Source organism: Desulfuromonas sp. TF (assembly GCF_000472285.1).
GTDB lineage: Bacteria > Desulfobacterota > Desulfuromonadia > Desulfuromonadales > ATBO01 > ATBO01.
The window spans coordinates 93730-181078 of record NZ_KI421413.1; the positions used below are offsets into that span (position 1 = coordinate 93730).

Annotated in this window: 80 protein-coding genes, 2 tRNA genes, 1 pseudogene and 1 riboswitch (1 of these 84 cut by a window edge); of the genes and pseudogenes, 49 read left to right on the forward strand and 34 right to left on the reverse strand. The window is 57.4% G+C overall.

All coding sequences use genetic code 11. The annotated features are described in order from the left end of the window. The 13 genes and pseudogenes from DTF_RS25095 to DTF_RS0103010 form a co-directional block, all read left to right on the forward strand. Positions 1 to 1096 carry the 3' portion of a CCA tRNA nucleotidyltransferase gene (locus tag DTF_RS25095; protein ID WP_051360793.1) on the forward strand. It extends 227 nt beyond the left edge of the window, so the window shows 1096 of its 1323 coding nt (coding positions 228-1323); the start codon falls outside the window, past its left edge; it ends in the stop codon at positions 1094 to 1096. 13 nt (positions 1097 to 1109) lie between these two features. Further along, positions 1110 to 1184: transfer RNA gene (locus DTF_RS0102955), tRNA-Gly, on the forward strand. 96 nt (positions 1185 to 1280) lie between these two features. Then, positions 1281 to 1472, forward strand: coding sequence for a DUF1737 domain-containing protein (locus DTF_RS27720; protein ID WP_027714108.1), 192 nt, complete (start codon positions 1281 to 1283; stop codon positions 1470 to 1472). A 7-nt stretch (positions 1473 to 1479) separates the two neighbouring features. Beyond that, positions 1480 to 1707 (forward strand): hypothetical protein, encoded by a 228-nt coding sequence (locus DTF_RS0102965; RefSeq protein ID WP_027714109.1) that lies wholly within the window; start codon positions 1480 to 1482, stop codon positions 1705 to 1707. 515 nt (positions 1708 to 2222) lie between these two features. Then, a complete protein-coding gene (locus DTF_RS0102970) occupies positions 2223 to 5069 on the forward strand; it encodes a DEAD/DEAH box helicase family protein (protein WP_027714110.1) in 2847 nt (948 codons plus the stop codon). 16 nt (positions 5070 to 5085) lie between these two features. Beyond that, a complete protein-coding gene (locus DTF_RS0102975; RefSeq protein ID WP_027714111.1) occupies positions 5086 to 5415 on the forward strand; it encodes a hypothetical protein in 330 nt (109 codons plus the stop codon). A gap of 20 nt (positions 5416 to 5435) precedes the next feature. Continuing rightward, complete coding sequence (locus tag DTF_RS21615; protein WP_162148583.1) at positions 5436 to 7145, forward strand: restriction endonuclease subunit S; 1710 nt, start codon at positions 5436 to 5438, stop codon at positions 7143 to 7145. A 17-nt stretch (positions 7146 to 7162) separates the two neighbouring features. Further along, on the forward strand, positions 7163 to 8377 hold the full coding sequence (locus tag DTF_RS0102985; protein WP_027714112.1) for a deoxyguanosinetriphosphate triphosphohydrolase family protein: 1215 nt from the start codon (positions 7163 to 7165) through the stop codon (positions 8375 to 8377). A gap of 25 nt (positions 8378 to 8402) precedes the next feature. Then, positions 8403 to 8648: pseudogene (locus tag DTF_RS0102990) on the forward strand (type I restriction-modification system subunit M N-terminal domain-containing protein); the annotation flags it as partial. Between the two features lie 40 nt (positions 8649 to 8688). Next, on the forward strand, positions 8689 to 9138 hold the full coding sequence (locus DTF_RS0102995) for a hypothetical protein (protein WP_155890689.1): 450 nt from the start codon (positions 8689 to 8691) through the stop codon (positions 9136 to 9138). Positions 9139 to 9173: 35 nt separating this feature from the next. Continuing rightward, the gene (locus DTF_RS0103000; protein WP_027714115.1) at positions 9174 to 10181 is read left to right on the forward strand and encodes a zinc dependent phospholipase C family protein; all 1008 of its coding nucleotides are present in this window, start codon (positions 9174 to 9176) and stop codon (positions 10179 to 10181) included. Beyond that, on the forward strand, positions 10178 to 10627 hold the full coding sequence (locus tag DTF_RS0103005; protein ID WP_027714116.1) for a hypothetical protein: 450 nt from the start codon (positions 10178 to 10180) through the stop codon (positions 10625 to 10627). The genes DTF_RS0103000 and DTF_RS0103005 overlap by 4 nt, the downstream gene beginning before the upstream one ends. Before the next feature lie 12 nt (positions 10628 to 10639). Further along, a complete protein-coding gene (locus DTF_RS0103010) occupies positions 10640 to 11275 on the forward strand; it encodes a Fic family protein (RefSeq protein ID WP_027714117.1) in 636 nt (211 codons plus the stop codon). Here the strand turns inward: DTF_RS0103010 and DTF_RS0103015 are convergent. Then, positions 11256 to 11450, reverse strand: a complete 195-nt coding sequence (locus DTF_RS0103015) for a hypothetical protein (protein ID WP_035055560.1) — start codon at positions 11448 to 11450, stop codon at positions 11256 to 11258. The two genes, DTF_RS0103010 and DTF_RS0103015, sit on opposite strands and share 20 nt — an antisense overlap. A 66-nt stretch (positions 11451 to 11516) precedes the next feature. On the opposite strand from DTF_RS0103015, the gene DTF_RS0103020 reads away from it, so the two are divergent. The 6 genes from DTF_RS0103020 to DTF_RS21630 all read left to right on the forward strand — a co-directional run bounded on the left by DTF_RS0103020 (position 11517) and on the right by DTF_RS21630 (position 17513). Further along, on the forward strand, positions 11517 to 13019 hold the full coding sequence (locus DTF_RS0103020) for a class I SAM-dependent DNA methyltransferase (RefSeq protein WP_027714119.1): 1503 nt from the start codon (positions 11517 to 11519) through the stop codon (positions 13017 to 13019). A gap of 68 nt (positions 13020 to 13087) precedes the next feature. Next, positions 13088 to 13780 (forward strand): hypothetical protein, encoded by a 693-nt coding sequence (locus tag DTF_RS0103025; protein WP_027714120.1) that lies wholly within the window; start codon positions 13088 to 13090, stop codon positions 13778 to 13780. 125 nt (positions 13781 to 13905) lie between these two features. Beyond that, positions 13906 to 14625: a DUF3307 domain-containing protein gene (locus DTF_RS21620; protein WP_051360797.1), complete on the forward strand. Its 720-nt coding sequence runs from the start codon at positions 13906 to 13908 to the stop codon at positions 14623 to 14625. Positions 14626 to 14661: 36 nt separating this feature from the next. After that, complete coding sequence (locus tag DTF_RS21625; RefSeq protein WP_051360799.1) at positions 14662 to 15591, forward strand: peptidoglycan DD-metalloendopeptidase family protein; 930 nt, start codon at positions 14662 to 14664, stop codon at positions 15589 to 15591. 44 nt (positions 15592 to 15635) lie between these two features. Then, complete coding sequence (locus tag DTF_RS0103040) at positions 15636 to 16379, forward strand: DUF3592 domain-containing protein (RefSeq protein WP_027714121.1); 744 nt, start codon at positions 15636 to 15638, stop codon at positions 16377 to 16379. Positions 16380 to 16574: 195 nt separating this feature from the next. After that, complete coding sequence (locus tag DTF_RS21630; protein ID WP_051360801.1) at positions 16575 to 17513, forward strand: YihY/virulence factor BrkB family protein; 939 nt, start codon at positions 16575 to 16577, stop codon at positions 17511 to 17513. On the opposite strand, the gene DTF_RS0103050 is transcribed toward DTF_RS21630, so the two are convergent. After that, on the reverse strand, positions 17510 to 18253 hold the full coding sequence (locus DTF_RS0103050) for an MBL fold metallo-hydrolase (protein WP_027714122.1): 744 nt from the start codon (positions 18251 to 18253) through the stop codon (positions 17510 to 17512). The genes DTF_RS21630 and DTF_RS0103050 overlap by 4 nt on opposite strands. 93 nt (positions 18254 to 18346) lie before the next feature. Between DTF_RS0103050 and DTF_RS0103055 the strand changes: the two genes are divergently transcribed. Continuing rightward, complete coding sequence (locus tag DTF_RS0103055) at positions 18347 to 18802, forward strand: SRPBCC family protein (RefSeq protein ID WP_035055563.1); 456 nt, start codon at positions 18347 to 18349, stop codon at positions 18800 to 18802. Between the two features lie 7 nt (positions 18803 to 18809). On the opposite strand, the gene DTF_RS25100 is transcribed toward DTF_RS0103055, so the two are convergent. Further along, positions 18810 to 21515 carry a S8 family serine peptidase gene (locus DTF_RS25100; RefSeq protein WP_051360803.1) on the reverse strand — a complete coding sequence of 902 codons (2706 nt, stop codon included), beginning with the start codon at positions 21513 to 21515 and terminating at the stop codon, positions 18810 to 18812. 78 nt (positions 21516 to 21593) lie between these two features. Then, positions 21594 to 21672: riboswitch (cyclic di-GMP riboswitch) on the reverse strand. A gap of 155 nt (positions 21673 to 21827) precedes the next feature. Between DTF_RS25100 and DTF_RS0103065 the strand changes: the two genes are divergently transcribed. Next, the gene (locus tag DTF_RS0103065) at positions 21828 to 22436 is read left to right on the forward strand and encodes a flavodoxin family protein (protein ID WP_027714124.1); all 609 of its coding nucleotides are present in this window, start codon (positions 21828 to 21830) and stop codon (positions 22434 to 22436) included. Between the two features lie 103 nt (positions 22437 to 22539). Here the strand turns inward: DTF_RS0103065 and DTF_RS0103070 are convergent, their stop codons facing one another. After that, on the reverse strand, positions 22540 to 23721 hold the full coding sequence (locus DTF_RS0103070) for a zinc-dependent alcohol dehydrogenase (protein WP_027714125.1): 1182 nt from the start codon (positions 23719 to 23721) through the stop codon (positions 22540 to 22542). Between the two features lie 47 nt (positions 23722 to 23768). Then, positions 23769 to 24512 carry an SRPBCC family protein gene (locus DTF_RS0103075; RefSeq protein ID WP_027714126.1) on the reverse strand — a complete coding sequence of 248 codons (744 nt, stop codon included), beginning with the start codon at positions 24510 to 24512 and terminating at the stop codon, positions 23769 to 23771. A 399-nt stretch (positions 24513 to 24911) separates the two neighbouring features. On the opposite strand from DTF_RS0103075, the gene DTF_RS0103080 reads away from it, so the two are divergent. The 4 genes from DTF_RS0103080 (at position 24912) to DTF_RS0103095 (ending at position 27046) form a co-directional block, all read left to right on the forward strand. Beyond that, the gene (locus tag DTF_RS0103080) at positions 24912 to 25100 is read left to right on the forward strand and encodes a DNA gyrase inhibitor YacG (protein WP_027714127.1); all 189 of its coding nucleotides are present in this window, start codon (positions 24912 to 24914) and stop codon (positions 25098 to 25100) included. A 74-nt stretch (positions 25101 to 25174) separates the two neighbouring features. Next, positions 25175 to 25546 (forward strand): 6-carboxytetrahydropterin synthase QueD, encoded by a 372-nt coding sequence (gene queD / locus DTF_RS0103085; RefSeq protein WP_027714128.1) that lies wholly within the window; start codon positions 25175 to 25177, stop codon positions 25544 to 25546. After that, positions 25518 to 26279 carry a 7-carboxy-7-deazaguanine synthase QueE gene (locus DTF_RS0103090; RefSeq protein ID WP_027714129.1) on the forward strand — a complete coding sequence of 254 codons (762 nt, stop codon included), beginning with the start codon at positions 25518 to 25520 and terminating at the stop codon, positions 26277 to 26279. The genes queD and DTF_RS0103090 overlap by 29 nt, the downstream gene beginning before the upstream one ends. 38 nt (positions 26280 to 26317) lie before the next feature. Then, positions 26318 to 27046 carry a creatininase family protein gene (locus tag DTF_RS0103095; RefSeq protein WP_027714130.1) on the forward strand — a complete coding sequence of 243 codons (729 nt, stop codon included), beginning with the start codon at positions 26318 to 26320 and terminating at the stop codon, positions 27044 to 27046. Between the two features lie 62 nt (positions 27047 to 27108). Here the strand turns inward: DTF_RS0103095 and DTF_RS0103100 are convergent, their stop codons facing one another. The 3 genes from DTF_RS0103100 to rsmD are packed head-to-tail and all read right to left on the reverse strand — an operon-like array spanning position 27109 to position 28385. After that, positions 27109 to 27300 carry a DUF1858 domain-containing protein gene (locus tag DTF_RS0103100; protein ID WP_027714131.1) on the reverse strand — a complete coding sequence of 64 codons (192 nt, stop codon included), beginning with the start codon at positions 27298 to 27300 and terminating at the stop codon, positions 27109 to 27111. Between the two features lie 21 nt (positions 27301 to 27321). Then, positions 27322 to 27810, reverse strand: a complete 489-nt coding sequence (coaD, locus tag DTF_RS0103105; RefSeq protein ID WP_027714132.1) for a pantetheine-phosphate adenylyltransferase — start codon at positions 27808 to 27810, stop codon at positions 27322 to 27324. After that, positions 27807 to 28385, reverse strand: coding sequence for a 16S rRNA (guanine(966)-N(2))-methyltransferase RsmD (rsmD, locus tag DTF_RS0103110; protein ID WP_027714133.1), 579 nt, complete (start codon positions 28383 to 28385; stop codon positions 27807 to 27809). The genes coaD and rsmD overlap by 4 nt, the downstream gene beginning before the upstream one ends. A gap of 249 nt (positions 28386 to 28634) precedes the next feature. Between rsmD and DTF_RS0103115 the strand changes: the two genes are divergently transcribed. Together DTF_RS0103115 and DTF_RS21640 are read left to right on the forward strand one after the other, a co-directional pair. Then, complete coding sequence (locus tag DTF_RS0103115; protein ID WP_027714134.1) at positions 28635 to 29768, forward strand: deoxyguanosinetriphosphate triphosphohydrolase; 1134 nt, start codon at positions 28635 to 28637, stop codon at positions 29766 to 29768. Positions 29769 to 29846: 78 nt separating this feature from the next. After that, positions 29847 to 31388 carry a bifunctional diguanylate cyclase/phosphodiesterase gene (locus DTF_RS21640; RefSeq protein ID WP_051360805.1) on the forward strand — a complete coding sequence of 514 codons (1542 nt, stop codon included), beginning with the start codon at positions 29847 to 29849 and terminating at the stop codon, positions 31386 to 31388. Positions 31389 to 31463: 75 nt separating this feature from the next. Here the strand turns inward: DTF_RS21640 and yhbY are convergent, their stop codons facing one another. Continuing rightward, the gene (gene yhbY / locus DTF_RS0103125; protein WP_027714135.1) at positions 31464 to 31757 is read right to left on the reverse strand and encodes a ribosome assembly RNA-binding protein YhbY; all 294 of its coding nucleotides are present in this window, start codon (positions 31755 to 31757) and stop codon (positions 31464 to 31466) included. Positions 31758 to 31943: 186 nt separating this feature from the next. Then, positions 31944 to 35024, reverse strand: a complete 3081-nt coding sequence (locus DTF_RS25105; RefSeq protein WP_051360807.1) for a bifunctional diguanylate cyclase/phosphodiesterase — start codon at positions 35022 to 35024, stop codon at positions 31944 to 31946. A gap of 263 nt (positions 35025 to 35287) precedes the next feature. Here DTF_RS25105 and lepA point away from each other — a divergent pair, with 263 nt between their 5' ends. The 11 genes from lepA to DTF_RS0103185 all read left to right on the forward strand — a co-directional run bounded on the left by lepA (position 35288) and on the right by DTF_RS0103185 (position 49466). Beyond that, a complete protein-coding gene (gene lepA / locus DTF_RS0103135; protein WP_027714136.1) occupies positions 35288 to 37093 on the forward strand; it encodes a translation elongation factor 4 in 1806 nt (601 codons plus the stop codon). Beyond that, positions 37093 to 37770, forward strand: a complete 678-nt coding sequence (gene lepB / locus DTF_RS0103140) for a signal peptidase I (RefSeq protein ID WP_051360811.1) — start codon at positions 37093 to 37095, stop codon at positions 37768 to 37770. The genes lepA and lepB overlap by 1 nt, the downstream gene beginning before the upstream one ends. Before the next feature lie 218 nt (positions 37771 to 37988). Continuing rightward, positions 37989 to 38525 (forward strand): bifunctional pyr operon transcriptional regulator/uracil phosphoribosyltransferase PyrR, encoded by a 537-nt coding sequence (gene pyrR, locus DTF_RS0103145; RefSeq protein WP_027714138.1) that lies wholly within the window; start codon positions 37989 to 37991, stop codon positions 38523 to 38525. Between the two features lie 54 nt (positions 38526 to 38579). After that, entirely contained in the window at positions 38580 to 39515 is a 936-nt protein-coding gene (locus DTF_RS0103150) for an aspartate carbamoyltransferase catalytic subunit (RefSeq protein WP_027714139.1), read from the forward strand. Between the two features lie 44 nt (positions 39516 to 39559). Beyond that, the gene (locus DTF_RS0103155; RefSeq protein ID WP_027714140.1) at positions 39560 to 40837 is read left to right on the forward strand and encodes a dihydroorotase; all 1278 of its coding nucleotides are present in this window, start codon (positions 39560 to 39562) and stop codon (positions 40835 to 40837) included. Positions 40838 to 40899: 62 nt separating this feature from the next. Continuing rightward, the gene (gene carA / locus DTF_RS0103160) at positions 40900 to 42030 is read left to right on the forward strand and encodes a glutamine-hydrolyzing carbamoyl-phosphate synthase small subunit (protein ID WP_027714141.1); all 1131 of its coding nucleotides are present in this window, start codon (positions 40900 to 40902) and stop codon (positions 42028 to 42030) included. A 97-nt stretch (positions 42031 to 42127) separates the two neighbouring features. After that, positions 42128 to 45382 (forward strand): carbamoyl-phosphate synthase large subunit, encoded by a 3255-nt coding sequence (gene carB / locus DTF_RS0103165; protein WP_027714142.1) that lies wholly within the window; start codon positions 42128 to 42130, stop codon positions 45380 to 45382. 95 nt (positions 45383 to 45477) lie between these two features. After that, on the forward strand, positions 45478 to 45954 hold the full coding sequence (gene greA / locus DTF_RS0103170; protein WP_027714143.1) for a transcription elongation factor GreA: 477 nt from the start codon (positions 45478 to 45480) through the stop codon (positions 45952 to 45954). A gap of 87 nt (positions 45955 to 46041) precedes the next feature. Further along, complete coding sequence (locus DTF_RS0103175; protein ID WP_027714144.1) at positions 46042 to 46245, forward strand: DUF1858 domain-containing protein; 204 nt, start codon at positions 46042 to 46044, stop codon at positions 46243 to 46245. 7 nt (positions 46246 to 46252) lie between these two features. Then, entirely contained in the window at positions 46253 to 48433 is a 2181-nt protein-coding gene (recG, locus tag DTF_RS0103180) for an ATP-dependent DNA helicase RecG (protein ID WP_081702768.1), read from the forward strand. Positions 48434 to 48479: 46 nt separating this feature from the next. Further along, positions 48480 to 49466, forward strand: coding sequence for a serine/threonine protein kinase (locus DTF_RS0103185; RefSeq protein WP_027714146.1), 987 nt, complete (start codon positions 48480 to 48482; stop codon positions 49464 to 49466). A 41-nt stretch (positions 49467 to 49507) separates the two neighbouring features. Here DTF_RS0103185 and DTF_RS25110 read toward each other — a convergent pair whose 3' ends face one another. The 4 genes from DTF_RS25110 to DTF_RS0103210 all read right to left on the reverse strand — a co-directional run bounded on the left by DTF_RS25110 (position 49508) and on the right by DTF_RS0103210 (position 51897). Then, positions 49508 to 49900 carry a hypothetical protein gene (locus DTF_RS25110; RefSeq protein ID WP_051360812.1) on the reverse strand — a complete coding sequence of 131 codons (393 nt, stop codon included), beginning with the start codon at positions 49898 to 49900 and terminating at the stop codon, positions 49508 to 49510. A 331-nt stretch (positions 49901 to 50231) separates the two neighbouring features. Then, a complete protein-coding gene (locus DTF_RS0103195) occupies positions 50232 to 50432 on the reverse strand; it encodes a cold-shock protein (protein WP_027714147.1) in 201 nt (66 codons plus the stop codon). 254 nt (positions 50433 to 50686) lie between these two features. Beyond that, a complete protein-coding gene (locus tag DTF_RS0103200; RefSeq protein ID WP_027714148.1) occupies positions 50687 to 50887 on the reverse strand; it encodes a cold-shock protein in 201 nt (66 codons plus the stop codon). A gap of 248 nt (positions 50888 to 51135) precedes the next feature. Continuing rightward, complete coding sequence (locus tag DTF_RS0103210) at positions 51136 to 51897, reverse strand: NlpC/P60 family protein (RefSeq protein ID WP_051360814.1); 762 nt, start codon at positions 51895 to 51897, stop codon at positions 51136 to 51138. Between the two features lie 253 nt (positions 51898 to 52150). Here DTF_RS0103210 and DTF_RS0103215 point away from each other — a divergent pair, with 253 nt between their 5' ends. Next, positions 52151 to 52417: an antitoxin gene (locus DTF_RS0103215; RefSeq protein WP_027714150.1), complete on the forward strand. Its 267-nt coding sequence runs from the start codon at positions 52151 to 52153 to the stop codon at positions 52415 to 52417. A gap of 111 nt (positions 52418 to 52528) precedes the next feature. Further along, entirely contained in the window at positions 52529 to 53767 is a 1239-nt protein-coding gene (locus tag DTF_RS0103220) for a M20 family metallo-hydrolase (RefSeq protein ID WP_027714151.1), read from the forward strand. A 199-nt stretch (positions 53768 to 53966) separates the two neighbouring features. Here the strand turns inward: DTF_RS0103220 and DTF_RS0103225 are convergent, their stop codons facing one another. From DTF_RS0103225 to DTF_RS0103275, 11 genes are all read right to left on the reverse strand, one after another. Beyond that, the gene (locus tag DTF_RS0103225) at positions 53967 to 54893 is read right to left on the reverse strand and encodes a mechanosensitive ion channel family protein (protein WP_027714152.1); all 927 of its coding nucleotides are present in this window, start codon (positions 54891 to 54893) and stop codon (positions 53967 to 53969) included. A gap of 198 nt (positions 54894 to 55091) precedes the next feature. Further along, positions 55092 to 55168: transfer RNA gene (locus tag DTF_RS0103230), tRNA-Pro, on the reverse strand. Between the two features lie 224 nt (positions 55169 to 55392). Continuing rightward, the gene (locus DTF_RS0103235) at positions 55393 to 55824 is read right to left on the reverse strand and encodes an ACT domain-containing protein (protein ID WP_027714153.1); all 432 of its coding nucleotides are present in this window, start codon (positions 55822 to 55824) and stop codon (positions 55393 to 55395) included. Between the two features lie 31 nt (positions 55825 to 55855). Then, positions 55856 to 57154, reverse strand: a complete 1299-nt coding sequence (locus tag DTF_RS0103240) for a phenylacetate--CoA ligase family protein (protein ID WP_027714154.1) — start codon at positions 57152 to 57154, stop codon at positions 55856 to 55858. A 135-nt stretch (positions 57155 to 57289) separates the two neighbouring features. Further along, positions 57290 to 58213 (reverse strand): hypothetical protein, encoded by a 924-nt coding sequence (locus tag DTF_RS0103245; protein WP_035055568.1) that lies wholly within the window; start codon positions 58211 to 58213, stop codon positions 57290 to 57292. Further along, positions 58213 to 59904, reverse strand: a complete 1692-nt coding sequence (locus tag DTF_RS0103250; RefSeq protein WP_027714156.1) for a Na/Pi cotransporter family protein — start codon at positions 59902 to 59904, stop codon at positions 58213 to 58215. Before DTF_RS0103250 ends, DTF_RS0103245 begins: the two co-directional genes overlap by 1 nt. A 299-nt stretch (positions 59905 to 60203) precedes the next feature. Further along, positions 60204 to 60779, reverse strand: coding sequence for a cyclic nucleotide-binding domain-containing protein (locus DTF_RS21655; RefSeq protein ID WP_155890692.1), 576 nt, complete (start codon positions 60777 to 60779; stop codon positions 60204 to 60206). 45 nt (positions 60780 to 60824) lie between these two features. Continuing rightward, positions 60825 to 61100: an HU family DNA-binding protein gene (locus tag DTF_RS0103260; RefSeq protein ID WP_027714157.1), complete on the reverse strand. Its 276-nt coding sequence runs from the start codon at positions 61098 to 61100 to the stop codon at positions 60825 to 60827. Between the two features lie 123 nt (positions 61101 to 61223). Then, entirely contained in the window at positions 61224 to 62519 is a 1296-nt protein-coding gene (locus DTF_RS0103265) for a lipopolysaccharide assembly protein LapB (RefSeq protein ID WP_027714158.1), read from the reverse strand. Between the two features lie 12 nt (positions 62520 to 62531). Continuing rightward, positions 62532 to 63098, reverse strand: a complete 567-nt coding sequence (locus DTF_RS0103270) for a helix-turn-helix domain-containing protein (RefSeq protein ID WP_027714159.1) — start codon at positions 63096 to 63098, stop codon at positions 62532 to 62534. Between the two features lie 55 nt (positions 63099 to 63153). Further along, positions 63154 to 63720 carry a helix-turn-helix domain-containing protein gene (locus tag DTF_RS0103275; RefSeq protein WP_027714160.1) on the reverse strand — a complete coding sequence of 189 codons (567 nt, stop codon included), beginning with the start codon at positions 63718 to 63720 and terminating at the stop codon, positions 63154 to 63156. Positions 63721 to 63908: 188 nt separating this feature from the next. On the opposite strand from DTF_RS0103275, the gene bioB reads away from it, so the two are divergent. From bioB to bioA, 3 genes are read left to right on the forward strand one after another with little or no spacing between them, the layout of a single operon-like run. Then, positions 63909 to 64892, forward strand: a complete 984-nt coding sequence (bioB, locus tag DTF_RS0103280; RefSeq protein WP_027714161.1) for a biotin synthase BioB — start codon at positions 63909 to 63911, stop codon at positions 64890 to 64892. Then, positions 64882 to 65634, forward strand: coding sequence for a dethiobiotin synthase (bioD, locus tag DTF_RS21660; protein ID WP_051360818.1), 753 nt, complete (start codon positions 64882 to 64884; stop codon positions 65632 to 65634). Before bioB ends, bioD begins: the two co-directional genes overlap by 11 nt. Positions 65635 to 65651: 17 nt before the next feature. Continuing rightward, positions 65652 to 67001, forward strand: a complete 1350-nt coding sequence (gene bioA, locus DTF_RS0103290) for an adenosylmethionine--8-amino-7-oxononanoate transaminase (protein WP_027714162.1) — start codon at positions 65652 to 65654, stop codon at positions 66999 to 67001. Between the two features lie 91 nt (positions 67002 to 67092). Here the strand turns inward: bioA and DTF_RS21665 are convergent, their stop codons facing one another. Next, positions 67093 to 69234, reverse strand: coding sequence for a carboxy terminal-processing peptidase (locus DTF_RS21665; RefSeq protein WP_051360820.1), 2142 nt, complete (start codon positions 69232 to 69234; stop codon positions 67093 to 67095). 352 nt (positions 69235 to 69586) lie between these two features. Between DTF_RS21665 and DTF_RS0103300 the strand changes: the two genes are divergently transcribed. Together DTF_RS0103300 and DTF_RS0103305 are read left to right on the forward strand one after the other, a co-directional pair. Further along, positions 69587 to 70030 (forward strand): peptidylprolyl isomerase, encoded by a 444-nt coding sequence (locus DTF_RS0103300; protein ID WP_027714163.1) that lies wholly within the window; start codon positions 69587 to 69589, stop codon positions 70028 to 70030. After that, a complete protein-coding gene (locus tag DTF_RS0103305) occupies positions 70027 to 70563 on the forward strand; it encodes a hypothetical protein (RefSeq protein ID WP_027714164.1) in 537 nt (178 codons plus the stop codon). The genes DTF_RS0103300 and DTF_RS0103305 overlap by 4 nt, the downstream gene beginning before the upstream one ends. Here DTF_RS0103305 and DTF_RS0103310 read toward each other — a convergent pair. From DTF_RS0103310 to DTF_RS21670, 3 genes are read right to left on the reverse strand one after another with little or no spacing between them, the layout of a single operon-like run. After that, positions 70518 to 73880 (reverse strand): exodeoxyribonuclease V subunit beta, encoded by a 3363-nt coding sequence (locus tag DTF_RS0103310; protein WP_027714165.1) that lies wholly within the window; start codon positions 73878 to 73880, stop codon positions 70518 to 70520. The two genes, DTF_RS0103305 and DTF_RS0103310, sit on opposite strands and share 46 nt — an antisense overlap. Continuing rightward, the gene (locus DTF_RS0103315; protein ID WP_035055571.1) at positions 73877 to 76555 is read right to left on the reverse strand and encodes a PD-(D/E)XK nuclease family protein; all 2679 of its coding nucleotides are present in this window, start codon (positions 76553 to 76555) and stop codon (positions 73877 to 73879) included. Before DTF_RS0103315 ends, DTF_RS0103310 begins: the two co-directional genes overlap by 4 nt. Further along, positions 76555 to 76962 carry a VanZ family protein gene (locus DTF_RS21670; RefSeq protein ID WP_035055573.1) on the reverse strand — a complete coding sequence of 136 codons (408 nt, stop codon included), beginning with the start codon at positions 76960 to 76962 and terminating at the stop codon, positions 76555 to 76557. Before DTF_RS21670 ends, DTF_RS0103315 begins: the two co-directional genes overlap by 1 nt. A 190-nt stretch (positions 76963 to 77152) precedes the next feature. On the opposite strand from DTF_RS21670, the gene DTF_RS0103330 reads away from it, so the two are divergent. Beyond that, the gene (locus DTF_RS0103330; RefSeq protein WP_027714167.1) at positions 77153 to 77785 is read left to right on the forward strand and encodes a 1-acyl-sn-glycerol-3-phosphate acyltransferase; all 633 of its coding nucleotides are present in this window, start codon (positions 77153 to 77155) and stop codon (positions 77783 to 77785) included. 188 nt (positions 77786 to 77973) lie between these two features. Here DTF_RS0103330 and DTF_RS0103335 read toward each other — a convergent pair whose 3' ends face one another. Continuing rightward, positions 77974 to 78801: an alpha/beta fold hydrolase gene (locus tag DTF_RS0103335; RefSeq protein ID WP_027714168.1), complete on the reverse strand. Its 828-nt coding sequence runs from the start codon at positions 78799 to 78801 to the stop codon at positions 77974 to 77976. Continuing rightward, positions 78798 to 79421: a GPR1/FUN34/YaaH family transporter gene (locus tag DTF_RS0103340; RefSeq protein ID WP_027714169.1), complete on the reverse strand. Its 624-nt coding sequence runs from the start codon at positions 79419 to 79421 to the stop codon at positions 78798 to 78800. Before DTF_RS0103340 ends, DTF_RS0103335 begins: the two co-directional genes overlap by 4 nt. Positions 79422 to 79914: 493 nt before the next feature. Between DTF_RS0103340 and DTF_RS0103345 the strand changes: the two genes are divergently transcribed. Then, positions 79915 to 80403 carry an LEA type 2 family protein gene (locus DTF_RS0103345; RefSeq protein ID WP_027714170.1) on the forward strand — a complete coding sequence of 163 codons (489 nt, stop codon included), beginning with the start codon at positions 79915 to 79917 and terminating at the stop codon, positions 80401 to 80403. Between the two features lie 18 nt (positions 80404 to 80421). Here the strand turns inward: DTF_RS0103345 and DTF_RS0103350 are convergent, their stop codons facing one another. Together DTF_RS0103350 and DTF_RS21675 are read right to left on the reverse strand one after the other, a co-directional pair. Then, positions 80422 to 81753, reverse strand: a complete 1332-nt coding sequence (locus DTF_RS0103350; RefSeq protein ID WP_027714171.1) for a sigma-54 dependent transcriptional regulator — start codon at positions 81751 to 81753, stop codon at positions 80422 to 80424. Further along, a complete protein-coding gene (locus DTF_RS21675) occupies positions 81750 to 83318 on the reverse strand; it encodes an ATP-binding protein (RefSeq protein ID WP_051360821.1) in 1569 nt (522 codons plus the stop codon). The genes DTF_RS0103350 and DTF_RS21675 overlap by 4 nt, the downstream gene beginning before the upstream one ends. A 245-nt stretch (positions 83319 to 83563) precedes the next feature. Between DTF_RS21675 and nrfA the strand changes: the two genes are divergently transcribed. Together nrfA and DTF_RS0103365 are read left to right on the forward strand one after the other, a co-directional pair. Continuing rightward, the gene (nrfA, locus tag DTF_RS0103360; protein ID WP_027714172.1) at positions 83564 to 85063 is read left to right on the forward strand and encodes an ammonia-forming cytochrome c nitrite reductase; all 1500 of its coding nucleotides are present in this window, start codon (positions 83564 to 83566) and stop codon (positions 85061 to 85063) included. Positions 85064 to 85372: 309 nt separating this feature from the next. Continuing rightward, positions 85373 to 85879 (forward strand): hypothetical protein, encoded by a 507-nt coding sequence (locus DTF_RS0103365; RefSeq protein WP_027714173.1) that lies wholly within the window; start codon positions 85373 to 85375, stop codon positions 85877 to 85879. A gap of 81 nt (positions 85880 to 85960) precedes the next feature. Here DTF_RS0103365 and DTF_RS27030 read toward each other — a convergent pair. After that, positions 85961 to 87349, reverse strand: a 1389-nt coding sequence (locus tag DTF_RS27030) for a copper-translocating P-type ATPase (protein WP_035055577.1), incomplete at its 5' end; no start/stop codon positions are given.

Genomic DNA, 87349 nt, shown 5'->3' on the forward strand with positions numbered 1-87349 from the left:
GCGGCAGAGCCGGGTCGTCCTGAGAGGGGAGGGGATCACCTGCGATTTCGCCCCCTTTCGGGCTCCCGACCTGAAAGGGGATCTGCGCATGCGTGATTTCACCGTCAATGCCCTGGCTCTTCCCCTGACCGGGAAATTTCCGCCGAAGCTGATCGACGTGGTCGGGGGGCGGGAGGATCTTGCCCTGAAGCGGCTGCGGGCCTGCTCGGAGTGGGTCTTTTTCGACGATCCCCTGCGCGTCCTCAAGGGGGTGCGGCACTGCGCGGAGCTCGGTTTCCGTCTGGAGGAGGAAACCCGGAGGCTGATGGCTCGGGCTGCCGGGGTGATGGATCGCGTCGCACCGGAGCGCATCCGCGCCGAGGTGGCCGCCATCTTTTCCGCTCCCTCGCCGGCGGACCACCTGCCGCTGCTGCATTCCCTCGGCCTCGACGGGAAGCTGTTCGGCCCCTCCCAGGTCGAAGAAGGATTCGACCGGGGGGTCCAGTTGGCGGCCCGGATGGAGAAGATCACCCGGAATCTGGCGGCGGACGATGCCGCGGCGGCTCTTCTCGACGAAGAGCTGGAAGCCGGTCTCAGCCGCCGGACCCTGCTCACGTTCGCCGCCTTCCTGCGCGGCTACGCGCCGCAGGATCCGGCAGGGCTGAGCGCTTCCCTTCGCCTGGGCGGCAAAGCCGCTGCCGCCTTGCCGGCTCTCGCCGCTCTGCCGAGGAATCGGGCGGCCGAGATCGCCGCCTTGCCCGATAAGCCTCGAGGACGCGCTCTCTGGGCCGCCTCCCTGGGTGCCGGAGCGGTGAACAGCCTGATGTTTATCTCCCTCTTCAAAAAAGAATCGCCGGAAGAGGTCGCCGCCGAGGTCCTGCCCCTGCTGCGCGACGTGATCGACTGCGCCCGGGGAGGTCGCATCCCCGACCTGGTCGACGGCCGCTGGGTGAGGGAAAACCTCGGCCTGGGGGAGGGGCCTAAAGTCGGCGGCGTGCTGGAGATGTTGCGCCGGGAGGAGATCGCCGGACGGGTTAACAACGCCCAGGAAGCGAGGAAATTTCTGAAATCGTTGGCCAAGAAAATCGTTGACAATGAAACGGGCGGCACCCTATAATCTGCCCCTGCATGCGGGAATAACTCAGTGGTAGAGTGTCAGCTTCCCAAGCTGAAGGTCGCGGGTTCGAATCCCGTTTCCCGCTCCAAAGATTGCAAGGGTTAGGCAGATCTGCCTAACCCTTTTTTTATCTTGCTCAGAGTTTAATCCGCCGTAAGTACATTTTTTAGACAGGAGATCTTTCATGCGCAACATTGCGGAATACAAACTTATCTCATCCCACTCACCCCAGGAAATGATCTCGGAGGTGAACAAAATGATTTCTGATGGATGGCAGCCTTTCGGGTCCCCCCATGTAGTGGCGCCGGTTCTCAATGAAACCCCTGCTCCGCTTTATTCTCAAGCCATGGTCCGGTACGCGAATAAACTTGAGTAGAGGGTCTATGAGCCAGAAGAAGAAATCCCTGACCAAGCATCAGCCCCCCAAGAAGCAACAAAGCGTCTTCCAGGAGGCCTGGAGCAACATGTCCGATGACTTCAACCGCTTGATGCCGGAGAAGCTTCGGCAGCGCAAGGGGAAGAAGAAGTTCGTGCTGTGGCTGTTTATCCTGGAGCTGGTGGTTCTGGGAGTGGTGGGGAAGTTTGTTTATGAGTGGATTACGGGGGGCTGAGCTGTAGGAAATATTTTTTGACCAGCAGATTATGCAGATGGGCGCAAGGCACCCCTCCTCGAGACCAAGATCCGCAAATTCCGACCTCCAATATACGACGCGGAAGTCGTCATCCCCAAGTTCCGTCGCCTCAGCTTCGAAATCCAGCACCCAAACGTCCATTTATGCACTCGCCTGCGCTTGGGCTTTGTCGTCAAAAAGGTCGACTTAAAAGCAAATTACTGTATATTTCGACAAATTTGACGACTTAAGGTATGGAGTTCAGTGTAGAGATTCTTCAGGTAACCTGAATCACGACGATCCGGGTCTGAACCCTGCCTTTTCATTGACTTCCGGTCCTCCTGCCGGTATCTTGGGGCATTCTTTTTTTTGTGATGTTCTGGAGGATCGGATATTGGTTTTTAGTAGGTTTTCGAGATAGACTGGTGAGCCGCTTGCTGCCCTTTGGGGCGGGGGCGGTTTTTTGTTGTCGTTTCCGCACGTTGCAATGTTGCTCTTAAACCAGGAGTAGAGGGATGTCACCTTCCGAGCAGGAGGCGAGACAACAGATCGATGGACTGCTTATCGCCTGCGGCTGGCGGGTGCAGGACGCCTCCGCGGTCAACATCCATGCCGGCCGCGGGGTGGCGATCCGGGAGTTTTCTCTTCCGGGTTACGGATATGCCGACTACCTCCTCTACGTCGACGGCAAAGCCGCCGGGGTGATCGAGGCAAAGAAGGTCGGCACCACCCTGACAGGCGTCGAGGTGCAGTCGGCCCGCTACACCCAGGGGCTCCCTGAAGGCCTGCCGTGTTGGCACAACCCGCTCCCTTTCTGCTATGAATCGACAGGCATCGAGACCCGCTTCACCAACGGCCTAGATCCCGAGCCCCGCTCGCGCGGCGTCTTTGCCTTCCACCGGCCGGAGACCCTGGCGGCGTGGCTGGATGAGGCTCTGGATTTTCATGGGCTTCCGGCCGATATGGGCGGCGCGTCCTATGCGGCAGAAAGTCAGCCGAAAACCTTCCTTGCCCGGCTGAGATACATGCCCGAGTTGGTGACCGAGGGACTCTGGCCGGCGCAGATCAAGGCGATCGATAACCTCGAAGTCTCCCTGCGCGACAACCGCCCCCGGGCCCTGATCCAGATGGCGACCGGCTCGGGGAAGACCTTTACCTCGATCAACTTCATCTACCGCCTGATCAAGTTCGCCGGGGCCCGGCGGGTCCTCTTCCTGGTCGACCGCGCCAACCTTGGGCGGCAGACCCTCAAGGAGTTCCAGCAGTACGTCTCCCCCTACAACAACTTCAAGTTCACCGAAGAGTACATCGTCCAGAATCTCTCCTCCAACCGCCTCGACCGCACGGCGCGGGTCTGTATCTGCACGATCCAGCGGCTCTACTCCATGCTCAAGGGGCGGGAACTGGCGGAGGAGCTGGACGAGGAGTCGGCGGCGGAGCTGGGGAGCCTGTTCAAGGAGCCGGAGCCGATCGAGTACAACCCCGACTTTCCCATCGAGGACTTCGACATCATCGTCACCGACGAGTGCCACCGCTCCATCTACAACCTCTGGCGGCAGGTCCTCGAATACTTCGACGCCTACCTCATCGGCCTCACCGCCACGCCCAGCAAGCAGACCTTCGGCTTCTTCCACAAGAACCTGGTCATGGAGTACGGCCATCCCCAGGCGGTGGCCGACGGGGTCAACGTCAACTATGACGTCTACCGCATTCGCACGCAGATCGGAGATGCGGGCGGCAGGGTCGAAGCCGGCTACTACGTCGACAAGCGGGACCGCGAGACCCGCGAGGTGCGCTGGGAGCAGCTCGACGACGATTTCGCCTACGACGCCCGGCAGCTCGACCGCGACGTGGTCGCCGTCGACCAGATCCGCACGGTGGTGCAGACGTTCCGGGACAAGCTCTTCACCGAGATCTTCCCGGGGCGCTCCTGGGTCCCCAAGACCTTGGTCTTCGCCAAGGACGACTCCCACGCCGAGGACATCGTCCGGATCGTGCGCGAGGAGTTCGGCAAGGGGAACGAGTTCGCCCAGAAGATCACCTACCGCACCACCGGCGAGAAGCCCGAGAACCTCATCGCCGCCTTCCGCACCAGCCCCATGCCCCGCATCGCCGTCACCGTCGACATGATCGCCACCGGCACCGACATCAAGGCGGTGGAGTGCGTCTTCTTCATGCGAATGGTTAAATCAAGGGCCTACTTCGAGCAGATGAAGGGGCGCGGGGTGCGCATCATCAACGACAACGACCTCCAGGCCGTCACCCCCGACGCCGTGACCAAGGACCATTTCGTTATCGTCGACGCCGTCGGCGTCTGCGAGCAGGACCAGACCGACTCCCTCCCCATGGAGCGCAAGAAGAACGTCGGCTTCGAGAAGCTCCTCCAGGCCGTCGCCTTCGGCAACTGCGAGATCGACGTCATCTCCTCGGTGGCGGCGCGGCTGGCCCGGCTGGAGAAGAAGCTGACGTCCCAGGAGCACCGGCAGGTGGAGGAAATCACCGGCGGCACGTCCCTGAAGACGCTGACCGGCGACCTGGTCGCCGCCCTGGAGCCGGACCGACACATCGCCGAGGCGCAAAAGGCCTCCGGCTCCGCCGAGCCGGACGCCAGACAGATCCGGCAGGCGGCGGCGCGGGTTCTCGGCGATGCGGCCAAGCCCCTGTGCGACCCGATGCTGCGGGAGCTTCTCTTCGCCATCAAGAAGAAGAACGAGCAGATCATCGACACGGTCAGCACCGATACGGTGATCTTCTCCGGCTTTACCGAGGAGAAGGCCAAGGGGGTGATCGAATCTTTCGAGCGGTTCATCGAGGAGAACCGGGACGAGATCACCGCCCTGCAGGTGCTTTACAGCAAACCCTTCAAGCAGCGCTTGAGGTTTGAGGACGTGCGCGAGCTGGCCGAGAAGCTGGTGACGCAGGTCGAGCAGCTGCGCATCTACCAGACCCATCCGCAGGGATGGGAGAAGCGCGTGCCCGATGAGCTGTGGGCGGCCTACCGGAAGCTGGCGGCGGGCAAGGTGCGCGGTGCTGCTGCCAACCATATTTTGACCGATCTGGTGTCGCTGGTGCGCTTCGCCATGCATCAGGAGAACGAGCTGGTGCCGTTTCCGGAGAAGGTGCAGGTGAACTTCCGGGCGTGGGTGGAGCAGCAGCAGGCGAGCGGGCGGCGGTTTACCGACGAGCAGCGCAAGTGGCTGGAGATGATCCGGGATCACATCGCCGCCAACCTCCAGATCGAGACGGACGATTTCGATTATGCGCCGTTTGCGCAGGAGGGTGGAATTGGGAAGGTTTGGCAGTTGTTCGGGGAAGATTTGAATCTGATTCTTGATGAATTGAATGGAACTCTGGCAGCGTAGTAAGGAGGATGTTGGAATGTCCGATCAAGCCGAAGCACAGACACCACAAATTGTCGCTCCTGAGCAGGAGATGATTGCAATTACCGACTTGTTGAAGGGGGTTACTGAGCCATTGGCCAAGAGTCAGGATATTGCCCAGCAGGAAGCGACGAAAAGAGCAGAGATTCTTGGCCGGGTTACAAGCAAGTTCCTGATGTATGTGTTCAGTGTAGCGGTGCTCGTTGTGCTTCTCGCCGGCATGGCATTATTCAAGGGTGAAGTGCAGTTGACTGAAAAGATAATAATTGCTCTCCTTGGGTTCTTGGGTGGTTTTGGTTTCGGTCGCGGATTTGGTAAGGGGCAGTAGTGGTAAACGCTTGGACGGAAGTGAAAATTGAGGAGATTGCTGAGGTCAATCCGCGCCTTGACAAGAAAGATATCCCAGATGACCTGCTGGTTTCTTTCGTGCCGATGCCCGCAGTAGGCGCAGGAGATGGTTCAATTGACGTCTTGGCTGTAAAACCATTCAGTGAAGTAAAGAAGGGCTTTACCAGCTTTCAGCAAGGTGATGTGCTATTTGCCAAGATTACGCCGTGCATGGAAAATGGCAAGATGGCGGTCGTTCCCGAAGTCAAGAACGGATACGGGTTTGGTTCGACTGAGTTCCATGTGTTGCGGCCGAAGCCGGGAGTCAACGCCCGCTATCTTTACTTCTATGTTTCCAGTAATAAGTTTCGCGGCGATGCCGAACACCAGATGACCGGCGCGGTCGGGCAGAAGCGCGTGCCGACGCAATTCCTGCGTGATGCGACTATCCCTCTTGCCCCCCTCAACGAACAAACCCGCATCGTCGCCGAAATCGAAAAACAATTCTCCCGCCTCGACGAAGCCGTCGCCAACCTCAAGCGCGTCAAGGCCAACCTCAAGCGCTACAAAGCCGCTGTCCTCAAGGCCGCCGTCGAAGGCAAACTCACCGAAGAATGGCGCAAGCAGCATCCCGATGTCGAACCGGCCGACAAGCTGCTGGAGCGGATTCTTGAAGAGCGGCGTGCGAATTGGCAAGGGAGGGGGAAGTACAAGGAGCCTGTTGCGCCGGACACGAGCGGGTTGCCGGAGTTGCCGGAGGGGTGGGTTTGTGTCTCAATTGGCGACGTTTTTGAAGTCTGCGTTGGTGCGACACCAAGTAGAGTCAAGCCTGAGTACTGGAATGGTTCAGTCCCTTGGGTAAGTAGCGGAGAGGTCGCCTTCTGTAGAATTCGATCCACTAGAGAGACAATAACCGATCTTGGCTTAAAAAGCTCTTCAACGAAATTGCACCCTCCGGGCACAATCTTACTAGGGATGATAGGAGAGGGCAAAACAAGGGGTCAGGTAGCAATTCTCGACATTGAAGCGTGTAATAACCAGAACTCAGCGGCGATTCGAGTTTCGGATACGGAAATTGTGTCTGAGTACATCTACAGCTTTCTTGAGCAAGAATACGAACGTACTCGGCTCCGTGGTTCTGGAGGGAACCAGCCCGCGCTCAACAAAAGCCGAGTAGAACAAATTCCTTTTTCTCTCCCACCTATTGAGGAACAACACCAAATCGTCGCCGAAGTCGAACGCCGCCTCTCCATCGTCGCCGATGCCGAAGCGCAAGTCGACGCCAACCTCCGCCGCGCCGCCCGCCTGCGCCAGTCGATCCTCAAACAAGCCTTCTCCGGCCAACTCGTCTCCCAGGACCCAAACGACGAGCCGGCCAGCGTGCTGCTGGGACGGATACGGTCGCAGCAACCCCCGCAAACCAAAGAACCGGCCGCTCGCCAACGCAAGCACAGACTCCCTGCACCCAGGACAGGTGCACCCAGGACAGGTGCACCTGCGACCAATCCGCTGCCGATGGTCGCCGAAGCCCCCGCCCCCTACGGCGACGCCATCATCGCCCGCATCCTCGCCACAATGCAACACGGCCGCGAATACGCCCGCGCTGATCTGGTCGACCCGCTCGGTTTGACTGCTGGCCAGTGGAATACGGCGATTCAGGAGTTGAAGCGGGTAGGAAAGGTGCGGCAAGTTGGGGAGAGGCGTGGGGCGCGGTATGTAGTCTCTGGGTAGAGATAAATGGAGGTAACATGGGGAAAAATTCATTTGCAGAAGTGGCCTTAAATCCATCGAATCCGAAATGGAATCAATCTGTTTCTCGCGTATCCGAACTTTATCGGAAAACGGATGACATAAGGTCAGAATTTGCAAGAGATTTTACACGGATACTTCACTGCAATGCATATCGAAGACTGAAGCATAAGACTCAAGTTTTCTTTGCCACTCAAAACGACCATATTTGTACAAGGATTGAACACGTAAACCATGTATCGTCTGTTAGTCAGACAATTTCGCAGTATCTTGGTCTAAATACAGAATTAACAAGCGCGATAGCAATTGGACACGACCTTGGCCATGCGCCTTTTGGCCACGCTGGCGAGACGGTTATCAAAAAAATAGCAATTGATCATATAGGTGACAGCTTTTGGCACGAAAGGAATAGCCTTCGTTTTGTTGATGAAATTGAGACGTTGCCAGACAGTAGTGGACGGGATACAAACATGAATCTCACTTATGCAGTGAGAGATGGAATAGTTTCTCATTGTGGTGAGGTTGACGAGACAGGCCTACGGCCTAGGGATATGGCCATTGATTTGACAGAAATTGTAAAGCCAAATCAATATGCTCCGTTCAGTTGGGAAGCTTGTGTTGTCAAGGTTTCTGACAAGGTTGCTTACTTAGGGAGGGACATTGAGGATGCAATTAGGATTGGGATTTTGACTTACAGCGAACTTAAAAAGCTTAAGCAAATTTCCGGATCTCCTCTGAAAGAAATCAACAACACAATAATAATGCATGACTTTATTGTTGATTTGTGTAATTCAAGTTCTCCTGAAATAGGGATCTCCTTTTCAGAGAAGCACTTGGAATTAATAAATAATATTAAAAAATTCAATTATGAAACCATCTATTTTCACCCTCGACTTGAAAATTATAAAAAATATGTGGAACTTGTTATTCGATCTATTTTTGAGAGCCTTAAAGTGTGCTACAACAAGATGGAAACGCCAAATGTTATAAAATCTCATTCGAAATTTTATCCTAAATTTTCAGAATATTTTTTCGCATGGCTTAACAAATATTCGAATGCTAGCACCGCAAGGGGGGAGACGGGACGACTAAATAACAAAGTGATATATGACATGAATAATGAACGGCAATATCACCAAGCAATAATCGATTTCATAACGGCAATGAGCGATCAATTTGCAATCAAATCTTATAATGAACTGACAAGTTTTTGATAGATCGAATAAAGGTGAATTATTCATGACCCCAGCCGCAATCGTAAGCAAACTCTGGAACTTCTGCAACGTCCTCCGCGACGACGGCATGAGCTACGGCGACTATGTCGAGCAGCTCACCTATCTGCTTTTCCTTAAGATGGCCGACGAACGCACCAGACCGCCCTACAGCCAGCCGAGCAGCGTCCCGGCCGACTACGCCTGGCCGACCCTGGTGAAGAAGGTCGGTGACGACCTCTTCGACCATTACCGCCACACCCTCGAAGCCCTCGACCAATTCATCATACACCTCTTGTGGGATTCTTGCCTATTTGAATGAAAGGGTTGTTGCTATGCCAGATGTTAAAAGACAAATTGAGGCCGAAATTACTCAACTGCATCCTGAGGCGACAAACTTCCAATTCTCAATAGCGCTGAGAGAGTTTCTAGGTGGACGCGTCTATTACATTGAATATGAGGATGATCAAAACGAAGAAGAAAACAATCAGTATTATGCCCATGTTGATGCCAATGGCGAAATTGATTTATATGATGACGGAGTTGATGTTTTGAGAGAGCTTCAACTAGAAATGGATAAAAGGAGAACATTTCTTCAGAGAATTAATGAAATATCCTTTTCCGAGTTCATAGGTGGTATAATAGCTATTCTGGTTACAATAGCATTCTTGACAATGTGGGCATTTAGAGATGTAAAGTCAGAGTATATTCCAATTTTCAGTATTGTACTGGGATACTATTTTGGGAAGAATGTTGGTAAATAATTTAATATTGCATAAAGTATCAAGGAGATGACCTGATGCCCAGCGGTATTTCGCATATGCTTCTCAGCCGATATCTTCCGGTGGAGGCCGATAGGCCTTACAGCCATAAAATGAGGGCGAATACCCGTTATTTTCAGATCGGAAGTATCGCCCCCGATCTCCCTTACGCCAGTGTAACCGACAACGATTTCCTCGACTCTGACAGCGAGCTCGCCAACATATTTCATTTCACATCACCGGGGCAGGCACCGAGCCTGGCACCCAACCGCCTGCCACTGATGGGTTTAGAGCAGGTGAAGACGTTTATTGAAAACGGAGCGGACAAGAGAGGGTGTGACGCCTTCTTCTGGTTCCTGGTTGGCTATGCCTCCCATCTTATTGCTGACGGCGTCTGCCATCCCTATGTCATGGATAAAGTTGGTCGCTACGAAGGATCAAACAAGGCGGTGCACCGAGCGCTCGAAATGGGGATTGACGTTCTTCTTTTCAAGCATTTCACCGGTGATAGAGGCCATGCCATAGAGGCCGGTTACGCCAGAATGGACACCTACATCAAGGGCTTCAACGACTTGAAATATTCCAACATGGTGTGCAACCACTTTGCGAATCTGATTGAATCGATCTATGGTAGGGGTGTTCAACCGGAAGAGATTGCTGGCTGGGTGGAGGGTATGGCCCGGCTGTTCTGCCTTTCTACCGGCAGGTGGCCGAACTGGTTCCGGACACTCGATGCCACCCGGCCTTTCGTCTTCAGGGAAATCGCAGATCTGGATGGACAGGAAGATGACTACCTTGCTCTCGAAAGGCCGAGATTCTGGGACGAGAATTTCCTTGGAAGGGATCGCATCCACTTTTTTGAGGACTGCTTGCCGCGGTTCAATGAAAAAATGATCGATTTCATGGAGAAGGCTTGGGCCTTCGTTTATGAATCCGGACCAGGTCTTGGCGAGAACGATCTGCCAGCGTATAGCCTAGATACCGGCCGGCCCGTAGCCAATTTCGATGACATCGCTATAATTCCATCCCAATGGGAGGTCGCATGATATCGTCGCGGTTCTGTTTTTTATTCGCAATCCTCCTCCTCACTTCTGGTTGTGCGGCCATTACCGGCGGTATCGACGAGGTTGAAAGGGATGAGTTTCTGTACAAGCTCCCGCTGATGAACGAACAGGTGTTGGGCAGCCTGAAATATGACGATCCCTCAAGGGATCTGCGGACTTTGACGATAAAGGCTTACGACGAGCTTTTAGGCATGACAGAGCTTGTAGAGGATGGCGAAGAGGGTATCGATTTCATTCAAAAGAGCAGGGCCGAGACAAAGTTCCATATACTGCAGAACACGTTCCTTGTTTGCCTTCATTCGGAGACATGGGGGTATCTGCTCTGTGATGATGCAGCGACACCGGGAGGCGATCGGGTTGAGATCGGGAAAGATCTCCCGCCGCTGGAATCGTCCTATGAGGCTCTACTGGAGACCCGTTCCAGGTAAAGGTAAAAGCGAATGACCCCACATGATCGCTACGATACCTCGGGTCTCCCAGAAGACCAGTATGAGCCGGAATCCAACGGTACAGTGCTGAAAAACCTCCTCGGTATCACGACACGTGAAAAGATGGAAACTGCCGAGACAGCCGAGCTTTGGCTGGCCGAGGAGCAATTGCTTGGAGAGATCGAACAGGATCAGTCGTTTACCGCCCCAGACATTTGTGGCATGCACCGGCTCTGGCTTGGGCGCATCTACTCATGGGCTGGTGAATACCGAAAGGTAAATCTCAGCAAGGATGGGTTCACCTTTGCCATGGCCCACACGATTCCGGCATTAATGGCGGAGTTCGAGCGCGATCAGCTGGCGCGCTACACCCCCTGTCACTTCAGTGAGCGTGAAACTATTGCCCAAGCCTTGGCCGAGGTGCATGTGGAGCTGATGCTGATCCATCCGTTTCGTGAGGGGAACGGTCGGCTTGGCCGCCTGCTGGCGACCCTGATGGGGCTTCAGGCAGGTCTTCCGCTTCTTGATTTCAGCGAAATGGCGGGGCGGCGCAAGGAAGAGTATTTTGCCGCGGTGCGGGCGGGCCTAGATCGGGAATATCGCCCTATGACGCACCTCTTTGTCGACGTTATCGAGCTTTCTTCTTGACGGTGCTGGAAGAGACTTCCCCGGACTTGGTTGCGACAAACCGTCCGGAAGCGGCATCGCGCTTGACCTGGATCCCCTCAATGGCGGAGGAACTCTCGATATTAAGGGCCAAGGCACGCTCCCGCTGGGAGGCATCCTTGAGATAGGGATTGGTGTTCAGGAGAGATTTTTTCATAACCCCAAGTATACAACAGCCCGAAGCCGAAATCATTATGAAAAACCACGCATTGAGAGATAATCCATGACCCCCGCCGCAATCGTAAGCAAACTCTGGAACTTCTGCAACGTCCTCCGCGATGACGGCATGAGCTACGGCGACTACGTCGAGCAGCTCACCTATCTGCTCTTCCTCAAGATGGCCGACGAGCGCACCAAGCCACCCTACAACCAGCCGAGCAGCGTCCCGGCCGACTACGCCTGGCCGACCCTGGTGAAGAAGGACGGCGACGACCTCTTCGACCATTACCGTCACACCCTCGAAGCCCTCGGCAACGAAAAGGGTCTGCTCGGGCTGATCTTTAACAAGTCCCAGAACAAGTTCCAGGACCCCGCCAAGCTGCGCCGCCTGATCGTCGACCTCATCGACAAGGAGAACTGGTCGGTGATGAGCGCCGACGTCAAGGGGGACGCCTACGAGGGGCTGCTGGAGAAGAACGCCCAGGACACCAAGAGCGGGGCAGGGCAGTACTTCACCCCCCGGCCGCTGATCCAGGCCATCGTAGACGCCGTCGCCCCCAGGCCCGGCGACTCCATCTGCGACCCGGCCTGCGGCACCGGCGGCTTTCTGCTGGCGGCCCACGACTACATCGTCGAGAACCATCCCCACATGACCAAGGCGGAGCTCAAGGCGCTCAAGGGGGAGACCTTCATGGGGTGCGAGCTGGTGCAGTCGACGGCCCGGCTCTGCGCCATGAACCTGATGCTCCACGGCATCGCCGGCAACGGGGACGGCACCCGCCTGCCGCTGGTGGTGGGCGACTCCCTGGCCGGCGACCCCGGCGACCGCTACGAGATCGTCCTCACCAATCCCCCCTTCGGCAAGAAAAGCTCGACCACCATCGTCGGAGAGGACGGGAAGGTCGGCCGCGAGACCGAGATCATCGAGCGAGACGACTTCTGGGCTACCACCTCGAACAAGCAGCTCAACTTCCTGCAGCACGTCAAGACCCTGCTCAAACAGCACGGCCGCGCCGCCGTGGTCGTCCCCGACAACGTGCTCTTCGAAGGCGGGGCAGGGGAGACGATCCGCCGCAAGCTCCTGCATGAATGCGAAGTGCACACCCTCCTGCGCCTCCCCACCGGCCTCTTCTACGCCCAAGGCGTTAAGGCGAACGTCCTCTTCTTCGACCGCAAGCCCGCCAGCGAGACTCCCTGGACGAAGAAGCTCTGGATCTACGACCTGCGCACCAACCAGCACTTCACCCTCAAGACCAACTCCCTCAAGCGCGGCGATCTCGATGAGTTCGTAAAGCTCTACAATCCCGCCAAGCGGCAGCAACGCACCGCCACCTGGAGCGAGAAAAATCCCGACGGCCGCTGGCGCTGTTTCGACTTCGAGGAAATCGTCGCCCGCGACAAGGCCAGCCTTGACATCTTCTGGCTGCGGGACGAATCGCTGGAGGATTCGGACAACCTGCCCGACCCGGGTGTGATCGCTGCCGAAATTGTGCAGGATCTGGAGGCGGCGCTTGAGCAGTTCCGGTTGATTGCGGAGGATTTGGGGGAGGAAGTCACAGAGGGTTAAATGTTCCTGCATGGAGCTGTGTATGACCTCATGCTACATTGATAATTCGATGATTGAGGAGCGTTTTTATGGATGTTCAAAAAGATCGATACTACGCTGCCCTGACGGGGGATGCCATTCAGTCTTCAAGACTGGGGTCTGAGGCCCGAAGTAGGCTTCACGACGCCATCCTGAATACCGGCGAGGAACTGACCGACGCCTTTCCAGGTCTCGTTATCGGTGGGATCAATATCTTTAGAGGCGACAGTGTTCAATTTCTGCTTAGCGAGCCGGCCAAATCCTTGCGGGCTGCATTGTTCTTTAGAGCTGCATTAAAGGCATCTACGGGCTCCCTTAAGGTTGATATGCGCATCGCCATTGGGATCGGCACCATAGATTTTATGCCTGAGACTTCAAAGGGGGGCGCCGATGGTGAAGCCTACCGGCTTTCTGGGCCCGCTCTCGATAGTATGGGGACAAAGCAGACTTTATGCCTGGCATTGCCTCAAAGCTTTGGCTCACATCATAACCTTGAGGCGCTGAAAACGACCGTTGTGTTGGTGGGAACCCTGGCTGATCGATGGACGGAAAAGCAGGCCCTTGCTGTCAAAGGCGCCCTGCTTGGGTATACCCAGGATGAAACCCGCCAGATCTGGCCATCTACCGTTACCCGACAAGCCGTCGCCAAAAGCCTTGATGGGGCAGGATGGTTTGCTTTGGAGCGAGCTCTGCAGTCTTTCGAGAATCTTGAGTTTCATCTCCACATTAGACCACAACCCTAAGGGTTGCTTGCGATGAATGCAACCCTTCGAGGTTGCGCAAAGGAATGGCAACCCCATAAGGTTGCATAGTTCACGCGCGCTCAATTTAAAAAATGCACTTTTGACGATGAAAACCCGGAGGAACGGTGGAAGTTGCAAACCTGGACATCGTTTTTGGCTTGATTACAGCTCATTTATTGGGAGATTTCTTTTTTCAATCCGACCTGATGGTCCGGAACAAAAGAGACGCCGGCGTTCTTATGATCCATGCGTCGCTGGTCACGGCAGTTAGCTACCTGATATGCGGAATCTGGATTAGTTGGCAAATTTTAGTGGGTGTTCTCATCACTCATATGGTTATTGATGGAATTAAGACCCTATCAGGGAAGGATGGCCCCAAAGCCTTCCTTCTGGACCAAGGTGCTCATCTTGCTGCTCTTACGGCCATCGGGGTTTATTGGATTCCCGGTGAGACCGTGCCGTATTGGCAATCAATTTTCCCCTTTTATACCAAGGGACTATTGCTAGTTACTGGTGCGATACTTTGTGTTCGGGTTGGAGGCTTCTGGGTTGGAAAGACGGTCGCTCCTTTTCAGAAGGCTCTTGATAATACATCTGAGGGTTTGCCGAATGCCGGCCGACTGATAGGTCAACTGGAACGTGCGTTGATTTATCTTCTTGTGTTGGCAGGCGAGCCCCAGGGAGTTGGCTTCCTGGTTACAGCCAAGTCCATTTTACGGTTTGGTGAGATCAAGGAACCGGGACAACAAAAGGAGGCCGAATATATCATTATTGGAACGCTCATGAGCTTTAGCTGGGCGCTCTTTATCGCATTCGCAACCAAGGCCCTTCTTGCTTTTCTCTAGGCATAATGAAGTTTGTTTCCGAAAGCCGACCCCTCAATGACCACCTGGCCGAAGTATTTTTTTCTCCTCCTGTTCGCCTCCCTCTGCACCCCAAATGCATGGGCGGAAAAGATTTACACTTCCCGGGGCGAGAACGGCAACCTGGTCTTTTCCGACAAGCCCGTCGCCGGGGGAAAGGTCCTGGGAGTGCGGCAGGTCGAAGTTGCCAGAGGGCCCTGTTTCAGCGTCGCCAAGCGAGGGGAGAAGGACGATCTTCAGATTCACGGCGTCAACGAATGCTTTGGACCCGTGGAGTATCAGTTCACCCTCGACGAGGCGGAGAATATCGCATTGGACCGGCCGCGAACGTTTACCACCATCATCGGCTCGCGACAGAACCAAAGCATCGTACGCCTCTGGCAGGCCGACAGGCGGAAGGGGTATCGGTACACCTATACCCAAAGCTTCGTCGTCGGCGATCCCGCAGCCCGGCATCTTCCATCGCAACCGTACCTGCTTCCGGTTCCCGCCGACCAGTCCTTCCGGGTCTCCCAGTCATTCCATGGACAATCGACACACACCCATCCCCAGAGCGAATATGCGGTCGACATCCCCATGCCGGAGGGGACCAGGATCCACGCGGCACGCTCCGGCGTCATCATGAACGTCGCCCACGATTTCTTCACTGGAGGCAAAGGGGCGCAGTTCGCGGAAAAGGCCAACTTCATCCGCATTCTCCACGACGACGGCACCATGGCCCTCTATGCTCACCTGAAGGTGGAATCGATCCAATATTCCGTGGGCGCCCGGGTTGAAAGAGGGCAGTTCATCGCCGAGTCAGGCAACACCGGCTATTCGTCGGGTCCGCACCTCCATTTTACCGTCCAGAAGAATTTCGGCATGGAGCTTCGCTCGATCCCCTTTGAATTCGCCGACAGCAGGGGAGGGGGCTTCGTTCCAGAGGCGGGGATGGTGGTTCGCCGCTGAAGCAAGTCACCGTGTTCTTCATAGCTCCTGAAATATAAAAACCCATGACCGACCTCATCCAGAATCTCCCCTTCGCTTTCGGACTCCTCTTTGGAGCCTTCATGGTCGCCCTCGGACTGATTCTCCTTCTCGTGGGGCTGGTCACGCTCCGGGACACCTTCGTCTCCCTGCGCTGGCCCCGGGCGACCGGTCAGGTTGTTTCCAGCGAGGTGCGCAGGGAAGAGCGCCTGGAGGGGCAGATCGTGTTCCGCCCGGAGGTGGCCTACACCTACGCCTGCGGCGGCGGGACCCTCACCGGCCGGAAGATCGCCTTTGCCGAGAAGCTTTACCACTCGGAGGCGGCTGCGCAAAAAGCCATCGAGCGCTATCCGACGGGGATGGTGATTACCATCCGCTACGATCCGGATTTCCCCACTGAAGCGGTCATCGAACGGAAGGGCGCTCTGGCCGGGATCATCTTACTGCTGCTGGGGGCGGCGATGATTGCCGCACCGCTGGCGGTGGGGGCAGGGCAGGGGATCCGACTCGGGCCGGTTCTGGCCGTGATCGTCTTTCTCTTCGCGGTCGTTTTCATCTCCGGCCGGCGATTCCGGCTTCGACGACGCCGGGTCCAGCGGGCCGGACTTCTTCCGCCGCCGGGGCAGGGAACCGACGAGGATGTGGAACGTCTCCTCAGGGCGGGCGAGAAGCTCATGGCCATCCGCCTCTACCGCGACCTGCACGGAACCGACCTGAAGACCTCCCGGCTGAAGGTCAGGGCGATGGCCGAACGCCTCCGGCGGTCCTGATCCCTCTCTCACCTTCCCCCCACGACCCACGAAACCCCTCCCTCTCGCCGCCCGTTGACATTAATGTCCAACCTGATAAAAGTATCGGTAACCACTTGTAAAATAAACAAAAGGAGATCAATCAATCAAGGTCGGAAGGAGCCGGGCGCTACAGCTGTCCGCTGGCTTCTTCAAACCGGTTCGGGAGATATCACAATGGCAACCAAAACCCGCTCAACCCTCAAGGGGTGGAAGAACATCCTGGTACGGGTGAAAGACGAGCAGAAGGAGGACAACCTCTCCATCGTCTCCGCCGGGGTGGCCTTCTACGCAATGCTTTCGGTTTTTCCGGGGCTGGCGGCCCTCATCTCCATCTACGCCCTCTTTGCGGATCCCTCCGGGGTTCAGCAGCAGATCGCCGGAATCAGCGGTTTCATTCCGCAGGAGAGCCGCCAACTGCTCGAACAGCAGATCAATCACATCATGTCGACGTCCTCGGGAGCGCTGGGAATCGGGGCCATCGGCGGCCTGCTGATTTCCCTCTGGAGCGCCAACAAGGGAATGAAGGCCTTCATGACCGCCCTGGACATCGTCTATGACGAAAAGGAGACGCGTGGGTTCTTCAAGATAAACGGCATCGCTCTCCTATTCACCGTCGGCGGGATCCTGGCCGCCCTTATTTCCCTGGCTCTCATTGCCGTCATTCCGGCGATCCTGCAATTCCTCGGGATTCCGGAGAGCATCCGGGACGTGGTGAACTTCGGCCGCTGGCCTTTACTTGCCCTGATGGTCATGCTCTGGCTCGCGGTGCTGTACCGCTATGCCCCCGACCGAAGAGAGCCCGGCTGGCGATGGGTCAGTTGGGGGTCGGCCATCGCGACGCTGCTTTGGATCGGCGCATCGCTCCTCTTCTCGTTCTATGTCTCCAACTTCGGCAGCTACAACAAGACGTACGGATCGATGGGGGCCATCATCATCCTGCTCATGTGGTTTTTTCTCACCGCCTACGCCGTTCTGATCGGCGCGGAACTGGACGCGGCGATAGAGCACCACGCCGGGGCGGAGACGGCCCGCAGGGGGACCCTATCGGCGAAAGCGCGCAGCGCCAGCTCCACCGGAAAGACTGAGGGAAAGAACCGGAAAAAGAGCGACTAGCGGGGTGGGGATTCCTTTTCATCGAGGACGGCCCGGTACGTCTCCCTCAACTCCCTCAGGGCGCCGGCCCCGTCGCCGCTGAAGGAGGAGCCGTGCATGACGGCGAGATGCCGCGGCTCCAGCGCGGCCAGCTCCTCCAGGGCGGGTCCTAGAAGCGGGGACCAGACAGTGGCGTGGGCCAGAGGCCCTGCCTGGTACTCCCGCAGCGCCTCCCGCGAACGGTCGATGAGGCTCTCCCCGGTCAGCGGCTCGACATCGCCGCTCTGGAGGAAGAGGTCGGAGCAGAGCAGGGTGGCTTCGGATTCCTCGAAGAGATGGCCGGCGTCCCATCCGTGGGGAACGTGGGGAGTGGCGACGAGACGGAAGCGATACTTCCCCGTCTTCAGGACATCGTCCTTTTCGAGAACCCGCGCCTTGCGGTCGGCGACATCGTTGATGTTGACCACCGCGCCGACGGCTCCGCAGACCGGCTCGGCCCGCGGGGCGACAGCGAGCCATTCGTTGAGAGAACCGCATTCATCCGCCTCGTAGTGGCTGAAGCCGATCCAGCGGATGCGCGACGGATCGAGAATCCGGGTCACAGCGTCTTTCACCATGGGAAACATCTGACGCAGGCCGGTGTGATAGAGGAGAGGTTCGTCATCACGCAGGAGAAACTGATTGAACTGCAGGTTCGCCTGGGGGATATAAAGAGAGAACCTGAACAGGTCGGGGGCAATCTCATCGATGTGAACGGCCATGAATCCCTCCGTTAATTTTCTTGAAAAAGCTCATATCGCAAATAGTTGAAGTCAAACATTTTCAGAAAATGCATTAACATCAGGCCTGGCATCATGATCCATACCCTGCACAGCTCCTTCGCGATTCCCCGGCCCATCGAGGAAGTCTTCCCCTTCTTCGCCGAGGCCGGCAACCTAGAACGGATCACCCCTCCGGAACTCAACTTCCACATCCTCCAGCCCAGGCCGGCCACCATAGCCGCCGGCACCCTGATCGACTACCGCCTGCGACTGTTCGGCTGGTCCTTCAACTGGCGCAGCGAGATCACCACCTGGGAGCCTCCGCACCGCTTCGTCGACCGGCAGGTGGAGGGGCCGTACCGCCTCTGGATCCACACCCATCGTTTCCGGCAGGCGGACGGGGGCACGGTCATCGAGGACGAGGTCCGCTATGAGCTGCCCCTGCGCCCCCTGGGGGAGATCGCCCACCCGCTGCTGCGACTTCATCTCAAACGGATCTTCCGTTACCGGGAGAAGGCGATCCGCGGGATTCTGACCCCCATTCCCTGATTTCTCTCTATGGAAGAGCCACTGTGCTGCTCGTGCCGTTGTCGCCGGTTCCGTCGTAGCTCAAAGAGTCGTGGGTCACGTCGGTGACCGAGAAAGTCACACTGCCTGCATTCATCTTCAAGTTCCTGGTTGCCAGCGCACATTCGCCGAACTGGTCGGTGACGCAGGAGCTGCTTCCCGAATACCCTCCGCTCCAGTCTCCGGATACCGTCGCATTCGCTACCGCTGCGTGGTCGGTATCGTGCACGATGATTTTGACGAGCGCCTTCCAGAACTTGCTGTTCACGATTTCCCCGACGCCCTGGAGAGTTCCGAGATGCATTTCGCCTCCGGTGGATGCGGCTTGGCCGACCGTGATCTCAATCGCGGCGCTTCCCTTGGCGCCGAGGAAGTCGGCGGCCTCGGCGGTGATGATATGACGCCCGTCGCTGAGAGCGTTTTTGCCGCGTTTGCTGATGCTTCCGCCTGTCCCGATGACCCCGTCGCGGCTCGATGTCCAGACCAGATCGGCGGTTAAATCTCCATCTTCGGGATCGATGGCAGACCCGATGAAGGTGATCTTGCTTCCGGAACCGAATACGGCACCGTCCCTGGGGGTTTCAATTGTCACAGTCGGCGGCAGGTTGTCGGCGGAGGCGACGATGGTGACGGACACCGTGGCCGGTTCGCTGGTCGCGATGCCGTCGTGGGCCGTGAAGGTGAAGGAGTCGGAACCGGTGAAGTTCGGCGTGGGCGTGTACGTCAGCGCCGGCTCAATGCCGCTCAGGGTGCCGTGGGCGGGGTTGTCGGCGACAGCAAAGGAAAGGCTGTCGTTGTCGGCATCGGAAGCCGAGAGCAGGATTTCAAGAGGAGAATTCTCAGGGCCCGAAACGCTCTGGTCATGGGCCACGGGAGGGGTGTTGGCACCGGCCGCCGGCAGGGGGCCTCGCGACAGATCCAGGGCAACGCTTCCCCCCTTGCCGCCGTCCGCATCGTCGGCAAAGGGATAGATCCTGACCGTGTACGTCCCGGTATCGCCGGAATTCATGGGGAGGTAATGCAGGGTTTCCTGGCGCCCCATGGCGCCGCACTCTCCCAGAAGAGGGCAGATGCTTTCGGCAATGACTGAACCGGAGGGGTGGATGAGCTCCGCGTCGAGATCGGGCGCCCACGCCCATCCTCCCAGGATGTCGCAAAAGACAGGTGACCCGTAAAGGCATACGGGACCCCCGTCGAGGATGGTAACGGCTGCCGCGACCGGGACTCCCAGATCGGCTTCGGTGATCTCGAAGGTAAAGGTCCCCTCGCCGTTGTCGGGGACCGTCCCGGTTTTTCTCTCCCCCCTGGGAAAGGCCGTCGGTTCGGCGGTAAGTGCTCCTGCGGCAGCAACCAGCCCGGCCCCGTCGAGGAGACCGGCGCCCCAGTCATTGTCCGCCCCGGCTGCGCCCCGGTCCTGGGCGGTGGAGAGGAGGAGCCCCTTCAGATTCCCTGGAGTGATTTCCGGATTGGCCTGAAGCGCCAGAGCCAGGGCGCCGGAGACGAAAGGGGTGGCCATGGAGGTGCCACTCCAGGTGACATAGCTGTTGGTGGTGCCGGCACGAGCGGAGGTCACGGAAACCCCCGGTGCGACGATGTCGGGCTTGAGCCGCCCATCCGCGGTCGGCCCGCGGCTGGAGAAGGGCGCCAGGTAGATCCCGTTGGAATGGTTGGGAGCGGAGGCGGGTGCCGACCATTCGGCAGCCGCTCCCACGGTCACAGCCTGGGCTGCAGCCCCGGGGGAGCCGACGGTTTCAGGCCCGTCTCCGGAGTTCCCAGCCGCTACCACCACACTCTTGCCGGCGGCCACCGCATTGTTGACAGCCTGACTCAGGGAGTCCCGGCCGTCCGAAGAGCCGGTGGTGCCGAGACTCATGGAAATGATGTGCACTCCAGATTGCTCGGCGCACCACTGCACCCCGGCGATGACACCGCTGTCGGCACCCGAACCGGCGGCGTCGAGAACCTTGGCGGCATAGATGCGGGATCGTGGGGCCACTCCGTGAAAGGAGTTGGAATCGCCTCCGCCGGTGCCGTCGCCGGCTGCGATGGCTGCCACATGGGTGCCGTGGCCATGGTCGTCATAAGGGTCCATCCGGTTGCCGATGAAATCGGCGAAAGCGGCCACTTTTCCGTCGTTCAGCTGTTCATGTTCCGGATCGGCGCCCGTGTCCACCACGCAGATCCCGACGCCGGTGCCGTCCAGGCGGGCTGCCCATCCCTCCACGGTGTTGATGCCGAAATCTTTCCTGGCGGCATCGAGCATGGCCGACACCTGAAAGTCCTCCTCCACCCGGAAGACTCCCTGCGCCCTGGCCAGAGCCCGGGCCTGAGCCGCGGTTACGGTGGCGGCAAATCCGCGGATGATGCGGAACTCCTTTTTAACCTTGAAAGGCCCCACGGCCTTTTGTGCGTCGTCGGCGCCGCCTCTTCCGATAAAAGTGACCACAACATCAACCGGCGCTGTCGGCGGCAGGCTGGCGATCTGCTCCTGAAGACCATCGGAAAGGCCGTTACCGTCCCGATCGCTGAGAACGGTCTTTTTTGCTTGCGATACGGAAGGCAGCCCCCTCTGCTCGCCAGTCTGGAGCTGGGATGGAACGGTTGCGGCGGCAGCTGAACGGTCACCTTGGAATGTCAGGAAAAGAAGGCAAATGACATGAAGTACGGCGGAAATCTGGAAGCTAGATCTTCTCATTTCAACCTCCTGTTCAATACATCTTTTAAATTCCTTCGGACAAATATAAAGCCGAGCGTACCATGAGGATCGAATCCCTTCGGCAGCTCGGCCATTTCCACAGCGGAGATCCGCCGCTTTCCGTCCCCTTTTCACAAAGAGTTTGGCTTTTGCAGGATTGCAGCCCTCACGAGGCTTTTATATTCATTCAAACATTGAAGGATAAGCTGTCAAGGCAAGCTGCACATCAATGCAAGCTTGATTGAAAAGATAATTACGGGTAAAAGGTTGTCACAAGATACTTCTGCTTTCAAAATCAGAAAGAGAAAGATCATGGGGAAAAAGATTCTGGGAATCGTCGGCAGCTACCGCAAGGGGGGCATCATCGACACAACCGTCTCCGAGGTTCTGAATGCGGCCGAGCAGAGGGGAGACAAGGTCGAGAAAATCCACTTGCTGGACAAACGCATCGAATTCTGCACCAATTGCCGTCGTTGCACGCAGACGGAAGGGCCGGACCCCGGCGTCTGCATTCACGATGATGACATGGCAGGATTGATCGCGGCCATCGAGGAGGCCGACGCCCTGGTGCTCGGCGCGCCGGTCAATGTCGGCGGAGTCAATGCGCTCACCCAGCGTTTTCTCGAACGTCTGGTCTGCTGTTCCTGGTGGCCCTGGGGAGAACCGGCGCCGAAGCTGCGCAAGGAGGGAAAGCCCACCAAGAAGGCGGTTTTGATCACTTCATGCGCCATGCCGGCCGTCATGGGACGGTTCTGCTCGGGGTCGATGAAGAGCCTGAAAAAGGGTGCCAGGGTCGTCGGCGCCAGACCCGTCGCCACCCTCTATGTCGGACTCGCCGCCGGAAGCGAACGGCAGCTCCTGAGCAGCCGCATGGCCGCCAAGGCGCGAAGGGCAGGGAGGAAGTTGTCGATATCATCGTAGAGACAGGCCGCTGGCCCGTCTGGTACGCCCCGCCGTAGAGACGCCCTGCCGGGGTGTCTCTACCCTTCCATGTTCCGCTCGATCACCTCCAACCAAACGGACACTAATGCACCGTCGGCGGCCTGAGCACGGTCTTGATGCAGTGTTCTTCCTTGTCGCGGAAGATACGGTAAGCCCGGGGCGCGTCCTCCAGGTCGAGACGGTGGGTTATGACGAAGGACGGATCGATGTCCCCTTTTTCGATGTGATCAAGCAGTTTGGGGAGATATTTCTGTACGTGGGTCTGTCCCATCTTCAGGGTTAGAGCCTTGCCGAAGGCGGCTCCAAGATTGACTTTGTCGAGAATGCCTCCGTAGACGCCCGGTATGGAGATCGTCCCCCCCTTGCGGCAGGCCTGGATGACTTGTCGCAAGACTGTCGGACGGTCTGTCTGCATCCTGGCCATCTGCAGGGCCTTGTCGAACTTGCCGAGGAGACCGGCGCCGTGAGCTTCCATACCGACGGCGTCAATGCAGGCGTCCGGTCCACGTCCGCCGGTCAATTCTTTGAGAGCCTCGAATACGTCGGTCTCCTCGTAGTTCAATACATCGGCCTGGCCGTGATTACGGGCCAGATCAAGTCGCTCAGGGAAGCGGTCGATGGCGATGACGCGGGCGGCGCCGAGCAGTCGGGCACTCTCGATTGCAAACTGCCCAACCGGTCCGCAGCCCCAGACGGCAACCACATCCCCCGGTTTGATTTCACAGTTGAGCGCCGCCTGGTATCCGGTAGGAAAGATATCCGAGAGGAAGAGGACCTGTTCGTCGGAGAGGTGCTCGGGAACCTTGATCGGGCCCACGTCGGCGTAGGGAACCCGGACGAATTCAGCCTGTCCCCCCGCGTAGCCGCCGAGCATGTGGGAGTAGCCGAAGAGGCCGGCGCCGGAATACCCGTACATCTCCTCGGCCATCCAGGCGTTGGGATTCGAGTTGTCGCAGAGGGAATATTCCTGGCGGCCGCAATGAAAACAGTGGCCGCAGGCAATGGGGAAGGGCACGACGACGCGGTCGCCCGGTTTGAGATTTTGCACTTGCGAGCCCACCTCGACAACCTCTCCCATGAACTCGTGACCGAGGATATCCCCCTTCTTCATGCTGGGCATGTAACCGTCGTAGAGATGAAGGTCGGAGCCGCATATCGCCGTCAGGGTGACCCGGATGATGGCATCGTGGGGGTTGAGTATTTTGGGTTCGGGGACGGTTTCCACCCGGATGTCCTCCGGACCATACCAGCAGATCGCTTTCATGATGACCTCCTTTGAGGGTGTGCCGGCCGCGGCGTGCCGCCGACTTTTCAGTGCAGCTGTCCCGAAGGCTGCCCGGCCACGGTAGGTACTTCGCCCGCCTCCATCAGACTCTTGAAGCGGCGCACATCCTCCCGGATCATTCGGGAGAGGGCCGGATTGAGCAGCCGGGCCGCGGCGGCTCCTATCGTCCCCGCCGGAGGGGAGTATTCGATGCTCACCTGCACCTCGGTGCCGCGGCCGCCGGGCGCTTCGCGAAAGACCACCGACCCCTTGTTGGATATGGGGGCCCCGGAAAGGGAGCGCCATGAGATCCGCTCGGAAGCCCGGGTTTCAGTCACCTCGGCATCCCAACTGAGGTTGCCGATGCCGCCGGGGACGCGGGCGGTCCAGTGGGAGCGGGATCCGTCGAGGTTGTGCACCGATTCGAGGTGCTGCATGAACTGGGGAAGGTTTTCCAGGTCGCGCCAGAAAGAGTAGAGCTCTTCCTGAGACCTTTCGATGGTTATCGCCTCGGTGATGAGGACCGCCTCGGGATGGGCAGTGTCTATTCCCAGGGCCGAGTAGGCAGGGCAGCGGCCGGTGAGTCCTCGATAGAGAAGAGTGCCTCCGGCCGCAGCCATGGCCAGCCCTTTGAACGAGAGGCGGGTCAGCCCGTAAAGGGTGAGCAGGCCGCCGCCGATCATGGAAATCTGGCGCTCGGCCGGTGCAAGGTTGATATCCTCGGACGATTCGCTGAATGGTTCGGAGGCGCTCTGGCTGGAAGCCGAAACGGAAGTGGCGGGATTTTCCATGTTGCTTCTCCTTTGAATGGATGATCAGCTACTTAATTAACGGTTCGCTGATTGCGGCTGCCGGACGCGTCAGCAATACGGTGATTCGCCCGGAACAGCCTTCACGCAGCAGGTATCTGCGGATCTGCATCGTTTGAAATTGACCTTAGCCGGGTATTGTTTTTTGTCAAACGCCAAGATTGAAAAAGTGAAATGCAGGAGGACTGTTCCGACAGAATTCGGACGGGCCCAGGGGAGAGAAGAGGTCAAAAGCTCGATGCTGTCGGTGATCTGATATGACGGTGCGATCTGAAATGGGACTATACAGCCGGGATGAGGTATGCTAGAAATCTACCGGGCGCGTCCGCCCCGGCTTGCGAATGGCCATCCCTTTCAATTAATATCGGGTATAAGCATCAGATGTCTGAAAAAATCAAAATTCTTAAGGTCCGCTGCCCCCGCTGCGGTACCAGAACGGAGTGGCAGGGTAATCCGCATCGTCCCTTCTGTTCGGAAAAATGCCGGCTCGTCGATCTGGGCCGCTGGGCCAGCGAAGAATATCGGGTCCCCGGCGAAAAGGTTGAAACCGAGGAGGAGGATCAGGATTGAACCCCTCTACCTTCTCAGGACAGCACGGCAACTCTTATTTTTTCTGAACTTCCCGGCTAGAGGAGATCATCAGCATGTACCGTCTCACCATCCATACTCAATTCGCCGCCGCGCACAACCTGATCAACTATCAGGGCGACTGCGAGAACCTGCACGGCCACAACTGGAAGGTCGAGGTCACCGTCGCCGCCCGGGAGCTGGACAAGGCCGGACTGGGGGTCGATTTCAAAATTCTCAAAAAGGAGACGAACCGGGTTCTTGACCAGCTCGACCACAAGTATCTCAATGAACTTTCGCCCTTCAGGGACCTCAGCCCCTCTTCGGAGAACATCGCCCGGCACCTCTTCGAGCAACTCGGTGCGGTGTTCAACACCGACAATCTGACGGTGGAAAAGGTCAACGTCTGGGAATCGGATTATGCCTGTGCCAGCTACTCCGCGAACTGAAGCCCAACTGATCGAGGTCTTTTCCTCCATCCAGGGAGAAGGGCTGCTGGTCGGCTGCCGCCAGATCTTTGTGCGTATGGCCGGGTGCAATCTCGACTGCGCCTACTGCGACACGCCATTCGAGCCCGTTGATGACTGCCGGATCGAGGACGCCCCCGGCTCCGGGAACTTTCTCAGCGTCCCCAACCCCGTGGCGCTGGAGACTCTCTTCAATATTCTTTTCGACTGGGAACGGGAGGCCCCCGGAATCCATCATTCCATCAGCCTCACCGGCGGCGAGCCGCTGGTCCAGGCCGGGGTCCTGGGGGAGTGGCTCCCCGCTCTTCGCAAGCTGCTGCCAATCCACCTCGAGACCAACGGCACCCTGCACAAGGCACTGGAGCCGCTGCTTCCCCACATCGACTCGGTCGCCATGGACATCAAGCTGCCTTCCCAGACCGGCGCCGACACCCCCTGGCAGGACCATCTCAATTTCCTGGCCATGGCCCGTGACTCGGACTGCCAGGTGAAGGTCGTCATCGGCGAGGAAACGTCGGGCAGAGAGGTGGAAAACGCGGCCCGGATGGTGCACCAAGTGGCACCGCTGGTTCCGCTGATCCTGCAGCCGGTGACCCGGAAGGGCGAAATCGCCATCACCGCCCGCATGCTCATCGACCTGCAGACCCGCGCCGCCCGCATTCATCCGGCGGTCCGGATCATTCCCCAGACCCACCGATTCATCGGACTGCTTTGAAGGTCCAATGACCTTTAACCTTTATCCCGGGTTTCAGTATGATCATCGAAGACCTTACCATGACCGAATTCGAAGCGGGGCTGCGGAAGACCCGCACCGTGCTGATTCCCTTCGGCGCCACCGAGGAACACGGCTCCCATCTGCCGCTTGCCACCGACACTCTGATGGCGCAGGAGGTCGGCCGCAGGCTGGCGCAGCGACGGCCGATCTTCATCGCCCCCGCGGTTCCCTACGGCGTCTGCCGCTCCACCTCCGGACATCCCGGCACTCTCTCGATCTCCACTGCAACTCTCAAGTCTCTTGCCATGGACATCGTCCGAGCTCTGCACCGGCAAGGGCTGCGCCGTTTCGTTCTCCTGACGGGTCATGCAGGCGGCACCCATACCTCGACTCTCATCGATGCAGGAGAGGATCTGCTGCTGCAGTTGAAGGACATCCGGGTGGCGGTGCTCACGGAATACATGCTGGCATCTAAGGAGGGAAGGGGGATCATCGAGACGGCGGATGATTCCCATGCCGGGGAGATCGAAACCTCACGGCTGCTTCATTCCCATCCGCAACGGGTGAAGGGAAAAGGAGAGCGTGAATATCCGACCTTCCCGGCCGGGATTCTGGTGCGGGACAAGCGTCGGTTCTGGCCGAACGGCGTCTGGGGGGATCCAACTCTGGCGACGGCGGAAAAAGGGGAGAAGCTGGAGGAGGCGGTTGTCGATGCCCTCGACCGGCTGGTGACAGAGCTGGAGAAAGAAGAGAAGATTGAAGATTGAAGACGGAGGACGGAACCTGAGATTTTTTTCTGTCCTCCGTCTTCCGTCCTCTGTCCTCGGGTTTATTTTACCGCTTTATTGAGTTCTTCCATAAGCTTTTCCACGTTGACCCGGTGAACCCCGGCGCCGTGTTCCACCGCCTCAAAAGCGGCGATCTGGCAATCCATGCAGTCGAGTCCGAACTTCCGGAATACGGGGATGGTTTCGGGATGCCGGCGAACCACTTCTTCGATGGTCATGTCTCTGGTAATCATGTGCATCTCCTCTGCGTCTGTTCAGCGGTCGGCAAACTTTTTCTCCAGGGCCTCTTTGACCGCCGGAGGGACGAAGGTGTCGATCGGTCCCTTAAGGGACGCCACTTCCTTGACGATCGAGGAACTCAGGTAGCCGAAGGGGACGGACGTCATCATGAACAGGGTCTCCACCTGCTCCTGCACCGTGTGGTTCATCTGGGCGATCTGAAATTCGTATTCGAAGTCCGACACCGCCCGCAGTCCGCGCAGGATGACCCGAGATCCCTGTCTGGCCACATATTCGACCAGCAATCCCTCGAAAGTGTCCACTCTCAGCCGCGGTTTGTCACCCACCGTCCGGCGGAGCATCTCGAGGCGCTCCTCAATGCTGAACAGCCCCTTTTTCTCGGAATTGCGGGCCACGGCAACGACCAGTTCATCGAAAACCTCCAGGCCGCGATCGATGATGTCGAGGTGACCGTAGGTGATCGGGTCGAAGGAGCCGGGGTAAACGGCGATATTCTTTTTCATCTCGTTTCAGCCTCTGGTTCGGAACGGGTGAAAAAATGGATGCTGGTCGATCCGTAGTGACGCTGGTCAAAGCGCACCAGCTCGCCGATGGTCTCCGGAACGGCGTCATCGCGGGCCGATTCGGCACAGACGATCCCTTCGGGAGCCAGCAGTTTCAGATCGAAAAGGGATTTCATGATTTTCGGAACCATGTCCCGTCCATAGGGGGGGTCAAGGAAGATCAGGTCGAAAGGGCCGTCACCTTTCAGGCGGGGCAGGACCTGGAGAACATCGCCGCGGATATGAGCGGCCTGGTCCTCGAATCCGCAGGTTTTCAGGTTGGCGGAGATGATCCGCTCAGCCTGCTGGCTCTGGTCGACCAGGATGGCCCGGCGGCAGCCCCGGCTGAGCGCCTCCAGCGCCATGGCACCCGTGCCGGCAAACAGATCGAGCACCGTTTTCCCCCTCAGCGGACCAAGGCGGCTGTACAGAATGCTGAAGAGGGCTTCCCGCACCCGGTCGGGAGTGGGGCGGATCGTCCCGCCCGGAAAGGCGGCAAGCCGTTTGCCTTTGGCGGAACCGCTGATGACACGCAACCGGAAGTCCTTTGTAGAAGAAGGGAGATGCTGGTCGGAAAGCCCGTTTACGGACGGAAAGTAGCATAGTGCGCGACAATCGTCAAGAATGGCTCTTTGCCGACCGGCTCTCGTGGAACTTCACGGTTGCGCCTGCCCTGGCGAAGGGATACATTAAGGCAGGCTCGTTTCCGGCCCGGAAACACGCTTTTGCCCACCCGATGTTTCCGGATACGTACCAGCCAGCTATCGAACTATTCGGAGGGAATAATGGAACGACCCGACCTGGCCCCCTACGCCGCCCGCAGTGCCGCAAGCCGGGGCCGCCGGCACAGGGAAGAGTTCAAGGACTCCAGACCGGCCTTCGAGAGGGACCGCGACCGCATCATCCACTGCGCCGCATTTCGCCGACTGGAATACAAGACCCAGGTCTTCGTCAACCACGAGGGAGATTATTTCCGCACACGCCTGACTCATTCCCTGGAAGTGGCGCAGATTGCCCGCGGAATCGCCCGGCGTCTGCGGCTGAACGAGGATCTGGTCGAGGCGTTGGCCCTGGCGCATGACCTGGGTCACACCCCTTTCGGTCACACCGGGGAGGATGTCCTCAATCGACTGATGTCGGCTTTCGGCGGCTTCGAACACAACCGTCAGTCCCTGCGCATCGTCGAGGTTCTGGAGAACCGGTATCCTGGATTCAGCGGCCTCAATCTCAGTTGGGAAACCCGGGAGGGGATCATCAAGCACTCATCCGATTACGACCGACCCGACGCCGATTGGGCAGTCGAATACGAAGCGGCCCAACGACCCACGCTGGAGGCCCAGATCATTGATCTGGCCGACGAGATCGCCTACAACAATCATGATATCGACGACGGCCTCAAAGCCGGCTACATCAACCTGAAGGACCTGGCCGGCCTGGACGTATGGCAGGAGACCTTCCTGAAGGTCGCAAGGAAATATCCAGGCCTCGACGAGGAGCGCCATGTCTGCCAGACCATCAGCCATCTAATCGGCACCCTGATCGATGATCTGGTGAAGACGACCTCGGAGAACATACTGCAAAAAAGAATCTCTACCCTCGACGATGTCCGGAGCCAGGCTTCCAGCCTTGTCACCTTCAGCAAGGAAACGGCCCGAAAAAACGGCGAGCTGAAGAGTTTCCTCTACCGGCGGCTGTACCGCCATTACAAGGTGGAGAGGATGCGGGTCAAGGCCGAGCGATTTCTCACCCTTCTATTCGAGAGCTACACCACCACGCCTTCCCTTCTTCCTTTCGCTTATCAGGAGAAATTCGATCTCTTCGGTCGCGAACGGGTCATTTGCGACTATATCGCCGGCATGACCGACCGGTTTGCCCAGGATGAGTATAAGCGGCTTTACGAACCGTTCGAGCGGGTTTGACATTCATCCGGCGGAAAGATATCGTTTTAAAAAAGAGGGAATCAGTCAGCTGTCGTGAAACGAGCCTCGTTCCCATCCATGAAGAAATCCTCAATTCCACAGGAGCCCCCACGGCTCCGATCCTTCGCCCTGCTCGTCGTCCTCTGCTCTTTTGCCGTCGGAATTCTTTTTTTCATCTTCGAGCACCTGCTGGTGATTCTGAGCGCAGACACAATTCTTTCGCCCTTTGTGCAAAACTATAGAGTCTGGCTCCTGCTCGCGTTCAGCGGTGTGATTCTCTTCGCCGTTATCCGTCACTATGGAGGAGCTCTGAAGAGGGATGAGGAAACCATCGCCCATCTGGCTCATTATGATACGGTGACCCGGTTGCCTAATCGTGAGAGCTTTCAGGGACGACTCGAACAGGCGATCATCGATGCACGACGGGTCGGGGGGGAAGTGGAAGTTTCCTACCTCGATCTCGACCGCTTCCGGACCATTGTCCGGACCCTCGGCCTGTCCGTCGCACAAAATCTTCTGTGTGACGTCGCCGAGCGTCTGTCGAAGGCCATGGGCGAGGGGGAATTCCTGGCTCACGCCGGCGGCGATGAGTTCATGGTCCTGGTCTTCGAAGGCGGAGCGCCGGATAAGGCGAAAGGTCTGGCTTCGAGGCTCCTGGAGTCGATCCGGGCCCCTTTCGTTTTCGACGGACAGGAACTGCATCTGGCGGTGAGTATCGGCATCGCCATTTATCCTCACGACGGTGAGGACAGCGAAGCTCTGTTGAAAAACGCCTATGCGGCCATGAACCGGGCGAAGGAGATGGGAGGCAACCACTACCAGTTTTACTTCTCGGATCTGAGCGCGTATTCAACCCTCACTCTGCTGCTTGAAAATCGCCTGCGCCGTGCCCTCGAAGAGGAGGAATTCGTCCCCCTCTACCAGCCCCAGGTCAGCCTGGCTGACGGGCGGATTACCGGTATGGAGGTCCTGGTCAGCTGGAAGCATCCGGCTCATCCCGGGGTGACGCCTTCGGAGTTCATCCCTCTCGCCGAGGAAAGCGGTTTGATCGAACCGATCGGAGAGTGGATCCTTCGCACCGCCTGTCTTCAAAACCGCCGCTGGCAATTAGCAGGATTGCCGCCTTTGCGCGTGGCGGTGAACGTTTCCGCCCGGCAGTTCTGCCGGAGCAATCTGGTGGAACTGGTAAAGGAGGTTTTGGGCGTAACGGGACTGGAGGCCCGCTGGCTGGCTCTGGAGATCACCGAAACGGTTCTCATGCAGGATGTGGAGGAGACGATCAATACCCTGAACGGGCTGAAGGAGATCGGAGTGCACGTGACCGTTGATGATTTCGGCACCGGCTATTCTTCCCTGAGCTACCTGAAGCGTTTTCCGATCCAGACCCTCAAATTGGACAAGTCATTCGTGACCGGCATTCCTGTCGATGCCGATGCCACCGCTATAACCGCCGCCGTGATCGCCATGGCCCACGCCATGAGCCTGTCCGTTATTGCCGAGGGGGTGGAAAGGGAAGAACAATGGACCTATCTGGTCGAGAAAGGGTGCGACGAGGTTCAGGGGTACCTGGTGAGTCGACCGTTGCCCGCCGAGCAATTTGCCGTATTTCTGAGACGCTGACGGAATTCCTTCATTTTCCAGTGACGCCCCGCGGTCGTCTGAGATGGGGTGTTCCCACCTCTCCGATGCCATCTCTCAGGGCAGCTCAACCTTCTCCTCAGGACTTCGGCGGAAAAGGAGAATGGTTCTGCCGAGGACCTGAACTACCGCCGCTCCGGTTCGCTCGGCCAGGATTCCGGCGGCTTCCTTGCGGTCCATGAGACATCCCTCCTGAATTTTGATCTTGATCAGTTCGTGGACGTCGAGCGCCTCCTCCGTCGATCTGATCAGCGATTCGCTGACTTCCTCCTTGCCAATCATCACCACGGGGTGAAGATGGTGCCCCAATCCGCGCAGGTGGCGGACCTGTTTGCCGGTAAGTTTCTGCATGTTGTGTCCCTTCGGTAAGGTTCGGATCGACGGGAGTGAGTGTCCCGCCGGAATGCGGGGGATTATAGCCTGAAAAGAATCTCTGACAACAGAAATCATCAGAGCAGTGAACCTTCAAGAAATTTCGAAGGAACCCCTTCCAGACTTTTACGCCAGGCACAAATGGGTTGGAAAGTTGGTAAGGGTTCAGGCGAGACTTGCGGCCGTTTCCGTGGGAAGGGGCAAAGTGGAAGATGCGGCAGGGAAGGAAAATGTTTTCCCCCTCCTGAGCAGTTTGGTGAATTCTTCAGGCGGCACGGGCCTGCTCAAGAGGAAACCCTGTCCTTCATTGCATCCGAGAGATCTCAGAAATTCGAACTGCTCAGCGGTTTCCACTCCTTCGGCGATGACCGAGAGACCAACTTCGTGTGCCATGGCTATGATGTGGCGGGCAATGTTTGCGTCATTGGTTTGGTGGGGCAGATTCTGGACGAAAGAGCGATCCATCTTCAACTGATCGACCGGAAAATCTCTCAGATAGCTCAGGGAAGAATATCCGATCCCGAAGTCATCGATAGCCAGGGTGATGCCAACGTCATGCAGTTGACGGAATTTGCCGACGGCCTCCTTGACATCCTCCATGACCACGCTCTCCGTGATTTCAAGATTGATCCATTTGGGATCAATCTTTGATTCGCTGACGATGTGGGTGACGACATCGGCGAATTTCGGATCCTGAAGCTGGGCTGCGGAAACGTTGATTCCCACACGCAGTGGAGCGAATCCTTCCTGTTGCCAGGTTTTGGCCTGGTAGCAGGCTGTCCGCAAGACCCATTCTCCAATAGGCGCGATGACACCAATTTGTTCAGCCAACGGGATGAATACGGAGGGTTGAATCATTTCACCGATTTCATGTTCCCATCGAACAAGAGCTTCCATGCCGACAATCTTGCCGGTTTTGAAGCTCACCTGGGCCTGATAATGAACCCTCAATTCTTTCCGCTCGAGAACCCGGCGAAGGCTGTTCTCCATGGCCATTCGTTCCAGAGCTCTGGCGTTCATGGCAGGACTGTAGACCTGATAGTTATTCCTGCCGAGATCTTTTGCCCGATAGAGGGCTGTATCGGCGTTTTTGATCAGGGCATGAACGTCGTGGCAATCCCTCGGATACAGGGCAATGCCGATACTGCAAGTCATATAGATTTCATGCCCCTCGATCTGGAATGGAAAGCTCATGGCGCGGAGTATTTTATGGGCCACAAGGCTGATGTCGGATTCCTGCCTCACCTGGGTCACCAGAATATTGAATTCGTCTCCCCCGAAGCGGCCGATCGTGTCGCTGTCCCGCAGGCATTCTCGCAGCCGTTCGGTCACTGTTTTAAGCAACTGATCGCCGGCGGCGTGGCCTAGCGTATCGTTGACGTTTTTGAAATGGTCGAGATCGAGAAAGAGCATGCCTATCATCTGCTGATTACGCATGGCGAAGTTCAATGACTGATGAGCTCTGTCGGCAAAAAGAAGACGGTTGGGCAATCCCGTAAGGGGGTCATGGTAGGCCATGTGCTCGATGGTTTGTTCAGCCTTGACTCGGGCAGTGATATCCATGAGGGTCCCCAGTATCGCCGTTTGCCCTTCATAGGCTCCTTTTCCGCTAAGGACTTCGACATGAATCGGACTGCCGTCTTTTCTGATCCCGCGGAACTTGAACTGCAGATTGTTGACTTCGCCGAGCATCTGTCGACGAAGGTTGCCATCGACCAGAACCCGGTCCTCCTGGGCGACCAGGTCTGTCAGCTTAAGACCGGGCGTCAGTTCTTCGATCCGGTAGCCGAAAATCTCGGCAAAACGCGGATTGACATAAGAGAGGCGGTCTCCGGTAAGAAAATAGACTCCCACCAGTGTTTTTTCCACAAGGAAGCGATATTTGGATTCGGCCATCTCCAGTTTGGATACAAGTTCTTCGATCCTCTTCCGCCTGTCCATTTCAACCCTGAGTTTGCGTCCGACGGTAAAAACCTCCCAGTTGCGTTGGGCCATAATGTCATCGAACACTTTTTCCGATTCAGTCCCCACTTTTTGTGATTCTCGGTAGTTCCTTTCCAACTCGTCGGCAAGCGCCTGAAAATTCCTCACCAGTGAGCCCACATCGGTTCCATCGGAATCCGGCCAGGCGACGGGAAGGTTCGACTTGAGACGATCCGGGAGATTGGTGGTGACCCGCGCAAGATCTTCAAGGGGAGCGGTTATTTTTCTGTTGATATTCCTGACCAGGAATAAAGCCAGAAGGGCAGGGGCAAGCATGATCGCCATACCGCCGGCCACCGATCTTTTCAGATAGGTGCTGTGCAGTCCGGAGGGGAATTCAATAACCGTTTTCCAGAAAAAGGAGGTTTCCGAGCGGGATTCCGGCGGCAGAACCGCACGCCAGGAGGGGAGGGCCGTAAAACGCTGATGCGAAGGTTCCCACAGATAGCCTGCGCCGGCGAGTGAAGGGGTGATTTTTTTCGAATTCTGAAAATAATCCTCCATGGGAGGACGGTTCGGGTCGGTACTGGCGATGATTCTGCCGTTCGGATCCAGAAGGGTGATATGGAAGGGGCCACGTAGAGGAAACTCTTCAAGAAGTTGAACGAGTGCATGGTTGTCCACAGCGCCTTGCCGGTGCCTGGATCCTAGAAAGTTGTCCAAGGCCAGGCATTGTCCCACCATTTCGGCCTCCAGGTCAGCGCTGAAGAAGTCTCTGGGGCCATTGAGGTTGAGCAGAATCATCAGCAGGACGGGCAGGATAAAACAACCAGCCACGAGGTTGAACTGTGTCTCCCAGAGCGTTTGAAACATACGCTCCCGCCACTGCAGCAGTGGCGAAAAGCGAAGGAGGAGGGTGGCTGCAAGGGCATTGAAGAGCCCGTTGGCAAAAGGTATTAGCATTGGAAGGAGGAGGGCGTCCATGGGCATCCGGAGGAAAACGCTGTGGTTCAGCCACATCAGCGGTAGTCCGAAGAATAACCAGAAGATGGCGCCGGCATAAAGGAGGTTCCGCATCCCCCGCTGCAGAAGCATTCCGACAACCAGCGCCTCCATGATCAGTAGAAGAGCGGCTGCCAGATTGCTCCATAGAACGAAAGTGCAGGTCGCGGCAAGGAGGGCCGCTGCAAGTCCCCATCGGGTGCCGTAAAGACGCACAGTCAGCAGAATGGCAATCCCGGCGAGGGAAACTTCGCCGATAGAGGATATGGCAGGAGAGAAGAAAGTGGCCGCCAGGGCCGCTACGAGCAGGACGCCGAACATGAGAAATTGCAATCTCCTTGAATTTCAATTGCACGAAATCAGCTGAACACAATCAATTAAAAAAACTCCACTTTAAAAACGTATCCTATTCATTATGTTTGTCAATGAGTTGGAACGAACAGGCCGTATCCTGAAAAACCACGAAGGGTTCACGTGCAACGGAACGAGATCGGTCAACCCCCTTTTGCCTTTACATTCGGGGAGATTTTCTATATTTTAGGAGATTGCGTCTGTAAGCAATAAACTGATAAAAAAAGAGGAATATGGACCAGAAGCTGATCCGGAATTTTTCAATAATTGCCCATATCGATCATGGCAAATCGACCCTGGCCGACCGCCTGCTGGAGGCCACCGGAACCCTGACCGCGAGGGAGAAAACAGACCAGTTTCTTGACAAAATGGACCTGGAACGCGAGCGGGGAATCACCATCAAGGCCCAGGCGGTGCGCCTTGCCTATCGGGCTGACGACGGGAAGGATTATATTCTCAACCTCATTGACACTCCCGGTCACGTCGACTTCACCTATGAGGTGAGCCGCTCGCTGACCGCCTGCGAAGGAGCGACCCTGGTGGTCGACGCCTCTCAGGGGGTGGAAGCACAGACCCTGGCGAACGTCTATCTGGCGATAGATCAGAATCTGGAGGTATTTCCCGTACTGAACAAGATCGACCTGCCTGGCGCCGATCCGGCACGGGTAAAGGAGGAAATCGAGGAGATCATCGGTCTGGACACTTCGGATGCCGTAGAGGCCAGCGCCAAAGAGGGAATCGGGATCCATGAGATCCTCGAATCGATCGTGCGGAAGGTGCCGGCCCCGACGGGTGATCCCGATGCCCCCCTGAAAGCTCTTATCTTCGACTCCTGGTACGATCCCTATCAGGGCGTGATCATTCTGGTGCGGATTTTCGACGGCGTTCTGAAGAAGGGCGACAAGATCCAGCTCATGGCGAATAAGAAGACCCAGGAGGTTCTCAAGGTGGGCGTTTTCGCTCCCCATCCCCTGGAAGTTCCTGGACTTGGAGCCGGCGAGGTCGGGTTCGTCATCGCCGGGATCAAGGTGGTTCAGGATGCCAAGGTCGGCGACACCATCACCCACCTGCACCGTCCCACCGAGGCGGCGCTGCCGGGCTTCAAGGAAGTCAAGCCCATGGTTTTCTCCGGCCTCTATCCGATCGACTCCGGCGAATACGACAGCCTGCGCGACGCCCTCGAGAAGCTGAGGCTGAACGACGCCTCCTTTTCCTTTGAGCCGGAGAATTCGCTGGCTCTTGGTTTCGGTTTCCGCTGCGGTTTCCTGGGCCTGCTGCACATGGAGATCATTCAGGAGAGACTCGAGCGGGAGTTCGGAGTCGACCTGATAACCACAGCCCCCACCGTCGTCTACAAGGTGACCACCGTCAAAGGGGAACAGTTGCGGGTGGAAAGCGCCAACATGCTTCCCGATATTCAGTATATTGAGCGCATTCTGGAGCCTTTCATTCTCGCTTCGATCCACGTCCCCAACGAATTCGTGGGGGCGGTGCTCGCTCTCTGCGAAGAGAAGCGCGGGACGCAGCGGGAAATCAAGTATTTGACCGCCAATCGGGTCATGGTCGTCTATGAACTGCCTCTCAACGAAATCGTCCTCGACTTTTTCGACAGGCTCAAATCGATCACCCGCGGTTATGCTTCCCTCGACTACGAGCACCTTGATTTCCGCGAAAGCCAGTTGGTGCGGCTCAACGTTCTGATCAACGGCGAAGCGGTAGACGCCCTCTCCCTGATCGTTCACCGCGACAAAGCCCAGTACCGGGGGCGGGAACTGGCGTCGAAAATGAAGGAATTCATCCCCCGCCAGCAGTACGAGGTCGCCATCCAGGCCGCGATCGGCACTAAGGTGATCGCCCGCGAGACGGTCAAGGCGCTGCGCAAGGATGTCACCGCCAAATGTTACGGAGGCGACATCACCCGCAAACGCAAACTTCTGGAGAAGCAGAAGGAAGGCAAGAAAAGAATGAAGCAGGTCGGCAGCGTCGAGCTTCCCCAGGAAGCCTTCCTGGCTATTCTCAAGGTGAAAGAATCGAAATAATGACCAAGAATACGAAAATGATAAAAGCCGAGTGGCCCGATGAAAAACAAAAGACGAAAAAGCCGTGGTATCGGGAATATTCCGAGGCGCTGATCGTCGCCGCAATTCTGGCGCTGATCATCCGCACCTTCGTTGTTCAGGCCTTCAAAATCCCCTCGGGCTCCATGGAGGATACCCTCCTCATCGGCGACCACCTGCTGGTCAACAAGTTCATTTACGGAATGCAGGTACCTTTTAGCGATACCCGGTTTCTTTCGCTGCGTCATCCCGAGCGGGGAGATATCATCGTTTTTGAATTTCCCGACGATGAGGACAAATCGTATTTCAAGCGCCGCGATTTCATTAAACGGGTGATCGGAACTCCGGGCGACACCGTGGAGGTTCGCGACAAGAAAGTCTACGTCAACGGCGAGCTTTATCGGATCCCTCAGGAAGTTCACAAGGACCCGGGTTTGCAGCCCCCCAATTACGGTCCGCGGGACTTCACAGGTCCCGTCAAGGTACCGCCTGGGCAGTACTTTGTCATGGGAGATAATCGCGACCATTCCTATGACAGTCGATTCTGGGGATTCGTCGAGGAGTCCAAGATCAAGGGGCTGGCTTTCATCAAGTACTGGTCCTGGGACCGCGAAGAAAACTGGCCTCGCTGGGCCCGGATAGGCCATCCGATCAAGTAAGGGATCCTGGCCGGATTTTTGTATTTGACTTCCCTGAACGGTCCCGATATAGTGCCTCGAATTACGGGACGTCCCTTTTAAGTTAATCCAGAGAGATTAACAAAGGTGGTTCAAGTGGAGCAACGACAGATTGGTCGCAGTGTATTCAGGTACCTTTTCGCCTTAAGGCGGAGAGGTATTTTTTTGTGCCTGTAACGCGTCGTGAAGGAGGATCGGGGATGGCAAAAACGGAAACCGTTATTCTGGATCAGGCCGGCGTCAGCCGGGCGCTGACCCGCATCGCACACGAGATTCTGGAAAGGAACAAGGGAGTCGCCGACCTTGCCCTGGTTGGTATCCGCACCGGCGGAGACCATCTTGCCGAAATGCTGCGCCGGCGCATCCTCGAGATCGAGGGAGAGGAACTGCCCCTCGGCGCGGTGGATATCACCATGTACAGGGACGATCTCGACTCCCGGGGGAGCCTGCCCATGGGCAAGACAGAAATCCCCTTTTCTCTTGATGATAAGAGAATCATTCTGGTGGACGACGTTCTCTATACCGGCCGGACTATCCGCGCCGCGATGGATGCTCTGATCGATTTCGGCCGTCCCCGCAGCATCCAACTGGCGGTGCTGGTCGATCGCGGCCATCGGGAACTCCCGATTCGCCCGGACTATATCGGTCGCAACACGCCGACCTCCCGGGAGGAGCAGGTCAAGGTAGAGTTCGATAAGAATCATGTTCCGATCGAGGTTCGCCTCATCAAACCGTGAAGGTGAGAACTCCTCACATCTTGCGCCAAATCGTTCTTCACAAGGGAGGTTTTCATGTCGTTCCCCCATAAACACATCCTCGGTATCGAGCACTTGTCGAAAGAGGACATCGACCTGATTCTGAATACCGCCGAAAGCTTCAAGGAGGTCAATCTACGGGACATCAAAAAGGTTCCGACCCTGCGCGGCAAAACGGTCATCAATCTCTTCTACGAGGCCAGCACGCGCACCCGCACCTCCTTTGAGATCGCCGGCAAGCGGATGTCCGCCGACACCATCAACATCAGCGCCTCGGCCTCCTCGGTAGTCAAAGGGGAGACTCTTGAAGACACCGCCAAAAACATCGAGGCGATGAATCCGGACATCATCGTCATTCGCCACGCCGCCTCAGGAGCGCCGCATTATCTGGCCAAGCGTCTCAACTGCTCCATCATCAATGCCGGAGACGGCGCCCACGAGCATCCCAGCCAGGCCTTGCTCGACCTCTTCACAATCCGGGAGCACAAAGGAAAGATCGAAGGACTGACGGTAGCCATCGTCGGCGATATCACCCACAGCCGCGTGGTGCGCTCCAATATCTACGCTTTGAATAAAATGGGAGCCACTGTGCGGGTGGCCGGTCCCGGAACCATGATTCCCCCGGGCATCGAGCGTTTAGGAGTGCAGGTCTTTCACAACATCAACGAAGCCATCAAGGATGCCGACGTGGTGATGATGTTGCGCATCCAACTGGAGCGACAGGGGAAAACCCTGGTGCCTACACTGCGCGAATACTCGCAGTTCTTCGGACTGAATATCGAGAATCTGAAGCTGGCCAAGCCCGACGCCATCGTCATGCATCCGGGGCCGATGAACCGGGGTGTGGAGATCTCCTCCTACGTCGCCGACGGCAGCCAGAACGTCATTCTCGACCAGGTGGAAAACGGCGTGGCCGTACGCATGGCTCTTCTCTACCTGCTGGCGGGGAGCGAGGAAGCAAGGGAAGCCTAAGAGCGGAATGTCCTATCCTTTCTTTTGCATACAAGAGGTGTGAAATGAAGATACTGATCAAAGGCGGCCGAGTGTGCGATCCCGCCCAAGGCATCGATGAGACGATGGACCTGCTGATCGAGGAGGGGAGGGTTTCCCGGCTCGACCGCGATATCGAGGCGGCTGATGCCGAAGTCATCGACGCAGCCGGCAAGGTGGTGACCCCGGGTTTCCTCGACATCCATGTCCATCTGCGCGACCCCGGCTACGAATACAAGGAGGATATCGTCTCCGGAACCCGGGCCGCGGCCGCCGGCGGGTTCACCTCCGTGGCCTGCATGCCCAACACCAGCCCCTTCAACGACAACAAGGCGGTCACTCTCTATATCCTTAACAAGGCCAGGGAAGAAGGTTCCGCCAACGTTTTCCCGGTGGCGAGCATCACCAAATGTCTCAAGGGCGAGACCCTCTCCGAGATGGGCGACCTCAAAGCCGCCGGCTGCATCGGCTTCTCCGATGACGGGCGCCCCGTGGCCAGCGGCGAGGTCATGCGCCGGGGGATGGAGTACGCCCGGGGATTCAAAATGCCGATCATCAGCCACTCGGAAGAGCTCTCCATCGTCGGAGACGGGGTGATGAACGACGGCTTCGTCGCCACCGAACTCGGTCTCAAGGGGATACCCTGGGTGGCCGAGAGCGCGGCCGTAGCCCGAGACGTCATGCTGGCCGAATACACCGGAGCCCGCCTGCATGTCTGCCACATCTCCACTCGGCAGTCCCTGGAGATCATCCGGAACGCCAGGAAGAGAGGTGCGCTTATCACCTGCGAAGTGACGCCTCACCACTTCACCCTGACCGAAGAAGCGGTGCGCGGCTATGACACCAATACCAAGATGAATCCCCCCTTGCGCGGCGCGGAAGATGTCGCGGCGATGAAGGAGGGGTTGGCGGACGGCACCATCGATGCAATCGCCACCGACCACGCTCCCCATCATTATGATGAGAAAAATGTCGAGTACAACATCGCACACAACGGCATTGTCGGTCTGGAGACGGCTCTGCCCCTGACCTTGCGCCTGGTCGATGAAGGAGTTCTTTCCCTCAGCAATGCCGTCGCCCGGTTGACCTGCGGGCCCGCAAAGGCTCTCGGCATTCCCCGGGGAACCTTGGAAGCCGGCTCGATCGCCGACGTGACGATCTTCGACCCGGAGCTGGAATGGACCGTAAATGCCGCGAAATTCGCTTCCAAAAGCCGGAATACCCCTTTCGATGGCTGGAAAATGAAGGGGGCGGCTACCCACACTATCCTTGGCGGCAGGGTGGTCTATAAAAGGCAGTCATAGGTCCTATAAGTCATATAGGTCCTATTGGACCCATAAAAAGCTTTAAAAGGAGTACCTATAACATGAAAGCAATTCTGGCCCTTGCCGACGGCAGGGTTTTTCACGGCAAGGCCTTCGGCGCTTCGGGAGAGGTCGCCGGCGAAGTCGTGTTCAACACCAGCATGTCCGGTTATCAGGAGATTCTCACCGATCCTTCCTACGCCGGCGAGATCGTCACCATGACCTATCCCCTGATCGGTAATTACGGGATAAACCTCGAAGATGTGGAGTCCGTCCGACCTCATCTGGCAGGCTTTGTGGTCAAGGAGTGCAGCAATTTTCCCAGCAACTGGCGCTCCCGAATGAGTCTCGACGCCTACCTCAAGGAAAATAACATCGTCGGGATCCAGGGGATCGACACCCGAGCCCTGGTGCGGCATATCCGCGACAAGGGTGCCCAGACAGGAATCATCTCCTCGGTCGACCTCGATGCCCAACGCCTGGTCGAAAAGGCGCTGAAGGCTCCCTCCATCGTCGGCCGCGACCTGGTGCGCGAAGTGACCTGCAAGGAATCCTACCACTGGAGCGAAGGCCCCTGGGAACTTGCCGACGGATATAAAAAGACGGGCCCGCCCGCCCGCTTCAAAGTGATTGCCTACGACTTCGGGATCAAACGCAATATCCTGCGCAACCTGGTCGAATCGGGCTGCGATGTCACCGTCGTTCCCGCCGACACTCCAGCCGAAGAGGTACTGGCCATGAACCCGGACGGCATTTTCCTCAGCAACGGCCCCGGAGATCCCGAGCCGATCGTCTATGCCCAGGAAAACATCCGGAAGATCCTCGGCAAGAAACCTCTTTTCGGCATCTGTCTCGGCCATCAGCTCCTCTCCATCGCCCTCGGCGGCAAGACCTACAAGCTCAAGTTCGGCCATCGGGGCGGCAATCAGCCGGTTCGGCGGGGGGATGGACACGAGGTAGAGATCACCGCTCAGAATCACGGCTTTGCTGTCGATGCCGATTCAATCAACGGTCACGCGGTCCTGACCCACATCAATCTCAACGACAACACCGTCGAGGGCCTCTCTCACATGGAATTGCCGGCTTTTTCCGTTCAGTACCACCCCGAAGCCTCCCCGGGGCCTCATGATGCTCGATATCTGTTCGATCGCTTTATCGAGATGATGGAAAAAGAGAAAAGCCGTAACGCGTGACGCGTGACGCGCAACGAGGAAATCGAAAATCCTGATTACTTTTAATACTGTTCTTCCGCGTCTCGCATTCCGCGTCCCGCGTCACGAGGTCATAAAAATGCCCAAACGTACAGACATACAGAAGATCCTCATCATCGGCGCCGGTCCGATCGTCATCGGCCAGGCCTGCGAATTCGATTATTCCGGCACCCAGGCTTGCAAAGCCCTCAAGGAAGAGGGGTACACGGTCATCCTCCTCAATTCCAATCCAGCCACCATCATGACCGATCCCGACTTCGCCGACCGGACGTATATCGAACCGGTGACCCCGGAGGTCCTGGCGCGGATCATCGAAAAGGAGCGCCCTGACGCCCTCCTGCCGACCCTGGGCGGACAGACCGCCCTCAACACAGCCGTCGCGGTGGCCAAGAACGGCACCTTGGACAAGTTCGGGGTCGAACTGATCGGAGCCAAACTCCCCGCCATCGAGATGGCCGAGGATCGCACCCTTTTCAAGGAGGCGATGGAGCGGATCGGGATCGCCGTCCCCCGCAGCGGCCTGGCCCATAATTATGCGGAGGCGATGGAGATCATCGAGCACGTGGGCTTCCCAGCCATCATCCGCCCTTCCTTCACCCTCGGCGGCTCCGGTGGCGGCATCGCCTACAACCGCGAGGAATACGAGGCCATGACCGTGGCCGGCATCGACGCGTCACCCACCAACGAGATCCTGATCGAGGAATCGGTCATCGGCTGGAAGGAATACGAGCTGGAGGTCATGCGGGATCTGGCCGACAACGTAGTTATCATCTGCTCCATCGAGAACTTCGATCCGATGGGCGTGCACACCGGCGATTCGATCACCGTGGCCCCGGCCCAGACGCTCACCGACAAGGAATATCAGATCCTTCGGGACGCTTCGATCAAGATCATCCGCGAGATCGGGGTGGAAACAGGCGGCTCCAATATCCAGTTCGGGATCAACCCCGACGACGGTCGCCTGGTGGTCATCGAAATGAACCCCCGGGTGTCCCGTTCTTCGGCCCTGGCATCGAAGGCGACCGGCTTCCCCATCGCCAAGATCGCCGCCAAGCTCTCCGTCGGCTACACCCTGGATGAAATACCCAACGACATCACCCGGGAGACCTTCGCCTCCTTCGAACCGACCATCGACTACGTTGTCACCAAGATTCCCCGCTTCACCTTCGAGAAGTTTCCCCAGGCCGACGCCACCCTGACCACCCAGATGAAATCGGTAGGGGAGGTGATGAGCATCGGCCGCACCTTCAAGGAAAGCTTCCAGAAGGCCCTGCGCTCGCTGGAGATCGATTCCCACGGTTTCGAAAGCCGCCTCTTCACCGCCCCCGAAGACTACCGGCGGGCTCTAAGCACCGAAGAGCTCGATACCCTGCGGGCCAAGCTGCGCACACCGAATTGCGAGCGCCTCTGGTACATCGCCGACGCCATCCGGGCCGGTTTCTCCCTCGACGAGATCTTCGCTCTGACCTTCATCGACCGCTGGTTCCTTCACAACTTGAGCCAGATCATCGAAATGGAAGGCCGATTGGTCTCCGCCCGTAATCTTCTTGCCGAAGAGGACCCTGAGTTGCGCGATCTCCTGCTCGAAAGCAAACAGTACGGTTTCTCCGACAAGCGCCTGGCGGTCCTCTGGGAGATCACGGAAGGGGACGTGCGCCAGATGCGCCATCGTCTGAATATCCGTCCCGTCTACAAGCGGGTGGATACCTGCGGCGCCGAGTTCGAAGCCTTCACTCCCTACCTCTACTCTACCTACGAGAGCGAGTGCGAAGCCGAGCCGAGCGACCGGAAAAAGGTGATGATTCTCGGCGGCGGCCCCAATCGCATCGGCCAGGGGATCGAATTCGACTACTGCTGCGTCCATGGCGTCTTCGCCCTGGCCGAGGACGGCTTCGAGACGATCATGGTCAACTGCAACCCGGAAACGGTCTCCACTGACTACGACACCTCCGACCGACTCTATTTCGAGCCGTTGACCCTGGAAGACGTTCTGGAGATCGTCGAGATCGAAAAACCCTTCGGAGTCATCGTCCAGTTCGGCGGCCAGACCCCGTTGAAACTGGCCGTCTCCCTGGAGGATGCCGGTGTCCCCATTATCGGCACTTCGCCCGACGCCATCGACCGGGCCGAAGACCGGGAACGCTTTCAGGCCCTGCTGCATAAGCTCAACCTCCGCCAGCCGGAGAACGGCCTCGCCCGCTCCTTCGAGGAATCGGAAAAGATCGCCGACCGCATCGGCTATCCGGTCGTGGTGCGCCCTTCCTATGTCTTGGGGGGAAGGGCCATGGAAATCGTCTATGACGTGAACCAGTTGCGCAATTACATGAAATACGCCGTCCAGGCCTCACCCGAACACCCCATCCTTATCGACAAGTTTCTCGAAGAGGCGGTGGAGGTCGATGTAGACGCGTTGTGCGACGGCCGCGACGTGGTGATCGGCGGAATCATGCAGCACATCGAGGAAGCCGGGATCCATTCTGGAGACTCCGCCTGCGCTCTGCCCCCCTTCAGCCTGTCGCCGGCACTGCTGGACGAGATCCGTCGCCAGACCATTGCGCTGGCTCTGGAACTCCAGGTGGTAGGGCTGATGAACATCCAATACGCCATAAAGGACGACACCGTCTATCTGCTGGAGGTCAATCCCCGGGCCAGCCGCACTGTTCCCTTCGTCTCCAAGGCCACCGGCAGGCCCCTGGCCAAAATCGCCGCCCGGATTATGGCCGGCAAGACCCTGGCCGAGCTCGGCATTCTCGACGAAATCATTCCTAAACATATTTCAGTCAAGGAATCGGTTTTCCCCTTCGTCAAGTTCCCCGGAGTCGACACCCTGCTAGGTCCTGAGATGAAGTCGACGGGGGAGGTGATGGGGATTGATCATGACTTCGGCAAAGCCTTCGCCAAGGCCCAGCTCGGCGCCGGGGTCAAGCTTCCCCTGTCCGGCAAGGCATTCATCAGCATCAAGGATTCGGACAAGAAGCATATTATCGAGCCGGCCCGAAAACTGCTGGAGGCGGGTTTCGAGATTGTCGCCACCCGCGGCACCGCCAACTTTCTCAACGACAAGGGGGTCGCGGCAACCGCCGTCAACAAGGTAAAGGAAGGACGTCCCCACTGTGTCGACGCCATCAAGAGCCATGAGATCGACATCGTGTTCAACACCACATTCGGTGCCCAGTCGGTGGCCGACTCCTATTCGATCCGACGTTCGGCGCTGATGTACAACGTCGCCTACTTCACCACTGTGGCCGGAATGAAGGCTGCGGTGGACGGAATTCTGGCCATGCGGAGAGAAAACCTTGACGTGACTCCCCTCCAAGAGTATTATCCCAACTGAGTTACGGTCCTGCCACGATGTATTTCTTGGCAGGACCGGTGTTTTTTTGACCCAGACGGGCGGGGAAACCCGCCCGATGAATTTAAGGATGATTCATGTCCCAATCGATCCCCATGACCCGCGAAGGCTATCAGCGCCTTCAGGAAGAATTGAAGAAACTGACCCGCGTCGAACGTCCCAAGGTGGTTCAGGATATCGCTGAGGCCAGAAGCCACGGAGACTTGTCTGAAAACGCGGAGTATGATGCGGCAAAAAATCGCCAGGGGTTTATCGAAGGGCGGATCAAGGAGCTCAATGACAAGATCGCTCGGGCTCAGGTGATCAACCCGGCGGAACTCGATATCGACAAGGTTGTCTTCGGGGCAACGGTGACCCTGTTTGATTCCGATTCGGGCAATGAGGTGACTTATCAGATCGTCGGTGAGGACGAGGCCGATATCAAGATAGGTAAGATTTCCGTGACTTCGCCGGTAGGCAAAGCCCTTATCGGCCACCGCCTCGATGACGAAGTGCGGATCAAGGTCCCGTCCGGGATTAAGATTTACGAGATCATCGATATCAAATATGAGTAAGGCGGTCCTTAGTTTTAAGTTTAGGTTTCAAGCACAAGTCTTTAACTTAAAACGATAAACCTGAAACGATAACTTTTGAGGAAATCCATGTCAGATAAAATCCATAAAAAAATGACCTTCCATCAGGTGTTGCAAATGAGTCCGGAGGTGGCCAAGGTCCTCGGCAAGTTCAACCTCGGCTGCGTCGGCTGCATGGGGGCAATGAACGAGACCCTGGAGCAGGGCGCCATCGCCCACGGTCTCGACGTCAACGACATCCTCCGCGATCTAAATGCCATTTTTCCGCAGTAAGAGGTGAATGATGAGGGGTGAGGAGAGCAGGCTGAAAAGCGCACCTCCCGCTCCATGCCTCACGCCTCGCAATCCTCTTGCCACTCCCCTGGAGAAGATCCGCGGGATCGGTCCGCGTCTGGTCGGAATTTTCTCGAAAATGGGGCTTTCCACCGTCGAGGACGCACTTTATACTCTGCCCTTCCGCTATGAGGACCGCCGAAGTTTCCGCCGCATCGGCGAACTGCGTGACGGTCACATCGAGGTCTTTGCCGGCGAGATCGTTGCCGCAGGAGAGTCCTGCACTCCCCGTAAACGCCGCAGACTCTACGAGGTCATCGTCACCGATGGAACCGGCAAAGTTTCCCTCAAGTGGTTCCGCTACCGGCGCGACTGGATGGAGCGTTTCTCCGTCGGCAAACGGGCTGTCTTTATCGGCGAGGTCAAACGATTCGGCAACCTGCGCGAAGTCCATCATCCCGATGCGGAATTCTATGAGGGAGAGCGAAGCCTTGCCGATCTGACCGGTTCAGATCCTTTGAACTACGGTCGCATCCTTCCCGTCTATCCTCTAAGCGAAGGCCTGCAGCAGAAAACAGCGCGCAGGATCTGGAAAGAGATCGTCGACCGCTTCGCCCCGCTGGCCGCTTCTCCGCTCCCCAAGACATTTATCGAAAAACGTGCTCTCATCCCCTTGAGCATTGCCCTACGGGAGGTTCACTGGCCATCCGGCGACATCTCCCCGACCGACCTCGAAAAGGGCCGCGACCCCGCACGCCGTACCCTGGTCTATGACGAGTTCTTTTTTCTCGAACTAGGCCTGGCTCTCAAGCGGCGAGGCGTCGTTCTCGAAGAGGGGATCCCCTTCCAGGTTACCCATCGCTACACCAAGCCTCTGGCGGCGATGCTCCCCTACAGAATCACCGATGCACAGCGGCGGGTGCTCGGGGAAATCAAGGCCGATCTGATGGCTCCTCATCCGATGAACCGCCTGGTGCAGGGCGATGTCGGCAGCGGCAAGACCATCGTGGCTCTGATGGCGGCATTGGTTGCCATTGAAAACGAAACCCAGGTGGCGGTGGTGGCTCCCACCGAAATACTTGCCGAACAGCATTACTTACAGTTCCGTCACTGGATGGAACTTCTCGGGCTCAGAGTGGTCCTTCTTTCCGGCTCGATGAAGGGAAAGGAGAAGAAAGGAGTTCTGGAGCAGGTCCGGAACGGTGAGGTCCACATGCTCGTCGGCACGCATGCCGTCCTTCAGGAAGGGGTGGATTTCCATCGCCTCGGTCTGGGTATCGTCGATGAGCAGCACCGCTTCGGTGTACGCCAGCGGGGTATTCTGCGCCGCAAGGGAGAGAATCCCCACATCCTGGTGATGACCGCCACCCCGATTCCCCGGACTCTCTCGCTCACTCTCTACGGGGATCTGGCCCTGTCGGTGATCGATGAGATGCCGCCGGGACGCACACCGGTGCGAACCCGGGTGGTGACGGACAACCAGCGGGCCCGGGTCTATTCCTTCATTCGATCGGAACTTGCCGCCGGTCGCCAGGCCTATGTCGTCTATCCGCTGGTGGAGGAGTCGGAAAAGAGCGACCTGCTGGCTGCCAGTGAAGGAGCCGAGCTGCTGCGGAGAGAGGTCTTTGCCGATTACCGGGTTGGTCTTCTGCACGGGCGAATGAAGCCCGAGGAGAAGGAGGAAACAATGGAGTCCTTCAAGAGCCGGGAACTTGATGTGTTGGTGGCGACCACGGTGATCGAGGTGGGTATCGATGTTCCCAATGCCACGGTAATGATGATCGAGCATGCGGAGCGCTTCGGTCTCGCCCAGCTGCATCAGCTGCGGGGGAGGGTGGGCCGGGGGACCGAAAAGAGCACCTGCATTCTTTTGCGTTCATTTCGCTGCAGTGAAGACGGGATGAAACGGCTGCGGGTCATGAGTGAAACCACCGACGGGTTCCGCATCGCTGAGGCCGACCTGGAGATCCGCGGTCCCGGCGAGTTCCTGGGAACCCGCCAGGCGGGAATGCCCGATTTTCGCGTCGCCAACCTGCTGCGCGACGCCCGGGTGCTGGAAGAGGCGAGAGAAGACGCTTTCGAACTTGCCAATGACCCAGCTTTCACGGAAGATCCGAAATATTCCGAGATGCGAGAGACCCTCTTCGATCGTTGGGGGAACCGGCTGGAGCTTGCCAGCGTGGGGTAGCTCGTCCTTCATCAATATCTGAGGTTTAGTTTTGAATACTGGAAAGATGACAGAGAAGCTGCACCCCTTCGAATCCCTGACGCCCAGTTTCATCATGGATGCCATCGAGAGCCAGGGGTATGTCTGCGATTGCCGGACACTGACCCTGAACAGCTACGAAAACCGGGTCTATCAGGTCGGCATCGAGGATGGCGAGCCGCTCATCGCCAAATTCTACCGTCCGGGCCGCTGGAGCGACGAACAGATCATGGAGGAACATCGGTTCTGTTTTGAGCTCACTGAGAATGAGCTGCCCGTGGTCGCTCCCCTGATGAACGACCATGGAGAAAGTCTCTTCCGATACGGAGATTTTCGCTTTGCCCTCTATCCCCGAAAGGGAGGGCATGCCCCGGAGCTGGACGATCTGGGCAATCTGCTGATCATGGGGCGTCTGCTCGGCCGTTTGCACGCCGTCGGGGCCGTCCGTCCTTTTATTGATCGCCCCCGCCTCGATTGCCGGAGTTTCGGCCGTGACAGCGCGGCGCTGATCAGCGAAGGTTTCGTGCCGGCGGACTACAAGGCCAACTACGACGCCCTGACCGCCGATCTTCTGGACGGCATCGACGGGATCATGGGTTCGGATCAGGGGATCCGCTACATCCGGGTCCACGGCGACTGCCACAGCGGCAATATTCTCTGGAGGGAAGATGCTCCTCACATTGTCGATCTTGACGATGCCCGCATGGCTCCTGCCGTACAGGATATCTGGATGATGCTTTCAGGCGACCGCATCAGACAGGCGGCTCAACTGGGCGAAATCGTTGATGGCTACAGCGAATTTCATGATTTCCATCCCCGGGAGTTGCGCCTGATCGAAGCTCTGCGATCCCTGCGCATGCTTCATTTTTCGGCCTGGCTGGCCCGGCGCTGGAACGACCCCACCTTTCCGCGGCATTTTCCCTGGTTCAATACACCGCGCTACTGGGGCGAACATATTCTGGAATTGCGGGAACAAATTGCCGCAATAAACGAACCCCCGCTGCAGATAGTTTAGCCGTTGATATCTTCCGAGTGGCGCCTGAGGAGGAGTCGCGATTATTCCCAGAATTTCCACCATTTTCTGCTATGCTCTTCCCGCATCTTTTGTCCCTGCTCGGAACCTTTGTCTTTTTCCGTACGCTCCTGTTTCATCTTTTTTTCCTGCTGCTTTTCCAGACCCTGTGGCGGAGTCTCCTCTTTCTTCGTCTCATCGCGATGCCTTGCTTTGTCCATCCGTTCGAGAGCCTTTTCGTCCCGCTCCTTCATCTCCTCTCTTGACTCACTTTGCGCCACTCGACTGCGAACGGCTTCTGCTGCTGAGGTACGGTCGGGCGATCCGATCGCATCCCCCTTTTTCTCGTTCTGTTTCGCCGTACTGCTGAAGGCCAGAACGAGAACGAAGATTGCCGAGAGTGAAAATTGAAAGGCTGCTCTTGTGATTCGCGTCATGAGGATCTACTCCTTTCGCGAGTTAATTTGAATCCGCTATTTCCAGCTCATTCAATTCGTCCACGGAAAATACTTGGGTTGCATAGTAAATCCTATCCCATTCCCTGTGACTGTCAATCGGTTCAAGTTGGGTGTTTTGAACATGCAGCGGCAAACTTTGAGATAAAAAGAAAAAATTTCAGCTTTTTAATTGGAGGACTACTTAGCTTTTAACATTGGAGGTGAGATGATTTACACCATTACGTTTAGGGGTGAATTCGATCTGTATAATTTAAAAAGGGCGTCACGGTAACCCGCGGCGCCCTTTTACTTCGATTCAATACTACCGCTCCTACATCCTGCGGACGTTGGCCGATTGAGGCCCTTTCTGTCCCTGGACGACATCAAAGCTGACCTTTTCACCTTCGCTCAGCGATTTGAATCCATCTCCGTCGATCTGGGAGAAATGGACAAAAACATCGGGGCCGTTTTCCTGCTCAATAAACCCGAAGCCCTTCGCATCATTAAACCATTTGACCGTTCCCTGAGCCATTTTCTCACTCCTCTTTTCCCTTTGGGATGTGTAGTAGACCGTTACTGGTCCGTTCGAATCGTCGGGAGAAATTGTAACAAGTTTTTTTAAAAAAAAATGACCGCGGGGATTTTTTTTACACAGCGAAAATATGCCAGGAGGCGTTTTGGCAATGCTTCTGGAGTTCGTCTTAGTCCGACCTCGGCCGGTGTTGAAAAAAAAGAGCCCCCCGGACATCCGGGGGGCTCTTTAAAAAACGATGCGTCAAAAAGTTTTTAGATTTTACGCACGTTGGACGACTGGGGGCCCTTCTGGCCCTGAACGACGTCGAAGCTGACGCGGTCGCCTTCGGCCAGAGATTTGAAGCCGTCGCCCTCGATCGCGGAAAAATGAACGAAAACGTCGGGACCGTTATCCTGCTCGATGAAGCCAAATCCTTTAGCGTCGTTAAACCATTTGACAGTACCTTCAGCCATTTTGAACTCCTCTGTTATTCCCTCTGGGAATCTTGTTGTTGTGCAAATTTCCAGCCCTAACAAAAAACCACACGCCCAAGGAAGGCTGTGTGGTTTGTCCAACTGACGCACTGTCAATTTTTCCGGCAACGAAACTTTACACAAGCTTTCTTAAGTTGAAAAACATTATCACAGGGATAAACAAAAAAGCAAGTGGTTTCAGGAAAATAATTATTTTTTTCCGAGCGGCCTCCAACATCGGGGCCGGCTCAAAAGTAGGTCCTTGCTCCCGCATACCTCTGCTTGAAATAGGCGCTGTCCAGGTCTGCGATCTTCACGCTCTTCCCCGGTCGTGGTGCGTGGATGAATTTGCCGTAGGCGATATAAATGCCGACATGGGAAACCTTGCGCCCGCGTTCTGTGGAAAAAAAGACAAGATCACCCTTTTTCAGGTTCTGTCGATCCACATGTCGTCCAGCCTTGAACTGTTGGTTGCTTTCGCGAGGAAGTTTGAGCCCGTTGAGTCGGTAGACCGCCATGGTCAAACCGCTGCAGTCAAAACCCTCGTCGGCAAATTCTCCACCCCTGGAGTAGGGGACACCGAGGAATCGCGTGGCGGTATCGACCAGGTTGCTTCGAATTCCATCACTGACGTCTCCTTGAGGAGAAACAATAAGGTAATTCTCGATCTTTCCCATCTTCTGCAGGCCTGCGGCTTCCCTGGAGGCGTTGTCAAAGGTTGAAAAATCGCCGAACCGTACCTTATATAGTCCTGATTCATCGCAGAAAAAATAAGCGTCAAGACCCTCGGCGCGCAATGCCTTTTCCAGGCGCCTCGCGTTTTCGGGGATTGAAAAGGCGCCGATCTGAACGGAATATGCAATACGTCCGATTGCAGAGCCGGAAATCAATGATTCGGATTTCTCATCCGGATCAGGAAGGGTTATGCTCTTCCTGATCGGTGTCGGGGAAGCGCAGCCGAATAGCATTGTCGACAGCAGGGCAATAATAATGATTCCGGCCGAAGGCATACGTCATTCCTGGTCGAATGATCCGCTTCACGAAAGCAATAGGCGGCAACAAGAAGAAGAGGGGGCGCAGCGATTTAAGTTAGCATATAATTGCATGAATTCTGTCAGCATGTAAACATGGCATGTGCTTATTTCCAAAAAAATGAATCGAGAAAGCATTAATGCCTGAATGGAGATTGAGACAAGCCTTTGGGGTTTTCGGCAAAATCAAGCCGTGCTAGTGTGTAGACCAAAAATATCGAGGTGATTAAAAGTGAAGCATGATGAGATTTATCGCACCGCACTTGAGAGATGGGGGACAGAAGCCCAGTACGATCAGGCGGTGGAGGAGTGCGCGGAATTAATTGCTGTGCTCAAACATTTCCGTAGGGCCAAGGTGGATGAGAAAGCCGTCATCGATGAATTGGCCGATGTTTCGCTGATGCTTGGGCAATTGATTTACATGTTCGGACCGGAGAAGGTAGAGCGGGCCATTCAGGAAAAAATAATGAAGCTGAAGGTGCTTCTTGATGCCGACTGAGGTGAATGGAAGAGAAAGAAAGGCCACCTATAAAGCTCATCCTGTTTATGGAAAATCCTCTGTATATCATCGATTCCAGAATCAAATTTCAACATTTTAAGGGCAAGCGAAATGAAGATACGGATAGACCGGATCGAAAGAGACTTCTTCAATATGACCGAATTCGGGAGGCTGGATAACGGAGGCGTCACCAGACTCGCTTTCAGCGAGGCGGATCTCCGTGCCCGAGACTACCTTCGACATTCAATGGAGGCCGCCGGTCTGGAAGTTATGGTGGATGCCGCGGGGAACATGCGCGGTCGGCGCGCAGGAAGAGAATCTCTGCCTGCGGTGATTATGGGATCTCATCTAGACACGGTGCCGAATGGTGGCCATTATGACGGAGTGATAGGGGTTCTTGCCGCTCTGGAAGTGGCAAGGGTAATGGACGAGCAGCGCATCAGAACCAGACGTCCGGTGGAGGTGGTCAATTTCTCCGCCGAAGAATCCAGCCGCTTCGGTGTGGCCACCCTGGGAAGCAAGGCCCTTACCGGAGACTTAAAGAAGACCGATATCGACCGCCTGATGGATGAAGAGGGAATCAGTCTGGGCAGCGCCTTATCAAAAGCAGGATTTTCTTTGAAGGATATTAAATCGATTCGCCTCCAGAAAGGGGAGATCCATGCATATCTTGAACTGCACATAGAACAGGGTCCGGTGCTTGAAAATGCCGGAATTCCTGTTGGGATAGTCACCGCCATTGCCGCTCCCACTCGTTTCAAGGTGATCGTCAGAGGGCGCGCGGACCATTCGGGAACAACCCCGATGAACATGCGCCGTGATGCCCTTGCGGCCGCCAGCGAAATCGTTCTTGGCCTTGAGCGTATCGCCGGCAGAGAGTCCGGCGAACATACCGTCGGCACGATCGGCTATCTACGGGTGGCGCCCGGAGTGATGAATGTGGTTCCGGAGCGGGTGGAACTCGGAATCGATCTGCGCGATATCGATGGTGGAGAAAAGAAGAGGGCGGTGGCCAGGGTTCTCGATCTCATGAATGAAATCGCCGATCGCCGGAATGTCGAGATCGACAGGGAAGTCCTTACTGATGATGAGCCGGTCCCGATGTCCGGTAAAATCATCGATCACTTGAAGAAGACAGCCAAGGAAGCGAACATCCCGTATCTGACTATGCCGAGCGGAGCCGGTCACGATGCCATGAATCTGGCACGGATTACCGATGCCGGAATGATTTTCATTCCAAGCATTCACGGCATCAGTCACAACATCGCCGAAAAGAGCCGGATGGAGGATATCCGCCAGGGTACCGAACTGCTCCTGCGCGCCATCGTTTCCCTGGCAGACGAGCGTTAGGCCTCGTATTTACCGCATCGCAATCTAAGTTTACATAATATTCGTTATGCGACGTTACGTATGGAGTGTATTTAGCGGTTTGATGGCTTCATAAGGATATTTCCAAAGGAATCAGAACCATCCCCCTTCCATGGATGCATACCTGGAAGATGCTCAGAGGGCAAATTTCGCAGGTTTTTCTAAGCATTCATCGAGAAGTTTATTTTGTCTTTTCCCTGCCTTTTTTTTCCAGGTGCTCCATCGCCTCCACAGCGAACGGTTTACTCGCTTCGCCGAAATAGATGGAACGATGGGGAAACGGAATCTCGATTCCTTTTTCATCAAAGGCGTACTTGATCCTCCGATTAAATTCGCGCCCTACCATCCACTGGCGAATTGGCCTTGTCTTGATGCGACCTTTTATGATGACGGCGGAATCTGCGAATTTGTCGACACCCATGATTTCAGGGTCCTCCAGTATCAGAGGCCCATAGGTTTCATCCTTTTGCATACCGACAAAGACTTCTCGCATCACCTCCGTTACCTTGTCGGTGGATTCCTTATATGCGACTCCGATTTCAAATACGTAGGCGGACCATTCGTTCGTCATGTTGCTCAAGGTGGTTACCGTACCGTTCGGAAAGACATGCACCACACCCGATATGTCACGCAACACGATGGTCCTGAAATTGATTTCCTCAACGATGCCCCCGGTGCCATTGATGATAGCCACGTCTCCGACCCGAACCTGATTTTCAAGAATAAAAAAGAAGCCTGAAATAATGTCCCTCACCAGGTTCTGCGCACCAAAGCCGACCGCCAGCCCGAGGATTCCTGCACCGGCAAGAATGGGCCCGATTTCCACACCCAGTTCCTTGAGGATTGTAAGACCAACAATAATCCAGAGGGTCAGATGAACGCCCTGCCGGATCAGTCGCACCAGAGTATCGACGCGCTTGGCGGATTCCGAAGGCGGCTCTCCAGCAACTTCGCTCTTTTTCAGCCAGCGCATTTCCACCCGGTGGAGTACGTTTCTGAGAATTACAAGGGAGATCCAGGCAACCACAAGGATGAGAAATATTCTTGCGCAGGTCCTTATGACCGTCTGCCAGTCGAAAGCATTTATCAATTCAAGAAAAATATCCACAGCAGACCTCTTGAAAGTGTTTTGTGATTGATACAAGGACCTTAATGATATCAAAATCCTCTGCGAACACAAGTGAAAGCTATTGATTTAATAGGAAAATTTTAAACTTCAGGACCGATATGCATACCTGCCCTGCTGTTGAGAGGAAACTCCAAAAAAAAGAGCCGTGACTTTTCAGTCACCGCTCTTTTTTTTCGTTGGTCGGGGCGAGAGGATTTGAACCTCCGACCCCCTGCACCCCATGCAGGTGCGCTACCAGGCTGCGCTACGCCCCGTCAGCCAACGAGTGGGGATTATGGTTTATTTGCTGTTGATTGTCAAGGAAAAATTCGGCAAAAAACGTACTACTTGAAATAGAAAAATTCCTGTGAGTCCGGTGACTTATCGACTTCACTAGGAATGTTTGCGTGGTTGATCGACCCTGCGCCTTTCTTTCATGGTGGATGAATGGAAGAAGGTTGGATGAACGACATAACAGGCGCTCTTTCGCATAGTCCGGCTACATCCGGGATACGCGTTCGCCCTCCAGAACCGTTATGCCGCTTTGTGTCAGGACCTCCATGGCAGCTTCCGGGTCGTCGAAGCGGAAAATGATGACGGCATTTTCCCCGCAGCGTTCGACAAAAGCATACATGTATTCAACATTTACTCCTGCGCGGTCAAGGATCTGGAGAATGCTGGAAAGCCCCATGGGCTGATCGGGCACCTCGACGGCCACGACCTCGGTCTTGCTGACGGTAAAGCCTCGCTCCTTGAGGGCCGTCTTGGCGGTATCGGTCTTATCGACAATGAGTCTTAGAATGCCGAAATCGGAGGTGTCTGCCAGGGAAAGGGCGCGGATATTCACGCCGGCTTCGCCAAGGGTTCTTGAAACTTCGGCCAGGCGTCCGGACTTGTTCTCGATGAAAACCGAAATTTGTTCTACCTTCATCTGATCCCCCTTGTGTTTTTATCCACTAATCCTAAACGCGTCGGTCAATGACACGTTGGGCTTTCCCCTCGCTGCGGGCTATGCTTTTGGGCTCAACCAGCCGTACTTTGCAGGTGATTCCGAGAAGGTCTTTGATCTCTTTGCGGATCCGTCCCGTGAGGTCCTGAAGAACCTTCACCTCGTCGGAGAAGGTCTGTTCATTGACTTCCACCTGCACCTCAAGAGTGTCGAGGTTCTCTTCACGATCGACGATCAACTGGTAATGCGGTTCAACACCGTCGATATTGAAAAGGACGCTTTCGATCTGGGAGGGGAAGACGTTGACTCCCCGAATGATCAGCATATCGTCGCTGCGGCCGCTCATCCGCTCCAAACGCACATGGGTTCTTCCGCAGATGCAGGGTTCGGGTATCAGGCGAGTGATGTCCCTGGTGCGGTAGCGGATCATGGGAATCCCTTCCTTGGTGATGGTGGTGATCACCAGTTCTCCCTTTTCGCCGGGAGGAAGGACATTGCCGGATTCGGGGTCGATGATTTCCGGGATGAAATGATCCTCCCAGATGTGAAGCCCTTTTTGTGCTTCGAGGCACTCGATTCCCACTCCAGGACCGAGGATCTCCGAAAGGCCATAGATGTCGATGGCCTTGATATTCAGCTTTTCCTCGATCTCTGCACGCATCTGTTCGCTCCAGGGTTCGGCGCCGAAAATGCCGACCTTGAGCTTGAGCTGACGGATATCCACCCCCTCCTCTGCCGCCGCCTCCGCCAGGAAAAGGCTGTAGGAAGGCGTACAGGTCAGAACGGTGGAACCGAAATCCTTCATGATCATGATCTGCTTTTTGGTATTTCCACCGGACATGGGAATGACTGAGGCGCCTATCCGCTCCGCGCCGTAATGGGCTCCCAGCCCCCCCGTAAAGAGGCCATAACCATAGGCGTTGTGAATGACGTCGCCTCGATGGGCTCCGGCGGCGGCGAAGGAGCGGGCCATGAGCTCGGCCCACATCTCGATGTCGCGACGGGTATAGCCGACCACCGTCGGTTTGCCGGTGGTACCGCTGGAAGCATGTATGCGAACAATCTGCTCCAGGGGAACGGCAAAGAGTCCGTATGGGTAATTGTCCCGCATGTCCTGCTTGAGGGTAAAAGGCAGTCGCCGCAGATCGCCCAGGGATTTGACCATGCCCGGAGTTACACCGGCTTCGGTGAAGCTGCGGCGATAAAAGGGGACGGTGGCGTAGACGCGCTCCAATGTGTGCTGCAGACGCCTGAGCTGCAGCGATTCTATAACTTCCCGGGGCAACGTTTCGAATTCGTCATTCCAGATCATCCTGTCCTCACAATCGTAAAAACGCATTATCAGATATTCGCCAGGATTCGAGTAGTGGATTACTTGCCCTAACTCGAAGGCCTCCCTCAAGATTGATTCTGTACGATATGGAGTGTGAGGGGCAAGAAAGTAATGTCAATTCGATTGCCCTCCTCTGTTTCCGAGACTCAGGAGGGCTCCTTCAAGAAGTCCGAAATCGCTGGCCGTTACCTGACTCCATCCGAAATGTTCGAGGATTCCCAGGACAATTCCGAGCCCGGGAAGGATCAGATCCCCCCTCCCCTTTTCCATCCCCGGGAGAGATTCCCTTTCTTCGGAGGAGAGCGGGGCGAGGCTGTTGGCCATCCTTTTGAGGTCTTCGATTCCGAGGACCAGATTGTTGACCCTGCGCCAGTCGTACTGCGTCATTTCGAGTTGCAGTGCGGCCAGGGTGGTCACAGTGCCTGCGGTTCCGACCAGAGTGCTCCCGGCGGCCAACCTTTCCCATCCGGCGGCGGTAAGATCCGCATGAAAACGGTCAAGGATCTGGCCAATTCCAACCGTTTGCTGATCACGACTCGGGACCTGCTCGCAGAGATGGACGACGCCCAGGGGATAGCTGCGCTGGAAGATCGGTTCGCTGCCACAGGTAAGGATGAACTCGGTGCTTCCGCCGCCGATGTCGAAAATCAGACAGTGGTCCGGGCGAGGAGACAGGGCCGAAAGAACACCTCGTGCGCAGAGGGTGGCTTCTTCAATGCCGTCGATGATTTCGAGGGGGATTCGGGCAGCAGAACGGATCTTTTCGACGAAAGAGACGCCATTTGGAGCTTCGCGCAGAGCCGCCGTGCCGACCGCACGTACGGTGTTGACTTCTGAGGACCTGAGGATCTCACCTATTTCGGTCAAGGCGAAAAGAGTTCGTTCCATGGCCTGCGGCGACAGACCCATTTCGGAAGTAAAGCCGCCTCCCAGACGGGTGATACGTCGATAATACCTTTCGGGGACCACCCTTCCGTCGCGCTCCTCGCCAAGAAGCAGACGAACGGTATTGGTTCCGACATCAACGGCAGCGCGCATTATTTTCGCCCGATGACAGCCTCGGCGACGTTATAGGTATGGTCGCCTATCTTTTCAAAATTATGCAGCATGTCGATATAGATCAACCCAGGCAAAACAGCGCATTCGCCGGTGTTGAGGCGAGTAATGTGGTTGTTGCGCAGATTCTCCTCAAGTTCGTCGATAGTCTCCTCCATGTGGTGGGCTTTCTCGAGGATTGTCAAATCCCCTCGTTCCATGGCTGCAAGGACAAAAGAAAGAAATTTTCGGCAGGTTTCCGCGATTTCTGCGATTTCTGCCATGCCCACATCGGAAAAGGCCACCTTCTGGTCTTTTTTCCTGCTTCCCAGGCGCCAGAGATTTTCGCAATGATCACCGACCCGTTCCAGGTCATTGACCATATGCATCATCGAGGCAATGCTCCTCGATGTTTCCTGGGTAATCGACTTCTGTGAAAGAGCTACGAGAAAATCTGTAATTTCTTTCTGCAGCATATCGACAATATCCTCTTTCTTTTCGAGGCCGGGAATCCGTTTTTCATCCTGATCCTGAAGAAAGAGGGCGGTTTCATCGAGCATTTCCAGGGCGATCTGAGCCATGCGTCTGGTCTCGGACTTGGCCTGTCCAAGCGCAATGGGAGGCGTATTGAGAACCCGGTTGTCGATGTATTTGAGATGAAATTCCATCTCTTCTTCCCGCCCTCGGATGAGGAGAGTAGTCAGTTTCGCCAGAACTCCAACAAGGGGAAGGAATATGATGGTGTTGACGATATTGAAGAGGGTGTGGGTGTTGGCGATATGCCGGGCGATGAAAGGCTTGTCGCCGAGGGCCGAGCCCAGGCTTGCCGCCTGCTGCTGGGTCTGCACGACGAAATCTGCTTCGCCCGGGGTGATGCTGGACACGAAGTTCATAAAAAAGGGAAACAGGAGCAGCATGTAGCCGACGCCGATGAAATTGAAAAGAAAATGGGCGAAAGCAGTGCGCCGGGCAGCGAGATTGGTACCGATGGCGGCCAGATTGGCAGTGATGGTGGTGCCGATGTTTTCACCGAGAATGATGGCCACGCTGGCCTCAAATGTCAGCAGGCCGCTTGAGGCCAGAGCCAGAGTTATACCGATACTGGCGGTACTGCTCTGGACAATGACGGTCATGATGGCGCCGATCAGCACGCCGAGGAGATGGTTGTCCCCGATCACCAGGAGCAAGTTCCGGAGTTCCTCGCTCCCTTTGACCGGACCGAAGGAATCCTTCATGATCTGCATGCCGAAGAAGAGGATGCCGAATCCCAGGATGACTTCACCGACGTACATCCATTTTCTGTTCCGGCTGAAGAGCTTCAGAGCCGTGCCGATGCCGATGGCGGGAAGGGCGAATTTGGTGATCTTGAAGGCGATGATCTGGGCGGTGACGGTGGTTCCTATATTGGCGCCAAGGACAACCCCGATAGATTGGACAAGGGACATCAGACCGGCATTGACGAACCCGACCACCATCACCGTCGTGGCGCTGGATGATTGAATAATGGCGGTCACCGCCAGGCCGACCAGGGTGCCGATAAGGCGGTTGTTGGTCAGCGCAGCCAGAATTTTGCGCATCCGGTCGCCGGCGACTTTCTGCAGACCCTCCGACATGATCTTCATGCCGAACAGGAACAACCCCAGTCCCCCCACGAGGCCGAATATGAGGTTCTGGTTGAAAAGAATTCCTAGCATGCTTTCACCCCGTTAAAATCATGATAACTTCAGCGCAAAGGATGCAACCAGAGCTTGAAAAACGGGGTGACTATAGCGGATAGATCATTATTTTTCAATGGAAAAGGGCCGAATGATACGGCAGGAAACTGCTGCAGGGAAGCCGGAACGATCAGCTGAACTCCAGCGATTCAGCAAGGATCAATAAAAATCCCGCTGCTTCGACCATGTATGCATCGGATAGAATGAAATAGGGGGAGAGAAAGGATGGGCAAAGATGTTCTACGGAAAATTATCGCATAAAAAGTGTTTCACCGGTCTCAGCCCTTTTGGCTCAGGGACCAGAGCAGCATTTCCCTGTACTCTTCGCTGTTTTCGCGAACTCGCCGGGAGAAGGTTCGAACGATGTTGCGCATGAGTTTGAGACCGAGTTTTGGATTTTTTTCGCAAAAAGCCTCAAAATCCTTTCTTTGCAGGCTCAAAAGGCAGGCATCCTCAGCAACTCGGGCTGTTGCGGAGCGAGGAGTTCCTTCCAGGATCGCCATTTCCCCAAAGAAATCCTCCGGGCCGAGAATCACGAGGATTTTTTCGTCACCTTCTGCCAGCATCTTTGAGATCTTGATGGTTCCCTGTCCTATGAGATAAAGGGATTCACCAAGCATATTTTCGACAAATACGGTTTTCCCCTCCGTTATCCTTTTTTCCTCCAGGAGCGACTCCAGTGAATCGATCTCCGCATCGGACAACCCTTCAAAGAGGGGACTGTTTTTCATTTCCGCCAATCTACCCATCAGTTCACTACCTTTATTCGACGTTGATTCAGTTCCTCCACAGAACAGTTGCGTACATTGCCAAAGTTCTGCGCGGGAAGGTCTCTGAAGAGAGGCAGGAAGCAACGGAAGAATGATGGTGCTTAACGGCTGGAAGAATTGTCCACAGCCTCAGTTGTTGACCTTCTCGCGAAGTTCCTTTCCCACTTTGAAGAATGGAAGCCTCTTCGGCTTGACTTCGATAACTTCGCCCGTTTTCGGGTTGCGTCCCGTATAGGCTTTGTAGTCCTTGACCACAAAACTGCCGAATCCGCGAATTTCGATGCGACCGCCACCGGAGAGCGTTTCGGCCATTGAGTCGAAGATAAGGTTGACGATTTCTTCCGATTTTTTGTAGGTAAGGGCCTTAGAATTGGCCAGAGATTCCACCAGTTCCGACTTGTTCATATTGCCTCCATGACCTTTGTTGCTGTGGGTCGGAAGCTTTGGAAGCTTTAGGGCTGAGCCGACCCTCAGGTTATTAAAAGTATACACAGCAGGTCGGGCTGTCAATAGAGTAGTCAAGAATTTTCAGGGACTTCCGTGCGTTTTGTCTCCAAGGGCATTCAATAAAACGGAACCCTCCTTTTGAAGTTCCGGATCGAGATCCGGATCGGCCAGAGCGTTATTCAGAAGCTTTATTCCCTCCTTCTTCCAGCCCTTGGCGATGTAGGTTTGAGCAATACGCATCGCCCAGCGGGACTGATCGGTCCCCTGGCGGAGCGCTCCCTTGAAAGTTTCGAGGGCTTTATCTAAATTTTTATTCTGCCGCAGCCAGAACTCGGCAAGCGGGATGGCCACGCCGCCGGAACACCCACCGCCGCCGGGAATCCGTTGCAGGATGACTTCCGCTTCGCCTAACATTCCTGATTTCTCCTGGAGGGACGCCGTGAGAAGAAGAATGCGCGGGTCGGCATTTCCGGCAGCGATTGCCTTGGATCCGTGTTGCAGTGCCTTCTCCGCATGGCCGAGACGGGCGAATAAGGCCGCCAGACCTCCATGACAAAAAGCGGGATCTCCCCCCTTATCCAAAATACTCTCCAGCCTCTTCCGCGCCACATCCTCTTTCCCTCCGGCAGTCTCGAGAGCAATCAGCGTCTCAAGAATAAGGGTGTGGCCGGGGTTGAGGGTCAGGGCTGTTTCCAGTTCCCGGCAGGCACGACTCAACTCTCCAAGACGCGCAAAAAGAGCGCCGAGTTCGAAATGGTACAGATCGTTGCGTTCATTCTGCGGAACCGTTTTGAAAATTTCCGCCGCCTCCTCGTCTCGGCCTTCATGGGCCAGAAGAAAAGCTTTCCGAAAGGCTTCACTGCTTTCGATGCAGGTCGTGGCCATATCTGATGGATAGGAGCTCAGCACCAATTCAAGGCGGGTTATTTCGTCAAGGTGGGGATCGTCTGAATCGTCCTTGTCGGCGGAAACGGGTCTGCCGCTGTCGAAGCATTTCGAACCGCAGCCGGGTGCAGCAGAAGCGGACGGAACGAACCCGGGATTCTCTGCAGTTGACATCGCCTCCTGGGCCTGGATGATACGCCGGGCGAGATGATTGCTTCGCACCTGGGCGGCGGCCAGGGTGAAGTGCTCGGCAGCGCGTTCCCTGTCGCCGCCGCGCAGGCATCCTTCGCCTTCGACAAGATTCAATTCGGCCAGGCCGTCGCCGGCGGACTCCAGCAGCTGATCCAGTTCTCCAGCCGCGTCCGAATCAAGGGCGGTGCGGTCCAGGGCTTCGCCCATGGCCAGGGCGTCAGCCCAGCGTTTTTGTCCGACAGCCTTACGCAAAGCGGCCAGAGGGTCGCTCTGGCCGAAAATTCTCTTGAAAAAATTCATTTGCTTCCGATTTCAGATGATGGTGAAGGGCGAAAGGGTCCAGATAACCTTTGCCTCCCCTTCGCCGATATTGTCCCACCGATGCGGAAGATGGGATTTGAACGAGAGGCTGTCGCCGGCATTGAGTACATGTTTTTCTCCGGCAATGACGACCTTGAGGCGACCCTCCAGAACATAAATAAGCTCATCGCCTGGATGATACATATTTTCCACCCCGCTGCTTCCGCCGGCGCCGACAGTGCAGAAGAAGGACGTGAACTGGGGATCCCTCAGCCCCGAAGTGAACGATTCGGTATGCATGTTATGTTCATCATCGTACACGGTTTTATCACGCTCTCCTGGAGAAGAGAAGACAATTTCGTGAGTAGTCGCCACCTCTTCGACAAAATAATTGATGCTCTTATCGAAGACCCCAGCCAGTTTCATGAGTATCTCCACCGAGGGGATGGTCAAGCCCCTTTCGATCCTGGAGATCATATTAGAGGAAACCAGCGACTTCTCGGCGAGTTCCTGGATGGTCAAATCGTTTTTCAGACGGATGGCTTTAAGTTTCTTTCCGACTATTTTTTTGATCTTCATAAATTCGATCCCCGATTGCGGCGGCTTGCGGCGGAATGATCCCCGGTTTCAGTATTCATTGCGTCACGTTGGGAGCCGGAGAGACAACCCACATCACCAATGTCTGCCCGTCATAACGATTTTCCCAACGATGGGGGAGAGAACCTTTGAAGGTAAGGGAATCTCCCTCCTCCAACTGGTAATGCTCTCCCTCTATAAAAAAGCCCAGCCTTCCTTGAAGAACAAGTGCGAATTCCTCGCCCGAATGGACCATTTCGCCCTCTCCGCTGGTGCATCCATTTTCGAGGGTATCGTAAAATACGGCAAAACTCGGATCACGGACGCCTTGAGTCAGGCTGGTGATCTGGTGTTTGTCCTCAAAGAAGAAAATCGGTTCACCCTCCCCTTTTCGGGTATGCACGACCGTTTTCCCTTTTTCCGCCTCCTCGACAAAGTAATTGATGCTCATCCCGAAGGCATTGGCCAGCTTCACCAGGATCTCCACGGAAGGGATTGTGAGGCCCCTCTCGATCCGGGAGATCATGTTGGAGGAAACCTGCGATTTTTCCGCAAGTTCCTGGATGGTCATGTCGTTTTTGAGACGGGTGGTCTTCAGCTTTTTGCCGATAAGTCCTTTAATCATCTGCGTTCCTTCTGATAAAATAAAATGATGTTCTACCATTTTCCAGGAGGAGTGTCAATACGATATGAGAAAAAGGACCGCAAGAATGGTATTTGGATTGTCAACCGTTAGTCTCTTATGGGTTGACAATCGTGGTCACATCTTTATAATCGGAACGAAAAAAGTCGATCCAAAAGGAGCATGACATGATCAAGAATTCGGCAGATGAACTGCCTGAACGCATCCTGAAGGGGGGAGCCCCCACCGAAGAAGAGGCCCTGAGAATCCTGCAGACCGGCGGGGCGGAACTTACCGCCATCCTGGCAGGCGCTCATCGCATCCGTGAGCGGTTCTTTGGCAATCGCATCGAACTCTGCTCCATCATCAACGCCAAATCCGGACGATGCGCGGAAAACTGCGCCTTCTGCGCTCAGTCGGGACACCACCGGACCGATGTCCCGGTTTACCCTCTGAAGTCACACGAAGACATTGTTCAGGGCGCGCACCGAGCCCAGGCGGATGGGTCACACTGTTACGGCATCGTCACCAGCGGAACCCGGGTGCAGCCCGGCGAGGAGCTGGAGCGCATTCTTTCGGCAATTCGTCAGATCCGCAGCGAAACAACGATAGAACCTTCAGTCTCCCTGGGCCTTCTGAACGTCGAGACGGCAAGGGCTCTCGCCGACGCCGGCTGCGTAACTTACCATCACAACCTCGAGACGGCCCGGTCGTTTTTCCCGAACATCTGCACCACTCACGACTACGAAGAGGATGTTCAGACCGTTCGCCTGGCCAAGGCGGCCGGGATGAAAGTCTGCTGCGGCGGCATCTTCGGACTCGGGGAATCGCTGGAACAGCGGGTGGAGATGGCCTTTACCATCCGGGATCTGGAGGTTGATTCGGTTCCCTTGAACTTCCTCAATCCCATCGCGGGCACACCTCTGGAAGGGGCGAAAAATCTCACTCCACTTGACTGCCTGCGGATCATCGCCCTGTTCCGGTACCTGCTCCCGGATCGCAGGATCAGCGTGTGCGGCGGCCGCGAACCGAATCTGCGGGATTTTCAATCATGGATTTTCATGGCCGGCGCAAGCGGCACCATGATCGGCAATTACCTGACCACCAGCGGCCGGGACCGAGAAGCCGACCTGCAGATGCTTCGGGATGCCGAGGTGGAAATCGATGTCTGCTGATTTGCCGAAGGCCGCAGGCGTCTTCGTCACCGGGACCGACACCGGGGTGGGGAAGACCCTGGTGGCCGCCGCCCTCGCCCGTTTCCTGCGTGAGCGGGGACTCCGGGTGGGAGTCATGAAGCCGGTTGAAACGGGGGTTGCGGATCCCTCCCGTCCCGGCCAGGATGCGGCCCTCCTGCAGTGGTCCAGCGGCAGCGGCGAAGATCCGGAAACCATCGCTCCCTATCGGATGCGCCAACCCCTCGCTCCGTCGGTGGCCGCCGAGAAGGAAGGGGTCCGCATCGATCCGGCGCGGATCATCGATGCGGCCCGCCGCCTGTCGGCAAACAACGATTTTATCATCGTCGAAGGCGCGGGCGGCCTTATGGTTCCCCTTTCGGGAGGTCTGCTCATGGCCGATCTCGCCCGCGATATCGGCTTTCCCCTGCTGGTGGTCTGTCGTCCCGGCCTCGGAACCCTCAACCATACCCTGCTGACCATCTTCGCCGCCCGGTCCATGGAGATTCCCCTGGCCGGCTTTTTCATCAACGGCATGCCGCTGGAGCCCGATCCCGCCGAAGAATCAGCTCCCCACACGCTGGCCTCACTGGCCTCCGCCGACCTGCTCGGGGTACTGCCCCGTGTACAGGGAGATGACCGACAGAAGGTCGTGGCCCTTGCGGAAGAGATCAGCGCTCTGCCCACCCTTCCCTGGCTGCTGGCAAATCTCGAAGTTCCTCGGCAACAGGGGAAACAACTTTAAAGATTGCTATGAAACGAATGGATATTGCAGAGCTTTTAAGGCTTGACCGGGAGCATGTCTGGCATCCCTGCACTCAGCAGAAGGATCATGAGCTCCTCCCACCCATCCCCATCGACCGGGGAGAGGGTGTTCATCTCATCGATTTCGAAGGGAAACGGTATATCGACGGGGTATCCTCCTGGTGGGTCAATCTCTTTGGCCACAACCATCCCCGCCTCAACAGGGCCCTCACCGAGCAGGCGGGTCGCATCGCTCATCACATTTTCGCCGGCTTCACCCACGAGCCCGCGGTGGAGCTTTCCCGACGGCTGTGTGAACTCGCTCCCGGAGCATTGAACAAGGTGTTCTTCGCCGACAACGGCTCCGCCGCCGTAGAAGTCGCACTGAAGATGAGCTTTCAGTACTGGCAGCAGACGGGAATTCCTCAAAAAACCCGCTTCGTCTCCATCACCGAAGCCTACCACGGCGAAACCCTCGGCGCGCTCTCCGTCGGAGGTTGCGAACTCTACCGGGAAATCTACCAGCCGATCCTGCTGGAGGGATTTCAGGTCCAGGGGCCCGACTGTTTCCGCTGTGCCTACGGACTTGAGCGAGACTCCTGCGACGCCCCCTGTTTCGAGCACATGCAGTCCCTGCTGGAGCGGGAGCACGAGAACATCGCTGCGGTCATTATCGAACCGTTGATCCAGGGGGCCGCGGGGATGCGCATCTATCCGCCTGTCTACCTGAAAAAACTGCGCGCTCTCTGTGACGCTTTTGCCGTTCACTATATCGCCGACGAGATCGCCGTCGGCTTCGGCCGCACCGGCAGGATGTTCGCCAACGAGCATGCGGAGGTGGCCCCTGATTTCATGTGCCTCTCCAAAGGGATCACCGGCGGCTATCTTCCTCTCTCGGTGACCCTGACCACCGATGAAATCTACGCCGCCTTCTACGACGACTACGCCTCCATGAAGGCCTTTCTCCACTCCCATTCCTATACCGGCAATCCCCTGGCCTGCGCTGTTGCTGTGGAAGTGCTGAAGATTTTCGAGGAAGAGGATATTCTTTCTTCCCTCGCTCCGAAAATGGCCCTCCTCGATGCCCAGGCCGAACGGTTCGAAGCTCTGCCCCATGTCGGGGAATTCCGTCGCTGCGGGATGGTGGCGGCCGTGGAGATGGTGGGGGAAAAGAAGGGCAAGGTCCCCTATCCATGGCAGGAGCGTCGGGGGCTTGAAGTCTACAGGAAGGCCCTGAACATGGGCGCACTGCTGCGCCCCCTTGGGAATGTTGTCTACTTCATGCCGCCGCTGACCATTGCCGAAGACGAATTGCGGCAGCTTCTGGATATCGCCTTCGCTGCGATTTCGGAGGTCACCGCAGACTAACGGGGTAGGTCGAAGCCAAACCTCCTCTAACAAGAAATGGCAGCCTTTGGGCTGCCATTTCTTGTACGGTTATAAACTTTTAGTATCACCTTTAACGGGTGGCGGAAACCTTGTCCTTGCCGGTCATCAGCAAAATGTCTCCAAGCACAGCCATGGCCTCGCCGGCATAGGGGTCTTCCTTGACAGCTTTAAGCCATTCCTCGGCTGCTTTTCCGGCAGCATCATCTCCCCTGTCGGGATGGGGCGTTTCCCCTTCAACGGTCTTGTCCCCGAACCGCTTGGCCTCTTCTCGTTCGCGGCGCAGATCTTCTATGTTCAGCGATTGAAGGGTCTGCTCCATCTTTTCCCCGGCCCTTCTCGCGGCCTCGGCAACTTCAATGAACTCTTCGTCTGCGGTAACGCGCCGTTCGCTGTTCGCCTTGAGGGCGCCCAGATCGATTCCCCTCTCGTTCCACCTCTGATATTTGACGGAGCCGACGGTATCCCATGGAAGAGAATAGTCGATGTACTGTTCACCCGTCTTGAGATGCTTCAGACGATCCGGAAGGATGATGTCCGGAACCACCCCACGGTATTGGGTGGAGCCTCCACTGACCCGGTAGAACTTCTGGATCGTCACCTTCAGGGCTCCCAGGGGAGAATACTTTTCCATGTTCGGCATGGCATTGCGATAATTCAGGTCGATCATGGCCTGAACCGTCCCCTTGCCGTGCGTATGCTGTCCACCTATGACCACGGCACGCCCGTAATCCTGGAGGGCGCCGGCCAGGATCTCCGAAGCCGAGGCGCTGAACTGGTTGACCAGGACGACTATCGGACCGTCATATTCGACTCCGGGTTCTTCGTCGGAAAGAACCTGAGTCTTGCCGTTGCTGTTGCGCACCTGCACCACGGGTCCCGAATCGATGAACAGTCCGGTGATCGCCACGGCATCGGTCAGGGCGCCGCCGCCGTTGTTGCGCAGATCAAGAACGAGTCCGTCGACCTTACCAGCCTTGAGCTTGATCAGCTCCGCGCGCACGTCATCGGTGGAGTTGCGGCCTTTGCCGCCGTTCTGGGTCTTTTCGAAGTCCCGGTAGAAGGCCGGGATTTTGATATATCCATAGGTGCGGCCCGATTCTTCATCGGTCAGGGTCGTCGACTTGACAAACGATTCCTCGATCTGGACCACATCGCGGACGATCGGCACGACGAGCCGGCTGCCGTCGGGTTTTTTGACGGTCAGCCTCACGACCGTCCCCTTCTTGCCGCGGATCAGACTCACGGCGTCGCGGATGCGCGTGTCGGTGATATCCACCGGCTCCCCGCCTGCCTGAGCCACTGCCAGAATGATGTCCTCGGCATGGAGCTGCCCCTGTCGGTAGGCGGCGCTTCCGGGGATAATCTGGACCACCTTGATGTATCCGTCCTCTTCCTTGAGGGTCGCGCCGATCCCTTCGAGCGAACCGCGCATGCTGATGTCGAAGTCCTCCTTCTGACGCGGCGGCAGATAGTTGGTATGAGGATCAAAAGCCCTGGTTACGACGTTGAAGTAACGGTCGTAATGATCCTGTTCCGTCTCGCCGAGCATGCGGGAGAAAAAATCCTCGTGACTTTTAAGGACCTTCTCCCGTGCTTTGCGAAGCAGCGCTTCCGGTGTTTTTTCCGGATCGTCGGCCTTTGCCGACGAACTCTCGGAGTCATCTTCATCCTCCAGGAGGTTCAGATATCGGGAGAGCACCTGATATTTAAGAGCCTTGCGCCAGCGATCACGGAGCCCTTCGATGTCGTCGCAATATTCCAGTTTTTCCGGATCGGTCTCAACCCCTTCCTTGAGGGTAAAATCGAAATCTTCGGCGAGGATTTCGCCGACCATGCTTTTCACCAGGGCGATCCGCTGGTTCATGATGTCTGCGCTGACTCTCGGCAACGTGATGACGCCCTGGTTGATCTCGTCGTCAATTCTGGTGGCGAAGGACCTGAGCCGGGCAATGTCCTTTTTAAGCAGAAATCTCTTCTGAAAATCGAGCTGTTTGAGGTAGAGATCGAAGGCGGCCAGCGACAACTCGTCATTGATCTGTTTCTGGCTGTAGTGATTGTTGGTGAGCTGCTGCCTGATGAGGTAACTCAGCAGTTTGGTTCTCTGGGCAAGGTAGTCTCCGCGTTCCTGGGCGGTAAAGGACAGGGCAGGAGGCGTCCCGAGTGTGAAGACCAACGCAACGATCAGGAAAGGCTTGAGCCAGGCTCTTATCATGTTTAATTTCGGCGGACCCTCACCGCCCGTGGCGCTGCCGAGGATCCCGCCTTCTCCTTATTGAATTCGGTGACAACTTCATCGCTTAGTTTACCCCCTCCGCCTCATCTTGTGCAACCCTCAGGCGCATTTAAATTCATCGCCTGCGATGAATCTCCGACATGACGCAGGGAGACAGCGGGAGAGGCGTCGGATACCTCGGCCGAGGGAATCAGCAATTGACAGCCACCCTCCCTCCGGGGTATCAAGGGGAACGTACTCGATTGATCCGGAATGCGGAATACGGAAGTCAGAAGGAGTCGAATCCGGTTCCGGATTTCCGCAGTATCACTTAAACGAAAGGACATACATCATGTATTATGCGGCCAAAGGAGATACGGTCAAGGTGCACTACACGGGAAAACTCTCTGACGGCACCTTATTCGACACATCCGAGGACAAGGCGCCGCTCAGTTTTATCATCGGCAAAAAAGAGGTCATCCCGGGCTTTGAAGAGGCTGTGGTCGGGATGGTTACGGGGGAGAAGAAGACCGTGTCCATCGCACCCGACAAAGCCTACGGAGAGTCCAGGGAAAACCTGGTGGAAACCGTCGAACGCGGCAATCTCCCTTCGGACGTGGAATTGAAAGTCGGGGGGCAGCTCGAAGTCACCCGACAGGACGGCAGCATCTTTCATGTCATGGTGACCGGTCTGGATAAAGACATGGTGATCCTCGATGCCAATCACCCTCTGGCGGGCAAGGAGTTGATATTCGATATTGCCATGCTGGAGATCAAGAAACTCGCCCCCAAGTGATCCGCCTGAAACGCATCCTGCTTTCCGGGAACCGGCGAATACTGTTCCTCGGCACCGCGATAGGGCTGTCAGCACTTCTGGCGGGGCTGCTTTTTTTGTGCCCCCCTCTTGCCGGGGCGGCTGAATCCCAGGAAGAATTCAACCTCGAAAAGGGCAGGATCAAGGAGGAGAATATTCTTAATCTCATCTTCGGGTCGGCACCGGCGATGCCGACCCAGCGGGGGATTCTGATCATCGACGCCTTTCACGACAGCAACGGCAACGGCCGGAGAGAGGAAGGCGAAGAGGATCTGCGGCAGGAGATCTTCTGTCTGGTTGACGATATCGAATACGACGTTCCGGCATTCATCCCGGGTCTTGATCTGGATGGCAGTTACCGGGTCCTCTGCGCCGGAGACGACTTCCAACCGAACGTGAGCGAGAAAAACGTGTTCGTCCGGAGGCGCGGCGAAATCATCCGGCTCGATCTCCCCTGCAGTTCCCTTCCTCATTCCACAGGCAGCTCACACCAGCCATCCACCAGCGGGAAATAGAGCGCCGCCCGCACGACTCTTTCTTCCTCCATTTGTCTGAACAGGGTCCGGTAGGCGGCAAGCTGGTCCCGGTAACGCTGCGTTTCCTGGTCGAAAAAGGTTTCCAGTCCCATTCCAAGAGGCTCACTGGTCTTGTAATCGATGATCCAGCGTGTGCCGTTTTCGACAAAAGTCCGGTCGACGGCGCCGCGAACCAGCCTGCCCTCGATCACTCCGGAGAGTCCAAGTTCACAGGCGGCTTCGGGGTGGGGCGAGAGCAGCCATCGGCCTCTCGGGCCGTCCAGTGTGGTCTTCAGCGCCCGCACCACCCTTGCTCCCCCGTCGGCGAGTTCGCCCGAGGGGATCCCGAGGGCATTCAATCGCCGCCGGATCTCCCCTTCTTCCGCGCGGATTCTCTCCACCGGCCATGCTTCAAGCCCTTCCCGGGCGATGCGTTCCAGGTAGGCGTGAGTCACCGTTCCGGCATGCCGGGCCGTTTCAGCCTCCCAGCCGGTGAATTCGCCGTGAAGATCTCCCTCCTTCTTTTCCGAAGGCTGGTTGACCGCGGCCGCGCACCGCACCGGCGCCGGCGTCAATTCGGGCAGCCGCCACTCGGCCGGCAGCCGCCGAATCGAGTTCCCGCCTCTGTCGGCGGCATCCGCAATGGCCTCCGGTCCGGAGGCTTCGGCGCCGGCGAACCGGGTTTCCACCACCGGCCACAGTTTCTTCAGCAGCGAGCCTGCTGCCGGCCGGCACTCGCCCTTGCCGTTGATTCCGGCATGTCCGAGAAGATGAAGGCGCTTTCTGGCCCGGGTGGCCGCGACATAGAGAAGACGCGTCACCTCCAGATCCTCCTTCTCCCGTTCCAGACGCCCGATGGCCGTATAGATCGGATCCTTGAAGCTGCCGTCCTTGGGGGAGAGGGGCGCCAGCAGCAGTCCGCTGTCGGGGTGCTCCAACCAGCGAAGAAGGGGCTGGTCGCCGCCCGCCGGGGATCTTCCAAGCCCGGGAAGAATAACGGTGTCGAATTCGAGTCCCTTCGACTTGTGGATGGTCATGACCTGCAGCCTTCCGTCCGCCCCTGCATCAGGCTCGGCAAAGAGTTTCCTCACGCATTCTTCCAGGGCATCGAGGGACTGCAGATCGCCGCCATGGTCGAGGCGCTCCAGCAGGGCAAATACCGCATCGATATCCTTCCCCTCCCCTTCCCCTACACAGGCCGGGCCGCCGAGTGCCAGCCAGCATCCTTCGACCAGGCGGCGAAGTCCCACGGCGCCGCGACGGGCCATCCCCCGGCGGAGAACCTGTCCGATGCGTTCGACCCGTCGGGCTCCGTCGGCGGAGAGCCGCTCCAGAACGACGGGATCGGCGAGCAGGCCAGGGATGGTCCGCGACGGGGCCGAACCGCACAGGGCATGCAGGTCGGACAGGAGCAGCCCGCACCACGGCGCCCGAAGGACCGCCAGCCAGGAAAGGCGGTCTGCCGGATGAAGGAGGGCACGGGTCAGGGCGAGGATGTCGCGCACGGCGGGGCGGCACTGGAGGATATCGATATCCCTGGCGGCATAGCGCATCCCCTCCTCCCGGAAGGCCCGGAGAATTTCCGGCAAGTGGGTCCGGCTCCGAACCAGCACCGCCACGGTCTCTTCGGGCTGCTCTTCCAGGGACTTGCGGACCAGCCGCGTCACTTCGCGGGCTTCGGCCGCATCGTCGCGGCCGGCAAAGGGATGGACCGTGCAGGCAGCTTCAGGCAGAGAAGGATGAACGGCGGCGGCCGGAGCATAGACGACGCCGCCGAGGGCCTCGTTCTCCCGGGAGGGAAAAAGTGTCGCGAAGGAGGCGTTGACCCATTCGACCACGCCCTGCTGGGAGCGGAAGTTGGAGCAGAGTGTCAGCGGCTCAAGAGAAACGCTCCCGATCCCCCGGGATCGCGCCCGGAGAAAGAGACCGACTTCGGCCTCTCGAAAGAGGTAGATCGACTGCATCGGGTCCCCGACCACGAAGAGGGTGCGTCCATCTCCCGGCATCCATCCTTCGGTGAGACTCTTGAGCAGATTGAACTGGAGATAGGAGGTATCCTGAAATTCATCGACCAGGATGTGACTGAGCCTGGCGTCCAGCTTCAACAGCAGATCGGAAGGGTTATCGGTGCTGCCCAGGGCCGCCCGGGCCTTCAGGGCGATCTCGGCGAAATCGGCCGTACCCTCCTGCTGAAAGGTCACCCACAGCTCGGCGGCCGCAAGGGGAAGGAGTTCGACCAGAGCCTGGAGAATCCCCCACTGGTCTTCGGGATAGATCGCCGGCGGCAGCTGCCTCACTTCTTCCAGCAGGCGTTCGACTTCCGGGTCCGCGGCCAGGCGCTCAAGAATCTCCTGCATCCGGGTCTTCATGACATGCGCCTCTCCTTTGCCGGGAGGAAAGCCGCAATTCTTGTCCAGACGTTTGCGAAGAGTGCCGGCGGAGGTCAGGAGCAGGTCGGAAAGTCCTAGCCAGCCCTGGAGAGTCTCGGCCCCGGCGGCGGGAAAGGTTTTCAGGCCCGTCAGGGACGCGAGCGGCCGGTCGCCGCCCTCCAGACAGGAGGCGGCGTAACGCCCCAGGCTCAGCAGATCGTCCCTCAGATGGAGAGGGATCGCCTGATGCGCCGCCGCCAGGGTCGCCTCGGCCAGATCGGCCAGGGATTTCTCCAGACACTTTCTCTGTTCATGGTGCTCGTCCCAGACCAGATGACGAAGCCACTGATCGCGCCGTCCGAGCATGCGCACCAGCATATCCCGCAGCAGGTCCATGCGGTTATCGAGGTGGTGCAGAACCCGGGCAACCTCGGCATCCCCCCTCTTCCCCGTTCCGAGGGAAGCCAGCAGCCTTTCGGCGGCCCGGCGGTAAAGCGCTTCAGGGTCTTCGGCCACTTCCGGCAGAGCGCCGAAGCGGGAGACCCAGGGCATGCGGCGAACCAGAGACGCGTTGAACGAGTCGATGGTCTGAATGGTCAGCAGCGAGGGGTTCTCGGCCAGGTTCCAGCCCTGTTTTCGATCCTGCTGCAATGCGGCGCGGGCCAGGTTCCAGGTGCGCCGGCCATGCTCGCTGTCGGGCTGCTGACCGGCTGCAGACTGGAGGGCCTGCAGCAGACGGGAGCGCATTTCGGCCGCGGCCTTGCGGGTGAAGGTGATCGCCAGAATTTCGTCGGGTCGGGCAACGGTGGCGAGCAGAGCAAGAAAACGCTGAATCAGCAGCTCGGTCTTCCCCGATCCGGCCGGGGCCTGGACGATGAACGAGCGGGTCGGATCGACAGCCAGGGAGCGCTCCGCGGCGTCGGCAATGACGGTCGTGAGGCCGCTCATTCGGTATCCTCCGAGAGCCGCGCAATCTCATCGATGCGGCAAAGGGGAAAGAGGTCGCAATACTGACAGGTTTTTTCCGGAATGACGGCCGCCTCGCCGCCGACGAACTCGGCGCCAAGCCCTTCGAGCTGGCTGCGCCAGCGATCCAGAAGTTCCGCCCAACCGGAGATGGCATGATTCCCGGCCTGTCTGGAGTCGGCGAACGCCTCCACTCCGGGGAGCAGATCCGCGCCGCGGGCGACCCCCTTCATTCCGCACTCGCCAGGGCGGACCCGGGCGAAGGCGATGGCGGCGAGAGTCTCACCGCCTTCACCGATTCCGTAAAGCGGGAGCTGAGGCTCGACCAGGCGGTCGCCGAAGAGATCGGCAAGATCGACCCGGCCGGTCTTGTAATCGAGGATCACCCGGCGGCCGTCGTTCAGCTCATCGATGCGGTCCACCCGGGTATCGATGATCAGACCGCCTATGGATTCGCGGCGCTTCGCCTCCGGTTTCCAGACCGTGAAGGGGGCCCGTTTCCTGTCCACCTCCTCGAGCCATTCACGAACGAGTCGGGCGAGCCGCCGGCGTTCAAGGGCGAGGAGAGCCGAGGAGGCCTCCCTTTTCCCTTCGCTGAACTGCTTGTCGATCGCCGCATCGATACAGGCCGCGATGCGTGCGACAAGGGACTGTTCATCCAGGGCGCAGAGATTGTCGTGACTTTCGGTGATTTTCCAGAACTCCTCCAGCACCCCGTGGAGAAGGGTCCCCCGGATTCCGGCGTCGAGGCCCACATCCGGCCGGTCGAAGGCCCTGGCGTGGAGCCGGTGGTGGGCGAAGGCCCGAAAGGGGCAGAGGGCCTGATCCTTGAGAATGCCGGTCCCCCCCGGGGGATTCTCGCCGGGCGGAAGAGCCGGAGCCTCCTCGTCGACGACCTTCTCGAAGGGGAGACACCGTTCACGAATGAGGGGGCCGGGAGCATTCGTCGGGGCCAAATCGATCATGCCGAGAGGCACCTGGGCGATCAGGGGACTTGGTCTGAGCTCGACATCCCCTTTGCGGCAGGGATGGCTGAGAACCACCTTCGGCGCCGCGGCAAAGAGCCGGCGAATAGTTCGACGGGCGAAATCGAGTTCCCTTACTGGATCGGCATGGGGCATGCCCTGCGCCACCTGAAGGGCAACCGGAATGAAGGGATTTGGCCGGGCCGGCGCAGGAGCGACCTCGTCGGTGAGTCCCATGACCCAGAGATGGTCGAAGTGCAGGCCGGCTGATTCCAGAAGGCCGATCACCCGGACCGGACCCTCCGGGGTTTCGGGCTGGAATTCCGTCTCCTGGGCCAGGCGCCGCAGCAGCGCGACGGCTTCTCCACGATCCAGGGGCGGGCAGACGGAATCCAGGGCGACCATGGCCGGCAGCACCTTCTCCCGCCAGGCCTTGTGCACCTGGTATTCGAAGCTGCTCAAGGGGCGCTCCCCAGGCCAGCCGACCTGTTCCAGCAGCCGGGAGAAGTGGACGACCCATTCGCCCGGAGTGCGTTTTGCGCCTTCGCCGAGGCTTTTTGTCACGGCTTCGCAAATCCCGACCATCCGCGGCAGGGTTCCGTTCTCTTCCCCCCCTCTTCCGGCAGCAAGGTTTCTGAGCCGGGACAGACTTACCTCCGGGGACCTTCCTGATCGAAGGTCCCGATCGAGGGCGGCGCGGCTGTTGCTTTCGGCTAAGCCGCCGCCGAGGTAAGGAGTGCGCAGAAGAAAACCGAGGGCCTCGACGGGGGATCGCGGCTGGAGGGCGAGAATCTCCAGCGCTGCGGTCACCAGGCCCTGCCCGGCCATGGGGGCGCCGAGAGAGAGGCTAAAGCGCGCCTCTTCCTCGACAAGCCCCGGAAGGACTTCAGGATCGATCTCCTCGCTGAAAATCCGCTCGATATCGTTGCGGTAGTCCTGCAGCCGCGGCACGACGACACCGATCCGTTCCCGGCCGTTCTCCAGCAGATGCCGCACCCAGCGGGCGGCCCGGCGCACCTCGTCGACGGCATCGTCGGAAGGGATGCGAATCGACTCGCCGCGGATTTCCTCGCGGGGGGAGATCTCCTCGACGGCACTTCCACTATCCTTCAGGGCTGCGGCGAGCCGGCATATCTGGGGAGGGATTTCATCGAACCCGACCAGAAGGACTCGGGGCGGAGCCGGGATCTCCTTCCGGCGCAGGGCTACGCCCATACGATCGGGCAGGTCCGCGGCATCGAGCCAGTCTCCGGTCGCCAGAGCCTTTCTGAACCGCTGGCGCCAGCGAAGAAAAGCTTTATGGTCCTCGGTCAGCGGAAACCCGGCAGGATCGGCATCGTATTCGATCAGAATACGGTGCGCCTGCATGGCCCGCCGAGCGGTGGCGCCTGTCTGGAGAAGGTTCTGCACGTCTCCTGCGGAATCGGCCCCGATCGTCTCTTCCCAGAGGCGAAGAATGGAGAAATCACTGAGAAGTCGTCCCTCTTCGCCGAGAAGGGCCAGGCAGCGTCGCATCCACCCGTCGATGCTGCATATCTCCGGAGTTTTCCATGCGGCCCTCCCCTCCTGCTGCATGAAAGCATCGAACAGGGCATGCAGATGTCGGGAGAGACGGTTGTTGACGGTCAGAACCAACTCCCCGCTGGCGGCGGCTGCGATGACCGTTCGATGATGCTCCAATGGCAGATCCATTAAGGTTTCCTTCCCTCCAACAGGCGCAGCCACACAAAGGCCCCCGTCAGGGAGACTCCTATCCCGCAGACGTTGGCAACCATGTCCTCGAATTCGGCCTGTCGGACTTCGGTCAGCAGACCCTGGGCGATTTCCATCAGCCCCCCGTAAGCAAGGGCGAAGGCGGCGGCTGCAAACCAGCCGCGACAGGGGGTCCGGGAAAACAGAACGAAGACCCGTCCGGCCAGAAGGGTCATCAGCGCGTAAGCTCCCGCATGCCGCATCTTGTCCCAGGACAGAAGGAAGTAATCGGAAGGAAGGCGCGGCAATTTCGGGGTCAGGGACAGCCAGAGAACCCCTCCAACCCAGAGTACAAGGGCGAGAATGCGAAGCGCCGCGCACGTTCGGCAAAATTCAGAATGATTCATGGAGTCCGTTCCTTGGTGATCGGAAACAAAATAACCCATTTCGCCGATGAACAAAAGGTCAAAGACCATGACCGCGGGATTGCCGTCGGAGGATCACTTATGGTATATATCCCTGCCGGCTGAAATGAATAGGTCGCATAGGACCCATAGGACCTATAAGACCTATTATTCTTCTTCCCAGAGGTGCTTTTTGAAGATATCACTCCTACGTCGGTGCTGGAGCACTCTCACCGCCTTTGTCATCGGATTCTACGCCTCGGTTCTCAACCGCTTCCGTATCGAGGGGGCCGAAAACATCCCCCGCTCGGGGGGGGTGCTGATCGCATCCAATCACATCTCGGGATATGAGACGGTCTTTCTGCCTTGGGCAGTGATCAGAAGCTTCCCCTTGCAGATGGTCTGGGCGCCGGCCAAGGAGGAACTGTTCAGGAATCCCTTCCTCGGTTTTCTGTTTCGTTCCTGGGGGGCTTTTCCGGTCAGGCGGGGACGGGATGTGCGGGCGGGAAAAACTCTCAACGATCTGCTGCGGACGGAAAAGGTGATGCTTTTCCCAGAGGGGACCCGGCACAAGGACGGCGTTCTGGGGAAGGGAAACCGCGGAGTGGGCAAGCTGATTTACGATACCCGGCCGGTGGTGATTCCCGCGGCCCTGACGGGATTGAACCGCTGGGAATTCCCCCGTGTCGGACAAAAAGCCGGAGTTGCCTTCGGTGCTCCCCTTGATTTCTCAGACCTGTACCGGCAGGAGGACTGCAAGGAAACCCATGTCCTCATTGTGGATCGAGTCATGGAAGCGATCGGCGCTCTCTTGCGAGAGGGCTGAGGAAAAACGCCCATCTGCGGCGTTGCTTTCATCCCTCGTCAACGACGTACCTTTCAGGTACGCCTTATTCCTCCGGATTTCAAGCGCCTTGCATCTGAGCATTTTTGCTCAGCCCGAAAAACTCGAGATCCAGACCTTCCGATTTCCTCTGATTCCCAGCGCCTCAGCGTTGAAGCCTTTTTCCCGGATCAGGCGACCTTGCGCCAATCGGCATGCCGGTATACGGCCAGGCTGCCGAGGAAATCGAGAAGGCAGCGATTGAACTCCTCCGGACGTTCCATATTGACCAGGTGCCCCGCTCCGGGAATGATGCAACTGGTGCAGCAGGGCAGAGCGGCGGCAAGAAACCGGCTGTGTTCGGGTTTGACGCTCCGGTCGCGTTCCGCGCCGACAACCAGGGCAGGTCGGTCGAGATACCTTGCCGGAGTCGCATAATCCATCCTGTTTCGCATGGCCAGAAGCCCTGCGGTCAGAGCGTGCGAATCCGTGGAATCCATCCAGCGTTTGACGTTTTCGAATAGTGCCGGCTGAGTCTTCATGGTCCCCTCGGCAAACAGAAGACCGGCCAGATGATCGATGACCTGCGGCCGGTCTCCTTTCACCACCTTCTCAGCCAGTTCTGCCCCGCGGGCCTTCTCCACCATGGTGTCGGCCCCGCTGCGGGTGGCGAAGAAAGCTGCCGCCATGGCCCGCGACCTGAACCGCTCCAGCAGATTGAACAGAACATATCCCCCCATGGACATCCCTCCGAAAACGGCACGGCCAATTCCGAGGTAATCCAGAAGGGCCACGACATCATCGGCGTACTCGGAGATTTCGCAGGAGGCCTCGGCTTTGCTGCTTTCACCGAATCCGCGCAGATCAGGAACAATGACCCTGTATCCGGCGGTGACAAGGGGAGCGATCTGGGGGTCCCACATGCGCCTGGAAAGGGGAAAATCATGAAGCAGAACCACTGCCGGCCCGCTGCCGATATCATCATAGCCGAGCGTGATGCCGTTAACGGTCGCTTTCATCTTCCTTTCCTCCCAATTGAATATGTATCACCCTGATGTCCCTGCCCTTTTTCAGACCGGTTCCGGACAAAGCCGACCACGACCGCATCGATTCCAAACAGGATCCCGACATATCCGGATGTCGTCTGCATGGGATTGCTTTGGGTCGCGGCGCCTGCCGCGGCCAGAAGAAGGAACGACGCCAGAAATCCGAACATCACGCGCATGGACCGGTTGTTTTTGGCAAAAGACCTGAACAGGACGATGCTGAAAATCCCCCAGATGGCCAGGTAGGCGGAAAGAGCCTGCGCTTGCGGCGAGGCCCCCTGTCCGGCACGCGGAAGTATCACCAGAGGGATGAGGGATAGCCAGAAGAGACCGTAGGCGGCAAAGACGGTGGCGCTGAAGATGTTTCCCCTTCTCCAGTCCCGGGCCGCGACCAGAAGCTGCCCCAGCCCGCCGCAAAGCGTCAGCAGAAGCAGAGCCCCAGCTGCGGGTGGAACGATCTCGGCGTCGCACAAGCTCACAGCGAGGGCCGTGATTCCCAGGACGACCAGGCCCGGAGTACCCAGAACAGCGGGTTCGACCGGACTGGTCGGAAGCGAGTGCCCGGCTCTTTCGGCAGTGATTATTCCCATCATTTTTCCTCTCTTTCGATGGTTCCGTCTGCATGGGGTGAGGTCGGGGAACGTCCCTCAACGTAAGACCCGACCTCACCCAAAACCTTCAGGAGTGACGCTCTGTTACAACAGCAACTCGTATACCAATGTTTTAGAAACTTCGTACAATTCTGTAAATAGCTGTTATTACAGTCAGTTGAAATGAGAGCCTGCACTCAATGGAGAATTAAGGGGTGAGGATATTTGCAGAGCCGCAAAAAGAAAGAAGGAATTCGTAGAAGCGGAACAAGCCCGGCGATACGATTATCGTGAGTGACCTTTATATTTACGCTTACTTACAGGAAATTATCCTACCAGAACGATTTTTGCATTAATGCAAAACATTTTTATCCATCTTTGCGCTCTTGCGAATCGTCGAACGCGCCCATCCGGGTAGTCCGGAGATAAAACAACTGTTATATTGATAAAAAGGTATAATCCGTTTGGACCGGAGCGAATCCGGGGAGGTTACGTGATGTCGATTCCTGCAAAACCGTTTGCCGACCGCCTGAGATTGAGAGTTCTTGTGCTGATGCTGCCTTTCGTGGCCGCCTGCACCATAGTGCGGCCGCTTCCCCCCGAGGTGAGCCTCCTCAATCTGGAGGTAACGGCTCTCTCCCTCAGCCACGCCACGTTGAGTGCCGATCTTCAGATATTCAATCCCAACGGGATAGCTGTCACCCTCAAGGAAGTCGATTATGTCCTGCGGCTGAATGATGTGGTGGTATCGAAGGGCCAGTCCATGGAGAAGGTCCGCATCGGAGCCGGAGAATACGGCGTTGCCACCCTGAGGCTTTCCAGTGCCTATTACGACCTCTGGCGCGTCCTGAAGCAGGCCAGTAAAGACGAGGACGTTGAGTTTGATCTGAAAGGATTGGTGAAGGTGGGAGGTCTCGGCGTTCTGAACAAGACCTTTCGTTTTGACCGTGCGGGGAGCATCCCACTGGAGCAGATAAAGCCGTAATTTCCCCCTGCCCCGGATTTACAGCCCGTACTGCTTCATCTTCTCCCAGAGATTTTTCCTGCTGATCCCAAGGAGAGCGGCGGATTCCGTCTTGCTGCCGCCGGCCTTTTTCAGCGCCCGCTGAATGCACTTCCTCTCGGCGTCCGCTACGGCGGCCGCGAGATTGTCTTCTTCGCTTACTCCGCAATAGCCGCCGCGAATTTCCGCAGGCAAGTCCCAGAGTTGGATTTTCGGGGCAGGGGCGAGAACGGTAACCCGCTCCATGACATTACGAAGTTCGCGCACATTGCCGGGATAGGAATACTGCTCCAGTGCCCGACGCGCATCCTCCGAGAGCTGGAAGGAAAGCCCTCTTTCGCGGCCGAACTCCTGTAGAAAGTAATCGGCCAGTTCGAGAATGTCGCCTTCCCTCTCCCTGAGGGGGGGGACCTCCACCGGAATCACCTGCAGCCTGTAGAAGAGGTCCTGACGGAAACTGCCCTTCCGCACTTCTTCTGCAAGATCCTTAGCCGTGGCGCAGACAACCCTGACATCCAGGGGAATGGTGTTCTTTCCCCCCACCCTCTCGATCTCCCGCTCCTGCAGAACCCGCAACAGCTTTACCTGCAGATCAAGGGGCATGTCGCCGATCTCGTCCAGCAGAATGGTCCCGTGGTCCGCCAGCTCGAATTTTCCGACGGCTGGCTTGTCGGCGCCGGTGAAGGCGCCTTTTTCATGGCCGAACAGCTCCGATTCCATCAGTCCTGCGGGTATCGCCGCGCAATTTACCCGGACGTAGGGCTTGTCGGCCCGGCGGCTTTCGTAATGGATGGCCGCCGCCACCAGTTCCTTGCCGGTGCCGCTTTCCCCCTGGATCAGGACCGAAGCGTCCGACAGAGCCACCTGACTGATGACTCGAAGCATTTTCTGCATGGGGGCGCTCGAGCCGATGATCGGCCGGCGCAGGCCGCAGCAATATTCCAGCGACACGCAGCGAGCCTTGATGGTCTGCATTTCAAACAGACGGTTGATGCGAAAGGTCAGGTCGTCGAGATCGAAAGGCTTGAGAATGTAGTCCGCAGCTCCCTTCTTCAGGCAGTTTACCGCGTTGTCGGTGCTGCCGTGGGCGGTCATCACGACCACCTCCGTGCGCGGAGCCAGCCTCTTCACTTCGGCAAGCAGGGCCTCGCCATCCATCCCCGGCATCCGGATGTCGGAGAGGACCAGCTCATACCGGTTCTTTTTCACCAACTCCAGGGCCTCTGTTCCGGTCGATGCTTCATCGGCCAGCCACCCCAGACTGCGCAGGTGGTCGAGGACGGTGATGCGCATGATCTCTTCATCTTCGGCGACAAGGATTCGCGGAATCATGGTTTGCTCCCTCCTGCGGTTACGGGTTCAGCCGTCAGAGGAAGGGTGACGGTGAAGATCGCTCCCCCTTCTTCCCCGTTTCGGACCGTCAGCTCCCCGTCCATGCGCTTTACCAGCGAATGGGAGACGGAGAGCCCCAGGCCGGTTCCCTCCCCGACCTCCTTGGTCGTGAAGAACGGTTCGAAGATCTTGTCCATGTGATTCGGATCGATCCCCGGTCCCGTATCGGCAATCTCGATGAGCAGTCGACCGTCTTCAAGGCGGCTCGTCGCCCTGAGCGTGCCTCCTTTTTCCCCCATGGCCTGAACCGCGTTGCCGGCCAGATTCATCACCACCTGACGCAGGGCCTCCATGCCGACTGAAAGCGGTTTCTTCACTCCGAGCCGCAGATCCACCGTGACGGCCCGCAGTCCCATGCAGGTCAGTTCCAGACTATCGCGAATCATCTCGTCGACATCGCCCCGTCGAAGCTCAAGCGGCTCCTTACGGCCGATATTCAGCAGCTGCTGAACCGTTCCCTTGATCCGGTCCACCCCCTGAGAGAGCAGATTCAGGTAGCGGGCCTGCAGCTCCGGCTGGTCCTGGCTTCTTTTCATCGTCTGAATGCAGTTCTGCATCCCTCCCAGGGGATTGTTGATCTCATGGGAGATCCCCGCGACGAGCCGCCCGAGGGCCGCCTGCTTCTCACTCTGGAAGACCTGCTCGCGGGTGGCGTCCAGTTCCTCCTGGGAGCGTTCGAGGCGGCGGCACAATTTGCGGTAATGGCCGGCCAGCGCGCCTATTTCATCGTCTTCTTCAGGCGGCAGAGGGCTTTCCGTGCTGCGCCGCTCCGGATATTGGTCCATTTCCCGGGCCAGGATCTTCAGCCGTTTGGCCACCAGAATGTCGAAGAGAAAAAAGATCGTCAACGAAACGATGACGATGGTGGCCAGGGCGATATTCAACAGCATCCGGTTGTTGGTGCTGATCTCGGCGAAGGCGAGTTCCATCGGAATGGTCACATTCATCCCTCCCCGGATGTCGCCGAGCTCGTATCCCTGGTCCCCATGGCACTGCAGGCAGTGGCTGTCCACCTTCAGGGGAGCCATGTACCGCAGGCGATGCTTCCCCTCCACCTTCTCGATCTGCACCGCCTCCGGGAGCCCCTGTTCGAACCTCTTCAGGGTGCGCCGTTCGAATTCATCGGGAGTATTTGCAGGATTCACCGGCTTGAGGCTGGTGACGTTGAACTGCCCCATCCCTTCCCTGGCAGCATAGACGGAGAGCTCGCGGGTGACCATGGCAGGATTGCGCATGACCAGCCAGTTCCCCTGCGCATCCTGGATCTGCCCGTTTTCGAGAAAAGGATTGCTCTCGACCCCGGGCGCCTTCATGAAGAAGAGGCCGTTATGGTCCGCAACCCACTGCCGGGTGATGCGGATCTGATGGAAGAGCATCTTGGCCTGGCGGGTGGCCTGTTCCACGACCAGCTCCTCCTGAAAGCTGGAGGTGCGGTAAAAGGTGACGCCGTAGGAGCAGAAGATCACCAGCCCGATGAGAAGAATGAATTTCGTTCTTAGCTGCATCCGAAAAACCCTCCGCTGGGGGCAGGAGTTCATCTCCTTCCGGAATTAATCGGGAAGAAGACCGTTACTGTACGGTAACACAAAGGAATGTTGAACGCTACTACATGGTAACAAACGGGTCAAGCTAAAATCTTGATATACCTGAAATAATGGAGATTTTATCCTGGCACACCCATTGCTAAGCAAATAGATGAACTCAAAACAAACATCCGCTTCAACGTGAACTCAAAAAAGGAGAATCGAACATGAAGAAATCGTGGCTCATGACCATCGCATCGGTGCTCATCACGGTCCCCCTGCTGCTGCTGGCGGTTTCCGTCAAGGAGAATACGGCCGGGCAAACCGTCAACCCCGCCCCGGACATCAAAAAGCTCGAACCGAGAAGTTCCGAATGGGGAAAGTTTTTCCCGCGACAGTACGAATCCTACCTGAAGACCGGCCAGAGCGATGAAATCAAGGATGTCCTGAAAAACGAGCCCGCCCTGGTGGTCATGTGGGCGGGGTACGGCTTCTCCAAGGATTACAACGCGCCGCGGGGCCACTATTATGCCCTGGAGGACAATATCAATACCCTGCGAACCGGAGCCCCCCTGAATCCGCAGACCGGCCCCATGCCAACGGCCTGCTGGACCTGCAAATCCCCGGACGTCCCCCGGTTGATCGAAGAAAAAGGAGAACTTGACTTTTTTACCGGAAAATGGGCGCGGCATGGCGGCGAGATCGTGAATACCATCGGCTGCGCCGACTGCCACGACAGCAAGACGATGGAGCTGACCGTGACCCGCGATTTCCTGAAACGGGGCCTCGACGCGGAAGGCAGCCTGAAGTTCGCCGATGCGTCCCATCAGGACATGAGATCGCTGGTCTGCGCCCAGTGCCATGCCGAATACTACTTCAAGAAAACCGAGTATACCGACGACAAGGGTGAAAAACAGACGGCCGGTGTGGTCACCTTCCCCTGGGACAACGGCATGTCAGCCGAAGACATCGAACAATACTACGACCAGAGAGACTTTTCCGACTGGACCCACAAGGTAAGCAAGACTCCGATGCTCAAGGCCCAGCATCCCGGCTATGAAATGTTCGTCACCGGCGCTCACGGCAAAAACGGCGTCTCCTGTGCCGACTGTCACATGCCGTATGTAAAAGAAGACGGCGCCACTTATTCCAGCCACCAGGTCGGCAACCCGCTGGAGAATATCGAGAATACCTGCCTGAACTGCCACGATAAATCCGAAAAGGAATTCCGTGAGACGGTGGCCGGAAAACTGGAGCGCAAAGAGGAACTCTCCCGCATCGCCATGGATGTGCTGGCCAGAGCTCACCTCGAGGCGGCCAAGGCCTGGGAACTCGGGGCGACGGAAGAAGAGATGAAGCCGGCCCTTCAGGACATCCGCCACGGCCAGTGGCGCTGGGATTACGCGATCGCCTCCCACGGATCCTTCTTCCACGCACCCGAAGAGACCCTGCGCGTCCTGGGAAGCGCCATCAACAAGGGGCAGGAGGCCCGCCTCAAGCTGCGCACCGTCCTGGCAAAATACAAGGCGGCCGACTACCAGGCCCCCGACTTCTCCACCAAGGAGAAGGCTCAGCAGATCGTCGGTCTGCCCTTCGAAAAACTGGTGGAGGAGAAGGAGCAATTCCTGAACGGCCTCAAAGGGCAGTGGTTCGAGGACGGAAAGGCTAAAGGCATCTACGATCCGAAGTCGAGGGAAGGGATGAAACTCAAGACCTCCTACAACTGAAAAAACGCAGGCTGACTGCCTGACGTGAAAAACCGGCCCTGTCCGCATGTCGCGGGCGGGGCCGGTCTGTTTTCATCCCTGACGAGCAGCTTCGCCGGGTTTAAAAAGTATTACTCCGGAGGCTGTCCCTTTCCTTCCTTTCTCAGTTCCCCAGCGGCTGGAATCAACCATCGTCACACCAATTATCGTAAAGGCGGAGTTCAGAAATGAATTCCGCCTTGTTTTTGGTTCGGGGGACTTTGGTATAAAGTATAGGGTAAGAGAAGCAAAGCCGCATATTCCCTGAGCCGCATCGGGAGGAGATCGCGGATGAAAGAGCGTCGCGTCGAGGTCAACGACCTCATGCAGACCGGCTACGTCTACTACCTCACCGAACCGAAGGGGGAAAACTTCCACCCCGATTTCCGACCGGAACTCACTCCGAAGGAGATGCTGGAACTCGGCGTATTCGGCGGCAAGTACATGACCGACTGCCGGAACGAGTTCCCCTCCGACTGGTTCAAGAATGCCCGCCTCTGCCCTAAACGGCATGACCCCGACCTGAACTTCTTCGGGGTCAACGCCTCGCAGCCCTTGTCGGTGTGGCGGCGCAAGGGATGGATCTACGAGGAGGATCCCCGCGGCTGGTTCCAGTGGTACTGCCGTTACTACCTGGGACGGCGCTGTCCCGACGACGACCGGCAGATCAGGCGGTGGAAGGCGATGCGCCGCCATGTGGCCCAGATCAGGGCCCACTGCCATCCCGGCGATCTTCACTGCCGCACCCGGCAGAGACAGGCCCTGCTCCACTGGGCCTACGATTCGCGAAAAATCTGAGAGGGAAATTGTCACGCCGGGCGTCCGACGGAAAGGACCGCCGGAACCGTGAGCCCTGCACCAGTTCGCCGGAAAAAGCTTTCACAGGCTTACCCTCCGCAGCCGCAACGCATTGCTCACCACCGAAACCGAACTCATGCTCATCGCCGCCGCGGCGATCATGGGGCTGAGGAGCAGTCCGAAGTAGGGGTAAAGAACGCCGGCGGCGATCGGCACGCCAAGGGCGTTGTAGATGAAGGCGAAGAAGAGGTTCTGCTTGATGTTGCGCATCGTCGCCTCGCTCAATTTCCTGGCCCGCACGATGCCGCGCAGGTCTCCTTGCATCAAGGTGACGCCGGCGCTTTCCATGGCCACGTCGGTGCCGGTTCCCATGGCGATCCCCACCTCCGCCTGGGCAAGGGCCGGAGCGTCGTTGATGCCGTCGCCGGCCATTGCCACCTTGCGCCCCTCCTGCTGAAACTTCTTCACCACCTCGGCCTTGCGCTCCGGCAGGACCTCCGCTTCCACCTCGTCCAGCCCCAGCTTATCGGCAACGGCCTGCGCCGTGGTGCGGCTGTCTCCGGTGAGCATGACCAGGCGCAGCTCCTCGGCATGCAGCCCCCGGATCGCCTCAGGGGTGCTCTCCTTGATCGGGTCGGCCACACCGAGCAGCCCGGCAATCCGCCCGTCGACGACGACGAACATAACCGTCTGCCCCTCGCCGCGCAGCGTCTCGGCCTCCCGCGCCAATTCTCCCGGCTCGATCCCCAGGTCCCGCAGCAGGGCCCGGTTTCCGAGCGCCACCTCCCCTTCCTCCACCCGCCCCGTTACCCCCTTGCCCGTGATCGCCTTGAAGTTCTCCGCCCGGTCCGGTTCGATCCCCTTCTCCTGGGCTCCGCCGACGATGGCCGCCGCCAGAGGATGCTCGCTTCCCCTCTCAAGGCTCGCCGCCAGGCGAAGGATCTCGTCCTCTGCAAAACCTTCGGCCGGACGGACGGCTACCAGCCTCGGCTTCCCCTCGGTCAGGGTGCCGGTCTTGTCCAGCACCAGGGTGTCGACCCGGCGCATGACCTCGATGGCCTCGGCATTCTTGAACAGCACTCCCATCTGGGCGCCCCGGCCGGTGGAGACCATGATCGACATGGGCGTCGCCAGACCGAGGGCGCATGGACAGGCGATGATCAGCACCGCGACGGCATTTACGATGGCGTGGGCCATTCGCGGCTCGGGTCCCCAGACCCCCCAGACCAGGAAGGTGAGAACGGCCACCGCCAACACCGTCGGCACGAACCAGGCCGCCACCCGGTCGGCGAGTTTCTGGATCGGCGCGCGGCTGCGCTGCGCTGCGGCCACCATCTGCACGATCTGGGCGAGGACCGTCTCCGCTCCTACCCTCTCAGCCCGCATCACCAGTGAACCGTCGCCGTTGACAGTGGCGCCGACCAGCCGGTCCCCCGGCGTCTTCTCCACCGGGATCGGCTCCCCCGGGGT

Coding starts and splice junctions, on each gene's coding strand:
- DTF_RS27720 (WP_027714108.1), top strand. CDS start 1,281: ATGCGCAACATTGCGGAATACAAACTTATCTCATCCCACTCACCCCAG.
- DTF_RS0102965 (WP_027714109.1), top strand. CDS start 1,480: ATGAGCCAGAAGAAGAAATCCCTGACCAAGCATCAGCCCCCCAAGAAG.
- DTF_RS0102970 (WP_027714110.1), top strand. CDS start 2,223: ATGTCACCTTCCGAGCAGGAGGCGAGACAACAGATCGATGGACTGCTT.
- DTF_RS0102975 (WP_027714111.1), top strand. CDS start 5,086: ATGTCCGATCAAGCCGAAGCACAGACACCACAAATTGTCGCTCCTGAG.
- DTF_RS0102985 (WP_027714112.1), top strand. CDS start 7,163: ATGGGGAAAAATTCATTTGCAGAAGTGGCCTTAAATCCATCGAATCCG.
- DTF_RS0103000 (WP_027714115.1), top strand. CDS start 9,174: ATGCCCAGCGGTATTTCGCATATGCTTCTCAGCCGATATCTTCCGGTG.
- DTF_RS0103005 (WP_027714116.1), top strand. CDS start 10,178: ATGATATCGTCGCGGTTCTGTTTTTTATTCGCAATCCTCCTCCTCACT.
- DTF_RS0103010 (WP_027714117.1), top strand. CDS start 10,640: ATGACCCCACATGATCGCTACGATACCTCGGGTCTCCCAGAAGACCAG.
- DTF_RS0103015 (WP_035055560.1), bottom strand. CDS start 11,450: ATGAAAAAATCTCTCCTGAACACCAATCCCTATCTCAAGGATGCCTCC.
- DTF_RS0103020 (WP_027714119.1), top strand. CDS start 11,517: ATGACCCCCGCCGCAATCGTAAGCAAACTCTGGAACTTCTGCAACGTC.
- DTF_RS0103025 (WP_027714120.1), top strand. CDS start 13,088: ATGGATGTTCAAAAAGATCGATACTACGCTGCCCTGACGGGGGATGCC.
- DTF_RS21625 (WP_051360799.1), top strand. CDS start 14,662: ATGACCACCTGGCCGAAGTATTTTTTTCTCCTCCTGTTCGCCTCCCTC.
- DTF_RS0103040 (WP_027714121.1), top strand. CDS start 15,636: ATGACCGACCTCATCCAGAATCTCCCCTTCGCTTTCGGACTCCTCTTT.
- DTF_RS21630 (WP_051360801.1), top strand. CDS start 16,575: ATGGCAACCAAAACCCGCTCAACCCTCAAGGGGTGGAAGAACATCCTG.
- DTF_RS0103050 (WP_027714122.1), bottom strand. CDS start 18,253: ATGGCCGTTCACATCGATGAGATTGCCCCCGACCTGTTCAGGTTCTCT.
- DTF_RS0103055 (WP_035055563.1), top strand. CDS start 18,347: ATGATCCATACCCTGCACAGCTCCTTCGCGATTCCCCGGCCCATCGAG.
- DTF_RS25100 (WP_051360803.1), bottom strand. CDS start 21,515: ATGAGAAGATCTAGCTTCCAGATTTCCGCCGTACTTCATGTCATTTGC.
- DTF_RS0103065 (WP_027714124.1), top strand. CDS start 21,828: ATGGGGAAAAAGATTCTGGGAATCGTCGGCAGCTACCGCAAGGGGGGC.
- DTF_RS0103070 (WP_027714125.1), bottom strand. CDS start 23,721: ATGAAAGCGATCTGCTGGTATGGTCCGGAGGACATCCGGGTGGAAACC.
- DTF_RS0103075 (WP_027714126.1), bottom strand. CDS start 24,512: ATGGAAAATCCCGCCACTTCCGTTTCGGCTTCCAGCCAGAGCGCCTCC.
- DTF_RS0103080 (WP_027714127.1), top strand. CDS start 24,912: ATGTCTGAAAAAATCAAAATTCTTAAGGTCCGCTGCCCCCGCTGCGGT.
- queD (WP_027714128.1), top strand. CDS start 25,175: ATGTACCGTCTCACCATCCATACTCAATTCGCCGCCGCGCACAACCTG.
- DTF_RS0103090 (WP_027714129.1), top strand. CDS start 25,518: ATGCCTGTGCCAGCTACTCCGCGAACTGAAGCCCAACTGATCGAGGTC.
- DTF_RS0103095 (WP_027714130.1), top strand. CDS start 26,318: ATGATCATCGAAGACCTTACCATGACCGAATTCGAAGCGGGGCTGCGG.
- DTF_RS0103100 (WP_027714131.1), bottom strand. CDS start 27,300: ATGATTACCAGAGACATGACCATCGAAGAAGTGGTTCGCCGGCATCCC.
- coaD (WP_027714132.1), bottom strand. CDS start 27,810: ATGAAAAAGAATATCGCCGTTTACCCCGGCTCCTTCGACCCGATCACC.
- DTF_RS0103115 (WP_027714134.1), top strand. CDS start 28,635: ATGGAACGACCCGACCTGGCCCCCTACGCCGCCCGCAGTGCCGCAAGC.
- DTF_RS21640 (WP_051360805.1), top strand. CDS start 29,847: ATGAAGAAATCCTCAATTCCACAGGAGCCCCCACGGCTCCGATCCTTC.
- yhbY (WP_027714135.1), bottom strand. CDS start 31,757: ATGCAGAAACTTACCGGCAAACAGGTCCGCCACCTGCGCGGATTGGGG.
- DTF_RS25105 (WP_051360807.1), bottom strand. CDS start 35,024: ATGTTCGGCGTCCTGCTCGTAGCGGCCCTGGCGGCCACTTTCTTCTCT.
- lepA (WP_027714136.1), top strand. CDS start 35,288: ATGGACCAGAAGCTGATCCGGAATTTTTCAATAATTGCCCATATCGAT.
- lepB (WP_051360811.1), top strand. CDS start 37,093: ATGACCAAGAATACGAAAATGATAAAAGCCGAGTGGCCCGATGAAAAA.
- pyrR (WP_027714138.1), top strand. CDS start 37,989: ATGGCAAAAACGGAAACCGTTATTCTGGATCAGGCCGGCGTCAGCCGG.
- DTF_RS0103150 (WP_027714139.1), top strand. CDS start 38,580: ATGTCGTTCCCCCATAAACACATCCTCGGTATCGAGCACTTGTCGAAA.
- DTF_RS0103155 (WP_027714140.1), top strand. CDS start 39,560: ATGAAGATACTGATCAAAGGCGGCCGAGTGTGCGATCCCGCCCAAGGC.
- carA (WP_027714141.1), top strand. CDS start 40,900: ATGAAAGCAATTCTGGCCCTTGCCGACGGCAGGGTTTTTCACGGCAAG.
- carB (WP_027714142.1), top strand. CDS start 42,128: ATGCCCAAACGTACAGACATACAGAAGATCCTCATCATCGGCGCCGGT.
- greA (WP_027714143.1), top strand. CDS start 45,478: ATGTCCCAATCGATCCCCATGACCCGCGAAGGCTATCAGCGCCTTCAG.
- DTF_RS0103175 (WP_027714144.1), top strand. CDS start 46,042: ATGTCAGATAAAATCCATAAAAAAATGACCTTCCATCAGGTGTTGCAA.
- recG (WP_081702768.1), top strand. CDS start 46,253: ATGATGAGGGGTGAGGAGAGCAGGCTGAAAAGCGCACCTCCCGCTCCA.
- DTF_RS0103185 (WP_027714146.1), top strand. CDS start 48,480: ATGACAGAGAAGCTGCACCCCTTCGAATCCCTGACGCCCAGTTTCATC.
- DTF_RS25110 (WP_051360812.1), bottom strand. CDS start 49,900: ATGACGCGAATCACAAGAGCAGCCTTTCAATTTTCACTCTCGGCAATC.
- DTF_RS0103195 (WP_027714147.1), bottom strand. CDS start 50,432: ATGGCTCAGGGAACGGTCAAATGGTTTAATGATGCGAAGGGCTTCGGG.
- DTF_RS0103200 (WP_027714148.1), bottom strand. CDS start 50,887: ATGGCTGAAGGTACTGTCAAATGGTTTAACGACGCTAAAGGATTTGGC.
- DTF_RS0103210 (WP_051360814.1), bottom strand. CDS start 51,897: ATGCCTTCGGCCGGAATCATTATTATTGCCCTGCTGTCGACAATGCTA.
- DTF_RS0103220 (WP_027714151.1), top strand. CDS start 52,529: ATGAAGATACGGATAGACCGGATCGAAAGAGACTTCTTCAATATGACC.
- DTF_RS0103235 (WP_027714153.1), bottom strand. CDS start 55,824: ATGAAGGTAGAACAAATTTCGGTTTTCATCGAGAACAAGTCCGGACGC.
- DTF_RS0103240 (WP_027714154.1), bottom strand. CDS start 57,154: ATGATCTGGAATGACGAATTCGAAACGTTGCCCCGGGAAGTTATAGAA.
- DTF_RS0103245 (WP_035055568.1), bottom strand. CDS start 58,213: ATGCGCGCTGCCGTTGATGTCGGAACCAATACCGTTCGTCTGCTTCTT.
- DTF_RS0103250 (WP_027714156.1), bottom strand. CDS start 59,904: ATGCTAGGAATTCTTTTCAACCAGAACCTCATATTCGGCCTCGTGGGG.
- DTF_RS0103260 (WP_027714157.1), bottom strand. CDS start 61,100: ATGAACAAGTCGGAACTGGTGGAATCTCTGGCCAATTCTAAGGCCCTT.
- DTF_RS0103265 (WP_027714158.1), bottom strand. CDS start 62,519: ATGAATTTTTTCAAGAGAATTTTCGGCCAGAGCGACCCTCTGGCCGCT.
- DTF_RS0103270 (WP_027714159.1), bottom strand. CDS start 63,098: ATGAAGATCAAAAAAATAGTCGGAAAGAAACTTAAAGCCATCCGTCTG.
- DTF_RS0103275 (WP_027714160.1), bottom strand. CDS start 63,720: ATGATTAAAGGACTTATCGGCAAAAAGCTGAAGACCACCCGTCTCAAA.
- bioD (WP_051360818.1), top strand. CDS start 64,882: ATGTCTGCTGATTTGCCGAAGGCCGCAGGCGTCTTCGTCACCGGGACC.
- bioA (WP_027714162.1), top strand. CDS start 65,652: ATGGATATTGCAGAGCTTTTAAGGCTTGACCGGGAGCATGTCTGGCAT.
- DTF_RS21665 (WP_051360820.1), bottom strand. CDS start 69,234: ATGATAAGAGCCTGGCTCAAGCCTTTCCTGATCGTTGCGTTGGTCTTC.
- DTF_RS0103300 (WP_027714163.1), top strand. CDS start 69,587: ATGTATTATGCGGCCAAAGGAGATACGGTCAAGGTGCACTACACGGGA.
- DTF_RS0103310 (WP_027714165.1), bottom strand. CDS start 73,880: ATGAGCGGCCTCACGACCGTCATTGCCGACGCCGCGGAGCGCTCCCTG.
- DTF_RS0103315 (WP_035055571.1), bottom strand. CDS start 76,555: ATGGATCTGCCATTGGAGCATCATCGAACGGTCATCGCAGCCGCCGCC.
- DTF_RS21670 (WP_035055573.1), bottom strand. CDS start 76,962: ATGAATCATTCTGAATTTTGCCGAACGTGCGCGGCGCTTCGCATTCTC.
- DTF_RS0103335 (WP_027714168.1), bottom strand. CDS start 78,801: ATGAAAGCGACCGTTAACGGCATCACGCTCGGCTATGATGATATCGGC.
- DTF_RS0103340 (WP_027714169.1), bottom strand. CDS start 79,421: ATGATGGGAATAATCACTGCCGAAAGAGCCGGGCACTCGCTTCCGACC.
- DTF_RS0103345 (WP_027714170.1), top strand. CDS start 79,915: ATGTCGATTCCTGCAAAACCGTTTGCCGACCGCCTGAGATTGAGAGTT.
- DTF_RS0103350 (WP_027714171.1), bottom strand. CDS start 81,753: ATGATTCCGCGAATCCTTGTCGCCGAAGATGAAGAGATCATGCGCATC.
- DTF_RS21675 (WP_051360821.1), bottom strand. CDS start 83,318: ATGCAGCTAAGAACGAAATTCATTCTTCTCATCGGGCTGGTGATCTTC.
- nrfA (WP_027714172.1), top strand. CDS start 83,564: ATGAAGAAATCGTGGCTCATGACCATCGCATCGGTGCTCATCACGGTC.
- DTF_RS0103365 (WP_027714173.1), top strand. CDS start 85,373: ATGAAAGAGCGTCGCGTCGAGGTCAACGACCTCATGCAGACCGGCTAC.